Source organism: Aliihoeflea sp. 40Bstr573, from assembly GCF_024105655.1.
Lineage (GTDB): Bacteria > Pseudomonadota > Alphaproteobacteria > Rhizobiales > Rhizobiaceae > Aliihoeflea.
In genome coordinates, this window is record NZ_JAAAMH010000005.1 from 113,638 (window position 1) to 224,248 (window position 110,611).

General features: G+C 63.1%; 117 protein-coding genes, 2 tRNA genes, 1 pseudogene and 1 riboswitch (2 of these 121 running past the window's edge). Of the genes and pseudogenes, 65 read left to right on the forward strand and 55 right to left on the reverse strand.

The window, feature by feature from the left end; all coding sequences use genetic code 11:
• The 6 genes from GTK01_RS08575 to GTK01_RS08600 all read right to left on the reverse strand — a co-directional run.
• Positions 1–632, reverse strand: the 5' end (the start) of a protein-coding gene (locus GTK01_RS08575; protein WP_252925462.1) for a TRAP transporter large permease. It extends 646 nt beyond the left edge of the window; 632 of the gene's 1,278 nt are visible here — the first part of the coding sequence; the start codon lies at positions 630–632; the stop codon falls past the left edge of the window.
• A complete protein-coding gene (locus GTK01_RS08580; protein WP_252925463.1) occupies positions 629–1,174 on the reverse strand; it encodes a TRAP transporter small permease subunit in 546 nt (181 codons plus the stop codon). The genes GTK01_RS08575 and GTK01_RS08580 overlap by 4 nt, the downstream gene beginning before the upstream one ends.
• A 56-nt stretch (positions 1,175–1,230) precedes the next feature.
• Positions 1,231–2,286 (reverse strand): TRAP transporter substrate-binding protein, encoded by a 1,056-nt coding sequence (locus GTK01_RS08585; RefSeq protein WP_252925464.1) that lies wholly within the window; start codon positions 2,284–2,286, stop codon positions 1,231–1,233.
• A gap of 64 nt (positions 2,287–2,350) precedes the next feature.
• Positions 2,351–3,130 (reverse strand): putative hydro-lyase, encoded by a 780-nt coding sequence (locus GTK01_RS08590; RefSeq protein WP_252925465.1) that lies wholly within the window; start codon positions 3,128–3,130, stop codon positions 2,351–2,353.
• A gap of 149 nt (positions 3,131–3,279) precedes the next feature.
• Positions 3,280–4,437 carry an NADH:flavin oxidoreductase/NADH oxidase gene (locus GTK01_RS08595; RefSeq protein WP_252925466.1) on the reverse strand — a complete coding sequence of 386 codons (1,158 nt, stop codon included), beginning with the start codon at positions 4,435–4,437 and terminating at the stop codon, positions 3,280–3,282.
• A 117-nt stretch (positions 4,438–4,554) separates the two neighbouring features.
• Positions 4,555–5,073, reverse strand: coding sequence for an ureidoglycolate lyase (locus tag GTK01_RS08600; protein WP_252925467.1), 519 nt, complete (start codon positions 5,071–5,073; stop codon positions 4,555–4,557).
• Positions 5,074–5,269: 196 nt separating this feature from the next.
• Between GTK01_RS08600 and GTK01_RS08605 the strand changes: the two genes are divergently transcribed.
• Positions 5,270–8,881, forward strand: coding sequence for a hydantoinase B/oxoprolinase family protein (locus GTK01_RS08605; protein ID WP_252925468.1), 3,612 nt, complete (start codon positions 5,270–5,272; stop codon positions 8,879–8,881).
• Between the two features lie 172 nt (positions 8,882–9,053).
• On the opposite strand, the gene GTK01_RS08610 is transcribed toward GTK01_RS08605, so the two are convergent.
• Both GTK01_RS08610 and GTK01_RS08615 read right to left on the reverse strand, forming a co-directional pair.
• A complete protein-coding gene (locus GTK01_RS08610) occupies positions 9,054–9,365 on the reverse strand; it encodes a YrhK family protein (protein ID WP_252925469.1) in 312 nt (103 codons plus the stop codon).
• Positions 9,366–9,376: 11 nt separating this feature from the next.
• Positions 9,377–9,565, reverse strand: a complete 189-nt coding sequence (locus GTK01_RS08615; RefSeq protein ID WP_252925470.1) for a hypothetical protein — start codon at positions 9,563–9,565, stop codon at positions 9,377–9,379.
• A 331-nt stretch (positions 9,566–9,896) separates the two neighbouring features.
• Between GTK01_RS08615 and GTK01_RS08620 the strand changes: the two genes are divergently transcribed.
• Positions 9,897–10,457 carry a DUF421 domain-containing protein gene (locus GTK01_RS08620; RefSeq protein WP_252925471.1) on the forward strand — a complete coding sequence of 187 codons (561 nt, stop codon included), beginning with the start codon at positions 9,897–9,899 and terminating at the stop codon, positions 10,455–10,457.
• A gap of 94 nt (positions 10,458–10,551) precedes the next feature.
• Here the strand turns inward: GTK01_RS08620 and GTK01_RS08625 are convergent, their stop codons facing one another.
• The 8 genes from GTK01_RS08625 to GTK01_RS08660 form a co-directional block, all read right to left on the reverse strand.
• On the reverse strand, positions 10,552–12,264 hold the full coding sequence (locus GTK01_RS08625; protein WP_252925472.1) for a SulP family inorganic anion transporter: 1,713 nt from the start codon (positions 12,262–12,264) through the stop codon (positions 10,552–10,554).
• Between the two features lie 27 nt (positions 12,265–12,291).
• The gene (locus GTK01_RS08630; protein ID WP_252925473.1) at positions 12,292–12,723 is read right to left on the reverse strand and encodes a DUF6691 family protein; all 432 of its coding nucleotides are present in this window, start codon (positions 12,721–12,723) and stop codon (positions 12,292–12,294) included.
• 4 nt (positions 12,724–12,727) lie between these two features.
• A complete protein-coding gene (locus GTK01_RS08635; RefSeq protein WP_252925474.1) occupies positions 12,728–13,153 on the reverse strand; it encodes a YeeE/YedE family protein in 426 nt (141 codons plus the stop codon).
• Positions 13,150–13,485 carry a metalloregulator ArsR/SmtB family transcription factor gene (locus GTK01_RS08640; protein WP_252925617.1) on the reverse strand — a complete coding sequence of 112 codons (336 nt, stop codon included), beginning with the start codon at positions 13,483–13,485 and terminating at the stop codon, positions 13,150–13,152. Before GTK01_RS08640 ends, GTK01_RS08635 begins: the two co-directional genes overlap by 4 nt.
• Before the next feature lie 5 nt (positions 13,486–13,490).
• Positions 13,491–14,372 (reverse strand): MBL fold metallo-hydrolase, encoded by an 882-nt coding sequence (locus GTK01_RS08645; RefSeq protein WP_252925475.1) that lies wholly within the window; start codon positions 14,370–14,372, stop codon positions 13,491–13,493.
• A gap of 43 nt (positions 14,373–14,415) precedes the next feature.
• Positions 14,416–14,838, reverse strand: coding sequence for a TIGR01244 family sulfur transferase (locus GTK01_RS08650; protein ID WP_252925476.1), 423 nt, complete (start codon positions 14,836–14,838; stop codon positions 14,416–14,418).
• A gap of 311 nt (positions 14,839–15,149) precedes the next feature.
• Positions 15,150–16,022 carry a sulfurtransferase gene (locus GTK01_RS08655; RefSeq protein ID WP_252925477.1) on the reverse strand — a complete coding sequence of 291 codons (873 nt, stop codon included), beginning with the start codon at positions 16,020–16,022 and terminating at the stop codon, positions 15,150–15,152.
• Positions 16,019–16,585 carry a TVP38/TMEM64 family protein gene (locus tag GTK01_RS08660; RefSeq protein ID WP_252925618.1) on the reverse strand — a complete coding sequence of 189 codons (567 nt, stop codon included), beginning with the start codon at positions 16,583–16,585 and terminating at the stop codon, positions 16,019–16,021. The genes GTK01_RS08655 and GTK01_RS08660 overlap by 4 nt, the downstream gene beginning before the upstream one ends.
• A gap of 633 nt (positions 16,586–17,218) precedes the next feature.
• Here GTK01_RS08660 and GTK01_RS08665 point away from each other — a divergent pair.
• From GTK01_RS08665 to GTK01_RS08680, 4 genes are all read left to right on the forward strand, one after another.
• Positions 17,219–18,358 (forward strand): VWA domain-containing protein, encoded by a 1,140-nt coding sequence (locus tag GTK01_RS08665; protein ID WP_252925478.1) that lies wholly within the window; start codon positions 17,219–17,221, stop codon positions 18,356–18,358.
• Positions 18,355–18,888, forward strand: coding sequence for a hypothetical protein (locus GTK01_RS08670; protein WP_252925479.1), 534 nt, complete (start codon positions 18,355–18,357; stop codon positions 18,886–18,888). Before GTK01_RS08665 ends, GTK01_RS08670 begins: the two co-directional genes overlap by 4 nt.
• A gap of 400 nt (positions 18,889–19,288) precedes the next feature.
• On the forward strand, positions 19,289–20,782 hold the full coding sequence (locus tag GTK01_RS08675) for a VWA domain-containing protein (protein WP_252925480.1): 1,494 nt from the start codon (positions 19,289–19,291) through the stop codon (positions 20,780–20,782).
• Between the two features lie 573 nt (positions 20,783–21,355).
• Entirely contained in the window at positions 21,356–21,655 is a 300-nt protein-coding gene (locus GTK01_RS08680; RefSeq protein ID WP_252925481.1) for a helix-turn-helix domain-containing protein, read from the forward strand.
• A gap of 144 nt (positions 21,656–21,799) precedes the next feature.
• Here the strand turns inward: GTK01_RS08680 and GTK01_RS08685 are convergent, their stop codons facing one another.
• The 5 genes from GTK01_RS08685 to GTK01_RS08705 form a co-directional block, all read right to left on the reverse strand.
• A complete protein-coding gene (locus GTK01_RS08685; RefSeq protein WP_252925482.1) occupies positions 21,800–22,105 on the reverse strand; it encodes a hypothetical protein in 306 nt (101 codons plus the stop codon).
• A complete protein-coding gene (locus GTK01_RS08690) occupies positions 22,102–22,323 on the reverse strand; it encodes a hypothetical protein (RefSeq protein WP_252925483.1) in 222 nt (73 codons plus the stop codon). Before GTK01_RS08690 ends, GTK01_RS08685 begins: the two co-directional genes overlap by 4 nt.
• Before the next feature lie 472 nt (positions 22,324–22,795).
• The gene (locus tag GTK01_RS21055) at positions 22,796–23,224 is read right to left on the reverse strand and encodes a response regulator (protein WP_371924307.1); all 429 of its coding nucleotides are present in this window, start codon (positions 23,222–23,224) and stop codon (positions 22,796–22,798) included.
• Positions 23,225–23,315: 91 nt separating this feature from the next.
• On the reverse strand, positions 23,316–23,543 hold the full coding sequence (locus GTK01_RS08700; RefSeq protein ID WP_252925485.1) for a hypothetical protein: 228 nt from the start codon (positions 23,541–23,543) through the stop codon (positions 23,316–23,318).
• 522 nt (positions 23,544–24,065) lie between these two features.
• Positions 24,066–24,563 (reverse strand): hypothetical protein, encoded by a 498-nt coding sequence (locus GTK01_RS08705; protein ID WP_252925486.1) that lies wholly within the window; start codon positions 24,561–24,563, stop codon positions 24,066–24,068.
• Between the two features lie 177 nt (positions 24,564–24,740).
• Between GTK01_RS08705 and GTK01_RS08710 the strand changes: the two genes are divergently transcribed.
• A complete protein-coding gene (locus GTK01_RS08710) occupies positions 24,741–25,946 on the forward strand; it encodes an EAL domain-containing protein (protein ID WP_252925487.1) in 1,206 nt (401 codons plus the stop codon).
• 32 nt (positions 25,947–25,978) lie between these two features.
• Here GTK01_RS08710 and GTK01_RS08715 read toward each other — a convergent pair whose 3' ends face one another.
• From GTK01_RS08715 to GTK01_RS08725, 3 genes are all read right to left on the reverse strand, one after another.
• Positions 25,979–26,236, reverse strand: coding sequence for a hypothetical protein (locus GTK01_RS08715; RefSeq protein ID WP_252925488.1), 258 nt, complete (start codon positions 26,234–26,236; stop codon positions 25,979–25,981).
• A gap of 105 nt (positions 26,237–26,341) precedes the next feature.
• Positions 26,342–26,575, reverse strand: coding sequence for a conjugal transfer protein TraD (locus GTK01_RS08720; protein WP_252925489.1), 234 nt, complete (start codon positions 26,573–26,575; stop codon positions 26,342–26,344).
• Position 26,576: 1 nt separating this feature from the next.
• Positions 26,577–26,903, reverse strand: a complete 327-nt coding sequence (locus tag GTK01_RS08725) for a conjugal transfer protein TraD (protein ID WP_252925619.1) — start codon at positions 26,901–26,903, stop codon at positions 26,577–26,579.
• Positions 26,904–27,075: 172 nt separating this feature from the next.
• On the opposite strand from GTK01_RS08725, the gene traA reads away from it, so the two are divergent.
• Positions 27,076–30,117, forward strand: a complete 3,042-nt coding sequence (traA, locus tag GTK01_RS08730) for a Ti-type conjugative transfer relaxase TraA (RefSeq protein WP_252925490.1) — start codon at positions 27,076–27,078, stop codon at positions 30,115–30,117.
• Positions 30,118–30,201: 84 nt separating this feature from the next.
• On the opposite strand, the gene GTK01_RS08735 is transcribed toward traA, so the two are convergent.
• Positions 30,202–31,032: a phosphodiesterase gene (locus GTK01_RS08735; protein ID WP_252925491.1), complete on the reverse strand. Its 831-nt coding sequence runs from the start codon at positions 31,030–31,032 to the stop codon at positions 30,202–30,204.
• 196 nt (positions 31,033–31,228) lie between these two features.
• Here GTK01_RS08735 and GTK01_RS08740 point away from each other — a divergent pair, with 196 nt between their 5' ends.
• From GTK01_RS08740 to GTK01_RS08760, 5 genes are all read left to right on the forward strand, one after another.
• Positions 31,229–32,383 carry an ABC transporter ATP-binding protein gene (locus GTK01_RS08740; RefSeq protein WP_252925492.1) on the forward strand — a complete coding sequence of 385 codons (1,155 nt, stop codon included), beginning with the start codon at positions 31,229–31,231 and terminating at the stop codon, positions 32,381–32,383.
• Entirely contained in the window at positions 32,380–33,315 is a 936-nt protein-coding gene (locus tag GTK01_RS08745; RefSeq protein ID WP_252925493.1) for a carbohydrate ABC transporter permease, read from the forward strand. The genes GTK01_RS08740 and GTK01_RS08745 overlap by 4 nt, the downstream gene beginning before the upstream one ends.
• A 9-nt stretch (positions 33,316–33,324) precedes the next feature.
• Positions 33,325–34,143: a carbohydrate ABC transporter permease gene (locus tag GTK01_RS08750; protein ID WP_252925494.1), complete on the forward strand. Its 819-nt coding sequence runs from the start codon at positions 33,325–33,327 to the stop codon at positions 34,141–34,143.
• Positions 34,144–34,177: 34 nt separating this feature from the next.
• Positions 34,178–35,440: an ABC transporter substrate-binding protein gene (locus GTK01_RS08755; protein ID WP_252925495.1), complete on the forward strand. Its 1,263-nt coding sequence runs from the start codon at positions 34,178–34,180 to the stop codon at positions 35,438–35,440.
• A gap of 154 nt (positions 35,441–35,594) precedes the next feature.
• On the forward strand, positions 35,595–36,428 hold the full coding sequence (locus tag GTK01_RS08760; protein WP_252925496.1) for a MurR/RpiR family transcriptional regulator: 834 nt from the start codon (positions 35,595–35,597) through the stop codon (positions 36,426–36,428).
• Here GTK01_RS08760 and GTK01_RS08765 read toward each other — a convergent pair.
• Positions 36,394–37,167: an HAD hydrolase-like protein gene (locus GTK01_RS08765; RefSeq protein WP_252925497.1), complete on the reverse strand. Its 774-nt coding sequence runs from the start codon at positions 37,165–37,167 to the stop codon at positions 36,394–36,396. The two genes, GTK01_RS08760 and GTK01_RS08765, sit on opposite strands and share 35 nt — an antisense overlap.
• A gap of 193 nt (positions 37,168–37,360) precedes the next feature.
• Between GTK01_RS08765 and GTK01_RS08770 the strand changes: the two genes are divergently transcribed.
• The 6 genes and pseudogenes from GTK01_RS08770 to GTK01_RS08795 form a co-directional block, all read left to right on the forward strand.
• Complete coding sequence (locus GTK01_RS08770) at positions 37,361–38,506, forward strand: cobalamin-independent methionine synthase II family protein (RefSeq protein ID WP_252925498.1); 1,146 nt, start codon at positions 37,361–37,363, stop codon at positions 38,504–38,506.
• A gap of 567 nt (positions 38,507–39,073) precedes the next feature.
• Positions 39,074–39,289: an AlpA family transcriptional regulator gene (locus tag GTK01_RS08775; protein WP_252925499.1), complete on the forward strand. Its 216-nt coding sequence runs from the start codon at positions 39,074–39,076 to the stop codon at positions 39,287–39,289.
• On the forward strand, positions 39,276–39,551 hold the full coding sequence (locus GTK01_RS08780) for a hypothetical protein (protein WP_252925500.1): 276 nt from the start codon (positions 39,276–39,278) through the stop codon (positions 39,549–39,551). Before GTK01_RS08775 ends, GTK01_RS08780 begins: the two co-directional genes overlap by 14 nt.
• 58 nt (positions 39,552–39,609) lie before the next feature.
• Positions 39,610–39,900 carry a DUF1778 domain-containing protein gene (locus GTK01_RS08785; RefSeq protein WP_252925501.1) on the forward strand — a complete coding sequence of 97 codons (291 nt, stop codon included), beginning with the start codon at positions 39,610–39,612 and terminating at the stop codon, positions 39,898–39,900.
• Positions 39,897–40,412 (forward strand): GNAT family N-acetyltransferase, encoded by a 516-nt coding sequence (locus tag GTK01_RS08790; RefSeq protein ID WP_252925502.1) that lies wholly within the window; start codon positions 39,897–39,899, stop codon positions 40,410–40,412. The genes GTK01_RS08785 and GTK01_RS08790 overlap by 4 nt, the downstream gene beginning before the upstream one ends.
• Positions 40,409–42,067 (forward strand): annotated as a pseudogene (locus tag GTK01_RS08795) (recombinase family protein); the annotation flags it as partial. The gene GTK01_RS08790 and the pseudogene GTK01_RS08795, both read left to right, overlap by 4 nt.
• On the opposite strand, the gene GTK01_RS08800 reads toward GTK01_RS08795, so the two are convergent.
• Positions 42,038–42,127: transfer RNA gene (locus GTK01_RS08800), tRNA-Ser, on the reverse strand. The pseudogene GTK01_RS08795 and the gene GTK01_RS08800 sit on opposite strands and share 30 nt — an antisense overlap.
• Positions 42,128–42,420: 293 nt before the next feature.
• Here GTK01_RS08800 and rplU point away from each other — a divergent pair.
• From rplU to GTK01_RS08815, 3 genes are all read left to right on the forward strand, one after another.
• Positions 42,421–42,867, forward strand: coding sequence for a 50S ribosomal protein L21 (rplU, locus tag GTK01_RS08805; protein WP_252925503.1), 447 nt, complete (start codon positions 42,421–42,423; stop codon positions 42,865–42,867).
• A gap of 25 nt (positions 42,868–42,892) precedes the next feature.
• Positions 42,893–43,162: a 50S ribosomal protein L27 gene (gene rpmA, locus GTK01_RS08810; RefSeq protein ID WP_252925504.1), complete on the forward strand. Its 270-nt coding sequence runs from the start codon at positions 42,893–42,895 to the stop codon at positions 43,160–43,162.
• A gap of 123 nt (positions 43,163–43,285) precedes the next feature.
• Positions 43,286–43,876 carry a GNAT family N-acetyltransferase gene (locus GTK01_RS08815; RefSeq protein ID WP_252925505.1) on the forward strand — a complete coding sequence of 197 codons (591 nt, stop codon included), beginning with the start codon at positions 43,286–43,288 and terminating at the stop codon, positions 43,874–43,876.
• Between the two features lie 7 nt (positions 43,877–43,883).
• Here GTK01_RS08815 and GTK01_RS21060 read toward each other — a convergent pair whose 3' ends face one another.
• Genes GTK01_RS21060 through GTK01_RS08825 form a run of 3 tightly spaced genes read right to left on the reverse strand, consistent with a single transcriptional unit; the run spans position 43,884 to position 45,735 of the window.
• Positions 43,884–44,312, reverse strand: a complete 429-nt coding sequence (locus tag GTK01_RS21060; RefSeq protein ID WP_371924308.1) for a GNAT family N-acetyltransferase — start codon at positions 44,310–44,312, stop codon at positions 43,884–43,886.
• Entirely contained in the window at positions 44,272–44,817 is a 546-nt protein-coding gene (locus tag GTK01_RS21065) for a MarR family winged helix-turn-helix transcriptional regulator (RefSeq protein WP_371924302.1), read from the reverse strand. The genes GTK01_RS21060 and GTK01_RS21065 overlap by 41 nt, the downstream gene beginning before the upstream one ends.
• A gap of 48 nt (positions 44,818–44,865) precedes the next feature.
• Entirely contained in the window at positions 44,866–45,735 is an 870-nt protein-coding gene (locus GTK01_RS08825; protein ID WP_252925506.1) for an endonuclease/exonuclease/phosphatase family protein, read from the reverse strand.
• Positions 45,736–45,824: 89 nt separating this feature from the next.
• Between GTK01_RS08825 and obgE the strand changes: the two genes are divergently transcribed.
• The 16 genes from obgE to serA all read left to right on the forward strand — a co-directional run bounded on the left by obgE (position 45,825) and on the right by serA (position 62,613).
• Entirely contained in the window at positions 45,825–46,862 is a 1,038-nt protein-coding gene (gene obgE, locus GTK01_RS08830) for a GTPase ObgE (RefSeq protein ID WP_252925507.1), read from the forward strand.
• Between the two features lie 5 nt (positions 46,863–46,867).
• The gene (proB, locus tag GTK01_RS08835) at positions 46,868–47,995 is read left to right on the forward strand and encodes a glutamate 5-kinase (protein ID WP_252925508.1); all 1,128 of its coding nucleotides are present in this window, start codon (positions 46,868–46,870) and stop codon (positions 47,993–47,995) included.
• A gap of 11 nt (positions 47,996–48,006) precedes the next feature.
• Positions 48,007–49,293, forward strand: a complete 1,287-nt coding sequence (locus GTK01_RS08840; protein ID WP_252925509.1) for a glutamate-5-semialdehyde dehydrogenase — start codon at positions 48,007–48,009, stop codon at positions 49,291–49,293.
• A gap of 32 nt (positions 49,294–49,325) precedes the next feature.
• Positions 49,326–49,913, forward strand: a complete 588-nt coding sequence (locus tag GTK01_RS08845) for a nicotinate-nucleotide adenylyltransferase (protein ID WP_252925510.1) — start codon at positions 49,326–49,328, stop codon at positions 49,911–49,913.
• A 187-nt stretch (positions 49,914–50,100) separates the two neighbouring features.
• Positions 50,101–50,460 carry a ribosome silencing factor gene (rsfS, locus tag GTK01_RS08850; protein WP_371924303.1) on the forward strand — a complete coding sequence of 120 codons (360 nt, stop codon included), beginning with the start codon at positions 50,101–50,103 and terminating at the stop codon, positions 50,458–50,460.
• An 84-nt stretch (positions 50,461–50,544) separates the two neighbouring features.
• Complete coding sequence (gene rlmH / locus GTK01_RS08855) at positions 50,545–51,024, forward strand: 23S rRNA (pseudouridine(1915)-N(3))-methyltransferase RlmH (protein WP_252925512.1); 480 nt, start codon at positions 50,545–50,547, stop codon at positions 51,022–51,024.
• Positions 51,025–51,135: 111 nt separating this feature from the next.
• On the forward strand, positions 51,136–52,413 hold the full coding sequence (locus GTK01_RS08860; protein ID WP_252925513.1) for a murein hydrolase activator EnvC: 1,278 nt from the start codon (positions 51,136–51,138) through the stop codon (positions 52,411–52,413).
• Positions 52,403–53,734, forward strand: coding sequence for a S41 family peptidase (locus GTK01_RS08865; protein WP_252925514.1), 1,332 nt, complete (start codon positions 52,403–52,405; stop codon positions 53,732–53,734). Before GTK01_RS08860 ends, GTK01_RS08865 begins: the two co-directional genes overlap by 11 nt.
• A gap of 107 nt (positions 53,735–53,841) precedes the next feature.
• Positions 53,842–54,981, forward strand: coding sequence for a divergent polysaccharide deacetylase family protein (locus tag GTK01_RS08870; RefSeq protein WP_252925515.1), 1,140 nt, complete (start codon positions 53,842–53,844; stop codon positions 54,979–54,981).
• A gap of 10 nt (positions 54,982–54,991) precedes the next feature.
• Complete coding sequence (locus GTK01_RS08875; protein ID WP_252925516.1) at positions 54,992–55,507, forward strand: RNA pyrophosphohydrolase; 516 nt, start codon at positions 54,992–54,994, stop codon at positions 55,505–55,507.
• Positions 55,504–56,178 carry a DUF1028 domain-containing protein gene (locus tag GTK01_RS08880; protein WP_252925517.1) on the forward strand — a complete coding sequence of 225 codons (675 nt, stop codon included), beginning with the start codon at positions 55,504–55,506 and terminating at the stop codon, positions 56,176–56,178. Before GTK01_RS08875 ends, GTK01_RS08880 begins: the two co-directional genes overlap by 4 nt.
• Before the next feature lie 146 nt (positions 56,179–56,324).
• Complete coding sequence (glmM, locus tag GTK01_RS08885) at positions 56,325–57,677, forward strand: phosphoglucosamine mutase (RefSeq protein ID WP_252925518.1); 1,353 nt, start codon at positions 56,325–56,327, stop codon at positions 57,675–57,677.
• A gap of 204 nt (positions 57,678–57,881) precedes the next feature.
• Positions 57,882–58,673 carry an outer membrane protein gene (locus GTK01_RS08890; protein ID WP_252925519.1) on the forward strand — a complete coding sequence of 264 codons (792 nt, stop codon included), beginning with the start codon at positions 57,882–57,884 and terminating at the stop codon, positions 58,671–58,673.
• A 161-nt stretch (positions 58,674–58,834) separates the two neighbouring features.
• A complete protein-coding gene (locus tag GTK01_RS08895; RefSeq protein WP_252925520.1) occupies positions 58,835–59,578 on the forward strand; it encodes an outer membrane protein in 744 nt (247 codons plus the stop codon).
• Positions 59,579–59,772: 194 nt separating this feature from the next.
• Entirely contained in the window at positions 59,773–60,948 is a 1,176-nt protein-coding gene (locus GTK01_RS08900; protein WP_252925620.1) for a phosphoserine transaminase, read from the forward strand.
• Positions 60,949–61,014: 66 nt separating this feature from the next.
• On the forward strand, positions 61,015–62,613 hold the full coding sequence (gene serA / locus GTK01_RS08905; protein WP_252925521.1) for a phosphoglycerate dehydrogenase: 1,599 nt from the start codon (positions 61,015–61,017) through the stop codon (positions 62,611–62,613).
• A 51-nt stretch (positions 62,614–62,664) separates the two neighbouring features.
• On the opposite strand, the gene GTK01_RS08910 is transcribed toward serA, so the two are convergent.
• From GTK01_RS08910 to GTK01_RS08920, 3 genes are read right to left on the reverse strand one after another with little or no spacing between them, the layout of a single operon-like run.
• A complete protein-coding gene (locus GTK01_RS08910) occupies positions 62,665–63,051 on the reverse strand; it encodes a DUF4112 domain-containing protein (RefSeq protein ID WP_252925522.1) in 387 nt (128 codons plus the stop codon).
• On the reverse strand, positions 63,048–63,206 hold the full coding sequence (locus GTK01_RS08915; RefSeq protein ID WP_252925523.1) for a YqaE/Pmp3 family membrane protein: 159 nt from the start codon (positions 63,204–63,206) through the stop codon (positions 63,048–63,050). Before GTK01_RS08915 ends, GTK01_RS08910 begins: the two co-directional genes overlap by 4 nt.
• 57 nt (positions 63,207–63,263) lie before the next feature.
• Positions 63,264–64,160, reverse strand: coding sequence for a DMT family transporter (locus tag GTK01_RS08920; RefSeq protein ID WP_252925524.1), 897 nt, complete (start codon positions 64,158–64,160; stop codon positions 63,264–63,266).
• Positions 64,161–64,357: 197 nt separating this feature from the next.
• Here GTK01_RS08920 and GTK01_RS08925 point away from each other — a divergent pair, with 197 nt between their 5' ends.
• Together GTK01_RS08925 and GTK01_RS08930 are read left to right on the forward strand one after the other, a co-directional pair.
• On the forward strand, positions 64,358–65,656 hold the full coding sequence (locus GTK01_RS08925) for an adenylosuccinate synthase (RefSeq protein ID WP_252925525.1): 1,299 nt from the start codon (positions 64,358–64,360) through the stop codon (positions 65,654–65,656).
• 62 nt (positions 65,657–65,718) lie between these two features.
• Entirely contained in the window at positions 65,719–67,320 is a 1,602-nt protein-coding gene (locus tag GTK01_RS08930) for a hypothetical protein (protein ID WP_252925526.1), read from the forward strand.
• A 60-nt stretch (positions 67,321–67,380) separates the two neighbouring features.
• Here GTK01_RS08930 and rpoH read toward each other — a convergent pair whose 3' ends face one another.
• Together rpoH and GTK01_RS08940 are read right to left on the reverse strand one after the other, a co-directional pair.
• Entirely contained in the window at positions 67,381–68,289 is a 909-nt protein-coding gene (gene rpoH, locus GTK01_RS08935) for an RNA polymerase sigma factor RpoH (RefSeq protein WP_252925527.1), read from the reverse strand.
• A gap of 175 nt (positions 68,290–68,464) precedes the next feature.
• Positions 68,465–69,505 carry an RluA family pseudouridine synthase gene (locus GTK01_RS08940; RefSeq protein WP_252925528.1) on the reverse strand — a complete coding sequence of 347 codons (1,041 nt, stop codon included), beginning with the start codon at positions 69,503–69,505 and terminating at the stop codon, positions 68,465–68,467.
• 28 nt (positions 69,506–69,533) lie between these two features.
• On the opposite strand from GTK01_RS08940, the gene GTK01_RS08945 reads away from it, so the two are divergent.
• From GTK01_RS08945 to phoB, 10 genes are all read left to right on the forward strand, one after another.
• A complete protein-coding gene (locus GTK01_RS08945; protein WP_252925529.1) occupies positions 69,534–69,923 on the forward strand; it encodes a fimbrial protein in 390 nt (129 codons plus the stop codon).
• Entirely contained in the window at positions 69,923–70,315 is a 393-nt protein-coding gene (locus tag GTK01_RS08950) for a VOC family protein (protein WP_252925530.1), read from the forward strand. The genes GTK01_RS08945 and GTK01_RS08950 overlap by 1 nt, the downstream gene beginning before the upstream one ends.
• Before the next feature lie 68 nt (positions 70,316–70,383).
• Positions 70,384–70,458: transfer RNA gene (locus GTK01_RS08955), tRNA-Glu, on the forward strand.
• A 49-nt stretch (positions 70,459–70,507) separates the two neighbouring features.
• Positions 70,508–70,774 (forward strand): hypothetical protein, encoded by a 267-nt coding sequence (locus GTK01_RS08960; protein WP_252925531.1) that lies wholly within the window; start codon positions 70,508–70,510, stop codon positions 70,772–70,774.
• A 373-nt stretch (positions 70,775–71,147) separates the two neighbouring features.
• Positions 71,148–72,185: a substrate-binding domain-containing protein gene (locus GTK01_RS08965; protein WP_252925532.1), complete on the forward strand. Its 1,038-nt coding sequence runs from the start codon at positions 71,148–71,150 to the stop codon at positions 72,183–72,185.
• An 86-nt stretch (positions 72,186–72,271) separates the two neighbouring features.
• On the forward strand, positions 72,272–73,642 hold the full coding sequence (gene pstC, locus GTK01_RS08970; protein WP_252925533.1) for a phosphate ABC transporter permease subunit PstC: 1,371 nt from the start codon (positions 72,272–72,274) through the stop codon (positions 73,640–73,642).
• A gap of 2 nt (positions 73,643–73,644) precedes the next feature.
• Positions 73,645–75,015 (forward strand): phosphate ABC transporter permease PstA, encoded by a 1,371-nt coding sequence (pstA, locus tag GTK01_RS08975; protein ID WP_252925534.1) that lies wholly within the window; start codon positions 73,645–73,647, stop codon positions 75,013–75,015.
• A 29-nt stretch (positions 75,016–75,044) separates the two neighbouring features.
• Positions 75,045–75,869 carry a phosphate ABC transporter ATP-binding protein PstB gene (gene pstB / locus GTK01_RS08980; protein ID WP_252925621.1) on the forward strand — a complete coding sequence of 275 codons (825 nt, stop codon included), beginning with the start codon at positions 75,045–75,047 and terminating at the stop codon, positions 75,867–75,869.
• A gap of 26 nt (positions 75,870–75,895) precedes the next feature.
• Positions 75,896–76,606 (forward strand): phosphate signaling complex protein PhoU, encoded by a 711-nt coding sequence (gene phoU / locus GTK01_RS08985; RefSeq protein ID WP_252925535.1) that lies wholly within the window; start codon positions 75,896–75,898, stop codon positions 76,604–76,606.
• 10 nt (positions 76,607–76,616) lie between these two features.
• Positions 76,617–77,306 carry a phosphate regulon transcriptional regulator PhoB gene (gene phoB, locus GTK01_RS08990; protein ID WP_256483780.1) on the forward strand — a complete coding sequence of 230 codons (690 nt, stop codon included), beginning with the start codon at positions 76,617–76,619 and terminating at the stop codon, positions 77,304–77,306.
• A 3-nt stretch (positions 77,307–77,309) separates the two neighbouring features.
• Here the strand turns inward: phoB and GTK01_RS08995 are convergent, their stop codons facing one another.
• Positions 77,310–78,545: an ROK family protein gene (locus tag GTK01_RS08995; protein ID WP_252925536.1), complete on the reverse strand. Its 1,236-nt coding sequence runs from the start codon at positions 78,543–78,545 to the stop codon at positions 77,310–77,312.
• 158 nt (positions 78,546–78,703) lie between these two features.
• On the opposite strand from GTK01_RS08995, the gene xylF reads away from it, so the two are divergent.
• The 3 genes from xylF (at position 78,704) to GTK01_RS09010 (ending at position 81,972) form a co-directional block, all read left to right on the forward strand.
• Positions 78,704–79,747 (forward strand): D-xylose ABC transporter substrate-binding protein, encoded by a 1,044-nt coding sequence (gene xylF, locus GTK01_RS09000; protein WP_252925537.1) that lies wholly within the window; start codon positions 78,704–78,706, stop codon positions 79,745–79,747.
• Positions 79,748–79,861: 114 nt separating this feature from the next.
• Entirely contained in the window at positions 79,862–81,175 is a 1,314-nt protein-coding gene (locus tag GTK01_RS09005; RefSeq protein ID WP_252925538.1) for a sugar ABC transporter permease, read from the forward strand.
• Positions 81,176–81,186: 11 nt separating this feature from the next.
• Positions 81,187–81,972 (forward strand): ATP-binding cassette domain-containing protein, encoded by a 786-nt coding sequence (locus tag GTK01_RS09010; protein WP_252925539.1) that lies wholly within the window; start codon positions 81,187–81,189, stop codon positions 81,970–81,972.
• Between the two features lie 49 nt (positions 81,973–82,021).
• Here GTK01_RS09010 and GTK01_RS09015 read toward each other — a convergent pair whose 3' ends face one another.
• Together GTK01_RS09015 and GTK01_RS09020 are read right to left on the reverse strand one after the other, a co-directional pair.
• Entirely contained in the window at positions 82,022–82,279 is a 258-nt protein-coding gene (locus GTK01_RS09015) for a glycine zipper domain-containing protein (protein WP_252925540.1), read from the reverse strand.
• A 72-nt stretch (positions 82,280–82,351) separates the two neighbouring features.
• Positions 82,352–82,735 (reverse strand): hypothetical protein, encoded by a 384-nt coding sequence (locus GTK01_RS09020; protein WP_252925541.1) that lies wholly within the window; start codon positions 82,733–82,735, stop codon positions 82,352–82,354.
• A 51-nt stretch (positions 82,736–82,786) separates the two neighbouring features.
• Here GTK01_RS09020 and GTK01_RS09025 point away from each other — a divergent pair, with 51 nt between their 5' ends.
• From GTK01_RS09025 to GTK01_RS09040, 4 genes are all read left to right on the forward strand, one after another.
• Positions 82,787–83,710, forward strand: coding sequence for a site-specific tyrosine recombinase XerD (locus GTK01_RS09025; protein ID WP_252925542.1), 924 nt, complete (start codon positions 82,787–82,789; stop codon positions 83,708–83,710).
• 79 nt (positions 83,711–83,789) lie between these two features.
• Entirely contained in the window at positions 83,790–84,743 is a 954-nt protein-coding gene (locus tag GTK01_RS09030) for an acetyl-CoA carboxylase carboxyltransferase subunit alpha (RefSeq protein ID WP_252925543.1), read from the forward strand.
• Positions 84,744–84,881: 138 nt separating this feature from the next.
• Positions 84,882–86,045 carry a murein L,D-transpeptidase family protein gene (locus GTK01_RS09035; protein WP_252925544.1) on the forward strand — a complete coding sequence of 388 codons (1,164 nt, stop codon included), beginning with the start codon at positions 84,882–84,884 and terminating at the stop codon, positions 86,043–86,045.
• A 4-nt stretch (positions 86,046–86,049) separates the two neighbouring features.
• On the forward strand, positions 86,050–86,286 hold the full coding sequence (locus GTK01_RS09040; protein WP_252925545.1) for a sulfurtransferase TusA family protein: 237 nt from the start codon (positions 86,050–86,052) through the stop codon (positions 86,284–86,286).
• Between the two features lie 49 nt (positions 86,287–86,335).
• Here the strand turns inward: GTK01_RS09040 and metA are convergent, their stop codons facing one another.
• The gene (metA, locus tag GTK01_RS09045; protein WP_252925546.1) at positions 86,336–87,268 is read right to left on the reverse strand and encodes a homoserine O-succinyltransferase; all 933 of its coding nucleotides are present in this window, start codon (positions 87,266–87,268) and stop codon (positions 86,336–86,338) included.
• 52 nt (positions 87,269–87,320) lie between these two features.
• Positions 87,321–87,398: riboswitch (SAM riboswitch) on the reverse strand.
• Positions 87,399–87,481: 83 nt separating this feature from the next.
• On the opposite strand from metA, the gene hisC reads away from it, so the two are divergent.
• Together hisC and GTK01_RS09055 are read left to right on the forward strand one after the other, a co-directional pair.
• On the forward strand, positions 87,482–88,579 hold the full coding sequence (gene hisC / locus GTK01_RS09050) for a histidinol-phosphate transaminase (protein WP_252925547.1): 1,098 nt from the start codon (positions 87,482–87,484) through the stop codon (positions 88,577–88,579).
• 1 nt (position 88,580) lies between these two features.
• Positions 88,581–89,504: a prephenate/arogenate dehydrogenase family protein gene (locus GTK01_RS09055; protein WP_252925548.1), complete on the forward strand. Its 924-nt coding sequence runs from the start codon at positions 88,581–88,583 to the stop codon at positions 89,502–89,504.
• Here GTK01_RS09055 and GTK01_RS09060 read toward each other — a convergent pair.
• Complete coding sequence (locus tag GTK01_RS09060) at positions 89,501–90,496, reverse strand: DUF2125 domain-containing protein (protein WP_252925549.1); 996 nt, start codon at positions 90,494–90,496, stop codon at positions 89,501–89,503. The two genes, GTK01_RS09055 and GTK01_RS09060, sit on opposite strands and share 4 nt — an antisense overlap.
• 64 nt (positions 90,497–90,560) lie before the next feature.
• On the opposite strand from GTK01_RS09060, the gene GTK01_RS09065 reads away from it, so the two are divergent.
• Positions 90,561–91,076, forward strand: a complete 516-nt coding sequence (locus GTK01_RS09065) for a gamma-glutamylcyclotransferase (RefSeq protein WP_252925550.1) — start codon at positions 90,561–90,563, stop codon at positions 91,074–91,076.
• On the opposite strand, the gene GTK01_RS09070 is transcribed toward GTK01_RS09065, so the two are convergent.
• The 4 genes from GTK01_RS09070 to ftsE form a co-directional block, all read right to left on the reverse strand.
• Positions 91,069–91,872: a 1-acyl-sn-glycerol-3-phosphate acyltransferase gene (locus tag GTK01_RS09070; protein ID WP_252925551.1), complete on the reverse strand. Its 804-nt coding sequence runs from the start codon at positions 91,870–91,872 to the stop codon at positions 91,069–91,071. The genes GTK01_RS09065 and GTK01_RS09070 overlap by 8 nt on opposite strands.
• Before the next feature lie 64 nt (positions 91,873–91,936).
• Complete coding sequence (locus GTK01_RS09075; RefSeq protein ID WP_252925552.1) at positions 91,937–92,641, reverse strand: YdcF family protein; 705 nt, start codon at positions 92,639–92,641, stop codon at positions 91,937–91,939.
• A 107-nt stretch (positions 92,642–92,748) separates the two neighbouring features.
• Complete coding sequence (locus GTK01_RS09080) at positions 92,749–93,711, reverse strand: cell division protein FtsX (RefSeq protein ID WP_371924304.1); 963 nt, start codon at positions 93,709–93,711, stop codon at positions 92,749–92,751.
• Positions 93,704–94,363 (reverse strand): cell division ATP-binding protein FtsE, encoded by a 660-nt coding sequence (ftsE, locus tag GTK01_RS09085; RefSeq protein ID WP_252925553.1) that lies wholly within the window; start codon positions 94,361–94,363, stop codon positions 93,704–93,706. The genes GTK01_RS09080 and ftsE overlap by 8 nt, the downstream gene beginning before the upstream one ends.
• A 173-nt stretch (positions 94,364–94,536) precedes the next feature.
• Here ftsE and GTK01_RS09090 point away from each other — a divergent pair, with 173 nt between their 5' ends.
• The 3 genes from GTK01_RS09090 to GTK01_RS09100 are packed head-to-tail and all read left to right on the forward strand — an operon-like array spanning position 94,537 to position 96,007.
• Positions 94,537–95,100 (forward strand): hypothetical protein, encoded by a 564-nt coding sequence (locus GTK01_RS09090; RefSeq protein WP_252925554.1) that lies wholly within the window; start codon positions 94,537–94,539, stop codon positions 95,098–95,100.
• Complete coding sequence (hpt, locus tag GTK01_RS09095) at positions 95,100–95,645, forward strand: hypoxanthine phosphoribosyltransferase (protein ID WP_252925555.1); 546 nt, start codon at positions 95,100–95,102, stop codon at positions 95,643–95,645. Before GTK01_RS09090 ends, hpt begins: the two co-directional genes overlap by 1 nt.
• A complete protein-coding gene (locus tag GTK01_RS09100) occupies positions 95,642–96,007 on the forward strand; it encodes a response regulator (protein ID WP_252925556.1) in 366 nt (121 codons plus the stop codon). Before hpt ends, GTK01_RS09100 begins: the two co-directional genes overlap by 4 nt.
• 1 nt (position 96,008) lies before the next feature.
• Here GTK01_RS09100 and GTK01_RS09105 read toward each other — a convergent pair whose 3' ends face one another.
• The 4 genes from GTK01_RS09105 to argH form a co-directional block, all read right to left on the reverse strand.
• Positions 96,009–98,564, reverse strand: a complete 2,556-nt coding sequence (locus GTK01_RS09105; RefSeq protein WP_252925557.1) for a TIGR02302 family protein — start codon at positions 98,562–98,564, stop codon at positions 96,009–96,011.
• A 105-nt stretch (positions 98,565–98,669) separates the two neighbouring features.
• The gene (gene lysA, locus GTK01_RS09110; protein ID WP_252925558.1) at positions 98,670–99,935 is read right to left on the reverse strand and encodes a diaminopimelate decarboxylase; all 1,266 of its coding nucleotides are present in this window, start codon (positions 99,933–99,935) and stop codon (positions 98,670–98,672) included.
• A 12-nt stretch (positions 99,936–99,947) separates the two neighbouring features.
• The gene (locus GTK01_RS09115) at positions 99,948–100,160 is read right to left on the reverse strand and encodes a lipoprotein (RefSeq protein ID WP_252925559.1); all 213 of its coding nucleotides are present in this window, start codon (positions 100,158–100,160) and stop codon (positions 99,948–99,950) included.
• 38 nt (positions 100,161–100,198) lie between these two features.
• Complete coding sequence (argH, locus tag GTK01_RS09120) at positions 100,199–101,620, reverse strand: argininosuccinate lyase (protein ID WP_252925560.1); 1,422 nt, start codon at positions 101,618–101,620, stop codon at positions 100,199–100,201.
• 30 nt (positions 101,621–101,650) lie between these two features.
• Here argH and GTK01_RS09125 point away from each other — a divergent pair, with 30 nt between their 5' ends.
• The gene (locus GTK01_RS09125; protein WP_252925561.1) at positions 101,651–102,325 is read left to right on the forward strand and encodes a TlpA disulfide reductase family protein; all 675 of its coding nucleotides are present in this window, start codon (positions 101,651–101,653) and stop codon (positions 102,323–102,325) included.
• 69 nt (positions 102,326–102,394) lie between these two features.
• On the opposite strand, the gene GTK01_RS09130 is transcribed toward GTK01_RS09125, so the two are convergent.
• The 5 genes from GTK01_RS09130 to GTK01_RS09150 form a co-directional block, all read right to left on the reverse strand.
• Positions 102,395–103,714: a branched-chain amino acid ABC transporter permease gene (locus GTK01_RS09130; RefSeq protein WP_252925562.1), complete on the reverse strand. Its 1,320-nt coding sequence runs from the start codon at positions 103,712–103,714 to the stop codon at positions 102,395–102,397.
• On the reverse strand, positions 103,711–104,715 hold the full coding sequence (locus GTK01_RS09135) for a branched-chain amino acid ABC transporter permease (RefSeq protein ID WP_252925563.1): 1,005 nt from the start codon (positions 104,713–104,715) through the stop codon (positions 103,711–103,713). The genes GTK01_RS09130 and GTK01_RS09135 overlap by 4 nt, the downstream gene beginning before the upstream one ends.
• Before the next feature lie 2 nt (positions 104,716–104,717).
• Positions 104,718–105,422, reverse strand: coding sequence for an ABC transporter ATP-binding protein (locus tag GTK01_RS09140; protein WP_252925564.1), 705 nt, complete (start codon positions 105,420–105,422; stop codon positions 104,718–104,720).
• Positions 105,419–106,216: an ABC transporter ATP-binding protein gene (locus GTK01_RS09145; RefSeq protein WP_252925565.1), complete on the reverse strand. Its 798-nt coding sequence runs from the start codon at positions 106,214–106,216 to the stop codon at positions 105,419–105,421. The genes GTK01_RS09140 and GTK01_RS09145 overlap by 4 nt, the downstream gene beginning before the upstream one ends.
• Positions 106,217–106,508: 292 nt before the next feature.
• Positions 106,509–107,711, reverse strand: coding sequence for an ABC transporter substrate-binding protein (locus GTK01_RS09150; RefSeq protein WP_252925566.1), 1,203 nt, complete (start codon positions 107,709–107,711; stop codon positions 106,509–106,511).
• Between the two features lie 237 nt (positions 107,712–107,948).
• On the opposite strand from GTK01_RS09150, the gene GTK01_RS09155 reads away from it, so the two are divergent.
• Entirely contained in the window at positions 107,949–108,755 is an 807-nt protein-coding gene (locus tag GTK01_RS09155) for a GGDEF domain-containing protein (protein ID WP_252925567.1), read from the forward strand.
• 32 nt (positions 108,756–108,787) lie between these two features.
• Here the strand turns inward: GTK01_RS09155 and GTK01_RS09160 are convergent, their stop codons facing one another.
• Together GTK01_RS09160 and GTK01_RS09165 are read right to left on the reverse strand one after the other, a co-directional pair.
• Entirely contained in the window at positions 108,788–109,615 is an 828-nt protein-coding gene (locus tag GTK01_RS09160; protein WP_252925568.1) for an outer membrane protein, read from the reverse strand.
• 139 nt (positions 109,616–109,754) lie between these two features.
• Positions 109,755–110,611, reverse strand: partial view of a 3-hydroxybutyryl-CoA dehydrogenase gene (locus GTK01_RS09165; RefSeq protein WP_252925569.1) — the 3' portion only. Its footprint extends 25 nt past the window's final position; the window shows 857 of its 882 coding nt (coding positions 26–882); the start codon falls outside the window, past its right edge; it ends in the stop codon at positions 109,755–109,757.

A 110,611-nucleotide genomic window follows, 5' to 3' on the forward strand; every position in this document is an offset into this window, starting at 1 on the left:
CTCTCTCGCCAGGTGAAGGAGCGGCTGGGGCCACCGAGTTCCGGCTTGATCTTGCAGATGATGGCCGTGACCAGCATGAAGCCGAGAGCCATCAAAAGACCGGGCAGAATGCCCGCCATGAAGAGCTGCGGCACCGAGGTCTGGGTCAGGAAGCCGTAGACGATCAGGTTGATCGAGGGCGGCAGCATGATGCCGAGCGTGCCGCCGGCAGCGATCGCACCGGCAAACAGCTTGGGATCGTAACCCTGCTTTTCGGCCTGCGGCATCGCGACGGTCGCAACCGTCGCAGCCGTTGCGACCGACGAGCCGGATGTCGCCGAAAACATCGTCGCCGTGCCGATATTGGCGTGGACCAGCCCGCCCGGCAGCCATGAGAACCAGGTGTCGAGCGTCGTATAGGTCCGCTCGGCGATGCCCGCCCGCACAAGGATTTCGCCTAGAAGCACGAAGAGCGGAATGGCGATCAAGAGAAAGCTGTCCGACGACGAATAGACCATCTGACCCAAGCCGCGCATCAGCGGCAGGGGCGAGAAAAATGCGTCGAGGCCAAATCCGAGGATAAAAAGTGCGGCACCCACGGGGATGGAAAGCGCCAGCAGGACGGCAAGTCCGATCGCGACATAGGTGATCATGAGACTTCTCCCGTTTCCAACGGAATGCCGGAGAGATCGGTGACGAGATTCCACTGCCGCGAGAAGGCGAGGATCACGGTACAGGCCAGCATGGCGGACGCCGTCAACGTCATCCACGCCCATCCGGCAAACCAGATCACCTGTGGTATCCATAGCTGGATCGCCATCGGGGTGTTGGATCGCGAGCCGCGCTCGACCGATTTGGCGAGAACGTCATAGGCATAGTAGGCGACGAGCACCGCCACGCAGAGCACGCTCGCAAGCGCGATCATGTCGAACAGCGCGCGTCCGGGGGCGGGCAGTTTCGCGTGGACGAGGTCGATGCGCACATGGGCACGCTCCACCAGCGCATATGAAAAGCCCCAGGTCGCGATGCCGGCCATGACGTAGCCGGCAAGCTCATCGGCGCCGCCGACGCGAAAGAACGGAATGCGGCGGCCGACGACCTCGGAAAGGATGAGGGCGACGGTGATCATCAGAACCACGCCGCAAATGAGCGCGATCCATCGGTTGAGTGTTTTCACGAGGTCGGCGATATGCATCGCCGACCCCGCAAGTGACCTTGTCCCAGTCATCGCGTCGCCCTCGGTTTTTAGGCTTACTGGGCGATCGTTACGTCGAATTCAGCGCCGATGCTCTCGTTCCAGCGCGTGGCCCAGTCGCCGCCGGCCCGTTCCGCCCAATCGGGGAGGATCGTCTCTTCGAGAACCGAGACGGCGCGCGCCTTGTCCTCGTCGGACAGTTCGACCAGGGTCATGGAAGCTGCTGCGCCCGCCGCGCATTCACCGCCGGTCAGGCAGGCGATGTCACGCTCCAGCGCGCCGCCGGCATCCGCCCACGCCTTCGCCTCGAACTCGGTCGCAACCTGCTCGGTGAGGAAGGTCTGGACCGCGGGATCGAGGCCTTCCCAGACGTCGAGATTGACGGCAGTGATGACGGGGTCCCAGCCGCCGAGCGGCAGGTTGACGAGGTGGGTCGAGGATTCGAACCAGCCCGAAGCATAGCCCGAGCCAGCGCCCGTAACCGCACAGTCGATGACGCCGCGCTCAAGCGCGCCGGGCACTTCCGAGAACGCCATGGTCACGCCTTCGGCGCCGAGCGCTTCGAGGAAGAGCGAGGTCATGCGGCCCGAACCGCGAATCTTTTTTCCTTCCAGGTCGGCAAGGCTGGCAACTTCCGCGTTGCAGAAGACGATCTGCGGCGGATAGGGCGCGATGGCGAGCGCGTGGGCGTTGAAGCGGTCGCGCATGATGTCAGCGACCATCGGTTTGGCGGCTTCCGTCATGCGCTTGGCGGCATCGGCGTCGGTGGCGATCAGCGGCACATCGAGGCCTTCGAGTTCGGGCGCATCGCCGACCGTGTAGTCGCCGACCGTCATTCCGATGTCGAACACGCCGTCACCGAGCATGCGGAAGACGTCGCCACCGGTAACGCCCATCTGGTCGAAGGTGGTCATGTTGACCGTGATCTTGCCGTTGGAGGCGGTCGGAACGGTCTCTTCCCAGAAGCCGCGCTCGAATTCCTGATAGAGCGGAAGGTTGCTCCAGCTTCCCACGACGTTGAGCATCGTCTCGGGCAGGTCCTGCGCGGATGCGGCGAAGGCGAGCGGAGCCAAAGCGGCACCGGCAAGAAGCGTGCGAATGATGGTTTTCATATTCTCAGTTCCCCTTGGTTTTGTTGACGATGATTATCGACCGGCGCCTGGCGCCGGTTTGCGGCTACGCGATTTCCGCTCGAAGGTCGGTCACCAGCATATGACCCGGCGCATGCGTGATCGCGATTTCCGGCCTGGCGTGCCGGATGGCGGATTGCGGCGTGACACCGCAGGCCCAGAAGACGGGAACGTCGCCGGGGCGAATGTCTGGCGCATCGCCGAAATCCGGCTTTGCGAGATCAACGCCGATCAACGCAGGATCGCCGATATGAACCGGCGCGCCATGCGCCTGCGGCAAGTGCGAGGACAGGATGATCGCGCGGATGGCGTCCTGCGGGTTGAAAGAGCGCATCGAGACCACCAGAGGACCGGCGAACGGGCCTGCCGCGACGGTCGGGATGTTGGTCTCGTACATTGCGACGTTGCGGCCCGCCTCGATATGGCGCACCGGGATGTCGGCGCGCAGCAATGCCGTTTCGAAAGAGAACGAACAGCCTATCACGAAGGTCACGAAATCCTCGCGCCAGAATGCTTCGATGTCCGTTACCGTGTCCGTTGCCTCGCCATTCCGGAAGACGCGATAGGCCGGCGCGTCATAGCGGATGTCGAGATCAGCGCCGAGCGAGGGCAACCGCGGATCGCCGACTTCGGACACGCCCAGTATCGGCGCGGGCTTGGGGTTGCGAACGCAAAAGCGCAGGAAATCGTCGGCATAGGCCGCTGGCAAGATCACCACATTGCCTTGCTGAAATCCTTGGGCGAGTCCGCTCGTCGGTGCGGCGAGCTGACCGGTACGGCACGCCTTGCGTACCTGTTCGGCTGTATCGAAACGAACGCTATCCATTCTGACTGGTCTCGTATCTGGTCTGGCGTCGGGCACCGAAGATCACTTCGCGCCGGCAACTTCTCGCAATTAAGTCGCGAGAATGGCGATGAGTCGAATTTTTAGTTTTCATCGCCTTCGATTAATTTCATTCATCGCGCGGCGGGGTATTAGAAGATGTTGGACCGCTCATATTGGACCGGCCAGGACACATCGGCAGCGCGCAGCGAATTTGCGGCACGGAGCGGCCAGTGGGGATCGGCCATCAGGCCTCGACCCAGCAGGACGAGGTCGGCCGAGCCGTTGGCGACGATGGATTCGGCCAGGTCCGGCGCGTTGAGCAGACCGACCGCCGCCGTCGCCATGCCTGTTGCCTCGCGCACTTTTTGGGCGAGGGGCACCTGATAGCCGGGATGGATCGGAATCGACTGGCGCGGATCGTTGCCGCCCGACGAGCAGTCGACGAGATCGACGTCGCCGCGCTCCTTCAAGATTCGAACGAGCCGAATCGTGTCGTCCATGCTCCATCCGCCTTCCACCCAATCCGTCACCGACAGGCGCAGGAACAGGGGCAGGTCGTCGGGCCATTCGCGACGTACGGCGTCCAGCGATTCCAGCAGGAAGCGGATGCGGTTTTCGAAGCTGCCGCCATACAGATCGTCGCGGCTGTTGCTCAGCGGCGAATAGAACTGATGGATCAGATAGCCGTGGGCCGCATGGATCTCGAGTATCCGGAAACCGGCTTCCCGGGCGCGGCGTGTTGCCTGCGCAAGGGCCTCGATCTCGGCGCGGATGCCATCGATGTCGAGTGGCTGCGGCGCAGGCCATGCGGCTGCATAGGGCAGGCCGGAGCACGACACCGTTTCCCAGCCGCCATCTAGTGGCGTCACCGGCCCGCTTCCTTCCCACGGCCTTCCAACCGACGCCTTGCGCCCGGCATGGCCAAGCTGGATGGCCGGCACGGCGCCCTGCGCGGAGACGAACCGGACGATGCGCGCCAGCGCGTCGCGCTGGTCGTCGTTCCAAAGGCCCAGATCGTGCTGCGTGATGCGGCCATGCGGCGCGACATGCACCGCTTCCGTGCAGACGATGCCTGCACCGCCGACGGCGCGCGCGCCCAGATGAACGAGGTGCCAGTCATTGGGCATGCCGTCGACGGCAGAATATTGGCACATCGGCGACAGCATGATGCGATTGCGCGTTTCGACGGAGCGGAAGCTGATCGGCCGGAACAGGTGAGGCCGAGGATCGCGACGCAGGATGCGGCGGCCATCTTCGCCCGAAACCCTCGAATCCGTGCTCGACTTTTGGCTGTCGGGTTTCGTCATGCGCTTCTCCTGTCTGCCGTTCCCATGGGGTTGGTTCCCATCCATTTGCCGCAAATAGGTGCATGGCGAATGAGCCGAGTCGAATGGTCAGTTTTGATCGCCGCCGATCAATCCCGCTTATCGCGCCAGGACGAGTGAGATAGGGTGAAACGCGCTTTCGACGAGCGCGCTGCCCGTGTTGAGATGATGGGCAAGATCCAGCGTCGTGGAACGGCGCGTCAGCATTGCACAGGTGACTTCGTCGCGCTCGATTCTTGTGGCGTGCCAGCATCCGGGCCGCATGCAGATACCCTGTCCGCTTAGGATAAGGAACGCGCGAGCGCTGACTTCATCCAGCGAGCCGTCCGGATGGCTCAGTCCGACGACATGGATGATCGGGCCGGTCAGCGGTATGATGGCCTGCTGTGTCAGGAGATGGGTTTCCTGCCGGGCGATCGCGACATCGCGGCTGCGATAGACGACCCAAAGCACTTCGGTCTCCCCGCCGGCCGTGTCGAAGACATGTTCGCTCCAGAAATCGCTCGCCGGGCTGACGAAGCTCGCCGCGTCCAACGGATCGCAGGGCTTGCCCAGCATCCAGCCGTAAGGCGCGATGGTCTCGGCCGTCAGCGGTTCGACTGCGAGTGCTCGTGCCATGCCGGTTTCCTGTGGGCCACGCTCCTGCATTGGGCATTTCCACGCCGAATGTCGAATTGTCGCTATTGATCATCACCGATCCAGCCCGTCTATCAGATGTCGATTTATTTATCGATTTTGATCCAAAACGATAATTCGACTTATCGGACGGGATCGACAAGATTGCCGCCATCTTCAAAACCGGGATGGCGAAGCTATGGCACAGTGGGATTTCTGGATTGATCGTGGTGGTACGTTCACCGACGTGATCGGGCGCGACCCAGACGGCACGTTCCATCCGATCAAAGTCCTGTCGGAAAATCCATCCGCCTATCGCGACGCGGCCGTCCACGGCATTCGCAAGCTGCTCGGCCTGCAGCCGGCCGATCCCGTACCCGCCGGCCTGATCGGCGAAGTGCGGATGGGCACGACCGTTGCCACCAATGCGCTTCTGGAGCGCAAGGGCGAACGGCTTGCGCTGGTGACGACGCGCGGTTTCCGCGACGCTCTGAAGATCGGCTATCAGGAACGCAAGCACATCTTCGCTACCGAGATCATCAAGCCCGATGCGCTCTACGACAGTGTGGTAGAGGTCGGCGAGCGCGTGCTGGCCGATGGGACGGTGGAGACACCGCTCGATCCGGACGCGCTTCGCACGGAGCTTCTGGCCCTGCGCCAAGAAGGGCATGACGCGGTGGCAATCGTGTTCATGCACGCCTACAAGTTTCCAGCCCACGAGATCGAGGCGGCGCGGATCGCGCGTGAGATCGGCTTCGGCCAGGTTTCCGTCAGCCACGAGGTTTCGCCGCTGATCAAGCTGGTCGGGCGTGGCGACACGACTGTCGTCGATGCCTATCTCTCGCCCGTCCTTCGCCGGTATGTCGCGCAGGTTTCCGAAGAACTTGACGTCGCGCGCACCGGCGCGCGGGTCATGTTCATGATGTCGTCGGGCGGCTTGACCGCCGCCGATCTCTTCCAGGGCAAGGATGCGATCTTGTCGGGTCCTGCGGGCGGCGTGGTCGGGCTTGCCCGCACCGGCGATGCCGCCGGTTTCGACAAGGTCATCGGCTTCGACATGGGCGGCACCTCCACCGACGTCGCGCATTTCGACGGGGAGTTCGAACGTGCCTTCGAAACCGAGGTGGCAGGCGTGCGCGTTCGCGCGCCGATGATGCTCATTCACACCGTTGCGGCCGGCGGCGGATCGATCCTGCACTACGATGCGGGGCGGTTTCGCGTCGGGCCGGATTCGGCCGGCGCGAATCCCGGCCCGGCCTGCTACCGCAATGGCGGGCCGCTGACCGTTACCGATGCCAATGTGATGCTCGGCAAGCTCCTGCCGGAACGCTTTCCGGCGATCTTCGGCCCTCGCCAGGACCAGCCGCTTGACGTCGCGATCGTGCGCGAGAAATTCGAAGAGATGGCTCGGTGGATCGGCGATGGCCGCAGCGCCGAGGATGTCGCCGACGGCTTCATCCGCATCGCGGTTGCCAACATGGTGGAGGCGATCAAGAAGATTTCGGTCCAGCGCGGCTATGACGTGACGCGCTATGCACTGAACTGCTTCGGCGGCGCGGGTGGGCAACATGCCTGCCTGGTGGCGGATGCGCTGGGCATGAAAAGCGTGCTCCTGCACCCGATGTCGGGCCTGCTCTCGGCCTATGGCATGGGGCTGGCGGACATTCGCGCCACGCGCCAAAAGGCACTGGGCGTCCCGCTCGACGACCAGGCGCCGGCCGCGCTTGCGCGGCTGGGGCGCGAGCTTGATGCCGAATGCACCGGTGAACTCACCGCGCAGGGCATCGGCGAAGGATCGATCACGCGCCACCTGCGCGCCCATATCCGCTATGCCGGAACCGACACGCTGCTAGCCGTCGAGGCGAACTATCCGCAGATGGACGACGCCGCGCGGCTGCGCGCCGGCTTCGAGGACGTCCACCGCCGCCGGTTCGGCTTCATCGCCGAAAACAAGGCGCTCGTGATCGAGGCGGTCGAGGTGGAGGCGGTCGGCGGCGGCGCGATCGAGGCGGAGCCTTCAGGCGGGGCTGAAAAGCCATCGCCGGCAGTACCAACGGCGCAGACGCGCTTTCATTCGCAGGGCGCCGATCATGCGGCCGGCATCGTGCTGCGCACGGACATGACGGCGGGCCAGTTCGTAACGGGGCCGGCGATCATCATCGAGGCCAACCAGACCATCGTGGTCGAAGAGGGCTGGCAGGGCCGCCTGACCGCGCGCGACCACATCATCCTCGAGCGCGTGAAGCCACTCCCCGCGCGACTGGCGATCGGGTCGCAGGCCGATCCCGTCATGCTGGAGATTTTCAACAATCTCTTCATGTCGATCGCCGAACAGATGGGCGTGACGCTTCAGAACACCGCCTATTCGGTCAACATCAAGGAACGGCTCGACTTTTCCTGCGCCGTCTTCGACGCTGCGGGAAATCTGGTCGCCAATGCTCCGCACATGCCGGTCCATCTGGGCTCGATGGACGCATCCGTGGCGACCGCGATCCGCGAGAATCCCGTCGTCAATCCGGGCGACGTGTTCCTCCTCAACGCGCCCTATAATGGCGGGACGCATTTGCCGGACCTGACCGTCTGCACGCCGGTCTTCGACGCGGATGGGCGCACCATCCGCTTCTGGGTGGCGAGCCGAGGACATCATGCTGATATCGGCGGCCTCGCGCCGGGCTCGATGTCGCCGCTTGCCTCCACGATCGACGAGGAAGGGGTCTATATCGACAACTTCAAGCTCGTCGACAAAGGTCGGTTCCGCGAGGACGAGTTGACCCAGCTCCTGACCGGTGCGCGCTATCCGGTGCGCAATCTCGTCCAGAACGTCAACGACCTGAAGGCGCAGATCGCGGCCAACGAAAAGGGCGTCGCGGAACTCTCGCGAATGATCGGCCTGTTCGGCCAGGATGTCGTCGAGGCCTATATGGGCCATGTTCAGGACAATGCCGAGGAAAGCGTACGGCGTGTCCTCGACCAGCTTCCCGATGGCGAATTTACCTATCCGATGGATCAGGGATGCCAGATAAAGGTGCGCGTCACGGTCGACCGCGCCAAGCGGGAGGCGACGGTGGACTTCACCGGCACATCTCCTCAGCGACCCGACAATTTCAACGCGCCGGCGCCGGTCACGCGTGCCGCCGTCCTCTACGTCTTCCGCCTTCTCGTGCAGGGCGATATCCCGATGAATGCAGGATGCCTGCGGCCGATCCGCATTGTCGTGCCTGAAAACTCGATGTTGTCGCCGCGCTATCCAGCCGCCGTCGTTGCCGGAAATGTCGAGGTCAGCCAGGCGGTGACGAACTGCCTGTTCGGCGCCACCGGCGCCATGTCGGCAGCGCAGGGAACGATGAACAATCTGACCTTCGGCAACGAAGAGTACCAGTATTACGAAACCATCTGTTCTGGAGCGCCCGCGGGGCCGGGCTTCCATGGCGCGGACGCGATCCACACCCATATGACCAATTCGCGCCTCACCGATCCGGAAATTCTCGAGACGCGCTTTCCTGTCGTGCTCGAAGATTTCCATATCCGGCAGGGGTCGGGTGGCCGTGGCAAGTGGAATGCCGGCGACGGTACGCGTCGCACCATCCGGGCGCTCGATAAGCTGGAATTTGCCATCCTCTCCGGACACAGAAAGGTCCGGCCTTTCGGCCTGGAAGGGGGGCAACCCGGTGAAGTGGGAGCCAATCACGTCCGCCGCGCATCGGGCACCATCGAGACGCTGGGCGGCTGTGACCAGACAGTGCTCCAGCCGGGAGATGCCTTCATTCTCACTACCCCGACGGGTGGCGGATACGGATCGTTGGAAAGCTGAACCGCGGCGGCGACTGCGCTGCCACCGAGTTTTCCGATCCTCGGCGCGCTGCGCGAGCAGGAGGCGGACCAAATGCCGGGCGGCGGCCGTGCCGTCCGGTATCCGATCCGCAGGCTTGCCCCTAATCGCGATGGGCGTCGACATTTGCCGACGCCCCCGACCAGCCTTTCGGTCAGCGCTCTGTCGAAGATTGCCAGCCTACTCGTCGTGCCAGGGTGTCTGCATCCCCATGAGCGGCGTACTGCGCTTCGCGCGTCAATCGGATGGCGGGCTTCATCAAGAATAGGGCCGATCCGACGATGAACAGATACGTTCCCAGCGTCTTCGTCGCGTCCGACAGAAACAAGATGCTGCCCGCGAGAAATGAGAGGGCCGCGCCAACATCGACTACGGTGTACCAAAGCTCATAGGCCGCATAGATTTCCTTGCGGCGCGCCGATTGGCCGGGATCATGGTAGGTCCACAGGTGGCGGATGCGCGTCATGGTCGTGCTCGCTACTCGGAGCGGTCTTCGATGAAGTCACGGGGCTGCTCGCGCCCGTCATTGGGCCGCGCCTTGTCTCCCTTCGCGTCCACGGTGGAGGTTGTTTTCGCGTCCTTGCCCTGGCCGAGATGGGTGCCGCCGAGGTGTCCGCCAGTGCTCATCTTGCGCGTTTGATCGTCGGCATTGTGGTGCTTGGTCAATTCGTTTCTCCTTTTGGTGGCAGAACTCCAGCTTCCAGCCTGAGTTCCAACAGTCGAAACACTCCCTGTCATGAGGCTAAAGGGGCCGCCCTGACGGTCCCCAATGTGCAGATTGCAGGAGCATCAGGCCCGCTGCGTCCAGAGTTCGTCGGTGGCGCGACGTTCGTCCATCATCGTCTCGGGATGACGGAACCGTTCCGGGTCAACTGCCGGAGCTGCACGGCTCCCAGATTGTTCCGAAGAGATTTCTATCGTGAATAGAGGGCCATCTGCCGGAACGGATTGTGTTTCGGGTCGTTCGGCCTTCAGAAAATTGACCACAAGAGGCCCGATGGAACAGCCAATCTTCTTCGATACCTGGACAAGTCTTGGCCGCGTGTTTCTCGTCGGCACCTTGGCTTACGTGACACTTGTTCTGATGCTTCGCATATCGGGTAAGCGAACGCTCTCGAAGATGAACGCGTTCGACCTCATCGTGACGGTCGCTTTGGGATCGACCCTCGCTACCGTGCTGCTCAGCCGCTCGGTGCCTCTGGTCGAGGGGATCGCGGCACTGGCGCTCCTGATCGCGCTACAGTTCGTCATCACATGGGTTTCGGTCCGTTCTGATGCGTTCCAAGGACTGATCAAAGCTGAACCGACCATCCTTCTGAATCGCGGCGATGTCCTGGACAGCGCGCTGCTGCGCGAACGTCTCACCTTCGACGAGATCGAGGCCGCCGTACGCCAGGCAGGCCACTCTGCGATCGACGAAACGATCACGGTCGTTCTCGAAACGGACGGCTCTTTAAGTGTCTTGCAATCTCGCCCGGCAAACGGAGCATCGGCGCACAAGACTGGTGGAGAGCCGGTCCGACTCTCGACCATTTCCAGCCAAAAGGAAATGTCATGAACGCGTGTCTCAGATTCGCGCTCATGATTGCGACGTCGACCCTCGTCATGTTCGGCCTCAAGTACCATGGGCAGGGCGGCCTTACTCGTAACAGTTAAGCGCCCTCCAGGCTCTTCACCGCCTCATACTGGCTGAGGAAAATCCGGCCTGTCAGGTCGGCGAGGAAGTGGGTGCGCTTTAGGCGGTCCATGACCGGGCCCTTGACCTCCGACAGGTGCAGCTTGATGCCGGCATCGTTCAGGCGGTGGCTGATCTCCTCGAGGCTTTCGAGCGCGGAGGCGTCGATCATGTTGACGGCCGAGCACATCAGGACGACGTGCCTGAGTTCCGGCCGCTCGGCGACGAGGGCGGAGATGCGGTCTTCGAGATAGCGGGTGTTGGCGAAGTAAAGGCTTTCGTCGACCCGCACCGACAGGATGTGCGGCGAGGTTTCCACCTGATGGCGATCCACGTTGCGGAAGTGCTCCGTGCCGGGCACTTGGCCGACAACGGCCATGTGCGGGCGCGACGTTCGGTGGAGGTGGAGGAGCAGCGACAGCGCCACGCCCATGACAACGCCGATCTCGACGCCGAGGAAGAGCGTGCCGAGGATGGTGGCCGCCATGGCCGAAAAATCGACCTTGGAGTAGCTCCAGACGCGGCGGATGACTTCAATATTCACGAGCGACAAGACGGCGACGATGATGGTTGCCGCGAGCGTTGCCTGCGGCAGATTGGCGAGGAGCGGCGTCAGGAACAGCGTGGCGAGCGCGATGCCGATGGCGGTGTAGATGCCGGCTGCGGGCGTCTCGGCTCCGGCGTCGAAATTGACGACCGAGCGGGCAAAGCCGCCGGTGACGGGATAGCCCGACGAGATCGCCGAAGCGATGTTGGCCGCGCCGAGGCCGATCAGTTCCTGGTCCGGGATGATGCGCTGACGCCGCTTGGCGGCGAGCGTCTGGGCGACCGAGACCGATTCCACGAAGCCGATCAGCGAAATCAGCAGCGCGGGCACGGCCAGCATACGGATGAAGTCGAGATCGAAGATCGGCAGGGCGGGCACGGGCAAGCCCTGCGGAATGGCGCCGACGAGGGCGACGCCTTTGTCGCCGAGATCGAGCATCGTGGCGGCAAGGATCGTCGCGACGACCGCCGCGACCGGCCCGGCCTTGGTGGCGACGTCGGCCATGCGCGGCGAAAGGCCGAGCGCAACGAGCACGCGCTTCAGGCGCAGCCGCACGAAATAGAGGAAAGCCACTACCGAAGCGCCGATGGCGAGCGTCGGCACGTTGGTCGAGCCGACATTTTCGACGAGGCCGATTGCGATCTGCGTCAGCGTGTGGCCGCCGGCCTCGATGCCGAGAATATATTTGAGCTGGCCGGCTGCGATCAGCAGGCCAGAGGCGGTGATGAAGCCGGAAATGACCGGGTGACTCAAGAAGTTCGCGACGAAGCCGAGCCGGAAGAGGCCCATGGCGATCAGCATCGCGCCCGACAAGAAAGCGAGCAGCATGGCGGCGGCGAGATAGGCGGGCGTGCCCTGCGCGGCGATCTCGCCGATGGCCGAGGCGGTCATCAGCGAGACCACTGCGACGGGACCGATGGCGAGCGTCCGGCTGGTGCCGAACACCGCGTAGGCGACCAGCGGCAGGATCGAGGCGTAGAGTCCGATCTCTGCCGGCAGGTCTGCCAGCATCGCATAGGCGAGCGATTGCGGGATCAGCATGATGGTGACGATGATCGCCGCGACCATGTCGTTGATCAGGGTCGCGCGGGAATAGCGCCGACCCCATTGGAGGATCGGCAGGTAGTCTGCCAGCCGGTTCATTCTGTTAGACTTTCGGTCGTGCCCGCGTCAGGCGGCGCGTGGTGCGGCGGTTCCCTCGGCGAGCAGCCTCGCGGCCCACATGCCGAGGATCATGGCGGGGATGAAGGTAAGGGTGCCGGTGGCGCCAAGGCCAAGCGCGGTCAGCGCCGGGCCGGGGCAAAAGCCGCCAAGCCCCCAGCCGATGCCGAAGATGGCGGGACCGGCGACCACGCGCGCATCGATGTCGCTGCGCGTCGGCAGATGGAAGCGGGTGCCGACGATCGGCTCGCCGCGTGCCAGGACGAGACGATAGCCGGCGAAGGTCACCAGCACCGCCCCGCCCATGACGAAGGCGAGCGAGGGGTCCCAGGTACCGAACAGGTCGAGGAAGTTCAGGACCTTTGCCGGGTCCGACATGCCGGAGACGACGAGGCCCGCGCCGAAGAGGAGGCCGAACGCGAGATTGACGAGGAAGGACATGCGCTCAAGCTCCGATAACGTGGCGGACGAGGAAGACGGTGACGAAGGCTGTCGCCATGAAGACGCCGGTGGCGACGAAGGAGCGGGTCGACAGCCGCGACAGGCCGCACACGCCATGGCCCGACGTGCAGCCATTGCCCCAGACCGAGCCGAAGCCGACGAGAAGGCCGGCGGCGATCATCAGCGGAATGTTGGACGAGACCGTCTGGCTGACCTCAGCGCCGAGCGCGATCATGGCGAGCGGTGCCGCGACGAGCCCGATGACAAAGCCGAAGCGCGAGAAGAAAGCGCCGTCGCGATAGGGCGGCAGCAGGCGGCCGGCGATGCCGGAAATGCCGGCGATACGGCCTTCCCAGAGCATCAGGAGGACGGCCGACAGGCCGATCATCATGCCGCCGATCAGTGAGGCGAGGGGAGTGAATTCGGTCATGGGTTCGATCCTTTGGCCGGCGTCGCGCAGAACATGGCGTGCATCATCGTAATGAACTCGGACACGCGGCCGTCTTCGAGCCGGTAGTACATGTGCTTGGATTCCTTGCGGCCGGTAATGAAGCCGGCCTCGCGCAGTTCGGCGATCTGTTGCGACAGGCCCGGCTGGCGGATGCCGAGCGTGTCTTCCAGGTCGCGCACCGAGCGCTCGCCGTCGACGAGCGCGCAGACGATCATCAGCCGCGAGGGGTGGGCGAGCTTCTTCAGAAATTCCGCCGCCTCGCTGGCATTGTCCACCATCTCGGCGGTCTCTTGCGACAATTCGCGGGTCATGACGGTCAGTCCCATGCGGCGCCCTCCAGAACGTCGAGGGGGAATTTGAGGTAGCGCTGGCCATTGGCCTCCGGCGCGGGCAGGCGGCCGCCATTGATGTTGACCTGCAACGCGTGCAGGATCAGCTTGGGCATCGGCAAGGTCGCGTCGCGCTTCTCGCGGACGGTGACGAACTCATCCTTCGTGCGGCACTTCGACATGTGCGTGTTCGCCGCCTTCTGTTCGCCGACCGTCGATTCCCAGCGCGGCTCGCGCCCGTTTGGCTGATAATCGTGGCCGACGAAGATTCGGGTTTCGTCCGGCAGTGCGAGGATTTCCTGGATCGAATCCCACAGCCGCGATGCGCTGCCGCCGGGAAAGTCGGCCCGCGCGGTCCCCGAATCCGGCATGAACAGCGTGTCGTGGACGAAGGCCGCATCGCCGATCACGTAGGTGATCGAGGCCAGCGTGTGGCCGGGCGAGAACAGCACCCTGGCGTCGATCTCACCGACCTTGAATGCCTCGCCTTCGGCAAAGAGCTTGTCCCACTGCGAGCCGTCGGCAGGAAAGTCGGGCCAGTGATAGAATCCCTTCCACAGCTTCTGCACCTCGACCACCTTCTCGCCGATGGCGGTTGGCGCGCCGGTCTTCTCCTTAAAGTATCGCGCAGCGGAGAAATGGTCGGCATGGGGATGGGTATCGAGGATCCACTCGACCTCAAGTCCTTTCGACCTGATGTAGTCGAGGATCGCATCGGCATTGATCGTCGCCGTCGCCCCGGACTTTTCGTCGAAGTCCAGTACGGGGTCGATGATGGCGCACTTGTTCGTGGCGGGATCGGAGACGACGTACTGCACCGAAAAGGTGCGCTTGTCGAAAAATGCCTTCACGTCGGGTCTGTTGCTCATCATGGCTCTCGTTTGAACGGAATGGGGGTAATCGTGACCGATCCTATCGGCCGTTGGCGTCGAGCCATTTGACCGCGCCGGACAGATCGACGCCGAGGCGCTGGCCGAGCGGCACGACCTCAGACTTCGCCACGCGTCCGTCGAGCACTTCCCCGATCGCATGAAGCGTGGCGGAGCGCGTGCCGGTCTTGCAGTGGGCAAGCACGGGGCCGTCGGCTTCCACCACCGCGCGTTGGAACGCGCGCACCTTGTCCTCGGTAATCTGACCCGCTGAGATCGGGATGTGCGTGTAGGAGAGCCCTTCCGCTCCCGCCACTGCCCTGTTCTCGTTCGCTGTCGGCTGGCCCGCTTCCTCGCCATCCGGGCGGTTGTTGACGATGGCGGCGATGCCCGCGGCCCTGGCCGAGCGAATGTCGTCGGCCGTCAGTTGCGGGGCGATAAAAAGCTTGTGCGTGACCTGTTTCATGCGTCTTTCCCGTCAGGTGGTTCGCTGTGAGTTCGAACGATGACGAGCATATAAAAACGATTGCGAAAAAACGCAATAAACAAATTTCAGATGATTGTTGCAGATTTTCCGATCGTCATGACGGACGTATCAATCGTTCGTCGCGCGCGGCTCGCCGCGGATGCAACTGACTGGCGAGCCCGTTTCATGGCTGCAGGGCACGCCGGCGCACCCGCTTGCGGCGCTCGGGCCGTTTCCAGATTGACTATGTGCGAGATCTCCAACGCGATGACGGTGGTCTCGCAGAGGTTGCAACTGAAGGTCCGGGACCTTTACTCCAGCGGCAAACGCGAATCGCCTGCCCATTCGTGGAATGATGCGTCGTAGTTCCGAGCCTTGCTGAATCCGGCTTCGCGAAGAGCGAGTGCAAGATGAGCGGAACGTATGCCCGCGGTGCAGTAGGCTATAATCTCATCGTCCCTGCCGATGCCTGCCTCTTCCATTCTTGCGCGGAGATCCGCGGCCTCGAGCAACTGGCCCTGTTCGTCGAAGACGCGTGTCCACGGTATATTGATGGCACCTGGCAAATGGCCGCCTCGCGCTTCGCCGAGATTCTGCGCGCCCGCATATTCTTCCGGAGTCCGCGCGTCGATGATCTTGGCTGAGCCGATCGCAGCCTGCACGTCGTCCTTGTTCGCGGTCAAAGAAAGATCGGCGCTTGCGATTTCAAAGGTCACCGGTTGTGGCGGGACTGCGCTCGTCGAGAGCTCGCCGCCCGATGCGGTCCAGGCGTCGATGCCGCCGTCGAGTATGGCCAGGTTTGAAACCCCCGCCTGCATCAGCGTCCAGGCCACGCGCCCGTCCTCTCCCCATCCGGACGGCGAGGCCGAATAGACGACAACGCGGCTATCGTTCGCTATACCGAGCCTTCCGATGGCTTGCGCCAACTGTTCGGGTGCAAGCACGACGCCCCAGTTTGGATCGCCGGGCTTGCCGGACATGTCCGAGAGCGATTGCCACGGCGCATTCACGGCGCCGGGAATATGTCCGGCGACGTAGTCTTGCTGGCGCCGCGCGTCGACGATGACTGCGTCCGTGGATGCTCGTAGTTCATCGACATCTATCCATGTGCCAGCTTTCGCGAAGGTCGCGAACGAAAGTGCCATGAATGCGGCTGTGACGAGTGTGTACAGTCCTTGTCTCATGCGAATCTCCTCCGTGAATGCCAGGCCTTGAGCGGGATGGTGAGCGCTCCAACAAGGAGCATGAACAGAATGCCTCCCAGCAGCATTCCGCGATCGACGGCGAGGAAGTCGCCCGCCATCGAGTAGACAATGGTGGCTGGCAGTTGCCCCAGTCCAGTCGCCAGCAGGAACGGCCAGAAGCGCACCCGCAGTAGGCCGGCCGCATAGGACACCGCGTCGAACGAGATGAAAGGCATGAGGCGCGCGAGGAAAACGGCCCAGACGCCGTATCGGACCGACGCGCGATCGAGGTTCTCGACGATGCTGGCCGGTGCATAGCGCTCAACGAGACTGCGACCCAATCCTACGGCGAGCCAGTAGCAGATTGCCGCGCCGAGCATTGCGCCGGTCCAGGAGATGACTGCACCCCACGCCCATCCAAAGATCGCGGCATTGGCGAATGTCACGATGACTGCGGGCAATGGTGCAAGAACCGCCTGAAACACCATGATGAGCATGGAGATCGCGGGAGCCCAAGCTCCCGCAGATTCGACCCATCCCCGCACGGCATGGATATCGGCCATCGACAGCACGAAGATGAGCCGGTTTATCTCATGACGGACAGTTGGGACCCAAAGATAGACAGCGATACCGGCTGCGACGACCAGGCAGGCGATCAGAAAGGGCGCCAGCGAACCACGTCGCGCAGCACCGTCATCGTTTGCGTTGCCATCTACTCGTGCAATCTGGCTGAAAGGTGCGGCAGACCGCCGACCCGGAACATGGGTCAAGGACCGCCGAGTTCCGGTCGAAGAAAGCCGACAACATGGAAGCACAAGCGCGTCATCGCATATTGTTATTTGGCAGCACGCGACGGTGTCAATGGGCCTGGCGATGCGCGGCGTCGCGGCGGGGCTGACCGATCCGGAAATATATGAGGGCGGCACAGATTGGCACTGTGAGTGCGGCCCATGGCAAACGAGGCAAGCCATATCCCGACAGGGCCTGCGTGCCCGTTAAAATTCGTTACGATATTGATGTGCTGAGATGGCGGGCCGAGAACGACGAAACGGAGAACTACGTCTACGCTATAACCCTCCGAAGCGGCCCCTGAAAATCGATTGGAAGCTGCGGAAACTGCAAGGGGATACCCGACCCCGATTTGACCACTTTTCGCCGCCACCATAGATGGCTTAAAGTCGATCGATTGGGCCACGATGAAAAACCTGCCTCTGATACCGATGATGTTGTGGCTAGGTTTCCTGCCTTCGATGGTTACGGCCCAGGATATGACTGAAGACGCCTCAGATCTCTTCGAAGCATTCCTGTCGGAGCATGGCGAGGATCTCGATGGATGTTTCGATGAACTGGTCGAAATGCGATCGGGTCCTGAGGGTCCTGACTTGGATTCGGATAAGCCGCCGGTTCCAAAACGACTTCTCGTCGCGGTCGATGCGTCGGGATCAATGGCGGGACGTGTTGGCGGTGTCTCGAAGATGGAAGCCGCGAAATCGGCGGTGGATCGCTTTCTTGGAACGCTGCCTGACACGATCGACGTTGGGTTGGTTGCGTTCGGACATACGGGCAATAATGAAGAGAGCGGAAAGGCACTGTCCTGCGAGGGCGTCGAGGTGCTTGCTCCGGCTGGCTCCGTACCCGGCATGATCAGCACGCAGATCGACGGGTTGACCGCAACCGGATGGACGCCGCTTGCCGATGCAATTGTCGCAGCGGGAACAGAACTGCAGACGTCCGACATCGAGGGCGAGCAGATCGTTTACGTCGTCTCGGACGGGGAAGAGACCTGCGGCGGCGATCCAGTCGCCGCTGCACGGGCGTTGAACCAGAGTGATATCAAAGCAGTCGTCAACATAATCGGCCTCGATTTGCCGGCGGCCGACCGTCAAGCTCTTCAGGCTGTGGCAAGCGCAGGTGGCGGCGTCTTCGAAGGTGTGTCTGATGCGGAACAGCTCTTCGACGCTCTGAGCGTGCGGGCGCGCAACATTGGTGAAATGACGCGCGTCCGGGCTATGAGCGGACATGCCATCGCGGCAAACAACAGCGCCGTCGGCGGCGCCATGCTGCGGGTCAATACCTGTACCGCCGGCATCATCACTCGCGAAAACCGAGCCTTCGGGGAGTGGCAGCGGGCGCAGCGCGCCGCCGAGACGGCGCCAGAAATCATCGACGCTGTGAGTGACATGAAAACGGAGCGTCATAACGCGTCCCGCGACCGCGCTCGTGAACTCTACGAAGACCTGAGCACTGCAAACGACGGCGCGAATGCAACCATCCGCGATGCGGCTGACGCTGCCGAGGAAGAGTTCGATCTGCTTGAGAAAGAAACTGACAAGTGACCCGCGCTCTCTTCCTGGCTGCAAGTTTATCATGCAGCACGTGTTTCGCGTTCGCACAGGAATTGTCGGATGCGGATCGAGCGGCGATCGGCGCTGCCGTCGATGCGTTCGGGGAAGCCATGGAGGCGGAAGATCACAATGTCATCGCACAGACCGTGCCGCCGCGCATGCTGGCCCATATGGCCGCGCGAGCCGGCGTGGAGGTGGAGGCCGTTCGAGCAGCACTCATCGCAGAAATGGAAAAGCTGTCCGGACAGGCCGTGATCGCTGAGTATCGGATTGATGAGGATGGGATGACCGTCGGTCAGTTCGAAGATGGCTTGCCTTACGCCCTCCTGCCTACCGAAACGATCGTGCAGATGGACGGCAAGCAGGTCCAGGTCAGATCAGAGACATTAGCGCTTCAGGACGCAGACGCATGGTATCTGGTTCGCGTGAGCGATCCGCAGCAAGTCACGATGCTGCGCGAGGTCTATCCCGGCTTTACCGATGTCGAATTTGCTCCGTCAGCAACGGAGGTGATCTACTGATCAGGAAGAGGTGACGACTTGTCCTGTTGCGGGAACTTCGCGAAAGCAGTGACAAGATGGCGCTTCGCGCGCCAAACGCCGGAATGCATATCGATGAGGGTTGCTTCTCTATTTGCCAGGTTCAATTCAAGCGCTTGTCGAGCTTCCCGCTTGTCCGGTGGGTGAGGTCTTTCGCGGGTTCAAGCTTCTCGACGGAATCGGCGCTCGGCGGTCCCCTTAATGGAGGGGTCAGAAGAATGAGGCGGAAAGAGTCTCGGGAGCGTCCTGAGCGTTTTGAGCTTTGAACCGGTGGAAATCGCCGGATCCTATCGATCAAAGACACATAGAACTTCGTCAATGCCCCGATATCGCCGAATTGACTTGAATGCATGCGAGGGTCTTGAACCTGGAGGAATAGTCCATGCACCATCTCGCCGTCGCCAGCCTCGTCCTGATCACGTCGACGGCATCCGTGCTTGGCCAGACGCAGGAAATGCCGCGAGTGACGCCTGAGAACAGCGCGAGCGAGGCGACGCTGATCATCAACGAGCTGAATACGGACGACTACCCCGAGGTGCTCGTGCTCGCGACGGTTCTACGGGACGGTGTGCCACTGACGGGCCTTTCTGCGGATGACTTTCGGGTGCGGGAAGATGAAGTCGATCAAGAGCCGCTTACCGTCGAGCCACAACTGCCACCGCTCTCCGTCGTGGTTGCGCTTGATACCAGCGGCTCCATGAGCCGCCGGATAGACGCAACGAAAGAAGCCGCGAAGACCTTCGTGACGTCGCTTGGGGACAATGACAGCGTCCAGCTTGTCGCATTCGAGCGGACAATCGAGACAATGACGCCGATGACATCGACAACGTCTTCAGTCACGTCGGCCATCGATGGTCTCGTGGCGCGGGGCGATACGGCCCTCTACGACGCGCTGACACGCTCGGTTGAGTTGCTCGAAGAACGGCGCGGGCGCAAGGCCGTGGTGGTGTTGAGCGACGGCGTCGATGACGATGGGACCGGGCAACCGCTCAGCGAAGCCACCGTCGGCGAAGTGCTCGAGCGCGCGGGAGCGGTCAGTGTGCCGATCTTCACGATTGGCCTGGGCACCGAGATGGATGAGGCCGTCCTTGCCGATATTGCCCGAAACACCGGCGCGCAGTATCTCAATGCACCCGATGCAGGCGAGCTTTCCGCCGTTTATGGGCAGATCAGCGAACAGCTGAGCGGCCAGTATGCGATCCGCTATACCTCAAGCCTTCCGGCTGACGGAACCGAGCGCCGGGTCGATCTCGCGGCACTTGGCGTGCAGGACAGCAAGACCTACGCCCCAACTGATGACGGAACCGGCGCAGCATCCGCAACACCCATAGGCACAGCGCCCGGCTGCACGACGGCCGAAGCGATCGAAGCGGAGCGCGCCGGTTTGCAGCAGGCCGCCGACCGTTATGACCAGGACCTTTATAGCATCACAGATCGCAATGCGGTGCGCGGCGACGCGCTGCGGCGCATGAAGGAAGGACTGGCGGCTGCCGCTCCCGATCTTGCTTGCGTGCGAGAGGCACTGGTCTCGGCGAAATCACTCTATGGCGATGATCTGATCGACATTTCTGCAAGGAACGACCTGCGCGGCGACTTGATTGGGAAGATTTCCGGGCTTTGCATGACGCGCAGTGATGATGCCGGTCATGTCGAATGCCTGACTTTCTATCGCGACGCGTACGAGGACGAGATCATCGACATCACCGCCCGAAATCAGCTGCGCAATGAGACGGTGGACGCGCTTACCGGGCATTTTTTTGAAGCCTTGACTGTCGATGAGGCGCTCGCCCGCTTTGCGGAACTTTACGATGAAGACCTTATCGACATCACGGCGCGCAACAATGGACGTGACGAAATGCTGCGACAGGAAAACTGAGCCTCGTCAATTGGGCCGCGATCCATGGGCTGGGGGCTCATTGTCCGGATCGCGACCCTCCCCCGCTTCAGTGGGGATGATTGGAAGGATAAGCGATCAGACTTCCCTGGACAACACTCGGGGTGAGGATCATTGCGCTCCGACGCATTGATCGCAACTTGCTCTAGCGTTAGAAGCGAACATGCCTGATCAGTTCAGTGACCAAATCCAGCGTGCGCTGAGCATGCTCGAAACCGACCGGAAGGGTCTGGCACGCATGCTCGAAGTCCCCATGGCCACGTTACGTTCGTGGGAAGGGCGTTCACCGCCTGCCTATGCGTGGCTTGCGGTTGCTGCGCTCCTCGCGGGCCTTAAGGCAAAACGGCAGGCGGAACCCGGCCGCCAAAACGCGCGGCCCGCATCAGATCGATAGTCCCACGGCGGTGGTATTGACAAGAGGCGGTTCCCATAATGGCTTCATCTTCTCCGCAAAGTGGGGATCAAAAGAACCGCTCGCCAAGGCGAACGAGGGGGTGCGATCCGATCGACGTGGCGGTCGGTCGAAGGCTTAAAGTCCGCCGGATTGCAGTCGGCATGAGCCAGGAACGACTTGCCGAGCATCTGGGTGTGACGTTTCAGCAGGTCCAGAAGTACGAAAAGGGCGCCAACCGCCTCGCAGCCTCAACACTCTGCCGGGCAGGCCGTGCCTTGTCAGTCCCCGTCGAACATTTCTTTGAAGGGGTCGATGACGTCGATGTCGAAACGGAGATTGCCGATCTCAACGCTGCCGCTTATCGGCAGGCCAGTGCGTTCATGAAAATCGAAGATCCCAAGGTGCGCGCTGCGATCAGCGCCCTGGTCAATGTGCTGGCTTGCGACGATCGAGAGAGATGAAAGCGTGGCGAAGCCAGCGAATGGCAAGTTGGCTTAATGGACCGCTCGCAGAAACGTGTCTGCGAGCGGCAACGTATCATGTCAGTCTTGGTTGGTCAGAGGTGGCCAATCGGTTCCCAAGGGTCTTTCCTCTGACGTGAAGGTTCAGCGCGAAAAAACGGTCACGCTGCCGTCCGCATTCGTCTCGACCGCGACGACGGACGAAACATCGACATCCTGCGCGGCGAGGGCCGCCGAAAGCTCGGCATCGGCTTCGATCGCCGCCTGAAGCGCTGCGATGTCATCCTCGTTGTCAGCGACTGCGTTGTCGAGAGCGACGGCATTCTCGCCTTGAACCTCCGCTTCCACGTCAACAACCGTGACTGACGAAGCGCTGGCAACGGCGTCGATATCGTATTCGGAGGTGCGGATCGCGGAGATGGCGCGACCGAAATTGGTCTCAGTGCTCACGTCTGAATTGCCTCCGGCCTCGCCGCCTGCAGCCCCGCTTGCTCCCATTCCACCAGCATTGCCGCTTCCGCCGACTGATGCCCCACCGGACGCGCCAGCGCCGATCCCGCCACCAGCGGCACCGGCACCAGCGTCACCAGAAGCTCCTGCGCCAGCACTGCCACCGACACCACCGGATGCTCCGCCGCCGACGCCACCACCGGCATTGCCAGAAGCACCGCCACCGACCTGGGCAAAGGCAGACCCTGCTACGATCGCCGTCACGGCCAGTGTCGAAAGCGTTATCTTTTTGATGTTTGTCATTTTCCTATCCTCGATTTCATTCGCCGATTGAATCGACGTCGTGTCCCGACGAGTTGGACTTATGAACCCGCTGTGCGGGGAATGTGACTGCGGCGGTCAACTCGGTCGCGCTTCTGAAACCTGCCGTGAACGTCGCGGGTCTGTTTGACCATGTGTCTTCGCGCCGATTCTCCTCGCGCTCGTCTGATGCAGGTGTTGCACTTTGGACATCCCAAACGCTCTGTGCGCGGCATTCCACTATGGCAATCAGGCCGCGTTTGCGGTTTTTGGCCGGGGTTTTAAGTCCAGAAATGTGACCGTCATTAGGATTGTATTAAGCACAATTGCGCATGTTTGCCGCGCGGGGCTCGGGTATTGCGTTCCCGCCTCTCCGACGCTTCAATATCTTTATAGTTCGCGCTGATTTGCGGCGCGCAACATTTGCTGGATGCGCGCCATGACCTGCGCTTCATCGTAGGGTTTGGCCATCAGCGGTCCGTCCTCGCACAGATCGCCGGCTTTTTCCGCCGCGTTGGCCATTCCGGAATTGAGGATGACATGGATATCGGGCCTATGCTGGCGGATCCAACGGGCAAGGCCAAAGCCGTCGAGTTTGCCAGGCATCTGAACATCGGAAAAGACAACGTGAATTGTCCGGCCAGATTCGATGACTGCCTTTGCATCGTCGCCGGTCGCGGCTTCAACGACATGGAAGCCGCAATCCCGGTGATAGTCGGCGATATTGATCCGGATGAACAACTCGTCCTCGACGACGAGGACCGTTTTGCGATCATTGCTTTGTGCGAAGCCATTGGTGTTCGACTGGGCTGAGGTCATCGCCCAAAACGTCGGCGCCTTGAAATGGTTCCCGTTTCGCCATGTTTGCCCAAAACAGTTTTTGAGATGCGACTCTGCTGAGTTTCGCTCATTAGCGGGAGCGGCGGTGCGTGACGGCCGAGGCTGATCCGCTCCAATCCAGATCACGAAGCGTCGCGCAGGCCTCGAGCACCTTGCGGATCTTGTATTTTTCGAGATCGACGACGGGTGTTTGCCTTGCAACCGCGCGCAGGTCGATAATCAGGCGGATGAGTTCTTCGTCGGTGATCGTCGTGTCGTCGGCCAGAGTGGCAGCGATGTTATCGATATCAACAGTCATGCAAAAACGTCTCCATGCGCCCCCGCCACTCCAAACCTGCGGGTTCTAACGAGACGATCAATAGGATTGTAGTTTCTCCACAGAACGACGGTTACCGGATCGTGACATCTGATCCGTCTCTTTGAGGCAAAGTTTCATAAAATCCGAAGACTGCCGCATCTACACTTGATCCGCAAAAGTGCTCGGCCCTCCGGAGGCAAGCGGAGCAATGATGCTCGTGAGATCGACTGCAATCCGAACTGGCGCACATCAGCCGTCTGCTGCGGCCGGATTGTGAATGAGCGCCGCTCAAGTATGTTCTCTTAACTGGAACCTAGTTTAGGAACCAAAGGCCGGCTCTGGTCATCGTCAGCACGACGATGAGCGTATTGAACGCGAGCCGTGGAATAGTTCCGCAACCTCCGTCCTACCTGCCATACGCAGTCGAGTCGCTGACAGCACCGCCTGCCAACGTGGACATCTGACGTCCGGAGCTACCAGTTCCGAGATTCGAAGGCGCTGCGGCGTCCGGCCGGTTCTCTATCAGTGCATGTCGTCTTTGCAGCGGCCAATGGCTTCTTCGGCCTCATGGTGAGCTTTGCCCTGCTTCGACTGCATCGCGCGATGGTGCGCGAGTTCAGCCTCGACACGTGCGATGCTCGACTGGAGCCGATCGTGCAACAGCGTCAGATCGGCGACCATCTGGTCCGACGTTTCGTTTATGGACAGATCCAGGGCCTCTGTGATGACCTCATCGAGAGGACGGCCCTTCAGCCGGTCGTCGCCGAACATCTGATCGAGGAGGTCTTCTGCGAGGCCTGAGGAAGGACACGGAAGAAGCATGCCGGTCGCTTCGCCCATGATCGTGAAGCCGATGTCGGCGAACACGACGCATTGAACGTCCTCGGCTGTAAGGGTCAATGGATCGCCTTGAAATTCGCCCGCCTCATCGACGAGGCCGACACGATACGAGATCGGCCCATCCGGCCCGACCTCGGCCTCGATTAAGGCTATGCGCTTTTCGTTTGGTCGATCAATCATTCGTTTGCAGGCGCTTCTCATCGTCATCGGCCGATTTCGCATCCAAGTTATGCCTTGATCGCATGCCTAAAACCACACCTTTCGGTTGATCGGATCTGAATGTCGATCAAAGGTTTAACATTTCTGGAGCGATCCTGTTCCTCTCCGGAGACGTGAAGGAAAGAAGGTCGTCGGGATATGAACGACTTCGAAACATTGAGGGCGGAAGTGGTGTCAGATACGGGCAAGCCCGGTGACATCATTCAGGACGCACTGGTGGCGATCCGCGATCACCTCGGTATGGAGGTCGGCTATTTCTCGGAATTCGTCGATGGTTATTCCGTATTCCGACGCGTCGATGCACCGGGTCTCGATCATCTGATAAAGGTCGGCGACACCCATCCTCTCGACAACGTCTACTGCAACCACATCCTCGAAGGCCGTCTGCCGGAATTGATACCCGACACCAGCCTGGAACCAATCGCTCAAGCGATGCCGATCACCGCTGAAATCCCGATCGGGTCGCATGTCAGCGTGCCCATCCGCATGGCCGATGGTTCACCCTTCGGCATGTTCTGCTGTCTGAGCCAGTCGGCAAAACCGTCACTGAATGAACGGGATCTGGCGACCATGCGCGTCTTTGCCGACATCGTCGCACGTCAGGTCAACACCGATACTGCCGTTCAGCGATCGCGTGATGGATGCCGGACAGCAATCGAGGGTGTCCTGCGCGATCGGGCCTACAATGTTCTCTATCAGCCCGTTGTGGACCTGCGATCCAAGCAAACGGTCGCCTATGAGGCGCTCTGTCGCTTCGCGCCGCAGCCTTATCGCGCTCCCGATCAATGGTTCCGGGATGCCGTCGAGGTCGGTCTGGGGATAGATCTGGAGGTCGCCGTTCTCGCCAAGGCGTGCGAAGCGCTTGGTCACTTGCCGCCCTTGGTTCGGCTGTCGGTAAACGTCTCGCCGGACGCGATCCTAAGCGAACATCTGGAAAGCACACTGGCCACCGTGGCACTCGACCGCATCATTCTGGAAGTCACCGAGCACACCCGCATTTCGGACTACGAACGCATTAACGATCGTCTCGCGGCCTTCAGGGATCGCGGCGCGCAGATTGCTGTCGACGACGCCGGTGCCGGCTATGCCGGCCTCCAGCAGATCGTCCGGCTCGCGCCAGAGATCATCAAGATGGATATGAGCCTGACCCGCGGCATAGACGATGATCCGGCTCTCAGGGCATTGGCACGCGCGATCGTCTCTTATGCCGATGAGACCCGGTCGACGGTCTTGGCGGAAGGCATCGAAACGGAAAGCGAACTGGCAACGCTTTTGGAGCTCGGGGTCGCCCTGGGTCAGGGCTATTATCTCGGCAGGCCTTTGCCTTTGCCCGATTTCCACTGACCCGCTACCAGGCGCAGGGTTCAATCCGCTGGTCACGCGCAGCGCGATAAATGGCTCTGCTGCCGGAAGACGGGGTGCGCGTAGATCGCCTCTATCTCGGCACTGAACAGCGAGCGATCGGCGGTCCGAATCAGCGCGCGGGAACGCTTGCCGGCCGGCAGTTCTTCCATCGCGAAACGGATCGCATGATCCAGTCTGCATTCTTGGACGACCGTTCGGATGCCCGCTTCGCGCGGCTTCGTCGGCAAAACCAACACGGTGGCCTGTTTGTCGAAATCGATACCGATCATCGCTGTTTCCTCTGCCAATGGGTGAGGGGTTGATACCGCACAACCATGACAGAATCGGGACGGCGGCGGACGGTCGCTGATCAAAGTGTAGCTCATCAATCGGACCTACCTCACGCTCGTGCGTCGAGATTCAAATGCCCCCTTACCCTCGCCGGCCCAGAGCCCACGGGCCTTTTCGCCGTCCTCGCTGTTGAGTTTCTCAGCCACCCAGAGCAACGCACCGTAGATCACGGCGCGATCGTCGCCGGTCAAGTCCACGATGCCCGCCTTCACGACGAGGCCGCCGAGTTCGATCAGGTGCCGTGTCCGCTTGCGGCGCTCAACCTGCCAGCTTCGCATGTCATGCCGCGTCCGCGCCGCCTGATGCCGGTTGCGCGCCGCCCGTTTGCGCCGAAGCGCCGCCAGCGTCGCGGTTAGTTTCTTTTGCAGATCGCCGCGACCGCCCTTGAAAGAACGCCGCGCCACGTTTCGCCCATGCCTCCCTCTTTCCGGGATCTTTGGTTTCGGCGAGCGCGACCAGCGCGCCGGCGAGTTCCTCGACGCTGAACCCATCGGCCCCAGTGGCGATGACCAGTTCGCCGAGCTGCTGCACCTTGCGGGTTCTGAGTTCCCTGGCCTTGTCCTCCAGCGCCTTCAATTCTGCGTCGTAGTCGCGTGGCTTGCGCATCATCGTCTCCATAAGCTGTTGATGCATAGAGGATAGTTGCGCAGGCTGCTGAACGCAGTATTGTTGCCGGGACGGTCTGGCACGGGCCGGTCCATCCCGAGATTTTTTCGAGGGAGGGCGCGCTTATACGTCGTTCCGACGTCGGCTTTCCCGTGCGCATCATCGCCGTGCGATGGCGATCTATCATCTCCATGTCAAAGTCATTGGCCGCAAGGCCGGGTCGAGTGCGGTGGCGTCCGCCGCCTACCGTTCGGCCTCGCGGCTGCGGGATCACCGCATCGACCGGAGCCATGACTTTTCCGCCAAGCGCGGCGTCGTCCATTCCGAAGTCATGCTGCCGGATGGAGCGCCGGACGCATGGTCCGACCGCGAACGGCTGTGGAACGATGTCGAGGCCTTCGAGGTGCGCAAGGACGCGCAGCTTGCCCGCGAGGTGGAATTCGCGATCCCGCGCGAGATGACGGAGCGCCAGGGCATCGAGCTTGCCCGCGACTTCGTGCAGTCGGAATTTGTCGATCGGGGCATGGTCGCCGACCTCAATGTGCATTGGGACATTGGCGAGGACGGAATGCCCAAGCCCCATGCCCATGTCATGCTCACCATGCGCGAAGTCGATGACGACGGCTTCGGGAAGAAGGTTCGCGACTGGAATGCTACCCAGATGGTCGAGCGATGGCGCGAACGCTGGGCCGAACTTGCCAATGAGCGCCTGGCTGAACTCGACATCGACGCGCGCATCGATCACCGCAGCCTTGAAGCGCAGGGCATCGGGCTGGAGCCGCAAAGCCAGATCGGCGCGCCCGCACATCGTATCGAGACACATAGTGTCGAGGGCGACGGGCTCGAAGCAGCCGACCGCGCCGACATGCACCGCGAGATCGCGCGCAACAATGGCGACCGGATCATCGCCGATCCGTCTGTCGCGCTGGACGCGATCACCCATCAACAATCGACCTTCACGCGGCGCGACATGGCGAAGTTCGCGCATCGGCACAGCGACGGCATCGACCAGTTCAACGAGGTCATGGGGGCGATCCGCGATGCACCGGATCTGGTCGAACTCGGTGAGGACGGATGCGGCGCGGAGCGCTTCACCACGCGCGACATGATCGAGGCCGAACAGCGCCTGCACCGCGCCGCCGAGGTGATGGCGGAACGGGAACGCCATGAAGTGCGGGACGTGGATCGTGAGGCGGCATTGGCGCGCGCCGAACAGCGTGGTCTTGTCCTGTCCGGCGAGCAGGTCGATGCGCTGGCACATGTCATGGACGGTCGCGATCTCGGCATCGTCGTCGGCTATGCCGGGACGGGAAAGAGCGCCATGCTGGGCGTGGCGCGTGAGGCATGGGAGGCTGCAGGCTTCGAGGTTCGCGGCGTCGCTCTTTCCGGCATCGCCGCCGAGAATCTCGAAAGCGGATCGGGCATCGCGTCACGCACCATCGCCAGCATGGAACATGGCTGGGGACAGGGCCGTGATATGCTGGCCGCGCGCGATGTTCTCGTGATCGACGAGGCCGGCATGGTCGGCACGCGCCAGTTGGAGCGCGTGCTCTCCCATGCCGCCGAGACTGGCGCAAAAGTCATCCTGGTCGGCGATCCACAGCAGTTGCAATCGATCGAGGCCGGTGCAGCGTTTCGCTCGATCCATGAGCGGCATGGCGGCGTCGAGATCGAAACCGTGCGTCGCCAGAGAGAAGACTGGCAGCGCGATGCCACGCGCGACCTGGCCACCGGCAGGATCGATGCTGCAATCCGTGCCTATGACGGCCACGACATGGTGTATCAGGCGCCATCGCGCGAACAGGCGCGCGCCGATCTGATCGACCGTTGGGATCGCGAACGGCAGGTGGCTCCGGAAGCGAGCCGCATCATCCTCACCCACACCAATATAGAGGTGCGCGAACTCAACGAACAAGCGCGCGAGCGCATGCGGGAGGCCGGCGATCTGGGCGAGGATGCGCGCATCAGGGTCGAGCGCGGTGATCGAACCTTCGCCGCCGGGGATCGCGTCATGTTCCTGCAGAACGAGCGCGGGCTTGGCGTGAAGAACGGCACGCTCGGCACCATCGAAGAGGTCAGCACCCAGAGCATGACCGTGCGCACCGATGATGGCCGGTCCGTTCAGTTCGACCTGAAGGATTACGACCGGATCGACCACGGCTATGCTGCGACCATCCACAAGGCGCAGGGCATGACGGTGGACCGCACCCATGTGCTGGCGACACCGGGCCTCGACGCCCATGGCAGCTATGTCGCCCTGTCGCGCCACCGCGACGGCATGGACCTGCATTACGGCCGCGATGACTTCGCCGGTCAGGACAAACTCATCCGCGCCCTGTCGCGCGACCGCGCCAAGGACATGGCGTCGGATTACCAGCAGCTTGATCCGGCACGGGACTATGCCGAGCGGCGCGGGATCACCTTCAAACGGCGTGTCGTCGAGATCGTAAGGAAGCTCGTTCCGGAAACGGTGCGCGACAGGATCGATGAATTGATGGAGGGTCTGCGCTTTCCCGGAGAGGATGTGCCTGGTCATCAAATCGGAAAGGGGCCGGAAAGGGGAATGGAGCGGGCGGCAACCGCACGGCCCGCGCCGGCAATGCCGGAGCGGGTTGAGGCGGAGCCGCAGGCGCAGCGCGACGCTGCCGACGACATCGACGAGGCGCTGCGCAAGGCCCGCACCAGGGCGCTCATCCGACACGCGCGCGCCATCGATACGATCCTTGCCACCGGAGACACAGACGGCAAGGGCAGTCGTGAACAGATGCGCGAACTGACCGACGCCCGCAAAGCCTTCGAGGATGTGCGCCCCCATGGCTGGCGCGATGCCGAAGCCGCCTATGTCAAGAACCCGGAGCTTGTCCGCGAGACGGCGACGGGTCAGGTCAACCGCGCCATCCGTGCCCTTCAGCTCGAAACCGAAATCCGCATCGAGCCGCAGCGCCGCGCGGATCGGTTCGTGGAGCGCTGGCAAAAGCTCGACCGGACCAGCCAGCGGCAATATCAGGCGGGCGACATGTCGGGCTTCAACACGACGCGGTCGGCGATGGGCGACATGGCGAAAAGCCTCGAACGCGATCCGCAGATGGAATCCTTGCTCGCCAATCGCAGGCGAGAACTCGGCATCGGGATCGAATCAGGCCGCAGCCTTGGCCGAGAACTTGCCTTCACCCACGGCATCGACCTCGGCAGGGGGCGGGGGCTGGGATTGTAGAGTCATCCTATTTGCCGCCGTCGAAAGCGGCCTGAGCCGACTTCTATGCGCCCATCTAAGGCCATTCGGTCCATTGCAAACCTATTAAATTGACGCCGGAGCCGGTTTAACCTGTGTGTCTGGAGAGAGATCCGGATCGTAAGCGTATTTCGGGCTCGCATCCAAAAAATCGTGTGTGTGGACGACCACTTGGTCTGGCTGGATAAACGCGATTGCATACGCTGGGGGCTCCAGGCTGCACGGTATGGCGTCCAAGACTTCGAAATCCAACCAGACTTGATGGTTTGTCCCGCGCAGGCATGAGAATGGAATACCTCGCCAGTTCCCTGAGATTGGCCGATGGACGTGGCCCAAGAAGATGTGGCGAACTTGCCCATGTCGGGTCAGAATCTCATCGAAAGCATTGGCGTCCTTCAGCATGATGGCGTCCATAGGCGCGAGATGCAGGGGCAAGGGTGGATGGTGCATGAACAGAAACGCCGGTTCCGGATGTTCCGCAAGCGCCTCGTCGAGCCACGCCAGACGTTGAGAGCAGAGACGGCCCGCATGGGTCCCGATCTCGTTGGTATCGAGAAAGATGAAGATGCCTGCTTCAGTCTTGAAACTTGATTGCACGAAACCCGCCTCATCGACAGGGGCTTCTGGAAAAACCTGACGAAACATTGCGCGGTTGTCGTGGTTGCCGATCAGTAGGCGATACGGCGTCTTTAATTTCTGCAGCCGCATCTTCAAAGCGCTGTAGGCGACTTCTTCGCCATTGTGCGCAAGGTCTCCGGTAAAGACCACGAGGTCTGCATCGGCGTGGTGCCGGTTGACATCCGTCAGGCAGGCATCGAGCCGTTCCCAGGGATCGAGACCGAACACGCGCTGACCGGGTGGCGCTAGATGCAGGTCGGTGATTTGAACGATTTTCATTGAGGAAAGCCCAGTTCTATCCAGCAGGTTCGCACCTCAGGATGAGGCGTGAACGTTACAGCGTGATGGCACCACGCTGAGATAAGCTCAATAAATTTTAGCCGGTCAATGAGACATACACATGACTGTCATCTGACGCTGCTAAAGCGTTGCCTGCAATTGGTCGCCGCGAATAGGTCGCAGGAGGTAATGCAGGATGACGGGCATCAGCCTGAACGCAGTCAGCAAGCGATTTGGCGCCACCGACGTGGTTCGCGACGTTTCGCTGGACGTGGCGGGCGGCGAGTTTGTCAGCCTGCTTGGGCCGTCGGGTTGCGGGAAAACCACCTTGCTTAGGATGATTGCTGGCCTCGAAACCGTCACGGCCGGCGAAATATGTATGGGCGGAGAGACCATCCAGCATCTTTCCCCAAGCGCGCGAAACATTGCGATGGTTTTCCAAAGCTATGCGCTGTATCCGCACAAGACCGTCTTCGAGAATGTCGCCTTCCCACTTTTGATGCAGCAGTCGATGGTCCTGCGTCTGCCGTGGCTGAGACATCTAGTCCCCAATCGGCACCGAGTGGACGCTGAGATCGCCGCACGCGTCGATCCCGTGTGCCATTTGCTTGGAATCGACCATCTGACAGCGCGTAAGCCAGCACAGCTTTCCGGGGGGCAACGCCAGCGCGTTGCCCTGGCGCGGGCGATGGTTCGCGAACCAAAGCTGTTTCTCATGGACGAGCCCTTGTCCAACCTAGACGCCAAGCTGCGGGCGGCGACACGCGCCGAGATTATCGATTTGCACCGTCGGCTCGGCGTCACGTTTCTCTATGTGACGCATGACCAGGGCGAGGCCATGACCATGTCAAGCCGGATCGTTCTTCTCAACGAAGGTCGAATTCAGCAGGTCGGCACGCCGCTCGATCTCTACAACGATCCGGCCAATCTCTTTGTGGCAGAGTTTATCGGTCTGCCGAAGATCAACGTCCTGGATCTGCACGCGGACGGAAAGGAGGGCCGCATTGACGGTATCGTGCTCCGGGAGATGCCGAGCGAGATTGACGGCGTACCGACGCCGCGCGGCGCACAGCTACACGTCGGATTGCGTCCAGAGGCATTGCAACTGTGTTCTGAGGATCATCCGCATGCAATGAGCGGACCCGTCCATATCATTGAGCATTTAGGAAACGAGGCGATCCTTCGTGTTTCGAAGGATGCCAAAGACATCTGCATTCGGGTGCAGCCGGAGCAAGCGATCGGTCTTTCGCCGGGTCGCACAGTTTCGTTCCGTCCGGCATGGGAGCGGGCGCTTCTCTTCGACGCCAACGGCTCGCGCCTGCGTGCCACGCGTCTGAGGGCAGCGGCATGAGCTCGATCGAAAATATCAGCTCGCCCCCACGCGGCCATTCGGTTGCTGCAGAAAGTTCGGATCGCGCGCCGATCCTTGCAAATGCAGCCTATCTGATCCCGGCGATCGTAGCTCTTCTGGCCTTCTTTATTCTGCCAACCTTCGTCACCATTGGCCTTTCTTTCACCGATTGGAGATTGGGTGCCCGGTCCCTATCCTTCGTCGGGCTGGACAATTATCGGGATCTGCTGGCTTCAGGCGCTTTCAACGACACACTTTGGAATACCCTCAAGCTCAACCTTTTTGTTATTCCCACCTCTTTTCTGACCGCGCTCCTCCTTGCGCTCGCTATCCATTCGCAGACGCGCCTGGCCGCGTTCTGGCAAACGGTTTTCTTCCTTCCCGTCACCTCCACTTTGGTCGCCATGGCGATCGTCTGGCAGTGGGTGCTTCATCCGCAGGTCGGCATGGCCGCATGGGTGTTGCGGCAACTCGGGCTCAATCCCATCAACTGGCTGAACGACCCGGATCTGGTTCTCTACACGATCGGTTTCATCTCCATGTGGCAGCTTGTCGGCTACTACATGGTCTTGTTCCTGGCTGGTCTGCTTGCCATCCCCCGTCACCTCTACGAGGCAGCTCAGATGGATGGGGCGAGAAGTGGTCTCGACCGATTCGTGCATGTGACCTGGCCGATGCTCGGGCCAACGGCGCTGTTCGTGCTTATCATCACGATCATCAAGTCTCTCCAGATCTTCGACGTGGTGCGCGTCCTGACCAAGGGCGGCCCCAATGGTGCCAGCGAGATCATCCTGCACACGCTGTATCAGGAAGGGTTCATCTATTTTCGGACTGGCATCGCAGCAGCAATCGCGACGTTGTTCTTCCTCGTGATGCTCGCTCTCACTCTCTACCAGATGCGCGTGTTCGACCGCCGCGTCCACTACAGCTAAGGGGGTGTGATGCGACTGCGAAATATTCTCGTTAATCTTGCCCTCGCCGCCGGCGGCATTGTCATGTTGCTGCCATTTGTCTGGATGCTCAGCCTTTCGCTGAAGCCCGAGAACGAGATTTTCACGCCCGACATCGCGTTTTTGCCTCGAGAATGGGATTTCGCCAACTACGTGGAAGCTTGGACCGTCGGCTATGCCGGAACGTTCGTGATCAACGGGATCGTCGTCACGTTGGGCATCCTGGTCCTACAGTATCTGACGATCGTGCCTGCCGCATACGTTCTTGCGCGCAAACGCTTCCAACTGCGTGGCCTGATCATGTCGACTGTGTTGGCCGTGCTGCTCATTCCGCCGCAGGTTACTGCGATTCCGGTCTACATGATGCTGGCCGAGGCCCGTCTTCTCGACACCTATGCCGCCTTGATCATTCCGTTCGCGACAAGCGCCTTCGGCATTTTCCTCCTGCGGCAAAGCTTCAAAACCGTTCCACAGGATCTGATCGACGCGGCTCGCATGGACGGCGCATCGGAAGTCTACACATTATGGTTCGTCGTGGTCCCGCAGGTTTTTCCCGCCCTGGCCGCGTTCGGAATCTTTTCCGTCGTTACGCACTGGAACGACTTTTTCTGGCCGCTGCTCGTCGTCACGTCGATCGAGCGGGCCACCCCGCCACTTGGCATTTCGATCTTCGCCTCGAGCGAGGGAGGGACGGAGGTTGGCGCCATGATGGCGACCGCCACCCTCATCGTGATGCCGCTCGTAATCGCCTTTTTGATCGCGCGAAGGCGCTTTGTCGAAGGCGTCACGCTTTCGGGCATCAAAGGTTGATGCCTTCCATTCGTTTAACAAGGGAGCACGGTAAATGAAACATCTGATTGGAATTCTTGCAGCAACTGCCATTGCGTTTAGCACCTCGACAACTTCGTCCGCGGCCGAGGAGGTGGAGATCACCCTCGCCTACCCCTACGGCGCGATCTTTCGACCGATCCACGAAGAGATCATCACCGAATTCAACAAAGAGTTTCCAGACGTCACGGTGACACTCGAAGCGCCGCAGCCGGATTACGAGCAACTCGTCCAGCGGACGCTCATCGGTATACCGCAGGGCAATGCTCCGACTCTTTCCTTCCAGGGCGTCAACCAGATCAGGCAATTCGTCGACGCCGAGCACGCTTATGACCTCAGCGACTTCGTCGCCGAGGACCCACGTTGGCAGGAAGAAGGCGGTTACTACTCGGAGATGATGGACCTTGGTCGCTTCGGCGACAGGCAGATGGCCATCCCCTTCGCCATCTCCACGCCGATCATGTATTTCAACGCCGACCTCTTCGAACAAGCCGGCCTCGATCCGTCACAGCCTCCAGCGACGTGGCCAGAGGTGATTGAGGCAGCCAAAGCGATCGAAGCGGCTGTGCCTGGTACGACCGGCCTTTTTTATGACTATCTCATCACCGGCAATTGGGGCTTCCAGGTTCTCGTCTATTCGGAGGGCGGAGCCATGATGGACGAGGCCGAAACCCGGGTGACCTTCGCTGACGAACCAGGTGAGCGGGCCGTCACCCTGATCCGCTCATTCGTCGATGAGGGAATAATGGAGGATTGGACGCGCCAGCAGGGAGAGCAGTCGTTTATCGCGGGACAAGTCGGCTTCTACTTCTCGTCCACTTCGTGGCTGGCCGGCGTCCAGGACAAAGCGAACTTCGACATGCGAACGGCATTCTGGCCTGAAAGCTCGACGGGCGAGCGTCATCTGCCGTCGGGTGGCAATGCCGCAATGATCATCGCGGATGATCCCGCAGCGGCCAAGGCCGCTTATGAATATGCCATGTTTGCGGCAGGCCCGGTCGGTACCGCGATCATGGTCGAGGGCTCCGGCTACATGCCGATGCATGCAGAAGGTACAGAAAGGCTTGAGCCCTTTTACGATGCGAACCCGAACTTCAAGACCTCTGTGGAGCAGATCCCCTTCATCTTCAAATGGTACGCCTTTCCTGGTCAAAACACATTGAGGATCATCGATGTCATTCGCGACGGCTTGCAAGCTGTTGTCGCCGGACAAGTCAATCCGAAGGAAGGCATAACGCAGGTGGCCCAGGAAGTCGAAACGCTCGTCGAGATCGACTGAACAGCTGCTATCCTCGCAAACCCTGAGATAAAGGCAGCAGGGTTCTCCCTACTGCCTTTATCGTGCATTCACGTGATGAATCTGCCAAGCAGGCATTATGTCAAAATCAGATCGGCCGTCGTCTTCTGCACCTCCTAAACCTGTTCAGAACGGAATGCTCGCGCGCATCCGGCATCTGCGGGAAGACTTTCCACCGACTGCACGGCGGATCGCTGACTTCATCGAGACCAATGCCGAGGAGGTGATCCGCATGTCCATCACCGAGCTCGCAGAGCAGACTGGCGCGAGCGAGGGTAGCGTGGTTGGTCTTTGCCGTCGCGTCGGAGCCGGCGGTTTCCAGGACCTGAAGATCCTGCTCGCAGGCGATCTGGTCGAGCCGGTTCGCTTCATCCAGGAAGACCTCCAGGAGACGGATGATTTTACACGTGTCGGCGAGCGCATCTTCAGTGCACATGCGGCTTCTCTTGCAGAAACACGCAAACTCTTGTCCTTTGAGGCGCTGGAACGTGCCGTCGCGATTGTGCAAAACGCCCGACGTATCGAGGTGTACGGCATTGGCTCTTCAGCTCCGATCGCTCAGGACCTTGCATACCGTCTTCTTCAACTTGGCCTCGACGCCAAGGCAGTAGTGGATTCACACGTGCAGGCCGTGTCCGCGGCAATGGCTTCGGCTGAAGTCGCTGCGATCACCGTTTCTCACTCCGGCAGTACAGTGGAAACGGTGCTGGCCACTCGATTGGCGAAGGAGGCAGGGGCCATGACCGTCGGTATCACACGGCTGGGAAAATCGCCCCTCGCGCGTCATTGCGACGTTGTCCTTCACACCGTCGCAAACGAGACCCGCTATCGTCCGGAAGCGATGTCCAGTCGCGTTGCACAGCTCGCGATCATCGATACTCTGGTGTCCTGCTGTGCCTTGGGACGTCCTGAACATTCGGCTGAAAAATTACAGCTCAGCGCGCGTGTTCTTTCCGAAAAACGCTTTTGACCGCAACGCGAGCACATGTCGTCACGGGTACGAAGGCAGCACCAATGGCATCGGCGAGAGCGCCATCGGTTGCCAAATTGTCGCCCACAACGACGGAGCGGGCGGCTGAATAGCCAAGAACCCTGAGCGCATGCTCGGCTAGGTGTGGTGTCGGCTTACCGATGACCGTAACGGATTGGGGTCCGGCCGCAGCAAGCACGGCGGCAACCAATGCGCCTGTCTCGGGGACAACGCTGCCCGCTGCTCCAGGATGTCTGTCGTCGAGATTCGATGCTACAAGTTTCGCACCACGTCGAACAGAATTTGCAGCTCGCGTAAGCGCAGAGTAGTCAAAGCTCGTGTCCCGGCCTATCGCGACGATTTCCGCTTCATCCTCAACGAACGTTACGCCGCGCGCGAGAGCATGAGCGCGTAACTCCGGCGAGAGGAAAACGAGACTGGATGCGTCGTTCTCGGCGAGGTGCTCGATCATGGCCATACCTGCGGTAAAAATCAGTGACGGCGGAACCGCGAGCCCATATCGATAGAGGCGTCGGGAGATCGTTTCAGGCAGGTCGCTCGAATTATTTGTGATCACTGCATAGCGTCCGCTGAACCGATCAAGCAGGAACTTTGCACCGCAAACTGAGCCGTCCCCCACTGTTAGAGTGCCATCGAGATCGAGCAGTAATGCGTCCGCACCTGTGTCAAGGATGGCTTCAATATCGAGCGAAGGGCTCGAGTTAGCGATTGGCTTCATGCGGACGTTTCGCCCCCTGCTGGATTTCGAGTACGCAATTCAGGTTCCGGATAGTTCGGCATTTGGTGACTGCGACTCACTCATTAAATGAGATGATTAGACTGAGAACATTTCATTACCATGTCATCAAAGAGGGGGTAACCTCGGTCTCGGCACATTCGATTTTGCTTAGCCAGGAATGAGGAATCTCACCATGCAGCGCAGCACTGACAGAATTCTGACAACCCATACGGGAAGTTTGCCCCGTCCCGAATGGCTTGCCGACGCACTCGCTCGCCAGGATCGAGGAGAAACTCAGGGAGTTGATGAGAGTTTTGCCGCATTGGTTCGCGAAGCTGTCATCGACGTTGTTCGCAGGCAGTCGGAGGTTGGCATCGACATTGTCAGCGACGGAGAGACAAACAAGATTGGCTACGCGACCTACGTCAAGGATCGCTTGAGTGGCTTCGACGGCGTCGGCTCTGGCATCGCGATCGCTGATCTGACCGATGTTCCCGAGTTCGCCGCCCACGCCTTGAAGGGCCTCGATGTCGCAATGCCAGCCTGCACAGCGACGATCAGCTACAAGGGAGAAGAAGCTGTCAGGGAAGATATCGGCAATCTCCGTGCAGCCACAGAGAACGTTTCCGTCACCGACGCCTTCATCAGCGCGGCTTCACCCGGGGTCATCTCGATCTTTCTTGAAAATCAATTCTACCCCGACGACGACGCCTACATTGAGGCGCTCGCGGAGGGGATGCGCCCCGAGTTCGAAGCCGTTCACGAGGCTGGCTTCCTGCTTCAGATCGATTCGCCCGATCTCGCTATGGGAAGGCATGTCGGACACAAGGTGCTCGACATCGCGGATTTCCGGAAACGGGTCGCCCTGCGCGTTGAGACGATCAATCACGCCACCCGCAACATTCCCTCCGACCGGCTTCGTGTGCACCTCTGTTGGGGCAATTATGAAGGACCGCACAATCATGACGTGCCGCTGGCCGACATCATCGATCTGATCTTCGGTCTGCATGCCGAGGCTTTGCTGTTTGAAGCAGCAAATCCTCGCCACGCGCATGAATGGCGCATCTTCGACGAGGTCGCCGTGCCAGAAGACAAACTGCTCATCCCTGGCGTCATCGACACCTGCACAAACTATGTAGAGCATCCGGAACTCGTTGCCGAACGGATCGTCCGCTTCGCAAACATTGTCGGCCGAAATAGGGTGATAGCGGGGACCGATTGCGGATTCGCAACCTTTGCCAACTTCCTGCCCGTCGATCCGAAAATCGCTTGGCTGAAACTCGCGTCTCTATCGGAGGGGGCGGCACTTGCGAGTCAGAAACTTTGGGCTGGAAGTTGAGATATCCGACGCGGAGCGGTGATGGGCGACATGACAAAGAGCCGCCAACGCGATCCGCAAATGGAGTCCCTCCTCGCCGATCGCAAGCCCCAACTCGGCATCGACATCCAATAAAGTCATAAGGAACGCCTCACGCGGAACCGGTTCGAAGATACGCTCGAGGCGGTCATCGAAAAATTCCCGCCGTCTTCGACGCTCTGCACGGGAGATCCCGCTTTGGCACGTTGTTTGTGCCTCACCGGAAAGCCCGATTTGGTCGTGCCAATTCGTATCGCATGGCGACGCTGGCTAGCCGCGTATCCGATCCGCAGCTTGGATCAATCGTCCCAGGTCTCAGGAAACCTTCCCGTTGGGAGCGAATCAGGTCGCAACTTTGGGCGTGAACTCGCTTTGACGCACGGAATCGACTTCGGCAGAGGGCGAAGGCTGGGATCATAAGCCATCCTATTTGCCGCCGTCTCTACGCCGTTGTACGCCAACGAGAAAATCTCCCTTGCGCCTCTGCATATGCGCGTCCTGTCTGGTCTCGACGACCGCCAGAAACGACCAGCAGGAGGCAGCACGACCATGCGCCAACCAGACCGTATCATCCGCCTCAATACCGTTCTTTCCCGCACCGGCCTGTCCCGATCGACCATCTACCGCAAGATCGCCGAGGGCACGTTCCCCACCCAGATCAGGATCAGCGTTAACGGCGCGGGCTGGCATGAATCTGAAATCGATCGCTGGGTAGCCGATCCAGTCGGATGGCGACCGGGATGTGAAGCCAATGAAGTCCGCTGACGCTAGTGGGTCTGCCGGTTCGGAGCATCATGGGGCGGACGATGCCTCCCTTTCCCCGAGCACCAAGACGCGGCCCACAGCATCGGCGCAGCTTGAGGAATTGCTGGGCTATCCATGGCCGTTCCCTGGCAGGCCGCCCAGGCACGACCTCAGCACATGGACCGTCACCGACGACTGGCCGAACCCCGTTATGGTGACAGACGCCGAGATCGAGGTATTCGAGCGCTGGTTTGGCGACCTGTTCGATGAATTATCTAGCTAATCCGATCCTTGATTAATCCGGCAATATGCCGTACATAATGTTGGAAAGGAGTTCAACCATGCCCAGACCTGCAAGCGACGTCGAAACCGCCCGCCTTGAGGCGCGCGTGCCTGTCCATGTCTACGAGCAGATGCAGCGTGCTGCACGGCTGCGCGGCATGACGCTGACCGGCTATCTTGTTGCGACGGCGGGTGAGGATGCCCGCCGCACGGTCGAAGATTCCGACGTGCTGCGTCTGGCTGTGGAGGATCAGGTGCGTTTTGCCAAGGCGCTGATCGATCCGCCCGCGCCAAACGCCCGCCTTGCCCGCGCCGCCAAACGCCATGCTGACCTGATCGCGCCCCGGTGAATGCAAAATTTGCGATAGAGGCGCTTTCCAAGGCTCACCAGCGCAAGACGTTCTCGTGCGGCAACGAGCGGATCGATCGCTATTTCCGCGAGGCTGTCACGCAGGACATCAAGCGCCGATACGCGACCTGCTTTGTCGCCCGCGACCTTGAGACCGATCGGATCGCGGGTTTCTACACGCTGTCATCGAGCAATGTCCCGCTGACCGCCGTGCCCGAGCCGCTGGCAAGCCGGTTGCCGCGCTACCCGACCGTCCCGGCTGTGCTGATCGGCTGGCTTGGCCGCGACCAGTCCTATGCCGGGCTTGGACTCGGCGAGGCGTTGCTGTTCGACTCGATCAAGACGGTCACTGAGGCGCCGATAGGCGCTCATGCTATATTCGCCGACGCCATCGACGAAAAAGCTGCAGCTTTCTACGCGGCCTTCGGGTTCGTGGCGCTGACCGATCGGCCCAATACTCTCTATCTGCCTGTTGCGACGGCGCAGCGCCTCTTGTCGGGAGAAACGCCATGAAACCCGAGTCAGTATCAAGTTGCGGCAGATCTCAGCCTCGTGTGATGCTGCGCGCCGCGCTTTATCTTCGCGTCTCGACGGCGCGGCAGGCCGAACATGATGTCTCCATTCCCGACCAGAAACGGCAGGGCGAGGCCTACTGCGAGGCCCGCGGGCTACAACTGGTCGAGACCTTCGTTGAGCCCGGCGCGTCGGCGACCAACGATCGCCGCCCCGAGTTCCAGCGCATGATCGAGGCGGGCACGTCGAAGCCCGCACCCTTCAATGTGGTGGTGGTCCACTCGTTCAGCCGGTTCTTCCGCGACCATTTTGAGCTGGAGTTCTATGTCAGGAAGCTGGCGAAGAACGGCGTGAAGCTGGTTTCGATCACACAGGAAATGGGCGACGATCCCATGCATGTGATGATGCGGCAGATCATGGCGCTGTTCGATGAATACCAGTCCAAGGAAAACGCCAAGCATGTGATGCGGGCGTTGAAGGAGAACGCCCGGCAAGGCTTCTGGAACGGCTCGCTGCCTCCTATCGGCTATCGCACCGTCGCGGCCGAACAGCGCGGCGCGAAGGTCAAGAAGAAGCTGGAGATCGACCCACTCCATGCCGACACGGTGCGGCTGATCTATCGTCTCGCACTGGAGGGTGATGGCAACACCGGCCAGATGGGCGTGAAGAACATCGTCTCGTACCTCAACAGCCGCCGCATCTTCACCCGCGACGGCGGGCGATGGGGCATCGGGCAGGTTCACCGCATCCTGACGCGCCGCACCTATATGGGCGAGCACGAGTTCAACAAACGCAGCAAGACCAAGGAACTGAAGCCGGCGAGCGAGATCGTCACGGTTCCCGTTCCGCCGATCATCGACCGCGACACGTTCGATGCCGTGCAGAAGCTGCTCAAGGCCCGCAATCCCAAGGTCATGCCCGCCCGTGTCGTCAGCGGCCCGACCATGCTGACCGGCCTGATCCACTGCGCCAAGTGCGGCGGAGCAATGACCATCCGCACCGGCAAGGGCGGGCGCTACCGCTACTATGCCTGTTCCATGAAGGCGCGGCAGGGGCCGACCGCCTGCGAGGGCATGGCCGTGCCGATGGAGAAGCTGGACAACCTGGTGGTCAATCACCTTGAGACGCAGTTGCTCCAGGCCGAGCGGCTGGAGGTCATCCTTGCCGCCGTCCTCGACCGCAGGGAGGAACATGCCGAACGCCGCCGCGAACATATCGCGGAACTGAACAAGCGGGCGGCGGAATCAGAACTGCGGCTCAAGCGTCTGTACGACGCCATAGAGGCGGGCGTCGCCGACCTGGATGACCCGGCGCTGAAAGACCGTATCGACGGCCTCAAGGCCATCCGCGATCAGGCCATGGTCGATGCCGACCGGGCACGGGCCATGCTCCAGAACTCGGGCCAGAAAGCCGTGACGGCGCAGATGCTGCGAAAGTTCGCCAGGACCGCGCGTCAACGCATTCGACTGGACGGTGGCGGCTATCGCCGCGATCATCTTCGCGCACTCGCCCAGCGCGTCGAGGTCGCCGAGGGTGAGGTCCGCATCATGGGATCGAAGCCCCGGCTACTCCAGGCGCTGATGGCGGGCAATGGCGTAAACGCAGTGCCCACTCAAGGACTGAAGTGGCGGAGAGGGAGGGATTCGAACCCCCGATGGGCTTGCACCCATGCCGCATTTCGAGTGCGGTGCATTCAACCACTCTGCCACCTCTCCGCGGGGCGTGGTTCGCTCTTTCGAGCGCGGCGCACACATACCCATTGTGATGGATCGGCACAAGTGGTTTTGTCGACGAACTGGTCGCCGCTGCGAAAGCGCGGCAGAGGGCGGATTGCGTTGACTTCAGTGCCGGGCTGACGTATGAGCACCCACGAAAATCCGGTGTGGCGTCTCGCCGCGCCGGTTCTTTGCTGGAAAAATCGCCCGCAGGGACAGTATCAACCGACTGAACAAGAAGCCGGCCGGGTGTTCGCGCATTCAGAGCCGGAACCGAACAGAAAGGACAAAAAATGTTCGCAGTCATCAAGACCGGTGGCAAGCAGTATCGCGTCGCCGCCGACCAGGTTCTGGAAATCGGTCGCGTCGAAGGCGAGATCGGTGACATCGTCGAGATCGGCCACGTGCTCGCGCACGGCAGTGGCGACGACGTGACGATCGGTGCGCCGCTCGTGTCGGGCGCTTCGGTTTCCGCCGAGATCATCGACCAGAACCGCGCCGAGAAGGTCATCGCCTTCAAGAAGCGCCGCCGCCAGAATTCGCGCCGCAAGCGCGGCCACCGTCAGCTCCTGACGACGGTCCGCATCTCGGAAATTCTGCTCGACGGCGCCAAGCCCTCGAAGAAGGCTTCCGAGAAGAAGGCCGCGAAGGCAGAGGCTGGCGACGAACAGCCGAAAGCCGCCAAGAAGGCGGCGCCGAAGAAGGCCGCCAAGACCGAAGCTGCCGAAGCCGGCGAATAAGAACAAGGCATAAAGGAGAACTCCCATGGCACATAAGAAAGCTGGCGGTTCCTCGCGCAACGGTCGCGATTCGGAGTCCAAGCGCCTTGGCGTGAAGAAGTTCGGTGGCGAGACCGTCATTGCGGGCAACATCATCATTCGCCAGCGCGGCACCAAGTGGCACCCGGGTACCAATGTCGGCCTCGGCAAGGACCACACGATTTTTGCGATGCAAGAAGGCGTCGTGTCGTTTGCGCGCAAAGCCAACGGCCGAACCTACGTATCCGTGGATACGCTCAAGGACGCAGCGGAGTAGCCGGTTCCGCACCATAACACCGGCGCCCCATCTCGGGTCCGGTGTCTGGCTCAGCCAGAACAAAACATCAGGGGAGATGGGTCGCCATCTCCCCTTTTGCCGTTTTGATCTGGAGGAAGACCCATGGTTGTGGAAAAGGAAGACCTCGAGGAGGAATGTTGGCGGCTCGACTGCCCCGTCCTCGTCACCGAAAGGCTGGTCCTGCGCCCGCCGCATGAAGACGACCTGGATGAACTGGCCGAACTCGCCAACAACCGCCGCGTCGCCGAGATGCTCGCCCGCATGCCGCATCCCTACGGCCCCGTCGAGGCGCGCCAATTCCTCGACTTCACGCGTTCCGAGCGCGATGCAGGCTGCACCTATGCGATCGCGCTCGGCGCCAATGGCGCTTTCATCGGCTGCGCAGGGCTCAATGCCACTGCGCGCGGGCTCGAGCTCGGCTACTGGATCGGCGAGCCCTATTGGGGCCGTGGCTATGCGACCGAAGCCGCCCACGCGCTGGTGGACCTTGCCTTCCGGGCGACGCCGGTGGACGTGCTGCACGTTTCGTGCCGTGTGATCAATGCCGGCTCGCGCGGCGTCATCCACAAGTGCGGCTTCCAATATTCCGGCCAGGGCATGCTGGATTCGCAGGTCGCCGGCCGGGTTCCGGTCGAGCGCTACCGGCTCGATCGCAAGACGTGGGTGAGCCTGCGAAGCTGGGGCATGGCTTGATCGCGTTTCAAAGCGCCAGTTCCCAGTCTTCGCCGACGAGGTCGCGGCCGAACGAGCGATGGGCATTGCGCGCGGTGCATTGGAAGCCAGCGGCTTCATAGATGTGCCGGGCGGATGCCAGGATGTCGTTTGTCCACAGGACCATGCGCCGGTAGCCCGCGGCGCGGGCTCGGTCGACGCACGCCTCGACGAGACGGCGCCCGACGCCTTGACCGCGCAAGGCGGGCTCGACGTAAAGCAGGCGCAGGCGGCCGACATCTTCGCTTTCGCGCATGAGAAAGACGGAGCCAACGATGGCGCCGCCGCGCTCGGCGATCCAGCCGCGTTCGCCCTGTGAGGGTGCGCGCCGGGCAAAGGCGACCAGTATTTCGGCGACCAGTGCCTCGAAGCCGAGATCAAAGTCGTATTCGTCGTGATAGAGAAAGGCCCTGGCGATGGGCTATCCAGCCCAAATCGCCCACCGCGAATTCACGAAAGTCCACGGGCCGGCGATCGGCGGGGTCGATGAGCATCCGCGCCTCGGACAAGGCCCGGATGAGCTGGCGGCGGTTCGAAATGCCGAGCGTGCCGACGAGTTCGCCCGCCTGTGCCTGCGACGCGCGATCCAGCCGCGCGTAGGCGCTTCGCCCGGCCTCGGTCAGCCGAAGAATGGAGCGGCGGCCGTCGCTTTTCGACGGGAACGCCTCCAGAAGGCCGTCCTGACGGAAGCGCGACAGAATCCGGCTCAGATAGCCGGGATCGAGCCCCAGATCCTGGGCGATCGTGCTGGCGCAAAGATCGTCCCGTGTCGCCAGTTCATAGAGAACGCGCGCCTGGGTAAGTGTGAACCGGCTGTCGAGAAAGCCAGGTTCGAGAAGGCCCATGCGCCGTGTGTAAAACCGGCTGAAATCCCGGATTGCATGTTCGGGCGCTTGGAGGTCGTGCGTTGCCGTCTCGTCCATGGCGCGTTTTCCTTTCGGACCTGACGGTCCATGAAATAGTTGACGCAGTCAAGGATTCTGGCAGAGGTTCACCCAAACCGGCCGGTGGTCGGAGCCGACCGCGCTCGTGTCGACATGGCAGGATTTCACCCGATCGGCGAGATTGGCGGTCACGAAGGCGTAGTCGATACGCTTGTGGCGGAATCGGTCGTCCGGATCGTCGGCGTTGACGCAGGTGTCGGTTTCGGTGCCGACATGCGCGGCGACGTCGACGAATTTGTCGGCAACGAGAGGCAAGCCGAACTCATGATCGACCATGCCGGTCACTTCCAGATATTCCGGCGAGCCGGGCAGCATGTTGAAGTCGCCGAGAAGAACCGCGCTTTCGGGGCGGGGCGGTTCGGGGAAACCCATCTCGGCAACGCCGGTGAGCCCGCCACCTTCATGGGGGTAAGCAAGAACGCGTTCCCTCAAGTGCCGGACCTGCATCAGCCGCTCGTCGGGCGAGCGGTGGTCGAGATGGATCGAATAGAAACGGATGGGACCGAGCGTCGTCTCGACCAGCACCTCGAGCGCGCTGCGCTGGAAGTTCATCTTCGCGATCGAGCGGCGGCGCGGCAGGAGAAGGTTGCGCGAGACGAGAATCGGCATTCTGGACAGGATCATGTTGCCGAACTGGAAGCGCAGGTCGACTGCTTTTCCATCCTTCACATGCGAGCCCATGTCGATCTCGAAGGAAGGGCCGTAGACGGAAAAGAGGTCCGGCATGAGGGCCCGGATTTCGGCCGGCATGTCACGGCCCTGATTGCTGGGATTGTTGCGCGAGACTTCCTGCAGCGCAATCAGGTCGGCGCCCCGCACAGCATCGACGATGCGCGCGATGTCATATTTCTTGTCGAGGCCTATGCCGTACTGGATATTGTAGGATACGCATTTCATCGCTTTCGCCCTCCCGCCCCTCGCGCTCGGGCCGCCGATGCGATAGATGACCGCCCAAAGACCAAATCCCCTCAACGATTGTCAATCAGATGAAATTTCTCGACCAGGCCAAGGTGTATATTCGATCCGGTGACGGCGGTTCCGGCTCCGTCTCGTTTCGGCGCGAGAAGTTCATCGAGTTCGGCGGGCCGGACGGCGGCGACGGGGGACGCGGCGGCGACGTATGGGCGGAAGCCGTCGACGGGCTCAACACGCTGATCGACTATCGCTACCAGCAGCATTTCAAGGCCAAGACCGGCGTTCATGGTATGGGGCGCAATCGAACCGGCGCGGGCGGGGCGGACGTCGTGTTGAAGGTGCCGGTCGGTACGCAAATCTACGAGGACGACAACGAGACGCTGATCTGCGACCTGACGCATATCGGCGAGCGCTTCCTGCTCGCCAAGGGCGGCAATGGCGGGTTCGGCAACCAGCATTTCAAGACCTCGACCAACCAGGCACCGCGCCGCGCGAATCCTGGTCTGCCGGGCGAGGAGCGTACGATCTGGCTGCGGCTGAAACTGATCGCCGATGCCGGGCTGGTCGGATTGCCCAATGCCGGCAAGTCGACCTTTCTCGCCACGGTGACGGCCGCCAAGCCCAAGATCGCCGATTATCCGTTCACCACCCTGCACCCGGGCCTTGGCGTTGCACGCATCGATACGCGCGAGTTCGTCATCGCGGACATTCCGGGCCTGATCGAGGGCGCGCATGAAGGTGTCGGCATCGGCGACCGCTTTCTCGGTCATGTGGAGCGCACGCGCGTCCTTCTTCATCTCGTCTCGGCGCGCGAGGAAGACGTGGCGTTTGCCTACGAGACAGTGCGCGGCGAGCTTGAAGCCTATGGCAACGGCCTCGACGAGAAGCCGGAAATCCTGGCGCTGAGCCAGGCCGACACGGTCGATGCCGAGACGCTGGCCGAAAAGGCCGCCGAACTCGAAGCGGCTGCCGGGCTTGCACCGATGATCCTGTCGGCCGCGACGGGGCAGGGGGTGCAGGATGTGCTGCGCGCGCTGATCGCAAACGTCGAAACCGCGCGTGCCGTCGAAGCGCCGCCGACGGACGATCCGCGGTGGCAGACGGAGTAGGCGCGATGAAGGCGCTTTCCTCCCACCGCCGCATCACGGTCAAGATCGGCTCGGCGCTGCTCGTCGACCGCGAAAGCGGATTGAAGCGGCCGTGGCTCGCCTCGCTGGCAGAGGATATCGGCAAACTGGCGGCAAAAGGCAGCGAAGTCCTCGTCGTCTCGTCCGGTGCGATCGCGCTCGGCCGCAACATTCTCGGCCTTGGCCGCCGCGCGCTTCGGCTGGAGGAAAGCCAGGCGGCGGCCGCTGCCGGGCAGATCGCGCTTGCAGGCGCCTGGGCCGAGGAACTGGGACGCGTCGGGCTGAAATCCGGCCAGGTGCTCGTCACGCTCGGAGACACCGAGGAGCGGCGGCGCTATCTCAACGCCCGCGCGACGATCTCGACGTTGCTGAAGCTGAATGCCGTTCCGGTCATTAACGAGAACGACACGGTCGCGACGTCCGAAATCCGTTACGGCGACAATGACCGGCTCGCCGCGCGCGTCGCCACGATGATGGGCGCCGACCTGCTCGTCCTCCTTTCCGACATCGACGGGCTCTACACGGCGCCGCCGCAGCTCGATCCGGACGCAGCCTTCATCCCGCATGTCGAGGCGATCACGCCGCAGATCGAGGCAATGGCGGGGGCGGCCGCGTCGGAGCTCTCGCGCGGCGGCATGCGCACCAAGATCGATGCCGGCAAGATCGCGACGGCTGCGGGAACCGCCATGATCATCACGTCCGGCGCGCGTCAGAACCCGCTTGCCGCGATCGATGCTGGCGAGCGCGCGACCTATTTCGAGGCGAGCGCTCATCCCGTGCGCGGCTACAAGACGTGGATCGCGGGCCAGCTCGAACCGGCCGGCCGCATCTCGGTCGACGCCGGTGCGGTGCGGGCGCTTCAGGCAGGAAAGTCGCTGCTGCCGGCAGGTGTCACGCTTGTCTCCGGCCAGTTCTCACGCGGCGACACGGTCGCGATCCTCAGGCCGGACGGGATCGAGGTCGCGCGCGGGCTTGTTGCCTATGACGCAACGGATGCCGTAAAGATCGCGGGACTGAAGACGGCCGAGATCGAGACGGTGCTCGGCTATGAAGCGCGCGCGGCGATGGTCCACCGGGACGATCTCGTCATGTCGCGCGCGGTGATTGCAGGCTGAGGGAGAGCGTCATGCTCCAGACGCACGAAGGATTGCAGAACGACGTCGCAGCGCTGATGGCCGATATCGGCCGCCGCGCCCGGGCGGCGGCGCGACCGCTGGCGCTGGCATCGGCAGAGCGCAAGCACGCCGCGCTGGTCGGCATGGCGCAAGCCGTTGGCCGGCAGGAGCAGGCGATACTCGCCGCCAATGCACTCGACATGGCGAATGGCGAAGAGGCCGGCCTGTCGCCCGCAATGCTCGACCGGCTGAAGCTCGATTCCAGCCGCATCCGGGCCATTGCGGACGGCATCCGAGCGATTGCCGAACTGAAGGACCCGATCGGCGAGATCATCGCGCAGTGGGATCGGCCGAACGGCCTGCACATCGAGCGCGTTCGCACGCCGCTTGGCGTTATCGGCGTCATCTATGAGAGCCGCCCGAACGTGACGGCGGATGCCGGCGCGTTGTGCCTCAAGGCCGGCAATGCCGTCATCCTGCGCGGCGGTTCGGATTCGCTCAATTCCTCGCAGGCGATCCATGCCTGCCTCGTCGAAGGCCTGAAAGCGGCCGGTCTGCCGGCCGATGCGATCCAGCTCGTCCCCACCACGGACCGCACCGCTGTGGGCGAGATGCTGACCGGGCTTTCGGGCAATCTCGACGTGATCGTGCCGCGCGGTGGCAAGAGCCTCGTCGGGCGCGTGCAGGCGGAAGCGCGCGTACCGGTCTTCGCGCATCTCGAAGGCATCTGCCATCTTTATGTCGATCGCAGCGCAAATCTCGACATGGCGGTGAAGATCGCCGTCAACGCGAAGATGCGGCGAACCGGCATTTGCGGGTCGGCCGAGACCCTGCTCGTCGACCGCGCCGGGAAGGACACGCATCTGGTGCCCATTCTCGAAGCGCTCGATGCGGCGGGTTGTGAAATCCGCGCCGAGGACGAGGTGCGTTCGGTCTTTGGCAAGGCCGTGCCGGCCAAGGACGAGGACTGGTCGACCGAATATCTCGACGCCATCATCTCGGTGAAGCTCGTCGACGGCGTTTCCGGGGCGATCGACCATGTCGAGCACTATTCCTCGCACCACACCGAGGCGATCGTTGCAGAGGATGCGGCGACGGCGGAGCGGTTCTTCAACGAGATCGATTCGGCGATCCTGCTGCACAATGCCTCGACGCAGTTCGCGGATGGCGGCGAGTTCGGTATGGGCGCGGAAATCGGCATCGCGACGGGGCGGATGCATGCGCGCGGTCCGGTGGGCGTCGAGCAACTGACGTCGTTCAAGTATCGCGTGCGCGGGACCGGACAGGTGCGGCCATAGGCGCCGCAGCGGTCAAGTCGCGGTATCTGCGCATGCCGCATGTCGAAAAGGGCATGTCGGTCGGACTTTTCGGGGGATCGTTCAATCCGCCGCATGCCGGCCACGCGCTCGTAGCCGAGATCGCGTTGCGCGCCTTGCGTCTCGACCAGATCTGGTGGGTCATTACGCCTGGCAATCCCTTGAAGGCGGGGCGCGCGCAGCTTTCGCTGTCCGAGCGCATCGCGCTTTCCGAAAAACTCACCGAGAACCCGCGCGTCAGGATCACCGCCTTCGAAGCCGGATCGTCGATCCGCTACACCGCCGACATGATCGACCACGTCACGACGCGAAATCCCGGTGTCGATTTCGTCTGGATCATGGGAGCGGACAATCTGCGGGACTTTCACCTGTGGCAGCGCTGGCGCGAGATCGCACAGACCGTGCCGATCGCGGTGGTCGACCGACCGGGTGCAACGCTCTCGTTCCTGTCGTCCAAGATGGCGCAGACCTTCAGCCGGTCACGGATAGACGAAAGCGATGCGGGGCGGCTCGCGCGTATCCGGCCGCCGGCCTGGACTTTCATCCACGGCCCGCGATCCTCGCTTTCCTCCACCGCCATCCGGTCCGGGGAACGATCGTGATCGGATGGTGTCTTCCAGTGTCTTGAAACCTTAACGGGACTCTGCCTATCTATAGTGCGGGCAAGATCATCGGGTTCGAATTCACGGACCCGACATTAGATCGCTCCACTGTTGTTCTTGATCGAAAGGAAAAACGCTGAGAACAGCACTCCAAGGGAAGGCCGAACACGCGCCTTCGTCGTCCGGGATGAGCCGCATGGCCGAGCCGTCCCAGATCCTGAACTCGGTCCTTGCCAGTCTGGAAGACTCCAAGGCCGAAAACATCGTCCCCATCGACATACAGGGCAAGTCCAGCCTCGGCGACTACATGGTCGTCGCGTCCGGCCGTTCCCATCGCCATGTATCCGCCGTCGCCGATCATCTGATCCGTGCCGTCAAGGAAGCAGGGTTCGGAGCGCCGCGCGTCGAAGGCCTTGCCAGCGCCGACTGGGTACTCGTCGATACGGGCGACATCATCGTGCACATCTTCCGGCCCGAGGTGCGTGAGTTCTACAACATCGAAAAGATGTGGCAGGCTCCCGATCTGGACGACGAGACGGTGCACTAGGAAATACGGGGACGTGATCCGTCCGGTCGTGGCGCCCGCAAGCTGCGGGCGGCGATGAGTTTGGCCTGAAACCGGAGCGCCTGTTTGCGTCTCTCCATCCATGCCGTCGGCCGTATGAAAGCCGGGCCCGAACGCGACCTCGTCGCGCGTTATCTGGACCGTCTTGCCAAGACGGGCTCGGCGGTCGGCATGGAGTTTTCCGGCGTTGCCGAAATCGCTGAAAGTCAGGCGCGCAGCGCCGAGCAGCGCATGCGCGAGGAGGCTGACAAGCTCGAGGCCTCGCTGGGCGACGCTGCCCTCGTGCTTCTGGACGAGCGCGGCAAGAACATGACCTCGCCTGCCTTTGCCGACTATCTGTCTCGCCATATCGACGGCGGGCGCAAATCCATGGTCGTCGCGATCGGCGGTGCCGACGGGCACGATCCGGGCTTGCGTGGCAAGGCGGACCTGCTCCTCTCCTTCGGGGCGTTGACCTGGCCGCACCAGCTCGTGCGCGTGCTTCTTGCAGAACAGCTCTACCGCGCCTCCACCATTCTTTCGAACCATCCGTATCATCGGATCTGACATGGTTGATCGTTCCTTAACGATCGCGCCGCAGGATCGCCCTCAACGATTCGGGTTGGACGCAAGACGGTGCGGTATTTATCCAGGACAGGCAGGGCAGGGCGAGCCGCATTGGCATTGCTGATGCTCGCCGCGAGCGCGCCGGCCTCGCTGGCGAGCCCTGAAGCGGACGACATCGCCGCGATGGAGCTGCGCCACGCGCAATCGACGGAGGAATACCAGAAAGTCCAGTCGCAGATCGCGCTGACGAGCGAACGGCTGGCCGAACTCGAAGCCGAGATCGACGCGGTGCGTAAGGACCATGCGGCGCTTTCGGCCGCGCTGGTCCAGGCGGCGAAGACGGAACGCAAGCTTCAGCAGGAGATCGAGGACATCGCTGCGCGGCTTGAAGGAATGCGCTTCCAGGAAGACCGTCTGCGAACGTCGCTGGGGGAGCGGCGCGAACTGCTGGGCGAGGTTCTGGCCGCGCTGCAGCGCATGGGCCTCAACCCGCCACCCGCCATTCTCGTCCAGCCGGAAGATGCGCTCGCCTCGGTGCGCAGCGCGATCCTGCTGGGATCGGTCGTGCCGGAAATGCGAAGCGAGACCGCCGAGCTCTTCGCCGACCTCAAGGAACTGTCGGCGCTGAAGGCGTCGATCGAGGACGAGCGCAGCCGCCTCTTCCACACCGTCGCCGATCAGGCGGCGGAGAAGCATCGGCTGAGTGGATTGATAGCTGAGAAGCAGAAGCTGGAAGAGCAATCGGCGGCGAGCCTCGCCGAGGAGCAGGCGCGCTCGGAAGAGATGGCCGGCCGTGCCGGAACGCTGCAGGACCTGATCGCTTCACTCGAAAGTGACATTTCCGGCGCGCGCGAAGCGGCCGAGGAAGCAGCCTGGGCGACCGACGAGGCACGCCGCCGGGCGCCGCCGGCGCGCGAGCCCAGCCTTGCGGCGACCCTGCCCTTCGAGGCGCTGAAAAAACAGGTCGCTTTGCCCGTTTTCGGCCGGATCGGGCCGAGTTTTGGCGAGGCCGATGCCGCCGGACGCCCGCTGATGGGCGACATGGTTAAAACACATTCGGGCGCAATCGTCACCGCACCGGCGGCAGGGGCCGTTCTCTATGCAGGACCGTTCAGATCCTATGGACAACTCTTGATCCTCGATGTTGGCGAGGGCTATCATGTCGTTCTGGCGGGATTGGGCAAGGTCAGCGTGGCGCTAGGCCAGACCCTGATGGCGGGCGAACCAGTCGGAGCCATGGGAGAGGCGAGGGTGGCGAGCACTGCCGCCTTCGGGAGTACGAACAACGGCCCGGAGCTCTATGTCGAGTTCCGCCGCCAGGGAAAACCCGTCGATCCCTCACCATGGTGGGCGGAACGCAGTTCTGGAAGGACAGGAAATGATACGTAGAATGTCTCTTCTGCTTGCCGGAGCGTTGATGGGCGCGTCCGCGATGAGCCTCGTCCACGGCAGCGCCGGGACGGCGGCGAACGCGGCAGGGTCCGAGACGTACCGGCAACTGGCGATATTCGGAGACATCTTCGAGCGCGTGCGCGCACAATATGTGACCGAGCCCGAGGACGCCAAGCTGATCGAAAGCGCGATCAACGGCATGCTGACGTCGCTCGATCCGCATTCCTCCTACCTGACGCCTGACGCTGCGCAGGATATGCGTGTGCAAACGCGCGGCGAATTCGGCGGCCTCGGCATCGAGGTGACGATGGAGAACGACCTCGTGAAGGTCATCTCGCCGATCGAGGACACGCCCGCCGCGCGCGCTGGCGTCCTTGCAGGCGACTTCATCACCGCCATCGACGGCGACGAGGTGCGCGGCCTGACGCTTGCCGGCGCGGTCGACAAGATGCGCGGCAAGGTCGACACTTCGATCGAGTTGACCATCTTGCGCGAAGGCGCTGCGGAGCCGATCAAGATCGAGATCGTGCGCGATATCATCAAGGTGCGCGCCGTGCGCCACCGCGTTGAGGACGACATCGGCTACATCAAGATCAACTCCTTCACCGAGAAGACGCAGGACGACCTCAACGCCGCGATCGAGGCCATCAAGGCCGAGATTCCGGACGAGGAACTCAAGGGCTACGTGCTCGACCTTCGCCTCAATCCGGGCGGCCTTCTCGACCAGTCGGTGAGCGTGACGGACACCTTCCTCGACCGTGGCGAGATCGTCTCGACGCGCGGCCGCGAAGCCTCGAACGTCACCCGCTTCGATTCCCGACCGGGCGATGCGATCGACGGCAAGCCCCTGATCGTGCTCGTCAATGGCGGTTCTGCGAGCGCTTCGGAGATCGTCGCCGGCGCGTTGCAGGACCATCGCCGCGCAACCGTCGTTGGCTCGCAGTCCTTCGGCAAGGGCTCGGTCCAGACGATCATCCCGCTCGGCGAGAGCGGGGCGCTGCGCTTGACCACGGCGCTCTACTACACGCCGGCCGGAACCTCGATCCAGGGCAAGGGCATCACGCCCGACATCAAGGTTGACCAGCCGCTGCCCGAGGAATTGGCGAGTGCAGCAGCAGAGGCCGCACGTGGCGAATCCGCTCTTCCGGGCCATATCCGCGGCGCCGAGGAAAGCGAAGAAGGTTCGGGCTCGTCGGCCTATGTGCCGCCGGAGCCGGAAGACGACATCCAGCTCAATTACGCCTACGACCTGATCCGCGGCGAGAGGACGGACCCTGCCTTCCCGCCCAATCCTGATCGGGCCGTTCTCCAGCAGTAGTCGCGATCTGCAAAGCTTTGGCCGGCGAAGGCGACTTCGCCGGCCTTTTGCTTATTCAGGGGGAATGCACGATCCTCACATTGTGATTCGGGGCACGAGGGCGCGCGGTGCTGGACTTTGGCGACAGGGAGATTGATCGGCCGATCGGAAAGGGCCCCCGCGAGCGTTTGCCCCGCGACGGTGCCGGCAAGCGGCGGCTGCTCGCGACCGCCATAGGGTTCATGGCGCTGCTCGGCATTTCCGTTCTTGCGACGCTTCACGACGACGGCCTGCGTTCGCCGCCGCCCATCGTCGTTGCCACGCCCGAACCCGAACCCCCGGCATCGGCGACAGACGCATCGAGCCGAAATGGCCCGTCGATCACACGCGTCCAGCCCCGCGAAGAGACGGGCAGCCCGAGCGTCGTCACCATCCACGATCCTTCCGGCCTGTCGCGCAATGCCGCGACGGCGCATCTGCCGGACCCCGACCTTGTCGAGCGATCCGATTACGGTCCGCTGCCCCAGCGCTCCGCCGACGGTCGCCGCCCCTTCGACGCCTACGCTCGCCCCTGGTCCGGCGCGCGCGGAGCGCGCATCGCAATCGTCGTTGGCGGGCTCGGCCTGTCGCAGACCGGCACGCAGCGCGCGATCGAGGTGTTGCCCGCCGAAGTGACGCTAGCCTTCGCGCCGGCCGGCAACAGCCTCGACCGCTGGATGCAAACGGCGCGCCGCAAGGGGCACGAGTTGCTCATGCAAATCCCGCTGGAACCGTTCGACTATCCCAATGTCGATCCCGGACGCGGCACGCTGACGGTCGCGGCCGATCCGATGGTTCTGCGCGAAGACCTCTACTGGTCGCTCGGGCGCATGACCAACTACACCGGCATCATGAACTACATGGGCGGCCGCTTCACTGCCGACGCGAACGCGATGCAGGCGCTGATGACCGAGCTTGGTGATCGTGGTCTGGGCTATCTCGACGACGGCTCCTCGGCGCGCAGCGTCGCCGATGTCCAGGCGGCCGCGGCGGGCGTTCCCTTCGCCGCCGCATCGGTCACCATCGACACGGTGCGCGAGCGCGGCGATATCCTGAAGAAGCTCGACGAGGCCGAGCGCGTTGCGCGGGCGACCGGCTTGGCCATCGCTGTCGGCGCCGGCTTCGACGTGACCGTGGATGCGGTAAGCGCATGGATCGCGGAGGCGCGGTTGCGCGGCGTCGAGATCGTGGGCTATTCCTCTCTCGCCAACGATCCCGAACGCAGATAGGCAACAACGCATGATTGAGCGACTTCCATACCGGCCCTGCGTCGGCATCATGGTGCTGAACCGCGACGGGCTCGTCTGGGTGGGCCGGCGGATCGCCGAGACCGATGGCGAGATGGCAGGCGCGGCGCAGCTGTGGCAGATGCCGCAGGGAGGCATAGACGCGGGTGAGGACCCACTCGAAGCCGCACGACGGGAACTTTACGAAGAAACCGGCATGAAAACGGTGTCGCTGATCGAAGCTGCGCCCGACTGGATCAACTACGACCTGCCGCCGCATCTCGTGGGAATCGCGTTCAAGGGCAAGTTTTGCGGCCAGACGCAGCGCTGGTTCGCCTTCCGCTTCGAAGGCGACGACAGCGAAATCGCCATCGACCCGCCGCCGGGCGGACACAAGGCCGAGTTCGATGCCTGGGACTGGAAGCCGATGGCCGACCTGCCGGACCTGATCGTGCCGTTCAAGCGCGGCGTCTATCAGGCCGTCGTCGATGCCTTTGGTCATCTGGCCGGTGGGCGGCCGACCGCATGACCTTCTCAATCATCGCGCGCTGCGCGCGTACCGGCCAGTTCGGCATCGGCGCCGTAACCGCCATGCCAGCGGTGGGCAAATTGCTGACTTATGCCTGGCCGGGCAAGGGAGCGGTTGCCACACAGGCACTCGTCAACCCGTATCTGGGCATCGACGGAATCAAGCTTTTGCGCGAGGGAAAGAGTTCCGACGAGGTTCTCGAGATCCTCAAGAAGGACGATCCGGAGATCGAAAACCGGCAATTCGCCGTCATGGACGCGACCGGCCACGGCGCGGTGTGGACGGGCAGCAAGTGCATTGACTGGCGGGGTCATGCGGTTTTTCCCAACCTGACCATCGAGGGCAATCGGCTGGAAGGCCCGCAGGTGATCGCGGCCATCCGCGATGCTTTCGAGGCGCATGCGGACCTGCCGCTGGCGGGGCGTCTCGTCGAGGCGATTGCAGCCGGCGACGCGCAGGGCGGCGACCGCAAGGAGGAGCTGTCCTCCACCATCTACGTGGTCGACACGGAGGAGTATCCGCTCTGGGACGTGCGGGTGGACCACCACCACCACCCCCTATCCGAATTGCGCCGCGTCTACTCCGTCTTTTCCCGTGACCTCTACCCGCACATCAAGCGAATGTCGACGCGAGCTGATCCGAAGGGACAGATCGATGACCGGGCTGTGTGAGACCGGTACTTGAGGAATTATTCAGCATTGGCGTTCAAGCTCGCGCCGCGCGTTTGGAGCGTCTATAGCGCCGTTACAAATATTGATGCTCCACCGAAGCTCGACCATGGCAAGAGTTCGCCAAACCGGACAACAGGAAGAATCGGATGACGAGACGGTATTTCGGAACCGACGGGATTCGCGGCCGCGCCAATAAATTCCCGATGACCGCCGAGACCGCCATGCGCGTCGGCATGGCAACCGGCATGTCGTTCCATCGCGGCAACCACCGACACCGGGTCGTGATCGGCAAGGACACGCGCCTTTCCGGCTACATGATCGAGAACGCCATGGTTGCCGGCTTCTGCGCGGCGGGCATGGACGTCTTTCTCCTCGGCCCGATCCCGACGCCGGCCGTCGCCATGCTGGCACGCTCGCTGCGCGCCGATATCGGCGTGATGATCTCGGCCTCGCACAACCCGTTCTACGACAACGGCATCAAGCTCTTCGGTCCGGACGGCTACAAGCTTTCCGACGCGATCGAGCAGGAGATCGAGGAGATGATCGACGGAGACCTCGACCAGGCGCTGGCGACTTCGGACGGCCTCGGTCGGGCCAAGCGCATCGATGGCGTGCAGGACCGCTACATCGAATTCGCCAAGCGCACGCTGCCGCGCGCCATGTCGCTGACGGGATTGCGCGTCGTCGTCGACTGCGCAAACGGAGCCGCCTACAAAGTCGCGCCCAACGCGCTGTGGGAACTGGGCGCGGAGGTCATCACCATCAATGACGAGCCGAACGGCTTCAACATCAACGAAGATTGCGGCTCGACGCATCCGCTGGCCCTTTCCAGGAAGGTTCACGAAGTGCGCGCCGATATCGGCATCGCGCTCGACGGGGACGCCGACCGCGTGGTCATCGTCGACGAGAACGGCACGGTGATCGACGGGGACCAGATCATGGCGCTGATCGCCGAGACCTGGCACCAAGCGGGCCGCCTCAATGGCGGCGGGCTGGTCGCCACGATCATGTCCAATCTCGGCCTCGAACGCTTCATCAAGGACAAGGGCCTCGATCTCCACCGCACCAAGGTGGGCGACCGCTACGTCGTCGAGCACATGCGCGCGCACGGCTTCAATGTCGGCGGCGAGCAATCGGGCCATGTCGTGCTGACCGACTTCTCGACCACTGGCGACGGTCTCGTGTGCGCGCTTCAGGTTCTCGCCTGCGTCAAGCGCGCCGGTAAGCCCGTCAGCGAAGTTTGCCGCAAGTTCGAACCGGTGCCGCAAATCCTGAAGAACGTGCGCTTTTCCGGTGGTTCGCCGCTCGAGACGGACATCGTCAAGGAAGCAATCCGGGATGCGCAGTCGACCCTCGGCGCTTCTGGCCGTGTCGTCATTCGCCCGTCGGGTACCGAGCCGCTGATCCGCGTGATGGCCGAAGCAGATGACCGCACCATGGTCGAGAAAGTCGTCGACGAGCTCGTGGGTGTGATCGGAGAAACGCGCAGCGCCGCCTGACACAGTTTCCAGTTATGCCCTAACGAATGCCTTCCGGAGAACCGGGAGGCTTTCGTCGTTTTCGGGCAGGCTTTAAGAAATGTAACGCATCGTTAGGGTTAAAAATAAAGGTTAACTGCCATTTAACCTTTCTGCGCGATCTTCCTCTAGGTGCAATTCCCCGGGGGTAACCAGACGAGCCCGGCGTCTGTGAGGAATAAGATCATGAAACTCAGCATTGTCGCGGCCCTGGCGACCGGTTCAGTTCTCGCCTTGCCGGTCGTGCCGTCGATCGCCGCAGACATCTACGTGCCGCCGGTCTACGAGGCGCCGGTTCCGGTTCCGCAGTTCGGCGGATGGTATCTGCGCGGCCATGTCGGCATGAGCAATCAGCGCTTCGACGGGCTAGACTACGAATATTTCGAGGTGCCGGGCTTCACGCAGACTTGGCTCGACGAGGGCGGTTTCGACTCCGCGCCGCTCGTGGGCGCAGGTTTCGGCTATGCCTTCAACGAATGGCTGCGCGCCGACGTGACGGCCGAATATCGCGGCAAGGCGAGCTTCTATGCGCTCGACACCTTCACCAATGAGGCCACCGGCGCGCTTGCCGGTACCAACTCCTACACGGCGACCAAATCGGAACTGCTGCTTCTTGCCAACGCCTATGCGGATCTGGGCAACTTCGGCGGCGTCTCGCCCTATGTCGGCGCCGGCATCGGCGCGTCGCGCAACACGATCGCGCATTTCAACGACACCAACGTGTTCTCGAATGCCGGCGGCTACGCGTCGAAGAACTCGCAGTGGGAACTCGCTTGGGCGCTGCATGCGGGCCTTGGCTATGCCGTAACCGATCAGCTCACCATGGACCTCGGCTACAGCTACGTTCATCTCGGCGACGGCCAGACCGGCGTCGCTCAGAACTACGATCCGGCTTTCTCGCGCCCGAATGCCGGTTTCACGTTCAACGACCTGTCCTCGCACGACCTGAAGCTCGGCTTCCGCTACAAATTCAACTGATCAGCGACACTTCAACAAAAAAGGCCCGGCCATGTGCCGGGCCTTTTCGTTTGCGGCACATGCTCCGGTTTATGCTTAACCGTGAATTAACCGGCATGGTTAATGATCGTTCGCATCAGGGGTTCGGCACTGTTAGCCGCCGTCATTGGGAGTTCACGCTGATGCCATCGATTCTGCGCCTTGCCGCCTCCGTCGCGCTGCTTGCGGCGCTCGCCGGCCCGTCGCTCGCGGCCGACTACGATCCGCCGATCTTCATCGAACAGGCGCCGGAATATTTGCCGGTCGAGGTGGGGTCGGGCTGGTATCTGCGCGGCGACGTCGGTTACAATTTTGACAGCCGGTTCGAAAATTATCGCGTCGCCGTCGTTCCGGGACTCAGCTTAGCCGAGAACAACACCTCGATCTTTGGTGGCGTGGGTGTTGGCTATCACGTCAACGATCTTTTCCGACTTGAAACGAACCTTTCTTTCTTGGGCAAGGAAAAGGCTCTGCTTCGATTTGTGGACCCAACAGGAACACTCCCAAGCGGCGAAGCAGAGATTGATTCTCAGCTTTGGTCTGGTCTGGTTCACGGCTATTTTGATTTGGGCACAATCGCAGGGTTCACGCCCTATGTTGGTGCGGGTGCCGGCGTCGCCTACGTTCGTTCCGGCGTCGATGGCGCTGTAAGCGTTCCAGGTGTTGGTTCTTTTGCCGGGCAAGCACGTGAAAATCATTTCTCGTTCGCCTACGCACTGGGCGCTGGCGTCAACTATCAAGTCAGCGAAAATCTCTCCGTTGATCTGGGCTACCAGTATTTCAATGCTCCTGACGCCCACTATGTCTCGATCAATGAGCCCTTCATTGCGGGCGAAGGCATTGACACGCACCAGGTCAAGGTCGGCCTGCGCTACGATCTCTGGTAGGTGACGCCTCATCGGCTTTCAAAGGGCGGGCTTCGGTCCGCCCTTTGCGTTTTCGTGCTTCAAAAGCGACGCCAACAATCCTCTTGACGCCGCCGAAGGGAAAGAATATCGCCGTCAGTGGGCCACCCCTCCCCAACGAGGGGCCAGCTATCTGGAAGGATAGAACCATGACGACGACTATTTCCACGCCCGCAATGCGTGCGGCGTCCAAGCCGGAAGTGCGTCCGGCAAATCCCAATTTCTCCTCAGGTCCCTGCTCCAAGCGTCCCGGCTGGTCGCTCGATGCGCTCGCTGACGCTCCGCTCGGCCGCTCGCATCGCGCCAAGGTGGGCAAGGCGAAGCTGCAGCACGCGATCGACCTCACCCGCGAAATCCTGCAGGTGCCGGCCGACTATCGCATCGGCATCGTGCCGGCCTCCGACACCGGCGCCGTCGAGATGGCGCTCTGGTCGCTGCTCGGCGAACGCGGTGTCGACATGGTCGCATGGGAATCCTTCGGCTCGGGCTGGGTCACCGATGTCGTCAAGCAGCTGAAGCTCGACGATGCGCGCAAGATCGAAGCGCCCTATGGCGAACTGCCGGACCTCGCGCAGATCGACTTCGACCGCGACGTGGTCTTCACCTGGAACGGCACGACCTCCGGCGTGCGCGTGCCGAATGGCGATTTCATCCCGGCCGACCGCAAGGGCCTGACGATCTGCGACGCGACGTCCGCCGCTTTCGCGCAACCGCTCGACTTCGAAAAGCTCGATGTCGTCACCTTCTCCTGGCAAAAGGTGCTCGGCGGCGAGGCGGCGCATGGCATACTGATCCTGTCGCCGCGCGCCGTCGAACGTCTTGAAAGCTACAAGCCGGCCTGGCCGCTGCCGAAGATTTTCCGCCTCACCTCGGGCGGCAAGCTGATCGAAGGCATCTTCAAGGGCGAGACGATCAACACGCCGTCCATGCTTTGCGTCGAGGATTATATCGACGCGCTGCAATGGGCGAAGTCGATCGGCGGGCTCGACGGGCTCGTCGCCCGCGCAGATGCCAATTTCAAGGTGCTCGACGATTTCGTCGCCAACTCCGACTGGGCCGGGCATCTGGCGGTCGTGCCCGAGACGCGCTCGAACACGTCGGTCTGCCTGTCGATCGTCGACCCGGAATTCACTGCACTTTCCGACGACGCGCAGCAGGCCTTCGCCAAGGCCATGGTTTCCGCGCTCGACAAGGAAGGCGTCGCCTTCGACATCGGCGCGTATCGCGATGCGCCCGCAGGTCTTCGAATCTGGGCCGGTGCGACCGTCGAAACGGCTGATCTCAAGGCCCTGATGCCGTGGCTCGACTGGGCATTCGCCAAGGAAAAGGCCGCGCTCAAGGCTGCCGCCTGACATTTTTCCGGAAGCCGCCGAGCGGCTTCCGCTTTCCCCATTTCGCCGCTTTCAAGGAGGCCAGCCATGGCGCCCCGCGTACTCGTATCCGACAAACTCTCCCCCACTGCCGTCCAGATCTTCAAGGATCGCGGCGTCGAGGTCGACTATCTTCCGGACCTCGGCAAGGACAAGGAAAAGCTCCTCGAAGTCATCGGCCAGTATGACGGCCTTGCCATCCGCTCCGCCACCAAGGTCACCGAAAAGCTGATTGCCGCCGCGCCCAATCTCAAGGTCATCGGCCGCGCCGGCATCGGCGTCGACAATGTCGACATCCCGGCCGCCTCGCGGCGCGGCATCATCGTGATGAACACGCCCTTCGGAAACTCGATCACAACGGCCGAGCACGCCATCGCCCTGATGTTCGCAATCGCCCGCCAGCTTCCTGAGGCGAATGCCTCGACACACGCCGGCAAGTGGGAAAAGAACCGCTTCATGGGCGTCGAGATCACCGGCAAGACGCTCGGCGTCATCGGTTGCGGCAACATCGGCTCAATCGTCGCGATGCGCGGTGTTGGCCTCAAGATGCACGTCATCGCCTATGACCCGTTCCTCTCGGAAGGCCGGGCGCAGGAGTTGGGCGTCGAGAAGGTCGAACTGGAAGACATCTTCGCACGTGCGGACTTCATTACGCTCCACACGCCGATGACCGACAAGACGCGCGGCATCATCAACAAGGATGCCTTCGCCAAAATGAAGGACGGCGTGCGCATCATCAATTGCGCGCGCGGCGGCCTCATCGTCGAGGCGGACCTCATCGAGGCGCTGAAATCCGGCAAGGTCGCAGGCGCGGGCATCGACGTGTTCGAAGTTGAGCCAGCAACCGACAGCCCTCTCTTCGGCATGGAAAACGTCGTGGCGACGCCGCATCTGGGTGCCTCGACCTCGGAAGCTCAGGAAAACGTCGCACTTCAGGTCGCCGAGCAGATGGGGGACTATCTCGTCAAGGGCGCCGTTTCCAACGCCATCAACATGCCCTCGATCACGGCTGAAGAGGCGCCGCGCCTCAAGCCGTTCATCAAGCTTGCCGAGGTGCTGGGCGCCTTCGTTGGACAGGTGACCGAGGAGCCGATCCAGGAAGTCGAGATCCTCTTCGACGGCAATACCGCCACCATGAACACCCGTGCGCTTGTTTCCGCCGCGCTTGCCGGCCTGATCCGCCCGCAGGTCGCCGACGTCAACATGGTCTCCGCGCCGATCATGGCGAAGGAGCGCGGCGTCGTTCTTTCCGAGATTCGCCGCGACAAGTCCGGCGTCTTCGACGGCTATATCCGCCTCAACGTGAAGACCAAGACCAAGACGCGCTCGATCGCCGGCACCTGTTTCTCGGACGGCAAGCCGCGCTTCATCCAGATCAAGGGCATAAATCTCGACGCGGAAGTCGGCGAGCACATGCTCTATACCACCAATGCCGACGCGCCGGGCATCATCGGCCTGCTCGGCACGGTCTGCGGTGCCAACGGCGTCAACATCGCCAACTTCCAGCTCGGCCGCAACCGGCCGGGCGGCGATGCGATCGCGCTTCTCTATCTCGACGCGCCGTTCCCCGAAAAGGTGCTGGAAGAGGTACGTGCGCATCCTTCGATCGTATCGGCCAAGCCCTTGCAGTTCGACGTCGCAGGCTGATCGTATTTCACGTGCCAAGGCAAAAGGCGCGGGAGTGACCCCGCGCCTTTTTCATGTCTTGTTGCGGTCTTCCAGATGCGTCTGGAGTAGCCGCAGATTGCGGGTCGACGCCTTGTAGAAAAGGTCGAAGACAGAGCCGAGGATCGGCACCGAGCCGACGACGGTATCGACCGCCACATTGCCCGCCATCTTCACGAGCATCGACTTTGGCACGCCAAGGCGATGCGCCTTGACGATGACATAGGTCGAGATTGCGCCAGCCACGAGGTCGCCGGCGCCAGGAATAAGACCGAGAACCGGATCAATGCCGAAGCGCACGCCGATGCCGGGAATCTTCCAGCGCGTGTCGAGAAGCTTGGCCAGACGCCGGACCTCGTCGAGCTCCCTGGCATGGTCGGGCGCTGGCTTTTCAATCCGGTTCGCAGCCGCGGCGATCATTTGCGCAGGACGACCCAGATGGCGTGGATGATGCCGGGAATATAGCCCAGCAGCGTCAACAGGATGTTGAGCCAGAAGTGAAGGCCGAAGCCGACCTGCAGGAAGACGCCGAGCGGCGGCAGGATGATCGCGGCGATGATGCGGATGAGGTCCATTTTTTCTCACGCGTTGGAAGTGTTGCCCCTCAACGCGCGAACGGTGCTTTGTTTCCCTCAGATGCGCGCCGCTGCACGGCGGCCGCTGATCTCGGCCATGGCAATGCCGCCCATGACGAGGACCATGGCGACGCCGTGGAAATGTTCGAACGCCTCGCCCAGAATGATGATCGACAGGCCAGTACCGAGGATCGGCACGAGATTGATGAAGAGGCCTGCCCGGTTGGCGCCGATCAGTTCGACGCCGCGCATGAAGAAGATCTGCGAGAGGAGCGAAGGAAAGAGCGCGGTGTAAGCCACGATCGCCCAGCCTTGCATGTCCGGCAGAACCAGCCGGTCGGTTGCCGCTTCCCAGGCGACGAAGGGCAGGGAAGCGACCATCGCACCGAACACCATGACGATCATGATGCTTTGCCAATGGATCGCCGGCTTGAAGCGCAGAGCGACCGTATAGAAGCTGTAGAGCAGCACCGCGACGACCATCAGCGCGTCACCCCGGTTGACGTCGAGTTCGACCAGCCGCGCCAGGTCGCCATGGCTGGCGACGATCGCCACGCCGACAATGGACAGCACGAAGCCGGCGATCTGCGCCCAGGTCACGCGCATGGCGAAGAGCAGGAAATTCGTTGCCATGATGACCATGGGCATCGCCGCCTGCTCAATCGAGACGTTGATCGCGGAGGTATGGACAAGCGCGCTGTAGAGCGCCGCATTGAACCAGGCAAAGCCCGATGCGCCGAGGATGAAGAGCAGCGCCAGCTTGCCGCGCGCCGCCTTCCAGTCCCGCAGCAGCTGTTTCCAGCCGATCAGGCCGATGACGATGAGGCCGACAGCCCAGCGGCTGAAGGTCAGCATCATCGGTGAGATGTGGCCGATTGCCAGTTTGCCGGCGATGGCATTGCCCGCCCACATCAGGGCCGTCAGGAAGAGAAGAATATAGGCAGTGCGAACCATGGCGGCCTTCGTCGGCGATTGGCCCTCTGTCTATTCATCGGCCGCCGCAGGGTAAACCGGCCCGCAAACAAATAATGATTGACCCAGAGCCCGAGCTTTCGCACGCGAAGGGGTCGCGCATGCCATGATTGCCCGCTATAGAGGCTCTCGTTTTTGAAGGGACCGCGCGTCCCGGTCATAGATGAGGATGGGATTTCATGGCCAATGTGGTGGTCGTCGGTTCGCAGTGGGGCGACGAGGGCAAGGGCAAGATCGTCGACTGGCTGTCCGAACGGGCCGACGTCGTCGTGCGCTTCCAGGGCGGTCACAATGCCGGTCACACGCTGGTCGTCGACGGCAAGGTCTACAAGCTGTCGCTGCTTCCTTCGGGCGTCGTGCGGCCGGGCAAGATGTCGATCATCGGCAATGGCGTCGTCTTCGATCCACATGCGTTCGTCGCCGAGATGAATCGCCTGAAGGAGCAGGGCGTCGATATCGGGCCGGACCGGCTGAAGATCGCGGAGAACACCGCGCTCATCCTGTCGCTGCATCGCGAACTTGACGGCTTCCGCGAGGACGCGGCATCGAATTCGGGCACCAAGATCGGCACCACGCGCCGGGGCATCGGCCCGGCCTATGAGGACAAGGTGGGCCGCCGCGCCGTGCGCGTCATGGACCTCGCAGACCTCGAGACGCTGCCGGCCAAGGTCGACCGTCTCCTGACGCACCACAATGCGCTGCGCCGCGGACTTGGCCATGGCGAGGTCGCGCACGAGACGATCATGCAGGAACTGACGTCGATCGCCGACCAGATCCTGCCTTACATGGACCGCGTCTGGAAGGTGCTCGACGATGCGCGCCGGGCCGGAGACCGCATCCTTTTCGAGGGCGCGCAGGGTACGCTTCTCGACATCGACCACGGCACCTATCCGTTCGTGACCTCGTCGAACACCGTGGCTGGCCAGGCTGCGACGGGCTCGGGCGTCGGTCCCGGCGCCATTGGCTACGTACTCGGCATCACCAAGGCCTATACGACGCGTGTCGGCGAAGGCCCGTTTCCAAGCGAGCAGGACAACGAAGTCGGTAACTTCCTGGGCACGCGCGGTCACGAATTCGGGACCGTAACCGGCCGCAAGCGCCGCTGCGGCTGGTTCGATGCCGTTCTGGTGCGCCAGGCGGTGGCCGTCAACGGCATTGACGGCATCGCCCTGACCAAGCTCGACGTGCTCGATGGGCTGGACGAGATCAAGGTGTGCACCGGCTATCGCCTCGACGGCGAGGTGATCGACTACCTGCCGGCGAGCCAAGGCGCGCAGGCGCGCGTCGAGCCGATCTACGAGACGCTTGAAGGCTGGGAGGGCACGACCGCCAATGCGCGCTCGTGGAACGACCTGCCGGCGCAAGCGGTCAAGTATGTGCGCTATATCGAGGAACTGATCGGTGCGCCCGTGGCGTTGCTTTCGACCAGCCCCGAGCGCGAAGACACCATACTTGTGACTGATCCCTTTCAAGACTAGTTTCGGGTCCGCATAGGGACCCTGACTTCCGGCGGCGGAAGCCAGACAAGGCATAGTTTCGCATGGCAGATTTCGTAGCGGTTCTGAAGAAGACGATCGACGGGCTGAAGGACAATTCTCCGCAGATGCGCGAGAAGGTCTATGACAAGGCGCGGGCGACGATCGAGGCCAAACTCGCCGCACTCAACCCGCCACCCCCGGCAGGGGTCGTCGAGCGTCAGCGCCAGGCGCTCGAAACGGCGATCGTGCAGGTGCGCGAGGAGTATGCCGCCCCGCCCCCGCCCGCCGCCGATCCGGATTTCGAACAGGATTTCTCGAACTTCTTCGGCGAAGCGCAGGACGAGGCCCGCGTGCAGGCCCACGAAGAGCCGGCGGGCTATGCCGACGAGCCCTACCAGCCGGTGCCTTCGCGTCCCGCCGATGAAATCTACGACGAGCCCGTGGCAGGCGACGCGCACAGTGGCGGCGCCGGCGATGCGGGCTATGACGACGATTATGCAGAGCGGCCTTATTCCGACGCCTATTCCGACGATGCACAGTGGCAGGACGACGCCCAGCGCGACGTTTTCCTTGACGAGGGACATGCCGACCGTCCGGCGCTTCATTCACAAGAGTACGAGGACGATGCCGCCGCGGGCCAGCCGCTCTATGCGCCGCGCGTGCCCTCGCGCAAGAAACGCCGTTCTGCGACCGGCCTGATCGCCGCGCTTCTGGTGCTGGTCGTGGTTGCGGGCGCTGGTTACGGCATCTGGCTCAACCGTGACGATTTTGCCTCGATGTTCGGATCCGCGCCGCAAGAGGTCGCGACGGAGCCGGCCGAACCGACCGAGGGCGAAGATGTCGCGTCAGCCCCCGCCGAGACCGCGGCGCCCGACGAGGCCGAGGCGCCCGTCCCGGAGACGGAGAAGTTCACTCAGCGCCTCTTGCCCGACGGCACAGAGGTCGATGAAGGCGTCGCGGGCGAAGAGCCGACGATCGGCGAGGGCACGTCCGTTGCCGCAGTCACCCCGCCCGGAGAAGCGCAGGGCGCGACCGCCGCACCGGCCACGGGCGACGATCAGGCCAACGACCAGCCGCAGCTTGCGGTCGGCCAGCGCGCGATCTTCTACGAGGAGCGCACGGCCGATGCGGAAGGCTCGGCCGAATCGGGCACGATCTTGTGGTCCCTCGTGCAGGAATCGCCCGGGGGCGACCTCCCGCCCGAGGCCGCGATCCGCGCCGAGGTCACGATACCCGCGCGCGACCTGCAGCTTCGCATGACGATCCGCCGCAACGGCGACCAGTCGCTGCCGGCGAGCCACATCATCGAGATGATCTTCCTGACCCCCGACAATTTCGCCGGCGGCACAATCGACAACGTCCTGCGTGTGGCGATGAAGGACACAGAGCAGGCGGCCGGCAATCCGCTGATCGGCATTCCGGCAAAGATAGCGGATGGGTTCTTCCTGGTGGCGCTTTCCGATTCATCGGCGGAGGTCGAAGCCAACACGACTCTCATGCGCCGGCAAAACTGGATCGACATTCCGATCACCTACGGATCGGGACGCCGCGCCCTGATGACGATGGAAAAGGGCATTCCCGGCGACCGCGTCTTCCAGGAAGCGCTTCGCGCATGGGCCGAGCTTGCGCCAATTGCCGAAAAGGGCGAAGGGCAGGCCCAGTAGATGCGAAAACGCCGGCGCGAAGCCGGCGTTTTCCGTTTCAGACGATAGCCTCGACCTGACTTAGCGGGCGTCCGCCTCGATCGTACGCAGCGACTGCGCCTGCCGGCGGGCCGCTGCCTTGACCGCGTCCTGCACCTTCTCGAAGGCGCGGACCTCGATCTGGCGCACGCGCTCGCGGCTGATGTCGAATTCGCCAGAGAGCTCCTCCAGCGTCATCGGATCCTCCGAAAGGCGGCGCGCTTCGAAGATGCGCCGTTCGCGCTCGTTGAGGACGTCCATGGCACCGGTCAGCAGCGCGCGACGGCTTTCGAGTTCGTCCTGCTGGACGAGCATCTCTTCCTGGCTTTCGTGCTCATCGACCAGCCAGTCCTGCCATTCGCCCGATTCACCCTCGGTCGCGCGAATGGGCGCGTTGAGCGATGCGTCGCCAGACAGGCGCCGGTTCATCGACACGACCTCTTCTTCCGATACGTTCAGGCGGGTCGCGATCTCGGTGATGTGTTCAGGTTTCAGGTCGCCTTCGTCGAGCGCCTGAATCTTGCCCTTCACCTTGCGCAGGTTGAAGAACAGGCGCTTCTGGTTGGCGGTGGTGCCCATCTTCACGAGGCTCCACGAACGCAGGATATATTCCTGGATCGAGGCCTTGATCCACCACATCGCATAGGTCGCCAGGCGGAATCCGCGTTCGGGCTCGAACTTCTTGACCGCCTGCATCAAACCTACATTGCCCTCGGAAATCACTTCGCCGATCGGCAGGCCGTAGCCGCGATAGCCCATCGCGATCTTCGCGACGAGACGCAAATGGCTTGTGACGAGCTTGTGGGCAGCGGCGGTATCCTCATGCTCGAGATACCGCTTGGCGAGCATGTACTCTTCCTGCGGCTGGAGCATGGGAAAGCGGCGGATTTCCTCAAGGTACCGGGAGAGTCCTCCCTCTCCGCTCGCAATGCTTGGTAGTGTCTGGGCCATAAAGCACCCTCTCTCTCGAAACGGCCTGCCCCCGCTGGCGGCGGGCAAGTGGCGCAGCGCCGTGGGCCTGTTGCGCCATGTGTCCAATATAGGGATCGCGCGAACGAATTGCACGGCGCATTTCGTTCTGAAACATTGCGTCGCCCCGAAGTGAACAATATCACTCAGGATTCGGTCATTCCGATGGCAAACGACGCATTGCCTCGAGAAGTTCCATGAAGTCGGCCGGGTAAGGCGCCTCGAAACGCAGGATGTCATCGGTGCGCGGGTGGCGAAATTGCAAGAGACGCGCGTGCAGGGCCTGGCGCGGAAAATCGCCGACGAGGTTCTTCATGTCGTCAGGCAGCTTGTTCGCCTTGGTACGGAAGGCGCGCCCGTAGGTCTGGTCGCCGACCAGCGGGTGTCCGACATGGGCCATGTGGACGCGGATCTGGTGCGTGCGTCCTGTTTCGAGCCGGCATTCGACCAGCGAGGCGAAGGCGGTCGCGTCGGACCTTGCGCCGAATTTTTCGACGACGCCGTAATGCGTGACGGCATGGCGAGCGTCGGAGCGGCCCGCGGGCACGACCGCGCGCTTGGTCCGGTCCGTGCCGGAACGGCCGAGCGGCGCGTCGATGATGCCCGCCGGGCGCGGCGGAACGCCCCATACGATTGCGTGGTAGGCGCGTTCGAGGTCGCCCGTCTGGCCATGATCGGCGAAGGCGTCGGACAGCGCGCGATGTGCCATGTCGTTCTTGGCAACGACGAGGACGCCGCTGGTGTCCTTGTCGAGGCGGTGGACGATGCCGGGCCGGCGCACGCCGCCTATGCCCGACAGCGACGCGCCGCAATGGTGGATCAATGCGTTGACAAGCGTGCCCGTCCAATTGCCTGCGCCCGGATGGACGACGAGGCCGGCAGGCTTGTCGATGACGATCAGGTCATCGTCTTCGAAGAGGATCGACAGATCGATCGCCTCGGCCTCGGGCTCTGCCGGCTCGGGCTCGGGCATGCCCAGCGTGACGAGGGTGCCGGCGACGAGCTTTGCCTTCGGCTCCCCAACGACCTTCCCGTCGATCCTGACGTCGCCGCTGCGGATCAGCGCCTGCACACGATTTCGCGACAGGTTCGGCGCAGTTCGTGCGGCCAGCCACTGGTCGAGGCGCATGCCTGCGGCATCCTCGCCGACAGCGAAGGCTTTCAAACCGGCAGTGGCTTCGGTATCAGGGGCGCTCATCTTAGCAATGACCAATGGACTTCCTGTTATGACCGAGCGCGTACCGCAGCAACTGGACCAGGACGAGCCGCTCGATCCGGCCGTCGAAAAGGTGCGCGCCAAGCTGATGCGCTTCGTCGTCATCAATCTGGGAATTCTGTTCCTGGCCCTTATGGCGGTGGTGGGCGCGCTTGTCTACCGCTCGCTCTCGACCGGATCTTCGCCCGAAGAAGCGTCGTCGTCCGCCTTGCCGCTGCCGCCCGAAGGCAGCACGATCACTGGCGAGATCGCCCTTCCGGATGGCGCGAATGTTCTGTCGCAGTCGCTCGCCGACGGGCGGCTGACGCTGCTCGTCGAGACGGGCGGCGCGCGCGAGATCGTTGTCTACGACATTGGTTCGGCCCGCATCATCGCGCGCTTCGCTCTGGTCGGCGAGTGATGGCGCAGCGCCTTGCCACCGTGACGCTTGTCGTCGACGACTACGACAAGGCCATCGCGCATTATGTGGAAACGATCGGGTTCGCGCTTGTCGATGACGTCTCGCTCGCAGACGGCAAGCGCTGGGTGCGTGTCGGGCCGGCGGGCGGCGGATGCGCGTTCCTGCTGGCGCAGGCTGAGGATGAATCACAAATGGCCGCGATCGGCAACCAGGCAGGCGGCCGGGTCAGTTTCTTCATCGAGACGGACGATTTCGACGCCCATCACGCGGCGATGAAGGCGCGCGGCGTCGCGTTTCGCGAGGAGCCACGCACGGAAGCCTACGGCAAGGTCGCGGTCTTCGCCGATCGCTACGGCAATCTCTTCGACCTCATCGAACCTGCCCGACGCTAGGTCAGCAAAAAGTCGTCCCGAGCCCGGTTGCCTTCGCGCGGATTCGCTTCTATATGGGCGGCTTGGACGCTCCCATCGTCTAGCGGTCAGGACGTCGCCCTCTCACGGCGAAAACAGGGGTTCGATTCCCCTTGGGAGTACCATTCTTTCCTCAGATCAGTCGTTCTTCGTTCGAAGCGCAGGCGTTTCGGCGTGGTCGTGCCGCTTGCTCGCACCTTTGCGCCGCATGAGACAGCCGGTCCGCGGCAACCAACTGGTCTTCCGTCAGATTCTCAAGATCGCTTGGATTTCGCCATTCTTGCGAACGAAAAGCCGGCGCTGGAACGCTGTCGCAAGGCAAGCGCGCGGCTGATTTCTGCCGAAACCGATCAGCCCGAAGCGCTTGCGGAGAAGATTTCCGCGTGGCTCGCTCATCAGCCGGCTCACCAAATCAGCGCAAATCGATGGGGTATGGCGTGATCGCACCATATGCTCGAACGTGTCGCCATTGAAAGACTACGTGATCGGAGGTTTCGTACTCCGAGTTTTCCGGACGGGAAGTGCCGCCGCCGACGTTGGACTGGTCTGTCTGTGCCCCAACTAAGGATCGTTCCCTGCAAGACTTGCAGGCGTCGGTAGCGTTTCGGCTTCTAAGGCATGGCCTTTCCGTCCGGCTTTTTCGTGGCCTTGCAAGGCGGAGTTGCGCACGGCGCAGCCCCGGGTTCCGGTTCATCGAGACGCGTCTTCAAGCCGACATCAAACTGTCATCCAACTGTTACATAGGCCCGCTATTGCCACTCCCGTCGCCGACCGCGGCGACAGCAGAAGAGATTTCTGAACAGGAGTGGGCTCCATGAAGACCTTCATTCTCGCGGCTTCCGCCGCAGCACTCGCCATCGCCGCTTCGGCCGGCATTGCTTCCGCGCAGTCGCGCGACACGATCCAGATCGCCGGCTCTTCCACGGTTCTCCCCTTCGCGTCGATCGTCGCCGAGGAATTCGGCAACGCATTTCCCGAGTTCAACACCCCAGTCGTCGGATCGGGTGGTTCGGGCGGTGGCCTGCGCCAGTTTTGCGAAGGCACGGGCGAGAACACCATCGACATCGCCAATTCCTCGCGCCGCATCCGCGCCGGCGAAATCGAGGCCTGCAACGGCAACGGCGTGAACGACATCCTCGAAGTCCAGATCGGCTATGACGGCATCGTCTTCGCCGTTTCCGCGGACAGGGAGGACTTCGCGCTCGAGCCGGTCCACGTCTTCAAGGCGATCGCCGCGGAAGTCCCGGTCGACGGCGAAATGGTCGCCAACACTTACACCAACTGGAACGAGATCGACCCGTCGCTGCCCGACCAGCCGATCGCCATGGCGATTCCCGCTTCCAACCACGGCACCCGCGAAGTGTTCGAGGAACGCGTCCTCGCTGCAGGCTGCGAGGCCGCCGAGCTGCCGGAGATGGAAGAAGAGGCGATGGAAGCCGCCTGCACGGCGCTGCGTCAGGACGTCGTCATCGAGATCGCCGGAGACTATACCGAGACGCTCGCACGCCTTCAGTCGAACCGGGATACGGTTGGCGTCTTTGGCCTGTCCTTCTATGACCAGAACCGCGACACGCTGAAGGTCGCGACGATTTCGGGCGTCACCCCGTCGCTCGAAACCATCGCATCGGGCGAGTATCCCGTTTCGCGTCCGCTCTACTTCTACGTCAAGGGCGAGCATATCGGCGTCATTCCGGGTCTCGAAGAGTATGTCGCCTTCTTCCTGTCCGACCAGATGGCCGGCGCAGGCGGCGCGCTCGAGGCCGCCGGCATGATCCCGGCGCCCGCGGAAGAGACGGCCGAGGTCCAGAGCCGCTTCGACGGCAGGGAAGTACTCACCGCCGACCAGCTCTAAGCTGCGCGCCTCAATCTGGAAGAGGCCCGTTTGCGGGCCTCTTCCTCGCATTTTTCGACACTGCTCATGATGAGCGGAGATGCATGATGAACTCGCTCACCATTGCCGCATTGCTGCTGGTGTTTTTGGGGTTGGCCTATCAGCAGGGTTGGTCGCTGAGCCGCCGGCTGGCAACGCCGCAGGGCAGCCTGCATTCGCGCCCGGTCTATCACGGCTCGTTGGTTGCCATCTGGACGCTCGCCCCGGCACTTCTGGTCCTGGCGCTCTGGGCACTGTTCGGCAGCACGGCCTCGCGCGCGTTCATCATTGCCAACCTGCCGGCAGAAATTGTCGATCAGGGCGGGCCGGCGCTCCAGTCGGCTATCCAGCGTGTTCGCCAGATCGCATCCGGCTTCGGCGTCGCTGGCGACGCTCAGCCGTACGAAGCGGCTGCGGGGCAGGCGCTGCGCCAGTTTCAGGTGATCACCTCCGCAACCGTCCTGGCCGCCATCACGGCCTTTGCCGCGGTGTCGCTCTATTTCGCCCGCCGGCGCGTGGCGCCAGAGCTGCGCGCGCGCAACGAGGTCGAGCGACTGGTCAGCTACCTGCTCCTCGCCTGCTCGGCCGTCGCCGTCCTGACCACGCTCGGCATCGTCCTTTCGCTGGTCTTCGAGGCCGCGCGATTCTTCACCTTCGTCAGTCCGGTCGACTTCTTCTTCGGCACGGTCTGGAACCCGCGCTTTTCGACCACCGGCTCCGGCAGCGGCGAGTACGGCCTGCTCCCTCTCTTGTGGGGCACCGTCATGGTCGCGGCGATTGCCATGTTCGTCGCGCTGCCGATCGGCCTGATGACCGCGATCTATCTGTCGCAATATGCAAGGCCGCGCGTGCGCAACGTCGTCAAGCCGGTGATCGAGATTCTCGCGGGAATCCCGACCATCGTCTACGGCTTCTTCGCGCTGGTCACTGTGGGCCCGTTCCTCGCCTCGGCCGGCGCTGCGGTCGGCATCGACATCCGCGCCACCTCGGCGCTGACGGCGGGCATCGTGATGGGGATCATGATCATTCCCTTCATCTCCTCGCTTTCCGACGACATTCTTCGCCAGGTTCCGCGCGCCATGATCGACGGCTCGATCGGGCTCGGCGCGACGCGGTCGGAGACCATCAAGCGCGTCGTCCTGCCCGCCGCGCTGCCCGGCATCGTCGGCGCGTTCCTGCTGGCGGTCAGCCGCGCGATCGGCGAGACGATGATCGTGGTCCTCGCGGCCGGCAACAGCCCGTTCCTGCGCGCCAATCCGGGCGAGCCGATCTCGACGGTAACGGTGACGATCGTCAATCAGCTTACCGGCGACCAGGATTTCGCCTCGCCGCAGTCGCTCGTCGCCTTCGCGCTCGGTCTGACGCTTTTCGTCATGACCCTCTTCCTCAACATGGCCGCGCTCTACATCGTCCGCCGCTTCCGGGAGCAGTACGAATAGCCATGAACGACTTGTTCTCGACCAAGCCCGACGTCCCGCAGGAAAGCGAAGCGCGACTGGATCGCATCCGCGCCGGGCTTAGCCGGCGCCACGCACGCGAAAAGCGCTTCCGCCTCTACGGCGTCCTCGCGATCGCCGCCGCACTCGCTTTCGTCGCGATCCTGTTCACGATGATCCTGTCGAAAGGGTTGCCGGCCTTCCAGCAGGCGACGCTGTCGCTGCCGGTCACCTTCAGCGAGGAACTGATCGATGTCGACCCTCAGCCGGTGCGCGAGGCCGGACAGTCGGCGGCCGATTTCCAGGCCGCGTCGCTGCGCTGGCAGCGCGATGTGACACTCATCAATTGGAACCGTGTGCTCGAAAACGCCGTGCGCCAGATCGCGCCCGATGTCGAGATCGAGACACGCGACCTGCAGTCGATCATCGACAATGGCGAGCGCTTCAAGCTGCGCGACGCCTTCGTCGCCGACCCCTCGATCCTCGGCAGGACGATCCAGATGGACGTTCTCGCCTCGGCCAATGTCGACAACTGGCTTAAGGGCAATATCGATCGCGACCTGCCCGACGCGCAGCAGCAGCTTTCGGCCGATGCGCGGGCTCTGGCGGACCGTCTCTACGAGGAGGGCCATATACGCATGGCCTTCGCGTGGCACATCTTCACGAATGTGGACTCCCGTTCCGCTCCGGCGAGCGCTGGTCTTGCCGGTGCCTTCATGGGCTCGCTCTACATGATGCTGGTGGTGATCGTTCTCGCCGTGCCGATCGGCGTCGCAAGCGCGATCTATCTGGAAGAGTTCGCGCCGAAGAACCGCCTGACCGACCTGATCGAGGTCAATATCAACAACCTCGCCGCCGTGCCCTCGATCGTGTTTGGTCTTCTGGGAGCGGCGGTGTTCATCAACTATTTCCGCCTGCCGCTCTCCGCGCCGATCGTCGGCGGCCTCGTCCTCACGCTGATGACGCTGCCGACTATCATCATCGCGACCCGCTCTGCGCTGCGCGCGGTGCCGCCCTCGCTTCGCCAGGCCGCGCTCGGCCTTGGTGCATCGAAGACGCAGACCGTCTTCCACCATGTTTTGCCGGTCACCTATCCGGGCATCCTGACGGCGACCATCATCGGCGTCGCACAGGCGCTCGGCGAAACGGCGCCGCTGCTTCTGATCGGCATGAACGCGTTCGTCGCGGCGGTTCCCGGTTCGCCCTTCGAGCAATCCACCGCCCTGCCGGTCCAGATTTTCCTGTGGCAGGGAAACGAGAACCGCAACTTCTTTGAGGCGCGCACCTCGGCCGCAATTATCGTTCTCCTCGGCCTCATGATAAGCCTGAACGCGATCGCCATCTTCCTTCGCAGCCGATTGGAGCGCCGTCGATGACCCACAACCAGGAAACGGAGACCGCTGCCATGAACATGTCGTCCAGCCAATTCGTTCAAGACCAGCTCAACGCTTCTGAACCCCGTTCCAATGAGATGAAGACGCGCGTCATCGCCAAGGACGTCAACGTCTTCTACGGCGCAAAGCAGGCGCTCTTCGACGTCTCCGTGAACGTGCCGGATAAGGCGGTCATCGCCTTCATCGGTCCGTCGGGCTGCGGCAAGTCGACCTTCCTGCGCTGTCTCAACCGCATGAACGACACGATCGAGGGCTGCCGCGTCGAAGGCGAGATCCGCCTCGACGGCCAGGACGTTTACGACCCGAAGATCGACGTCGTGGAGCTTCGCGCCCGCGTCGGAATGGTGTTCCAGAAGCCGAACCCATTCCCGAAGTCGATCTTCGAGAACGTCGCCTACGGGCCGAAGATCCACGGTCTGGCGAGCAACAAGACCGAGCTGGAAGAGATCGTCGTCACCAGCTTGAAGAAGGCGGGCCTGTTCGAGGAGGTGAAGGACCGCCTGCGCGAGCCGGGCACCGGACTTTCCGGCGGCCAGCAGCAGCGGCTTTGCATCGCGCGTGCGATAGCCGTCTCTCCCGAGGTGATCCTGATGGATGAACCCTGTTCGGCGCTCGACCCGATCGCGACGGCGAAGATCGAGGAGCTGATCGACGAGCTGCGCGCGAACTTCACCATCGCGATCGTGACGCACTCGATGCAGCAGGCGGCGCGCGTTTCGCAGCGCACGGCCTTCTTCCATCTGGGGGTCCTCGTCGAGGAAGGACCGACGGAGCAGATATTCACCGCGCCGTCGGACAAGCGCACGCAGGACTACGTCACTGGCCGCTTCGGCTGACCGGCACAGGAAGAGGGGCAGGGACAATGGCGGGACAACATATCGTAGCGTCCTTCGACGAGGAACTCGGCCGGATCGACCGGCTGATCCGCGACATGGGCGACCTCGCGCAGGCGATGCTCACGGCGGCGACGCAGTCACTGCTCGACAACGACGTGCCGCTCGCCCAGCGCGTCATTTCCGACGATGTCGTGATGGATGCGCGCCAGCGCGAGCTCGACGAGCGGGCCATCGCACTGATCGCCAAGCGCCAGCCGATGGCGCAGGATTTGCGTGCCGTCGTCGGCGCGATCCGGATGGCCAGCGACCTCGAACGCATCGGCGACCTCGCCAAGAACATCTCAAAGCGCGTCAGCGCGGTTGGCTCGGGCACCATGCAGCGCAAGCTGTCGCACTCGATCGACACGATGGCGCAAATGGTAGGCAAGCAGCTTGCGGGGGTCATCGACAACTATGTCGCTCGAAACCCGAACGAACTGGTGACGCTGAGGGCCGACGACGAGAACATCGACGTGCAGTACACCGCCGTCTTCCGCGAGCTCCTGACCTACATGATGGAAGACCCGCGCAACATCACCGCCTGCACCCATCTTCTGTTCTGCGCCAAGAACCTCGAGCGGATCGGCGACCACGCGACCAACATCGCCGAGAACGCCTACTACGTGATGGTGGGCCAGCAATTGCCGCTCCACCGGCCGAAGCTCGACGAGACGTCGATCTCCGGCGGACAGGCGTAGGGGCCGGCCCATGATCGCGCCGAAGATCATTGTGGTCGAGGACGAGGAGCCGCTGGGCGTCCTCATCAAGTACAATCTGGAAGCCGAGGGCTACAAGGTCGAGGTGATCGCGCGCGGCGACGAAGCGGAAATCCGCCTGCAGGAAACCGTGCCGGACCTGCTCGTGCTCGACTGGATGGTGCCTGCCGTGTCCGGCATCGAGCTTTGCCGCCGGCTGCGCATGCGTGCCGAGACCGAACGCCTGCCGATCATCATGTTGACCGCCCGCGGCGAGGAGAGCGATCGGGTGAGGGGGCTTTCGACGGGCGCGGACGACTATCTCGTCAAGCCGTTCTCGACGCCCGAATTCGTCGCCCGCGTGCGCGCCCTCCTGCGCAGGGCGAAGCCTGAAGTTCTCTCGAGCGTGCTCAAGGTTGGCGACATCGTGCTCGATCGGGAATCGCACCGGGTCTATCGGGGACCCACCGAGGTCCATCTCGGTCCCACCGAGTTCCGGCTGCTGGAATTCTTGATGCAGCATCCTGGGCGGGTCTTCTCACGCGGGCAGTTGCTCGACAATGTCTGGGGCGAGACGATCTATATCGACGAGCGCACGGTCGACGTTCACGTCGGGCGATTGCGCAAGGCGGTCAATCCAGGAAATGCGCCGGATGTGATCCGCACCATTCGCGGCGCAGGCTACTCGATCAACGAAAGCTGACGGTCACGACGTCGCCTGCATGGTGGCGATGTAGCCCGGCGCAAAGAGTTCGTTGTCGACGGCCTCCAGCGCGCGCCGCGCAGAGCCTTCGAGGATCAGCGGCATCTCGTCCGTCTCCAGGTCGAACGAGATTGCCGCATCGTGCTGTCCGCCGGCAGTCTGTGCGATGGCGTCGCGAATGGACGGCTCCATCATGTCGAAGGCGAGCGTCCCCGGACCGACGATCGCCACCGGCGCTGGGTCGATCAGCGCGAAGAGCGATCCGAGCCCGTATCCGATCGCCTCGCCCGCCCGCCGGAACGCGTCGCGGGCAGGGCCTTCCCCGGCGCGCGCATCGTTTGCCAGTTCGAGCATGGTTTGCGGATCGACGTCGGCATCAGCCGCCGTCTGGTCGCTGCGTCCGGCTGCCTCGCGCAAGATTGCATAATTGCCGGCATAGGCCTCGATGCAGCCACGGCGCCCGCAGCGACACAGCGCACCGCCCGGCCGATGGACCATGTGTCCGAACTCGCCGCCCGAGGAATAGGCGCCGGTGAAAAGCTCGCCGCGCAGCACCAGCCCCATGCCGATGCCGTTGGACAGGAGCAGGGTGACGAAATTGTCGCGATAGCGCTCCGGATCGCGTGCGCGCAGTGCGACCGCGATCATGTTGCAGTCGTTTTGCACCGTGACCGGGAAGGCGAAGTGCTTTTCAAGAATATCGGCGAAGGGAATGTCGCTTTCGGGCGTGATCGGCGTCCACAACATCGTGCGGGCGTCTGAATCCGTAATGCCCTGCACGGCCATCGTCATGCGCATGATGTCTTTTGGCACCCGTCCGGCATCCCCGAGTACAGCTGCGATCATGCGCATCACGCTGCCGACGAGATCGTCGCGTGTGGCGCCAAGTGTCGCGAGCCGCTCGCGCCGCTGCGCCACGATCTGGCCGGCGTAGTCGAAGACGGTCGCTGAGAGGGTGTTGAGAAGAAGCACTACGGTCAGGACGGTGGCGGCCTTGGGCTCGAGGCCGAGCGAGACCTGCGGCCGACCGCGCCGCACGATCTCGTTTTCCCCGGTCTTGACCGGGCGCAGCACGCCTTCTGCGATCAAGTCAGAAGAGATGGCCGAGATCGTCGAATGGCTGAGGCCGGTGCGGCTGACGAGATCGGTGCGCGAGGGCTGTCCTTCGCGCCGGATGGCAGCGATGACCATGGCGCGATTGCGCCTGCGCAAATCGTCGTGGCGCACGCCCAAAGTCATCGTACGATCCTCCCAAGGTGCCTTGAAGCACCTTTGAAAGGATATTGACACACGGAATTTCCCGAGTCATTATTTTTTTCGAGGCTCGAAAAAAAAGAGCTTCCCGCTGCCGAGAGGCAATCTGAGGAGGCGCCGCGCGCGGCGCAGGGAGGAACATCATGAAGAATTTCGCAACCGCCTTGCTGGCGGGTGTCGCGCTTTCGCTCACGTTGTCGGCCGCCGCGAAGGCCGAAGGCAAGATCATTGGCGTTTCCTGGTCGAATTTCCAGGAGGAGCGCTGGAAGACCGACGAGGCCGCGATGAAGGCCGCGATCGAGGCCGCCGGCAACAGCTACATTTCCGCGGACGCGACGTCGTCCGCCGCCAAGCAGCTCACCGACGTCGAGTCGCTGATCAGCCAGGGCGCGGACGCCCTGATCATTCTCGCGCAGGACTCCTCGGCCATCGGGCCTGCCGTGGAGAATGCTGTTGCCGAAGGCATTCCGGTCGTCGGCTATGACCGCCTGATCGAGAATCCCAACTCCTTCTACCTGACCTTCGACAACAAGGAAGTCGGCCGCTTGCAGGCGCAGGCCGTGATGGAGGTGCAGCCGGAAGGCAACTACGTCTTCATCAAGGGCTCTTCGGCTGATCCGAACGCGGACTTCCTGTTCTCCGGCCAGATGGAAGTGCTGCAGGAGGCGATTGACGCCGGCACGATCAAGAATGTCGGCGAGGCCTATACGGATGGCTGGCTGCCCGCCAATGCGCAGCGCAACATGGAACAGATCCTGACCCAGAACAACAACGAGGTCGACGCGGTCGTCGCCTCGAACGACGGCACGGCGGGTGGCGCGATCGCGGCGCTCGATGCGCAGGGTCTTGCGGGTTCGGTTCCGGTTTCCGGCCAGGACGCCGACCACGCCGCGCTCAATCGCATCGCGCTCGGCACGCAGACCGTCTCCGTCTGGAAGGATTCGCGCGAACTCGGCAAGACGGCGGCGGAGATTGCCAACGAACTCGCCGAAGGCACCGCGATGACCGAGATCGAGGGCGTTACCCAGTGGTCCGACGGCCCGAACGGCACCGAGATGAACGCCGTGTTCCTCGAGCCGCTGGCGATTACCAAAGACAATCTCGACGTCGTGATCGACGCCGGCTGGGTCACCAAGGACGTTGTTTGCCAGGGTGTCGCCGCCGGTTCCACGCCCGCCTGCGACTAAGGCGCGGCCACTCGAGCCATCGTGCGCCGCGGTTTGACGAAAGCCGCGGCGCATTCATAAGATGAACGGCGGTTCGCGGGCCCATGCCCTTTCGCGTCCGCGATGGAGGAGACGATGTCGGACACGACGTCCCCCGCTGCGGCGGACACCGCCCGCGCATCCCAGCAGAGCGCGCTCGCACGCTTCATGAAGGCCACCGAACTCGACACGCGCATGCTCGGCATGCTGGGTGCGCTGGTGGTTATCTGGGTCGCGTTCCACATCATGTCGGGCGGCCTGTTCCTGACCCCGCGCAATCTGTGGAACCTGTCGGTGCAGTCCTCCTCCGTCGCGGTCATGGCCACGGGCATGGTGCTCGTCATCGTCACCCGCAACATCGACCTGTCGGTGGGCTCCGTGCTCGGCGTCACCGGCATGATCATCGCCGTCACGCAGGTGCGGATCCTGCCTGACTATCTGGAGTTTGGTCACCCGGCGATCTGGGCGATCGCAATTCTCGTCGGCCTTGCCGCCGGCATCGCCATCGGCGCCCTGCAGGGCTTCATCATCGCCTATATGCAGGTGCCCGCCTTCATCGTCACGCTCGGCGGCCTCCTCGTCTGGCGCGGCGCGGCCTGGTGGGTCACGAGCGGTCAGACCGTCGCGCCGATGGATGCGCGGTTCCGGCTTCTGGGCGGAGGTCCCGAAGGCGCTATCGGCGCGCAATGGAGCTGGGTCGTCGGCATCGTCGCGTGTCTGGCCGTTCTGTTCTTCATCTGGAACGCGCGCAAGCAGCGCCGTCGCTTTCACTTCCCGCTGCGTCCGGTCTGGGCCGAAGGGTTCCTGTCCGGCGTTGCCTGCCTCGTCATCCTCGGCGCCGTGGCCGTCGCGAATGCTTATCCGTGGCCGGCCGGTACCGTTCGCCGCTATGCGGAGCTCAACAACATCACGGTGCCGGAAGGCGGGCTCTTCATACCGCACGGCATCGCGATACCGGTTCTGATCGCGATCGCGGTCGGCGTCGTCATGACGTTCGTGACGACCCGCACCCGGTTTGGCCGTTACGTCTTTGCGATCGGCGGCAACCCGGAAGCGGCAGCCCTGGCCGGCATCAACACGCGCTGGGTCACCATGAAGATCTTCATGCTGATGGGCGCTCTCGCCGCCATCGGCGCTGTCATCTCGACGGCGCGCCTCAACGCCGCAACGAACGCACAGGGCACGCTCGACGAACTGCTCGTCATCGCCGCAGCCGTCATCGGCGGTACGTCGCTTGCCGGCGGCGTGGGCACAATCGTGGGTGCGATGATCGGCGCGGTGCTGATGCAGTCGCTTGCCACCGGCATGATCCTGCTCGGAGTGGACTCGCCGCTGCAGAACATCGTCGTGGGCGTCGTCCTCGTCATCGCCGTCTGGCTCGACACCATCTACCGCCGCCGCGTGGGCTAGGGAGAACGATCATGGAAACCCGCACGCCACTCGTCGACATGCGCAGCATCTCGATTTCCTTCGGCGGCATCCACGCCGTCGACAACGCCAGCGTCGATCTTTATCCCGGAGAGGTTGTCGCGCTCTTGGGCCATAACGGGGCCGGTAAGTCGACGCTGATCAAGATCCTCTCGGGTGCATACAAGCGCGATGCCGGTGAGATCTACGTCAATGGCAAGGAAGCGCAGATTTCCAATCCGCGCGACGCCAAGAAATACGGCATCGAGACCATCTACCAGACGCTCGCGCTGGCCGACAATGTCGATGCCGCCGCCAATCTTTTCCTCGGGCGCGAGTTGCGAACGGCCTGGGGCACGCTCGACGATGTCGCGATGGAATCGGAGACGCGCAAGGTGATGGGCCGGCTCAATCCGCGATTCCAGCGCTTCAAGGAGCCGGTGAGCAAGCTGTCGGGTGGCCAGCGCCAGTCCGTCGCCATCGCGCGCGCGATCCATTTCAACGCGCGAATCCTGATCATGGACGAGCCGACCGCCGCGCTCGGCCCGCAGGAAACGCAGCAGGTTTCCGAACTCGTACTTCAACTCAAGCAGGACGGCATCGGCATCTTCCTGATCAGTCATGACATTCACGACGTGTTCGACCTCGCCGACCGCGTCGTGGTGATGAAGAACGGCCAGGTGGTCGGTACGGCACGTACCAGCGACGTCGATCAGGAAGAGGTTTTGGGGATGATCATTCTCGGCAAATGCCCGCCGGGCGCCGTTCCGGGACCGGGCGCCCTGAAGATCGCCGCATAAAAAAGGAGCGCCTTTCGGCGCTCCTTTCCGTTTCAGCTCGAAGCTGATCTCAGCAGCGTGCTTCGTAGCGCTCACCCGTGCGGCGGTCGCGATAGACGCACCAACCGTCGCGATCCTGCGAGCGGCCGACCAGGTAGCCGGCAGCGCCGCCGATGGCAGCACCGGCCAGAGCGCCGGACGCGCGGCCCGTAGCGATCGCGCCGACGCCTGCGCCGACTGCAGCGCCGCCGACGGCTGTCTGCTCAGCGGTCGTACAACCTGCAGCAATCATCATCGTTGCGGCGAGAGCCATGAGTGTCTTCTTCATTTACAGCCTCCATAGGGATTGGCATGCCCTTCGGCGGGTAAATGAAGCGCATGCGGTTGATTAATCAAGTCTTTATTCCTGACGGTTCGTAACGGTATCGCCAAATGCCATGGCGACGGCCATGTTCGGTTCCACCCAAGGCTCGAGCGACGCGACCAGTTTTCCATCCTCGATTTCCCAAACCAGCTCGGCATCAGCCTCCACGAGCAGGGGATCGACGGTGATGCACTGGGCAAACATCTTCGGATGGCTGCCTTCGGCGGCGGATCGCACCGAAGGAAGGTCCGACCGGCATTCTTCGACCGTTTCATAGGCGACGACAGGGGCAGGGACTTCTTCGCACTGCGCGAGATCGCCCGAACAACCGATCATCAGAAGAATGGCAGCGATGTGTTCCATGACCACGTCCCTCTCACGACCGACAAACGGCAAAGGAGGTCCGTTGGTTCCCGGCACTTCATCAATCGATAATGAATCTGGCCGATGGTGGCCGATCGGAGGCTGCACATGTCGAGCGCGCTGAGGATCGAATCCTTCCTGGAAATGATGAGCGCGGAGCGGGGCGCAAGCGACAATACGCTCGCCGCCTATCGGCGCGACCTGGACGATGCACAACAGGTCCTCGCTGCACGGGGCGGACTTGTGAAGGCCGGCGCCGGCGACATCGCGTACTATCTCGAAGATCTTTCGACGCGCGGCTTTGCCGCGTCCACGCAAGCGCGGCATCTGTCGGCGCTGCGCCAGTTCTACCGCTTCCTCTATGCAGAAGGCCTGCGTGGGGACGATCCAACGACGACGGTCGATGCGCCGCGAAAGGCGCGCAGCCTGCCGAAGACGATGGGGGAAACGGTCGTCGACCGTCTTCTGGCGCGCGCGGAAGCGGAGGCGGGCGAGCCAGGCCTTTCCGACAACGAACGCGCCCTGCGCGTCAGGATGCAGGCGATCGTCGAGCTTCTGTATGCGACCGGCCTGCGTGTCTCCGAACTCGTCCAGCTTCCCGTCACCGTCGCGGCGCGAAACGACCGCTTTTTCGCCGTCACGGGGAAGGGCGGCAAGGATAGGCTCGTGCCGCTGTCGCCAGTCGCCCGCGAGGCGATCAAGGCCTGGGCTGCGTTGCGCAATGCCGATCCGCAATGGGCGGACAGCCGTTTCCTCTTCCCTGCGCGGTCGAAGGAAGGCCATCTTGCGCGCCAGGTTCTGGCGCGGGAGCTGAAGGCGCTCGGAACGCGGGCAGGGATTCGCGCCGCTGACCTTTCACCTCACGTCCTGCGCCATGCCTTCGCCAGCCACCTCTTGCAGAACGGCGCCGACCTGCGCGCGGTCCAGCAACTCCTCGGCCATGCAGACATTTCAACAACGCAAATCTACACGCATGTGCTCGAAAAGACGCTGACCGACCTTGTCGCGAATCACCATCCGCTTGCCGATTAGGCTTGTGACCGCTATGTGAAACCCGCATCCCGCAAGCGCGGATCGTCACGCCATCCTTTCCCGGTAAGCCAGAGAGTCCATGTATAATTATCTCGACTTCGAAAAGCCTGTCGCAGATCTGGAAGGCAAGATTCTCGAACTGAGGAAACTGGCCGATAGCGGCGAAGCGGTGGATGTCGGCGAGGAAATCTCCCGGCTCGAGAAGCGCTCGCGCGAGGCGTTGCGCGATCTCTATCGCCAACTGACGCCTTGGCAGAAGGCGCAGGTCGCCCGCCATCCCGACCGTCCGCACTGCGTCGACTACGTCGCCGGGCTGTTTACTGATTTCACGCCGCTGGCCGGCGACCGCGCCTTCGGCGAGGACAATGCCATCATTGGCGGGTTTGCACGCTTTCGTGGCCAGCCGGTGGCTGTTCTTGGCCAGGAGAAGGGCTCGGACACCAAGACGCGGCTGAAGCACAATTTCGGCATGGCGCGCCCGGAGGGCTACCGCAAGGCGGTGCGCATCATGGAACTGGCCGACCGCTTCAAGGTGCCGATGATCACTCTGGTCGACACGGCCGGCGCCTATCCTGGAATCGGTGCGGAAGAGCGCGGACAGGCTGAGGCCATCGCGCGCTCAACCTCGAAGTGCCTTGCCATGACCGTTCCGACCGTTTCCGTCGTCATAGGCGAGGGTGGCTCTGGCGGTGCCATCGCGATTGCCACGGCCAACAAGGTCTACATGCTCGAGCACTCGATCTATTCGGTGATCTCGCCGGAAGGCGCGGCATCGATCCTGTGGCACGATTCGACGCGCGCCAAGGATGCGGCGACGAACATGAAGATCACCGCGCAGGACCTCCTCGATCTGAAGATCATCGACGGTATCATCGCAGAGCCGCTCGGCGGAGCGCATCGTGGCCGCGAGAACGTGATCGAGGCGGCCGGCGAGCAGATTGCACGCGGCTTTTCCGAGCTTGAGGGCGCGAACATGGACTATCGCGAGCATCGCCGCGAGAAGTTCCTCGCTATCGGCCGCTCCCTCGCCTAGGCGACGCTGCGGCAGGACAAGAAAAATTTTCGATTGTGGTAACGGTTTTTCAAGGTTAACCAGTCTAGCGTCGGGTTTTGCGAGGCTTGGTGCGCTATGCGTTGGGCTTCGCGGGGGATCACAGAGAGCCGTCGACGAATGAAGCTTCGCCTTGTCCATGCCGCCCTTCTTGCCGCTGCCACCATGCTGGCCGGCTGCAACGCTTCGCTTGAGGACATCGCGCCGAAGGCCGAGCGGCAACTGCCGGCCAAGGTCGTGCAGACGATGAAGGCGAAGGGGATGAGCGTCACCTCGCCGATCATGGTGCGCCTCTTCAAGGAGGAGGCCGTCCTTGAGGTCTGGAAGCAGAAGGACAATGGCCGCTTCGACCTCGTGAAGAGCTATGACATCTGCAAATGGTCGGGCAAGCTCGGTCCGAAATTCACCGAGGGCGACCGCCAGGCGCCGGAAGGGTTCTACGCGGTCGCGCCGCACCAGATGAACCCGCAGTCGAGCTATCACCTGTCGTTCAACATCGGCTTCCCGAACGCCTATGACCGCGCGCATGGCCGCTCGGGCCAGCACCTGATGGTCCATGGCGGCTGCTCATCCTCGGGCTGCTATTCGATGACGGACGAGCAGGTCGAGGAAATCTACGCTTTCGCGCGCGACGCCTTCAAGGGTGGCCAGCAGGCGTTCCAGTTGCAGGCCTATCCCTTCCGCATGACGCCCGCCAACATGGCGCGGTACAAGGGGGATTCGAACTACGAATTCTGGTCGATGTTGAAGGAAGGCTACGACCACTTCGAGATCACCAAAGTGCCACCGAAGGTGGATGTGTGCGAACGCCGCTACGTGTTCAACCAGTATACGGCTGACGGTCGCCCGTTCTCGCCGACCGGCGCGTGCCCTGCCGCGACGCAGCCCGAGGCGCTGCAGACGGCCTACAAGACCTACAAATCGACCTTCGACGCCGCCTTCACCTCGGCGCTCGACTCCAGCGCCTTCTCCAAGCCGGCGCCATCGATCACTGGCGTCAAGGAAGCGGCGCTGGTCGCCGACTGGTCGCGCAAGCGCGCGCGCGGCGAGCGCGTCAGCCAGGAGCCGCCGAATTTCGAACAATCTGGCGTGATGGTTTCGACGCGCCCGCCGAGCGAACGCCCCGCCGCCGCGGCCGTCGCCTACCAGTCGGCCCCGCAGCCCGTTCCCGCGCTGATGCCGGCACCCGTCGCCGAGCCGGCTCCGGTTGCCGTCGCGCCCGCGCCGCAGCCTGCCGAGCCGCCCTCGCGCCTCGGCCGCCTGATGACGCTGTTCGGCAACTAGAGATTTGAGCGAGATCTACGATCTGAGGGGGCTCAACTGCCCCCTTCCCGTGTTGAAGACCCGCAAGCGCCTGCAGTCGATGCGGGCCGGCGAGCGCCTGACGATCGAGACGACCGATCTGCTCGCCGCTCTCGACATCCCCGCCTTCTGCCAGGAAGATGGCCACCGGCTGGTGGAAAGCACCGCTGCGAACGGTGGCCACCGCTTCGTAATCGAGAAGGGCCAGCCTCCGGCGGCCTGATCAGCGCGCCCTCCACCGCCTTCGGCGCGAGACGCGGGACATCCGAACGCTACCGCGCGGGCTGGTCCTCGCCGATGTCATCGAGCCGGTATGCCGTGGTCTGGTAGACCTGGTTGATCCAGTTTCCGAACAGCAGATGGGCGTGCGAGCGCCAGCGGTTCAACGGCGCGCGTGTGGGGTCGTCGTCGGGATAATAGGCGTGCGGCAGGCCGGTCTTGACGCCTGCGGCGACGTCGCGGTCGTATTCCTCCTTCAGCGAAGTGGAATCATATTCGATGTGGTTGAACATATAGAGCCGGTTGCCGGCCTTTTCTGCGAGCATGCAGGGCCCGGTGACATCCGATTCCATTAGAAGTTCGAGGCCGGATTCCGGCCGGATATCGGCCGAACGCACCTCCGTCCAGCGCGAAACCGGCACGGCGAAATCGTCCGAAACACCCGTGAGATAGGGCGATGCGGGCGCATTGTTGCGGTGGCGGAACACGCCGAATGCCTTCTCTTCGAGCGGGTATTTCGGAAGCTGGTGGAAATGCCAGGCCGCAGCCATCGCCCCCCAGCAGATGAAGAACGAGGAATGGACGTTGGTCGCCGTCCAATCGAGGATTTGCGTCAATTCCGACCAGTAGCCGACCTCCTCGAAGGGCAGCAGCTCGATCGGCGCGCCCGTGATGATGAAGCCGTCGAACTTGCGCTCGCGAACTTCCTCCCACGTCTGGTAGAAGGAGATCAGATGATCCTCGGACGTGTTCTTCGCCCTGTGATTGCTGATGCGCACCAGTGTCAGCTCGATTTGCAGCGGCGTCGCGCCGATCAGCCGCGCGAACTGCGTCTCGGTGCGGATCTTGTTCGGCATGAGGTTGAGCAGACCGATCTGCAGCGGGCGGATGTCCTGCCTGAGTGCCGTCCGTTCGTCCATGATGGACACGCCCTCGCGCACGAGAACGTCGCGGGCGGGCAACTGATCGGGGATCTTGATTGGCATGGCATACTCCAGAACGCAAAAGACCGGCGGCGGATTCGCGGCCGGTCCAAACGGACTGTTGCAGGCGGCCCCTTAGCGACTTTTTTAACGTGGCTGCAAGCCGACCGGCTAAATCACCACGGGTTCACGCGCGCATTTAGGCACACACGCCCTTTGCGTCAATCGCAAAGCTTGGTAGATGAGGCCGCATTCCCCAAAGTGGACCAGTCGACGATGAATGAGAAGCTCCGCCCGCAACCGCGCCCCGGCGTGATGGAAATTGCAGCCTACGTGCCGGGAAAGCACGGCGATTCGTCGAAGGGCAAGGTTCACAAGCTCTCCTCCAACGAAACCCCGCTCGGCGCCTCGCCAGCGGCCATCGACGCGGCCGCGCAGGTGCTTGCCCATGCCGAGCTTTATCCGGACGGCCAGTCGAGCGAGTTGCGCGCGGCCATCGCCGAAGTTCACGGCCTCAATGCCGAGAACATCCTGTGCTCGAACGGCTCCGACGAGCTGCTGGGCCTACTCGCACAAACCTATCTGACCGCGGGCGACGAAGGCATATTCACCGAGCACGGCTTCCTCGTATACCGCATCCAGATCCTGGCGGCCGGCGGCGTGCCGGTCGTCGTCAAGGAGACCGGCGAGCGCGCCGATGTCGACGCGATCCTCGAGGCCGTGAGCGAACGCACGAAGATCGTCTTCCTTGCCAATCCGAACAACCCGACCGGTACTTACATTCCGTTCGAAGAAGTGCGGCGCCTCCACGCCGGCCTGCCGTCCCATGTCGTGCTCGTTCTCGACGCGGCCTACGCCGAATATGTCCGGCGCAACGACTACGAGTCCGGCATCGAGCTTGTCTCGTCGGCGCAGAACGTCGTCATGACCCGCACCTTCTCCAAGATCCATGGCCTTGCCGGTTTGCGCATCGGCTGGATGTACGCGCCGGCGGGCATCATCGATGCATTGAACCGCGTGCGCGGCCCGTTCAACGTCAACGCCATGGCGATCGCCGCAGGGGCTGCCGCGATCCGCGACCGCGGCCATGTCGAGGAAGCTGTCGCTTTCAACGAGGCGTGGCTGCCCTGGGTCGCGGATGAACTGACGAAAATCGGACTTCGCGTCACGCCGAGCGTCGGCAATTTCGTCCTGATCCATTTCCCGGACGACAAGCGTTCGGCGGAAGCCGCCGACGCCTACCTCACCGAGCGCGGCTTCATCCTGCGCCGCGTGACGGGCTATGGTTTTCCCAACGCGCTGCGCATGACGATCGGCTCCGAGGAGGCCAATCGCGGCGTCGTCGATGCGCTGACTTCATTCATGAAGGCATGACGTGAAACCCCATTTCGACCGTATCGCCTTCATCGGCATCGGCCTCATCGGGTCCTCGCTCGCCCGTGTCGTGCGGCGCGAGGGGCTTGCCGGCCATCTCGTCGTCTCCACCCGCAGCGCCGACACGCTCGCCCGCGCCGAGGAACTCGGCCTTGGGGACAGCTACGTCGCCGATGCCGGCGAAGCCGTGCGCGAGGCCGACCTTGTCATCGTGTCCGTGCCGGTCGGCGCTTCCGAGGCCGTCGCGATCGCGATCAAGGATCACCTGAAACCCGGCGCGATCGTCACCGATGTCGGTTCGACCAAGGCCTCGGTGATTGCGCAGATGGCGCCGTATCTGCCGGAAGGCGTGCACTTCATTCCCGGCCACCCGCTGGCCGGCACCGAGAGGTCGGGGCCCGATGCCGGCTTTGCGGAGCTCTTCACCAATCGCTGGTGCATCCTGACGCCCGTCGAGGGCACCGATCCGGACGCGCTGGAGCGGCTTTCAGATTTCTGGCGCGCCTGCGGCTCCAACATCGATACGATGGACCCGCAACACCACGACATGGTACTCGCCATCGTCTCGCACCTGCCGCACATCATCGCCTACAACATCGTCGGCACGGCGGACGATCTGGCCACCGTGACCGAGAGCGAGGTCATCAAGTATTCGGCCTCGGGCTTTCGCGATTTCACGCGTCTGGCTGCATCCGATCCGACCATGTGGCGCGACGTTTGCCTGCATAACAAGGACGCAATCCTTGAGATGCTGGCGCGCTTTTCCGAGGACCTGGCGTCGCTGCAGCGCGCGATCCGTTGGGGCGACGGCGACAAGCTCTTCGATCTCTTCACGCGCACACGCCACATCCGCCGCTCGATCATCGAGGCCGGCCAGGAAGTCGACGTGCCCGATTTCGGCCGTCAGGCGGCGAAGAAAGACTAGAGCGGCGGCAGCGTCCCGAGCTTCAGGAAGCCGATCGAGACATCGCCCTTGGATATGCGCATGGGCAGCGTCGGGTTGTCGCCCAGCATCGAAACGCCCGCGAAGGCGAGCCGGATCTGGTCACGGGCGGCCGGGAACAACTCGGCCATGATCTGCGCAAAGACCTGCGGATTTTCCACGGAAAGGGACAGTTCCGCATCGATCAGGCCCGCTTCGTCGATCGAGAATGGTCCTTCGACGCGCGCGGCGGTCTCGTCGCCTGCGGTGCGGATCACCATCGAATTGACGACCATGGCCAGACCGCGCAATCCCTGGCCGGAGAAGGCCGGCGCCGGATCGACGGGGAAATGCAGGTCGGCCTCGCCGCTGAGCAGCGGCAACGTGCCGTCGCCCAGAAGATCCGGGTCGAGCGACAGGCGCTCGAACCGCCAGGCGACGTCCGAGCCTGGGCCGGACGGACGCATGTGGAATTCGGCGCTTTGCGCCGATGCGGCCGGGCGCTCGCCGGCCGGGGCGGAATCGGGACCGACCGCGATGCCGGTTGCCTCGACGGAGAGGATGTCCGGCCGCGGCGAGGCGAGACGTGAACTGGCCCGCAATGCGTCCCAGGTCACCTCGAGCGCATTGATGCCCGGGAATTCGACGATCGCCGGACCCTCGAGTTCGCCGACAACGCGCTGCGGCTGGTAGACCTGTGCGGCCGAACGGAACGCGCCTGCGCGCACCGCGACGCCCGAGGGTGCGTCGACATACATGATCGAGCGGCAAAAGAGCCCGATGCGGAAGGGATAGCCACGCGCTTCGGCGTTCTCGCAATTCGCCCTGCGCCCGCTCGCGTTGAGCGCTGCAACGCGCGCATTCGCCTCCCCCACCAGCCGGTGGGCGGCATAGTTCCAGCCAAAGGTGTAGCCTACGATGGCAACGCCGATCGCAAGTGCGAGGAGAAGGATGCGGCGGGTGTAGCCCGATCCGCCGGATTTTCTTGACGCCATGCCCCGTGCCTCGCTACCCCGGTTCGGCCGAACTGACCGGCAAGCGAACTAAACTGACGGCGATATGGGCGATTTTTGGGTCTTTGGCTATGGCTCCCTGATGTGGCGGCCGGGCTTTGCGCATACGGAAACGCATCGCGCGCGACTTCACGGCTACCGCCGGGCGCTGTGCGTGCGTTCATTCGTGCATCGCGGCACGGAGGCGCGGCCGGGGCTCGTCCTCGGGCTCGACCGGGGCGGCTCTTGCATCGGAATGGCGTTTCGCGTGCCGGACGCGCTGCGCGACGAGGTGGTCGACTATCTGCGCGAGCGTGAACTCGTCACCAACGTCTATCTGGAACGGCGCCTGCCGGTCAGGCTCGAAGGCGGCCCGGTCGTGGAAGCGGTGACCTATGTCGTCGACCGCGCCCATCAGCAATATGCCGGCCGGATGGACGCGGAGGATGCGGCGCGCGCAGTCAACGGCGCGGTCGGCCAGTCGGGACCGAACGAGGAATACGTCCTCAACACCGTCGCCCATCTCGAAGCGCTCGGCATTCGCGACCACTGGCTCGAAAGCGTGGCAGCGAAGATCAGCTAGCCTTGCGCGGCGCAGGCTCGACGCCGAGCGCCTTCAGCCGATCGAGCGCGGTCGGCGGCAAGGGCGGGCCCGCCGGATTCCGCGCGACCTCGACCAGCAACTCGTCGCACGCCTGTTCCGTTTCGCGGACCAGGCGCTCGAGAAAAACCTGCTTGTCCAGCCCCGGCTCGATCGGAGGCAGGAACTTCGCGTGGATCGTACCGGGATAGCGCAGGAACTTGCGACGCGGCCAGTAGAGCCCGGCGACATGCGCGACGGGAACGACGGGAACATTGAGCGAGGCATAGAGCTCAGCGATGCCGTATTTGTAGGCCGGTTCCGCTCCGGGCGGACGGCGCGTGCCTTCGGGATAGATGATCAACTGGCGGCCCTCCGCCATGCGCTCGCGCGCCACCCTCACAGCCTGCTTCAGCGCCTTGGAGCGGCTGCCGCGGTGGATCGGGATCATCTTCATCTTGGCGATATACCAGCCGAACAGGGGAATCCACATCAGCTCGCGCTTCAGGATGTAGACCGGGTCCGGCATGTAGGGGAAAAACGCGATCGTGTCCCAGAAGGACTGGTGCTTGGGCGCCAGGATGTAGCCGCCTTCAGGCAGGTTCTCGAGGCCTTCGATCTTCCGGTCGGTGCCTGCGATAACCTTCATCAGCCACATGCTCGAGTGCGACCAGTTTCGCGGCACGAACCAGGCGAGACGGCGCGGCAGGATGAAATAGATCGGCGTAAAGACGATCATCTGGACGATCAGGCTCGCATAGAAGGCCACGTTGAAGGCCAGCGAACGAATTTGCAGCATGAGGCGGGCTCGCATCGAAATGGTCGGTCGCTGGTTACACCATGGGGCTCGAAAGGCAAACGCTCTATCGCTCGACCGGGCCGCTGCCTGCGCCTGCCTCGACGATCACCGCCGGAACGTCGCCCGAGCGCGACGGCATCACCGTGGTGCGGGCGAGGGCAGCGAGGTATTTCGTGTATTCGGTGAAGAGTACGCGCAGCGCATTGCGGCTTGCCAGCCATTGGCCGCCGTCCAGCCGGTTCGTGACGACGGGGTAGGGCGTCAGGCGGGCGTTCTGAAGCGCGTGGCTCATTTCCAGAAGGCTGCGCGGCATGTGGTAGTTGTTGGTCACCACGATTGCGCTGCGGAAGGCGTTCTGCTCCAGCCATTTGGCGCTTTCGGCGGCGTTGCCGATCGTGTCGAGCGCATCGCGGTCGATGTCGACACAGCAGGCGAAGAGGTCTTCGTTGGCGCCGGTGGCGCGCTGGATGTCGAGCGGTCGGGCGACCGGATTGACGCCGGAAATCAGAAGCCGCTGGCCGCGTCCTTCCTGCAGGAGCTGGACGGCCGCGTCGAGCCGCGCAACGCCGCCGGTCAGGACGATGATCGCATCGGCGCTGCCGGGGTCAATTGGCGTCTGCAGGCGGCCGACATGGGTGGCAAAGACCAGGAAGCCGCCGGCGAAGACGAAGCCGAGGCACAGGACCACGATGATTCCGGCGCGAACGATCGCCGGCAGGCCCCGCCTTCCGACTTCGCGCTCAAATCCTCGCGCGCTCGTTCTTCGCATGTTCTTCAGCACCAGATAATGTCGCCCATCGTTACGCGCCGAAGGGACCCAAGGGTAGTGCCTTTAAACGCAAGATCACACAAAGGTTTCCAACCGCATGCCGCCGCTTAGTCGTGCTGGCGCCCGTCGAGTTCGGATAGATAGGCGGCAACGGTGAAATGGGTCGTTGCGCCGGTCAGGATCGTTACGGTCGCGGCGACGAGCGCGACGCCCAGATAGCCGGTCAGCCCGATGGCGAAATTGCCGAAAAGCGCGGCGGCCTGATCGCCCTGCGGCGTCGCCAGATTGGCGGAGGACCAGATGGAGAAGCCGACAAAGACGATGATGGCGGCGGCCCCGCCGATCGCTGCCCCTTTCAGCCCCGTCACGAGGAAATGGCGACGGAACTCCCGTGCGATGAAGCGGGCTTCGGCCCCGACGAAATGCAGCACCTCGATGATGTGGCCGTTGCCGTCCATCGCGCCGCGCGTGGCGAAAACGACGGTCAGAACCGTCGCCGCCAGCATCAGGCCCAGGATCGCGATGCCGATTGCGACGGTCGTGCGGGCCATGGCAACCAGGCGGTCGGCCCAGGTGCGATGGTCGTCGAGGGCTGCGCCGGGGACTTGCTCTGCCAGAAGCGTTCGCATGGTGGCGAAATCGGGCGGCGACGTCGGATCGATGGTCACGATCACGAGGCGCGGAACGGGCAGTTCGTCGAGATCGAGACCGGAGCCGAGCCACGGCTCGAGAAGGCGGGCCGTCGCATCCTCATCGAGGATCGAGGCGCTGCGCACGCCGGCAAAGCCGGCAGCGAGCCCCTGCGCCGCGACAAGCGCGGAATCCATGTCGACGCCGTCGGCCGGTTTGATCTGGATGGTCGCCTCGCGGGAGATCTCCGTCTGCCAGGCGGCAGACGAATCGCGCACCAGCGTAACGGCGCCGAGCGTCAGGCAGGAGAGGAACGTCATGATCGCGATGACGACCACGAGCGCTGTGCCGGCGACGTTCTGCGCCGGGACGATCGGCGTCGGCGCGCGCCGGAGGGAGCGCGCGGCCATGACGGGGGCGCGTTCGGCGATCTCAGTCATAGATGTCGAGCCTGCCGCCAGTCAGCACCATGCGGCGCGCGTCGACCTGGTCCATCAGGGTCAGGTCGTGGGTTGCGATGACGACGGCCGTGCCGAGCCGGTTCAATTCCATGAAAAGCCGTAGCAAGCGGCGGGCGAGCGGCGGGTCGACATTGCCGGTAGGCTCGTCGGCCAAAAGCACGTCGGGCTGCTCGATCAGGGCGCGGGCGATGGCTGCGCGCTGCTTTTCTCCACCGGAAAGAACCGGCGGCAGCACATGCATGCGCTCGCCGAGCCCGACCCATTTCAAGAGTTCTATGACGTCCTGGCGGTAGCTGGTCTCGTCGCGCCCACGCACGCGCAGCGGCAGCGCAACGTTCTCGTAGGTGGTCAGATGGTCGAGCAGGCGAAAATCCTGGAACACCACGCCGATGCGCCGACGCATCAGCGGCAGTTCGCGCGGCGAGATGCGCGCGCGGTCCTTGCCAAACACCGAGATCAGCCCGCGCGTCGGTTTTAGCGACATGAAAAGCAGGCGCAGGAGCGTTGTCTTGCCGGCACCCGAAGGGCCAGTGAGGAACTGGAACGAGCGTGGCGGCACTTGAAACGAGACATCACGCAGAACTTCCGTGCCCATCCCGTAGCGCAAGCCGACATTTTCGAATTGAATCACCGCACCGACCTTCACCGGAATCACGAACCACACACAGCCAGGCCCCAGACGACCTTGGTCCGCTATGGTTAACGAGCCGTTAAGAAATGATCCGGCAGACAGGCCCCGAGCGAAGCCTTAACCATTTGGCCGTAGACGATTGGCGATCAGTGTCGTAGGAGATGAGCGCGCGCATGCAGGGCGTTCCCGATCAGCCAAGGCTCGTCGCGGGTGAAATCCTGCCCGCGCAGACCGTCGCGCGCGCCAGTCCGCCAGCGACCGAGCCATCTGCCGCGGCCTTGCCGTCGCCTGGTTTTTCCGGCTTCGGCGCGGACGACCGGCGCCAGGCCAAGGCCGGGCCGCTTCTTTTCTGGTCGACCGTCGTCCTGGCAGTTTTCCTCGTTTTCTGGATCGCGGGCGGGCATCGGCTGGTGCTGGACCCGCTCGCAGAGACGATCAGAAACTCGCCTGCCCAGGCGTTGCAGATCGAGGACGTGGCAAGCCGCATCGAACGGCACGAAGGGCGCGCGTTTCTTGTCGTCGACGGCGCGGCGCGCAACAATGGCGGCGAGCCACTGTTGCTGCCCTCGATCGTCATTTCCGTCGCAGAGACCGACGGACCGACGCTGCGCTATTATCTCGAGACGAATCAGGTCGTTCTGGGGCCGGGGCAGGCTCACGACTTTTCCAGCCGCCTCGACGCGCCCAGCAAGGGCGTTGCGTCCGTGTCGATCACTTTTCAGGAAGGAAGCCGCTAATGCCTGTCGTCCGCGGCAAGGATATCGAAGTTCTTTACTCCGCCTCCGCCATCGCGCGGCGCAATCTGGAACTGGCCAAGGAAATCGCCGAGCGTCACTATGACGATCTGCTCGTGATCTCCATTCTCAAGGGCTCGTTCATCTTCGCAGCCGATCTCATCCGCGCGATGCACGACACCGGCCTTTCGCCGGAGGTCGAGTTCATCTTCATCTCGAGCTACGGCGCCGGCACGACGAGCGGCGAAGTGCGCGTGCTGCGCGACATCGACAACGAGGTCGCCGGGCGCGACGTGCTCCTGATCGACGACATCCTCGAATCCGGCAAGACGCTGAAATTCACGCGAGAGTTGATGCTGTCGCGCGGCGCCAAGAGCGTTTCCATCGCCGTTCTTCTGGACAAGACGATGCGCCGGCAGACCGATCTCGACGCCGACTTCACCGGCTTCGAGTGCCCGGACTATTTCGTCGTCGGCTACGGCATGGATGTCGCGCACGCATTCCGCGAACTGCCCTTCGTGGGCGTGGTCAAGGGAGATGTCGAATGAAGCGCATTCTCATCGTCGAGGACGATGCCTCGGTGCGCGCCTTCACGGCGCGTGCGCTTTCCGTCGATGGCCATCAAGTCGAGATGGCCGAGGACGGCATGGAGGGGCTGGAGATCATCACACGTGATGGCGGCAGCTTCGACCTCGTCCTTTCCGACATCCGCATGCCGGCCATGGACGGCATCGAAATGGCGAAGGAGGCGAAGGCCTCGTTCCCATCGCTGCGCATCCTGTTGATGACCGGCTTTGCCGACCAGCGCGAGCGCGCGAGCGATCTGGAACGGGTGGTGATCGACGTCGTCGACAAGCCGTTCACGCTCGCCGACATCCGTTCCGCGGTGTTGCGGGCGCTGACGCACTGATTCAGCGCATTTCCAGCAGCCGTTCGAGGTAGTCCCGCTCCAGTTCGGGGCTGAGCGCGTTGCCCAGCCGCTTGCGGATCGCCTCGAGGATGCGGCGGGCGCGCTGCACGTCGATCTCGTCGGGCACGCGCACCGTGTCGCCGAAATCGGGACCGGTCGTGGCGCGCGGACGGCCGAGGGGATCGCGGTCCGCGCCCTGCCGGCTGCGCCCGCCTGGCTGCTGGCCGCCGCCTTCGCCTTCCATCGCCTGCTGCATCTGCTGCATCATGTCCTGCGCGCCGCGGCGCAGCGCCTCGAGTGCTTGCCCCTGCTCGCCGACGGCCCGCTCACCCTGGCCTTCGCCAAGCGAACTGCCTGCCCGGCCCATCGCCTCGCCGGATTCCGAAAAGCCTTCTCCTGGCTGGAGGCCCATACCCTCGAGCGCTTCCATCATCGACTGCAGGTCCTGCCGAAGCTGGCCCTGGCCCTCCTGCAACTGGCGCATGGCCTCGGCGAATTCCTCCGGCGACATCTGGCCGCCCTGGCCCTGTTCGCCCTGTTGCCCCTGCTGGCCGGGCTGCTGCTGGCCCTGCTGCATCTGGAACGTCTCGTTCATCAGTTCCTGCTGGCGGCGCATGATTTCGCCGAGCTGGTCCATCTGCTGGCGCATTTCGCTCTCCTCGCCGCCGTCCTGCTGCTGTTGCTGGCGGCCGGCCTGCAGGTTGTTCATCATGTCCTGAAGCTGCGAGAGCAGCTGCTGCGCCTCGTCGCGCGCGCCCGATTTTGCCAGTTCCTCGATCTGGTCCATCATCCGTTCGAGGTCGCTTTGACGCATTTCCTGGCCGTTCTGGGGCATGGGCATGGCCTGCTCGGGATTTTGCATGGCGCGTTCGGCGAATTCGCGCAGGAACTCCTGCATCGCCTCTCGCAGCTCGGCCATGAGCTGTTCGATCTCCTCGTCGGACGCGCCTTCCTCCAGCGCCTCGCGCAGCGCTTCCTGCGCCATGCGCAGGCGACGCTCCGCGTCGGTCAGCGAGCCATCCTCGATGGTGACGGCGATTTCCCACAGATAGTCGACGACATCGCGCAACTGGTCGTCGCTCGTCGCTTCGTCGAGCCGGGAGCGCGCAGCCGTGATGCCGAGATAGTGCGTCAGCTCGGGAATCGTTTCCTCGGGCCACAGCGTTATGGCATCCATCAGGTCGAGGACGCGCTGCTTGGCGTTCGCATCAAGGGCGAGAAGCTGGCGCTGCTCGACCAGCGCCAGCGCCAGCGGATTGATGAAGGGACGCTCCGGCAGGGTGATGCGCTCGGTCCCGCTGCGGCCCGTCTGCCCCGCGCCGTCATCGGCTTCCAGCGTCAGGTCGACCAGTGTTCCCGCCCATGGATGCTCGGTCAGGTCGCGCGACGTGCGCGCGACGATCTCGTCGCCACGCCGGCGTGGCAGGGTCAGGCGCATTTCCGGCGCCTCATAGAGCGGGCGTGCGTCGGATGCAGGATCGGCGGGCTCGAACAGGGCCTGTGCCGAGACCGCGCCGTAATCGTCCTCGATTTCGTAGGTCAGTTGCAGAGCGCCATTGACGGCTCGGGTCGGCTCTTCCGCAAAACGGATCTGCGGTGCGTCGTCGGGCGTGACGGTGAACGACCAGTTGGTGATCTCCTCGCCATCATCGCCTCGGCGCAGCGACAGGAGCCCGTCCGCGCTGAGTGGACCGGAAAACTGGCTTACAGTGTGCGCCGCACCCGCCCGGCTCGACGCCGTTGCCGGCGCTGTCGGGGTTGCGGGTTCGAAGGCCGTTTCCTCCGCCGTGTGCGCGTCGAGATAGCTCAATCTTTCGTCGCCGCTGCCGCCGGTCACGCGCACCGCGACGACCGAGCCTTCCGGCACGGTGAAATGGTTCTGGTTCTGATTGGCGTCGGCGGTCATGTAGAGCGGCGCCTTGCCTGTATAGGCGGGCGGTGTCACCCAGGCGTCGATGCGCGGGGGAACTGTTTGCGGGCCTGCCGCGGCGAGAAACCCGTCGGTCAGCGAACCGCCGCCTGGCCCGAGCGAATAGGCAAAGGCGACGACGAGGAGGAGCGGCGCTATGGCGCGCAGCGCCCACGGATCGCGATCAGGAACGCCGGTGCGCGGAAATTCGCCCTTAAGGCTCCTGAGATCGCGCGCAAGGCGCTTGCGATGCTCCTGCCAGAGCGCGGCCGCGAATGGATCGTCCTTGCCGGCTAGCCGGTCGTCCTGGCTGCGCAGCGGGGTATGACGCAGCGCGTTTGCCGTCTCGATGCGGCGATCCACCTCTCCGGCGCCCGGACGGCGGAAATGGCGCAACGGCCAAAGCGCCGCGAGCGCGGCGATGGCGAAGAGTGCCATGAGGCCGAGGCGCGGCCAGTCCGGCAGGATACGGAAGACCCCGAGCCAGGAGAGGCTGACGAAGAGAGTGATCGCGATGACCAGAGGCAAGACGAGCGGCCAGAGCCGTTCGACGAGCATCGTCGCCCGCGTCGCCGCGCGCGTGCGGCGCAAGCCCACAATCGGGCCGCCCTTGAGGAAGTCGCTCAGTCCCTTGAGGTCAATTGCCATCAGCCGTCCGGTTCATCCGCTTCGGGCGGTAACGGTGTCAGGATAGCAGCAAACGCGGCGAAGGCGAGGCCGGCCACCAAAACGTGAAACCGGCCCGTAAATCGCTCATAGCCAGTCGGGAATCGAATCGAGGCCGATCAGGTCGTCATAAGTCGGGCGCGGCCGCACAACGTGGAAGCGGTCGCCGGATACCAGCACCTCGGGCACGAGAAGGCGCGTGTTGTAGGTGCCCGCCTGAACCGCGCCATAGGCGCCTGCCGTCGACACGCAGATCAGGTCGCCGGCCTTCATCCTGGGCAGGTCGCGATCCTGGCCCAGATAGTCGCCGGTTTCGCAGACCGGACCGACGATGTCGACCTTCATGCGCGGCGCCTCTTGCGGCTGTTCGACGACGGGACGGATGTCGTGGAAGGCGTCGTAGAGCGTCGGGCGGATCAGGTCGTTCATCGCCGCGTCGACGATGACGAAGTTCTTCGCGTCGCCTTCCTTCACATACACGACCTGGCTGGCCAGAATGCCGGCATTGCCGGCGATCAGGCGGCCGGGCTCGAAAATGACCTTGAGGCCGAGCGGCTTCAGCCGGCGGCGCACCATCTGCGCATAGGCGTCCGGCAGGGGGGGCGGGGCGTTGTCCACCCGGTAGGGGATGCCGAGCCCGCCGCCGACATCGATGTGTTCGAGCGCATGGCCGTCCGCCTGCAACTGGCCGACGAGCTCGACCATCAGCGCGATTGCGTCATCGAACGGCTGCAGGTCGGTGATCTGGCTGCCTATATGGGTATCGACGCCGACGATCCGCAGCCCGGGCAACTTGGCGGCGCGGCGATACGCGTCGCGTGCCCGCGTCAGCGCGATGCCGAACTTGTTCTCCGCCTTGCCGGTCGAAATCTTCCTGTGCGTCTTGGCATCGACATCGGGATTGATGCGCAGCGAGATGGGCGCGGTCTTGCCGGCCATCTGCGCGCGCTCCGACAGAAGCTCGAGCTCAGGCTCCGATTCGACGTTGAAGCAGTGGATGCCGGCTTCAAGGGCGAAATCCATCTCGCGCGCGGTCTTGCCGACGCCGGAAAAGACGATCTTCTGCGCCGGAATGCCCGCAGCGAGCGCGCGGCGCAGTTCGCCTTCGGACACGACATCCGCGCCGGCGCCGAGCCTGGCCAAAGTCTTCAGGACTGCCTGGTTGGAATTCGCCTTCATCGCGTAGCAGACGAGCGCATCCATGTCGGCGAACGCGTCGGCAAAGACAGTGTAGTGACGTTCCAGTGTCGCGGTCGAATAACAGTAGAACGGCGTGCCGACCTCGGCGGCGATGTCGAGCAGCGAGACGTCTTCGGCGTGGAGGACGCCGTTTTTATATTCGAAGTGGTTCACGATCGTTTGTTTCTAGAGAAGGCGGTCGAGGATGAACGGACGATCCGCGACCGGGGGCGTGGGCTCCGGCGGAACCGGCTGCCGATCATTGTCGATGGCCTCCTGCCGTGCTTCGACCGCTGCTTCATAAGGCGTGTCGAGGGGACCACGACGCCCGCAGGCCGCGACGCTTATGGCGATGACCGTCACAAGCGCGACGGATGCGAAGAATCTGCCAGATGCCATGAAGTCCGTCCGGATCGATGCGATTTTGATGGTTCTCTTTAGCGGCTTTTGCGGCGCGATGCATCCTGTTTCAGGCGCTTCGTCCAATAGCGGATCTGGCGGCGCACTTCCTGCGGGGCGGTGCCACCGAACGAGGTGCGGCTCTTCACCGAGGCCTGCACGGACAGCACCTGGAAGATGCCGTCGGTGATGCGCTCGTCGATCGACTTCAATTCGTCGATCGTCAATCTGTCGAGCGTCACCTTGCGGCTCTCGGCCAGCGCGACGGCGCGGCCGGTCACGTGATGGGCCTCGCGGAAGGGCAGGCCGGCCTCGCGCACCAGCCAGTCGGCAAGGTCGGTCGCGGTCGAGTAGCCCGCCCCGGCGGCTTTCTTCATCGCCGCGGTCTGGATTTCCATGTCGGCGATCATGCCGGTCATGGCGGCGATCATCAGGTCGAGCGTCTCGGCCGCGTCGAAGACGGCTTCCTTGTCTTCCTGCATGTCCTTGGAATAGGCGAGCGGCAGGCCCTTCATGACCGTCAGGAGCGCGATCATGTGGCCGTTGATGCGGCCGGTCTTGGCGCGGATCAGCTCGGCGGCGTCAGGGTTTTTCTTCTGCGGCATGATCGAGGAGCCGGTCGAGAACTGATCCGACAGGCGCACGAAACCGAACTGCGGCGTCGACCAGATGACGATCTCCTCGGCCAGCCGCGACAGGTGCGTGGCGCAGATCGACGCCGTGGACAGGAATTCGAGCGCGAAATCACGGTCTGACACGGTGTCGATCGAATTGCGCGTCGGCTCGCGGAAGCCGAGCGCCGTGGCTGTCATGGCGCGGTCGATCGGGAAACCGGTGCCCGCGAGCGCGGCTGCGCCGAGCGGGCTTTCGTCCATGCGCTCGATGGCGTCGCGCACGCGCGACAGGTCGCGGCCGAACATCTCGACATAGGCCATGCAGTGATGGCCGAAGGTCACCGGCTGGGCCGTCTGGAGATGGGTGAATCCGGGCATGACCGTCGCGGCATGTTCTTCCGCGCGCTTCAGGAACGTCTCGATCAGGCGGACGAGGCCGGCGTCGGTGCGCTGCAACTCCTCCTTGACCCAAAGGCGGAAATCCGTCGCCACCTGGTCGTTGCGCGAGCGCGCCGTGTGGAGCCGCCCGCCGGCCGGTCCGATCATGTCGGCAAGCCTCGCCTCCACATTCATGTGGATGTCTTCGAGCCGGGCAGAGAACTCGAACGTGCCGGCCTCGATTTCGCCGAGGATCTGGTTCAGCCCTTGCGCGATCTTGTCGCGGTCCTCGGTCGAAATGATGCCCGTCTTCGCCAGCATGTCGGCCTGGGCGAGCGAGCCGCGGATATCCTGCGCGTAGAGCTTCTTGTCGAAGCCGATCGAGGCGTTGATCGCTTCCATGATGGCGGCGGGACCCGAGGCAAATCGTCCGCCCCACATCTGGTTGCTGGCCTTCTTTTCGCTCATCGTGATATCCGCATCCCCGGAGATAGACATATGGCAAATGGCAAATCGAACCTTCCGGCGGGCCGGCTCATCGGTATCGCGGCCGTCGCCGGCGTTCTTGCCGGTGCGCTCGGCGTATACGTGATGGGTGGGCCGTCTGGCAACAACGCGCCGATGGTGGCGGGCGGTGCGCCCGATCCCCAGGCCGTCGCTGCCTGCGAGGCGAAGACGGACGCGGTCGCCGCCATCGATCCGATGATCGCCGGCGAAGTCGCAGCAATGCTGCCGGCCGACCCGCCGCGCCTCGTCTCCGACCTCGCCTTTAACGACCCGGAAGGCCAGCCGATGCGGCTCGGCGATCTGGGCAAGGTGACGCTGGTCAATCTGTGGGCGACCTGGTGCGCGCCCTGCCGCGAGGAGATGCCGGCGCTGAACCAGCTTCAGGCCGACATGGGTGGAGAGGATTTCGAGGTCGTCGCCGTCAACATCGACACCGGAGACGACACCAAGCCGAAGGCGTTTCTTCAGGAAACCGGCGTCGACCGGCTCGCCTACTACCGCGACAACACGCTCGGTCTCTTCAACGATCTCAAGCGCCGCAACCTCGCTCTTGGCCTGCCGGTGACGCTCCTCGTCGATGAAGATGGCTGCCTGCTCGGCCACATGAACGGCCCGGCGGAATGGGCGGGCGATGACGCTCGCAAGCTGATCGAAGCGGCGATGTGATCTCGCCGGGGCTTCGCGCGGCAGCGCATACAAGGAAACGGGCGCTGCGCGGCGCCCGTTTTTTCATGTTCAATGCTTGGCTCTGGCGACCCGCTCGGGGATCAGCCCGCGCGGGCTGAACCTCAGGCACAAAAGCAGGATCAGGCCCATCACCAGTGGCCGCATGTAGGGTGCGGCGTCGATGAGTTGCAGCCGGATCGGGTTGGACGCGTCCATGCCCGACGTCAAGACCGACATCAACCAACCGCCGACCGGTTCCGCCTCGACCCAGACGAACCAGATCAGGAAGCCGCCGAGCACCGCGCCCCAGTTGTTGCCGGAGCCGCCGACGATCACCATCACCCAGATCAGGAAGGTGAAGCGCAGAGGCTGGTACTGGCCGGGCGTGAACTGGCCGTCGAGCGTCGTCAGCATGGCGCCGGCGATGCCAACCACAGCAGAGCCCAGGATGAAGACCTGCAGATGGCGGCGCGTCACGTCCTTGCCCATCGCTTCGGCCGCGTCGCGATTGTCGCGGATCGCGCGCATCATGCGTCCCCAGGGCGAATTCAATGCGCGCTCGGCAAGCCACATGATGATGATCAGCACGATGGCGAACAGGATCGCGTAGGAAAGCCGCACATAAAGCGCCGAGGCGAAGATCGGATTCAAGTTCAGCGTCGTCGCGAGGTCGAGGAACCACGGTGCCTGCTGCAATTGCACCTCGTAGGCGACGGGGCGCGGCAGGCCCGAGACGTTCTTGACGCCGCGGGTCAGCCATTCCTCGTTGCGCAGGACGGCAATGATGATCTCCGAAATGCCGAGCGTGGCGATCGCCAGATAGTCGGCGCGAAGGCCGAGCGCGATCTTGCCCACCATCCAGGCCGCGCCTGCGGCGAAGACGCCGCCGACCAGCCAAGAGAAGATGATCGGCAGGCCGAGGCCGCCCAGATAGCCGGTGCGGGCGGCGTCATAGCCCTCGATCGCGGCGACCGCCGGGTCGAAGAAATGACGGATGACGAAATAGCCCGCCACCGCGATCAGGATCGCGACGAAATTGCCCTTTTTGCCGTGGATCTTCTTGCGGGCAAGGACGATCAGGCCGATCGTGCCGATGAGCGCGACGATCGTCAGGCCGATGCCCGTCCCGCCCGCCTCCCATGCGCCGGGAACGGGCGGCATGGAGATGACGATGCCGGCGAGGCCGCCCAGCGCCGCGAAGCCCATGATGCCGACGTTGAAGAGGCCGGCATAGCCCCACTGGATGTTGACGCCCAGCGCCATGATCGCGGAAATCAGGCACAGGTTCAAAATGGTGAGGCTGAGCGTCCAGCTCTGACCGAAACCGACGAGCAAGAGCAGGCCCGCCATGATCGAATAAAGGACGATGATGCGGTTTCGATTGCTCACAGCACTCTCCCCCGGAAAATGCCCGTCGGTCTAATCAACAGGACGATGACGAGGATCACGAAGGAAATCGCGAATTTGTATTCGGTCGACAGGAGCTGGACGAGCCCGTCGGGCGCAAAGCCCATATATTCCAGCACGCGCTTGTAGGCGTAGGTCAGCGTCACTTCCGAGAAGGCGACGACGAACCCGCCAGCGATCGCGCCGATGGGTTGTCCGATGCCGCCGACGATGGCGGCCGCGAACATCGGCAGCAGGAGCTGGAAGTAGGTGAAGGGACGGAAGCTCTTGTCGAGGCCGTAGAGGACGCCGGCGATCGTCGCCAGCGCTGCGGCGATCACCCAGGTCACGCGCACGACCTTGTCGGGATTGATGCCAGACAGCAGCGCCAGGTCCTCGTTGTCCGAATAGGCGCGCATGGCTTTGCCGGTGCGCGAATAGGTGAGAAACCAGAAGAGCGCGACGACGACGACAACGGCCACGACGACCGTGATCGCGACGGGCAGGCGGATCGCCAGACCTTCGGCGAGCCCCGTCCATTCACGGAACTCGCGAACGGTGATCAGGAAGCGTTCGCCATCGGCAAAGCGCTGGTCGTTGGGGCCGATGACGAGGCGGACGATGCCATTCAGCATGAACATGACGCCGACCGAGGCCATGACGAGCACGATCGAGGCCGAATGCTGCTGGCGATAGAAGCGGAAGACGGTCCGGTCGATGATCAGCGCCATGATCACCGCGCCGATGATGCCGATCGGCAGCGCGAGCAGCGCTGTCGGCAACGGCCCCAGCGTGACCCCCATGCCGATCAGCCACCAGGTCACCAGGATGGTGATCATCGTGCCGAACGCCATCAGGTCGCCATGGGCGAAGTTGGAAAAACGCAGGATGCCGAAGACGAGCGTGATTCCGAGCGCGCCGAGCGCGAGCTGCGCGCCATAGGCGAGGCCCGGCAGGAACACGAAATTGGCAAACATCACGAGGGCATTGAGAAAGTCGATCATCGTCAACCTCCCAGGAACGAGGCGCGAACCTCGGGGTTGGCGAGAAGGGCTTCGCCGGTATCGGTGAAGCGGTTGCGGCCCTGGACGAGCACATAGCCGCGATCTGCGATGGCGAGCGCCTGGCGCGCATTCTGCTCGACCATCATCACGGCGATGCCGGTGGCGGCGACGTCGAGGATGCGGTCGAACAGTTCGTCCATGACGATCGGCGAGACGCCGGCGGTCGGCTCGTCGAGCATCAGCACCGAAGGCTGCGTCATCAGGGCGCGGCCGACGGCCACCTGCTGGCGCTGGCCGCCCGACAATTCGCCGGCCGGCTGCTTGCGCTTCTCCTTCAGGATCGGGAACAGGTCGAAGACCTGCGCCATCGTGTCGGAAAAGTCGTCATTGCGAATATAGGCGCCCATCTCCAGGTTCTCCTGGACGGTCATCGTGACGAAGACGTTGGAGGTCTGCGGCACGAAGCCCATGCCGGCGACGACGCGGTCCTGCGGCGACAGTTTCGTGATGTCCTTTTCGCCGAGGCGAACCTGGCCCTCGCGCAGGCTGAGCATCCCGAACATCGCCTTCATTGCGGTCGACTTGCCGGCGCCGTTGGGGCCGACGATGACCGCGATCTCGCCTTTTTCGACGGCGATGGTGCAGGAGTGGAGAATGTCCGCGCCGCCATAGCCGCCGGTCATGTTCTCACCGATGAGGAAGCTCATGCTACGCCTCCCTGCTTGACCTTGGGCGGGCGCTGCCTGAGCCCGGTGCCGAGATAGGCCTCGATGACCTGCTCGTTGGCCTTGACCTCGTCGACCTTGCCCTCGACCAGCACGCGGCCCTCGGCCATGACGATCACCGGGTCGCAAAGGCGGCCGATGAAGTCCATGTCGTGCTCGATCATGCAGAAGGTGTAGCCGCGTTCCTTGTTGAGGCGCACGATGGCGTCTCCCAGCGTATTGAGGAGCGTGCGGTTGACGCCCGCGCCGACCTCGTCGAGGAAGACGATCTTGGCGTCGACCATCATCGTGCGGCCGAGTTCCAGAAGCTTCTTCTGGCCGCCCGACAGGTTCCCGGCGAGTTCGTCCGCGACATGGCTGATTTCGAGGAACTCGATAACCTCGTCGGCGCGCCTGCGCACCTCCGCCTCGCGCTCGCGCACCTTGGAAGGGCGCAGCCATACATCGACCAGCGTCTCGCCGGGCTGGGCCGGCGGGACCATCATCAGGTTTTCGCGCACGGTCAGCGTTGAAAACTCATGCGCGATCTGGAAGGTGCGCAAAAGCCCCATGTGAAAGAGCTCGTGCGGCGGCAAACCGGTGATGTCCTGACCGTCGAGCCAGACTTTTCCGGAGGTGGGTTTGTAATGGCCTGCGATCACGTTGAAGAGCGTCGTCTTGCCGGCGCCATTCGGGCCGATCAGGCCCGTGATGGAGCCCTCGGCGATTTCGATGCTTGCGCCATCGACCGCCTTGATGCCTCCAAAGTGCATATGCAGATCGTCTACCTTGATCATGCAATTCCCCTGGGCCGCGTTTTTGTGATTGTACCGTCGTAAGAGGCTCGCGTCCGCTAGCCAGCCTGATCGCGCGCATGCGCAGTCGGCGTCCGCCACGGTTCCCGACGCCCCCTCGTCGGATCTGCAGGGCTACGGCTGACGCCCCGCAATTCGTGGGAGCGCCAATAACGAGTGAAAACACAAAAGTCGAGTGCGTGACTCATACAGTCCCGTGAGTGCGACCATTTTGAAGGACAAATGGCCCGGCGATGTCCTCGCCGGGCCATAATCTTACACGACTGCCGTCAGATCAGCGATAGCCGACAGTCTTGAACGCGCCGTCTTCGACGATGTATTCGCGATAGCTGCCGGCTGCTTCGCCGGGGCCGATCAGCTCGACATTGGTGACGCCGACATAGTCGACATCGCCGCCGTCCTTGAGGATTTCCAGACCCTTGGCGAGTTCACCCGGCAGGATCGGCTCGCCGGGGCCGTTGGCCACTTCCAGCATCGCGTCGCGGATGGCGGTGCGGTCGGCCGAGCCGGCCTTCTGGATGGCGAGCGCGATCAGCGCGCCGGCGTCATAGCTTTCGCCGGTATACGAGCTGGTCGGGTCGATGTCGGCCGCCTCGGCGAGCGTTGCGAACATCTCCGAGCCTTCACCCTCGACGCCTGGCAGGACGCCGATCGTGCCTTCGAGGTCTTCGCCGATCGCGTCGATCAGGCTCTGGCCGTACATGCCGTCGCCGAGTGCGAAGCGGTCGAACGCGCCAGTGTCGATCGCCGAGCGAATGATGCCGACGCCGCCCTGGTCGACATAGCCAAGAACGACGAGGACATCGCCGCCGGCTGCGGCGAGCGCGCCGACCTCTGCCGAATAGTCGCCCTTGCCGTCGTCATGCGGAGCGGCGATCGTCACCGTGCCGCCGGCAGCTTCGAAGGCCGCCACGAAGGCGTCCGAGAAGCCCTTGCCGTAGTCGTTGTTGGTGTAGGACACGGCGACCGACGTGATGTCGTTGTCGGTCAGGACCTCGGTCAGCACTTCGCCCTGGCGGGCGTCGGACGGGGCGGTGCGGAAGAAGTAGTCGTTGTCCTCGATGGTCGAGAGCGCCGGCGAGGTAGCCGAGGGCGACACCATGACCAGGCCGTTCGGGACGGCGACGCCGTTGGCGATGCCGATCGTCACGCCCGAACAGTCGGCGCCCATGATGGCGGCGACGTTGTCAGTCGTCACGAGGCGCTCGGCGGCGGCCGTCGCGGCGGCGTTGTCGATGCAGGTGGAATCGGCGCGGACCGGCTTCAGCGTAGCACCGTCGAGCAGCATGCCGCTCTCGTTGACTTCGGAGAAGGCGAGTTCGGCGCTGGCGGCCATGCCGGGCGTAATGCTTTCCAGCGGGCCGGTGAAGCCAAGAATGATGCCGACGTTGATCTCTTCCTGCGCCGAAGCTGCACCAGCGGCGAGAAGCGCTGCGCCAGCTACCGAAGCGGCAAAGATCTTGCGGATATTGGACATTGATATGCCTCCCTTTGGAGAGTGTTCCTGAGTTTGAAGTTCGCCCGGATCTGGACTAGCCCGGATTGGCGGCGATATTCCAACCTGCGTTTCGGTTTGTAAAGCCTACAGAATCTGGATTTTGGCGGCCGGTTAACGCCAAGACGTCCAGCCTTCGTAAAAGTGCAATGCAAGTCTAACCGAATGTTCACTCGTCTCGCTTATTGAAGAGACAAGCTGACGTTGGAGGACACCGGCTTGAACCACACCGACCGCGCCTTTGCCGGCAAGCCGCGCATATCGCGACGAGGTGCCCGGATGCTCGCCCGGTGGACGGTTCTGGGCACGCTCGGTTGCCTTTCGATCTCGCTGGCCTGGAACTGGCTCGCCTTCCGCGACATGGATGCCACGGCGCTGCGGCAGGGGCTTTTAAGCGCAACCGTGCTGCCGATCATCCTTGCTGGGCCGCTCTTCTTCTACCTCACCTTGAAACTGCGCGAACTGGCGGGCGCCAATCACAAACTCGCCGAACTCGCTTCCACCGACGATCTGACGAAATGCCTTAATCGCCGTGCGCTGATCGCGAATGTCGAGCGGATACTCGAGCAGCGCGACCGGACCGCGCAGGGTGCCCTTCTCGTCATCGATGCCGACCATTTCAAGCAGGTCAACGATCGCTACGGACACCACCAGGGCGATCTCGCGCTGATCCGGATCGCCTCGATCGTCCGAAGCTGCGTGCGTCAGGGCGACCTCGTCGGACGCATGGGCGGCGAGGAATTTGCCGTACTTCTCGAGGGCGTAGGGGCTGACCAGGCGGTGCACATCGCAGAACGCATACGCCGGGCGGCCGAGGCGACACCGCTGCGCATCGACGGATCGGAGCACCGGCTGACGATCAGCGTCGGCTGCGCGGCTTTTTCGGGGCCCGCCAGGTTCCGCGACCTTTTCTCGCTGGCCGACCAGCGGCTTTACGACGCCAAGCGCCAGGGCAGAAACCGGGTCGAGGCCGATGGGGACCGAGGGTCGGGCACACTAGCCGGTGAAACGAAAAAGGCCGGCTGAAAAGCCGGCCTTCTTGTTTCGTACTGGGAAGATCAGAAGCGGTAGGAAATCTTCGCGGTAACCGTGTGGAAATCGAAATCGCCGTCGGTGCCAGTCAAATTCGTGCCGCCGGGATTGCTTCCCGCGCCGCCACCTGCGCCGCCGAAAGGACCGCCCTGCAGGTTTGCCTGGAAGTCGTTGTCGCCGAGGTTGGTGTAGAGATATTCGAGGCCGATCGACCAGTTCTGCGTCAGGCGCGCTTCGACGCCGCCGCCGACCGTATAGCCGAAATCACTGTCCTGACCGCCGGAGGTAGTGACCGTCGTTGCCGGCGACCGCGCGCCCTGCCGATAGTTGAAATCGACGTCGCCATAGGCCAGACCGCCGGTGACGTAGCCGAGGAAGTTCTCGCTGAATGCGTAACCGAGACGGCCACGCAGCGTCGCCAGATAGTCGAGATCGCGCGAGATCACATACTCGGCCGGCGAACGCGAGAAGGCGCGCTGTTCGTCGCCGATATCCGTGTAGTTCACGTCAAGAATGGCGCCGTAGACGATGTTGCCTGCCTGCCAGTCATAACCGACATGGACGCCGCCGACGAAGCCGTCCTCGAAGTCGCCATTGGCGTTGAAGCCGCCGGGAGGATCTCCTGCTACGCCCGGGGAGAACGGGGTTACCAGCGCCGCTGTGAACGGATCGAGCTGGACCTGTCCGGTCGAACCGAAGCCATAGCCGGCCTGGATGCCGGCGTAGAAACCGGCCCAGCTCACATTGGACACCACGTCCATCGGCATCGGGGCCGGTTCGTTGTAGATGACGTCGGCGGCCATTGCCGAGCTGGCAGCGAAAGTCGCGGGCAGTGCAAGTAGAATACGCTTCATGAATTTGCCCTCCAGTTGAGACGATGCAGCAACGAAGGGGTAGGCGGGGAGTTGCACAACCCCAAGTAAACTAAGACGTGATCGCGTTCGAAATCGGGCAACGTGACAAAATTGCCATAATTTAGAAAACGCGCGGAAATCAACGCGTTGGCACGGGGTGCTCGCCGCGGTAGTCGTAGAATCCGCGGCCCGACTTGCGGCCGAGCCAGCCGGCTTCGACATATTTCACCAGGAGCGGGCAGGGCCGGTACTTGGAATCCGCAAGCCCGTCATGAAGCACCTGCATGATCGAGAGGCAGGTGTCGAGGCCGATGAAATCGGCCAGTTGCAGCGGGCCCATCGGATGATTTGCGCCCAGTTTCATGGCCGTGTCGATCGCCTCGACCGAGCCAACACCCTCATAGAGCGTGTAGATCGCCTCGTTGATCATCGGCAGGAGAATCCGGTTGACGATGAAGGCCGGGAAATCCTCGGCGACCGTGATCGTCTTGTCCAGACTGGCGACGAATGCGCGGGCGGTCTCGAAGGTCGAATCCTCGGTCGCGATGCCGCGCACGAGTTCGACCAGCTTCATTACCGGCACCGGGTTCATGAAATGGATGCCGATGAAGCGTTCCGGCCGGTCGGTCTGTGCCGCAAGGCGCGTGATGGAGATCGACGAGGTGTTGGTCGCGAGGATGGCCTCGGGATTGAGGAGCGGGCATAGCTGCGCATAGATCTTGCGCTTGATCGTCTCGTCCTCGCTCGCCGCTTCGATGACGAGGTCGCAATCCGCGAGTTCTTGAAGGCTGGAGGCGGGCAGGATCGAGTCGAGCGCCTTGCGGCGGCTTTCCTCATCCAGCTTGCCGGAATGCACCTGCCGGGCAAGGTTGCCGCTGATCGTGGCGATGCCCGACTCGATCCGCTCGGACGAGATGTCGTAGACCTTCACCTTGTACCCTGAGATCGCCGCGACATGCGCGATACCGCCACCCATCTGGCCAGCGCCGATCACGC

Excerpts from the sequence above, each read along its gene's own strand:
- GTK01_RS08580 (WP_252925463.1), bottom strand. The coding sequence starts at position 1,174 with ATGCATATCGCCGACCTCGTGAAAACACTCAACCGATGGATCGCGCTC.
- GTK01_RS08585 (WP_252925464.1), bottom strand. The coding sequence starts at position 2,286 with ATGAAAACCATCATTCGCACGCTTCTTGCCGGTGCCGCTTTGGCTCCG.
- GTK01_RS08590 (WP_252925465.1), bottom strand. The coding sequence starts at position 3,130 with ATGGATAGCGTTCGTTTCGATACAGCCGAACAGGTACGCAAGGCGTGC.
- GTK01_RS08595 (WP_252925466.1), bottom strand. The coding sequence starts at position 4,437 with ATGACGAAACCCGACAGCCAAAAGTCGAGCACGGATTCGAGGGTTTCG.
- GTK01_RS08600 (WP_252925467.1), bottom strand. The coding sequence starts at position 5,073 with ATGGCACGAGCACTCGCAGTCGAACCGCTGACGGCCGAGACCATCGCG.
- GTK01_RS08605 (WP_252925468.1), top strand. The coding sequence starts at position 5,270 with ATGGCACAGTGGGATTTCTGGATTGATCGTGGTGGTACGTTCACCGAC.
- GTK01_RS08610 (WP_252925469.1), bottom strand. The coding sequence starts at position 9,365 with ATGACGCGCATCCGCCACCTGTGGACCTACCATGATCCCGGCCAATCG.
- GTK01_RS08620 (WP_252925471.1), top strand. The coding sequence starts at position 9,897 with ATGGAACAGCCAATCTTCTTCGATACCTGGACAAGTCTTGGCCGCGTG.
- GTK01_RS08625 (WP_252925472.1), bottom strand. The coding sequence starts at position 12,264 with ATGAACCGGCTGGCAGACTACCTGCCGATCCTCCAATGGGGTCGGCGC.
- GTK01_RS08630 (WP_252925473.1), bottom strand. The coding sequence starts at position 12,723 with ATGTCCTTCCTCGTCAATCTCGCGTTCGGCCTCCTCTTCGGCGCGGGC.
- GTK01_RS08635 (WP_252925474.1), bottom strand. The coding sequence starts at position 13,153 with ATGACCGAATTCACTCCCCTCGCCTCACTGATCGGCGGCATGATGATC.
- GTK01_RS08640 (WP_252925617.1), bottom strand. The coding sequence starts at position 13,485 with ATGACCCGCGAATTGTCGCAAGAGACCGCCGAGATGGTGGACAATGCC.
- GTK01_RS08645 (WP_252925475.1), bottom strand. The coding sequence starts at position 14,372 with ATGAGCAACAGACCCGACGTGAAGGCATTTTTCGACAAGCGCACCTTT.
- GTK01_RS08650 (WP_252925476.1), bottom strand. The coding sequence starts at position 14,838 with ATGAAACAGGTCACGCACAAGCTTTTTATCGCCCCGCAACTGACGGCC.
- GTK01_RS08655 (WP_252925477.1), bottom strand. The coding sequence starts at position 16,022 with ATGAGACAAGGACTGTACACACTCGTCACAGCCGCATTCATGGCACTT.
- GTK01_RS08660 (WP_252925618.1), bottom strand. The coding sequence starts at position 16,585 with ATGGCCGATATCCATGCCGTGCGGGGATGGGTCGAATCTGCGGGAGCT.
- GTK01_RS08665 (WP_252925478.1), top strand. The coding sequence starts at position 17,219 with ATGAAAAACCTGCCTCTGATACCGATGATGTTGTGGCTAGGTTTCCTG.
- GTK01_RS08675 (WP_252925480.1), top strand. The coding sequence starts at position 19,289 with ATGCACCATCTCGCCGTCGCCAGCCTCGTCCTGATCACGTCGACGGCA.
- GTK01_RS08680 (WP_252925481.1), top strand. The coding sequence starts at position 21,356 with ATGAGCCAGGAACGACTTGCCGAGCATCTGGGTGTGACGTTTCAGCAG.
- GTK01_RS21055 (WP_371924307.1), bottom strand. The coding sequence starts at position 23,224 with ATGACCTCAGCCCAGTCGAACACCAATGGCTTCGCACAAAGCAATGAT.
- GTK01_RS08700 (WP_252925485.1), bottom strand. The coding sequence starts at position 23,543 with ATGACTGTTGATATCGATAACATCGCTGCCACTCTGGCCGACGACACG.
- GTK01_RS08705 (WP_252925486.1), bottom strand. The coding sequence starts at position 24,563 with ATGATTGATCGACCAAACGAAAAGCGCATAGCCTTAATCGAGGCCGAG.
- GTK01_RS08710 (WP_252925487.1), top strand. The coding sequence starts at position 24,741 with ATGAACGACTTCGAAACATTGAGGGCGGAAGTGGTGTCAGATACGGGC.
- GTK01_RS08715 (WP_252925488.1), bottom strand. The coding sequence starts at position 26,236 with ATGATCGGTATCGATTTCGACAAACAGGCCACCGTGTTGGTTTTGCCG.
- GTK01_RS08720 (WP_252925489.1), bottom strand. The coding sequence starts at position 26,575 with ATGCGAAGCTGGCAGGTTGAGCGCCGCAAGCGGACACGGCACCTGATC.
- GTK01_RS08725 (WP_252925619.1), bottom strand. The coding sequence starts at position 26,903 with ATGCGCAAGCCACGCGACTACGACGCAGAATTGAAGGCGCTGGAGGAC.
- traA (WP_252925490.1), top strand. The coding sequence starts at position 27,076 with ATGGCGATCTATCATCTCCATGTCAAAGTCATTGGCCGCAAGGCCGGG.
- GTK01_RS08735 (WP_252925491.1), bottom strand. The coding sequence starts at position 31,032 with ATGAAAATCGTTCAAATCACCGACCTGCATCTAGCGCCACCCGGTCAG.
- GTK01_RS08740 (WP_252925492.1), top strand. The coding sequence starts at position 31,229 with ATGACGGGCATCAGCCTGAACGCAGTCAGCAAGCGATTTGGCGCCACC.
- GTK01_RS08745 (WP_252925493.1), top strand. The coding sequence starts at position 32,380 with ATGAGCTCGATCGAAAATATCAGCTCGCCCCCACGCGGCCATTCGGTT.
- GTK01_RS08750 (WP_252925494.1), top strand. The coding sequence starts at position 33,325 with ATGCGACTGCGAAATATTCTCGTTAATCTTGCCCTCGCCGCCGGCGGC.
- GTK01_RS08755 (WP_252925495.1), top strand. The coding sequence starts at position 34,178 with ATGAAACATCTGATTGGAATTCTTGCAGCAACTGCCATTGCGTTTAGC.
- GTK01_RS08760 (WP_252925496.1), top strand. The coding sequence starts at position 35,595 with ATGCTCGCGCGCATCCGGCATCTGCGGGAAGACTTTCCACCGACTGCA.
- GTK01_RS08765 (WP_252925497.1), bottom strand. The coding sequence starts at position 37,167 with ATGAAGCCAATCGCTAACTCGAGCCCTTCGCTCGATATTGAAGCCATC.
- GTK01_RS08770 (WP_252925498.1), top strand. The coding sequence starts at position 37,361 with ATGCAGCGCAGCACTGACAGAATTCTGACAACCCATACGGGAAGTTTG.
- GTK01_RS08775 (WP_252925499.1), top strand. The coding sequence starts at position 39,074 with ATGCGCCAACCAGACCGTATCATCCGCCTCAATACCGTTCTTTCCCGC.
- GTK01_RS08780 (WP_252925500.1), top strand. The coding sequence starts at position 39,276 with ATGAAGTCCGCTGACGCTAGTGGGTCTGCCGGTTCGGAGCATCATGGG.
- GTK01_RS08785 (WP_252925501.1), top strand. The coding sequence starts at position 39,610 with ATGCCCAGACCTGCAAGCGACGTCGAAACCGCCCGCCTTGAGGCGCGC.
- rplU (WP_252925503.1), top strand. The coding sequence starts at position 42,421 with ATGTTCGCAGTCATCAAGACCGGTGGCAAGCAGTATCGCGTCGCCGCC.
- rpmA (WP_252925504.1), top strand. The coding sequence starts at position 42,893 with ATGGCACATAAGAAAGCTGGCGGTTCCTCGCGCAACGGTCGCGATTCG.
- GTK01_RS08815 (WP_252925505.1), top strand. The coding sequence starts at position 43,286 with ATGGTTGTGGAAAAGGAAGACCTCGAGGAGGAATGTTGGCGGCTCGAC.
- GTK01_RS21065 (WP_371924302.1), bottom strand. The coding sequence starts at position 44,817 with ATGGACGAGACGGCAACGCACGACCTCCAAGCGCCCGAACATGCAATC.
- GTK01_RS08825 (WP_252925506.1), bottom strand. The coding sequence starts at position 45,735 with ATGAAATGCGTATCCTACAATATCCAGTACGGCATAGGCCTCGACAAG.
- obgE (WP_252925507.1), top strand. The coding sequence starts at position 45,825 with ATGAAATTTCTCGACCAGGCCAAGGTGTATATTCGATCCGGTGACGGC.
- proB (WP_252925508.1), top strand. The coding sequence starts at position 46,868 with ATGAAGGCGCTTTCCTCCCACCGCCGCATCACGGTCAAGATCGGCTCG.
- GTK01_RS08840 (WP_252925509.1), top strand. The coding sequence starts at position 48,007 with ATGCTCCAGACGCACGAAGGATTGCAGAACGACGTCGCAGCGCTGATG.
- GTK01_RS08845 (WP_252925510.1), top strand. The coding sequence starts at position 49,326 with ATGCCGCATGTCGAAAAGGGCATGTCGGTCGGACTTTTCGGGGGATCG.
- rsfS (WP_371924303.1), top strand. The coding sequence starts at position 50,101 with ATGAGCCGCATGGCCGAGCCGTCCCAGATCCTGAACTCGGTCCTTGCC.
- GTK01_RS08865 (WP_252925514.1), top strand. The coding sequence starts at position 52,403 with ATGATACGTAGAATGTCTCTTCTGCTTGCCGGAGCGTTGATGGGCGCG.
- GTK01_RS08875 (WP_252925516.1), top strand. The coding sequence starts at position 54,992 with ATGATTGAGCGACTTCCATACCGGCCCTGCGTCGGCATCATGGTGCTG.
- GTK01_RS08880 (WP_252925517.1), top strand. The coding sequence starts at position 55,504 with ATGACCTTCTCAATCATCGCGCGCTGCGCGCGTACCGGCCAGTTCGGC.
- glmM (WP_252925518.1), top strand. The coding sequence starts at position 56,325 with ATGACGAGACGGTATTTCGGAACCGACGGGATTCGCGGCCGCGCCAAT.
- GTK01_RS08890 (WP_252925519.1), top strand. The coding sequence starts at position 57,882 with ATGAAACTCAGCATTGTCGCGGCCCTGGCGACCGGTTCAGTTCTCGCC.
- GTK01_RS08895 (WP_252925520.1), top strand. The coding sequence starts at position 58,835 with ATGCCATCGATTCTGCGCCTTGCCGCCTCCGTCGCGCTGCTTGCGGCG.
- GTK01_RS08900 (WP_252925620.1), top strand. The coding sequence starts at position 59,773 with ATGCGTGCGGCGTCCAAGCCGGAAGTGCGTCCGGCAAATCCCAATTTC.
- serA (WP_252925521.1), top strand. The coding sequence starts at position 61,015 with ATGGCGCCCCGCGTACTCGTATCCGACAAACTCTCCCCCACTGCCGTC.
- GTK01_RS08910 (WP_252925522.1), bottom strand. The coding sequence starts at position 63,051 with ATGATCGCCGCGGCTGCGAACCGGATTGAAAAGCCAGCGCCCGACCAT.
- GTK01_RS08915 (WP_252925523.1), bottom strand. The coding sequence starts at position 63,206 with ATGGACCTCATCCGCATCATCGCCGCGATCATCCTGCCGCCGCTCGGC.
- GTK01_RS08920 (WP_252925524.1), bottom strand. The coding sequence starts at position 64,160 with ATGGTTCGCACTGCCTATATTCTTCTCTTCCTGACGGCCCTGATGTGG.
- GTK01_RS08925 (WP_252925525.1), top strand. The coding sequence starts at position 64,358 with ATGGCCAATGTGGTGGTCGTCGGTTCGCAGTGGGGCGACGAGGGCAAG.
- GTK01_RS08930 (WP_252925526.1), top strand. The coding sequence starts at position 65,719 with ATGGCAGATTTCGTAGCGGTTCTGAAGAAGACGATCGACGGGCTGAAG.
- rpoH (WP_252925527.1), bottom strand. The coding sequence starts at position 68,289 with ATGGCCCAGACACTACCAAGCATTGCGAGCGGAGAGGGAGGACTCTCC.
- GTK01_RS08940 (WP_252925528.1), bottom strand. The coding sequence starts at position 69,505 with ATGAGCGCCCCTGATACCGAAGCCACTGCCGGTTTGAAAGCCTTCGCT.
- GTK01_RS08945 (WP_252925529.1), top strand. The coding sequence starts at position 69,534 with ATGACCGAGCGCGTACCGCAGCAACTGGACCAGGACGAGCCGCTCGAT.
- GTK01_RS08950 (WP_252925530.1), top strand. The coding sequence starts at position 69,923 with ATGGCGCAGCGCCTTGCCACCGTGACGCTTGTCGTCGACGACTACGAC.
- GTK01_RS08965 (WP_252925532.1), top strand. The coding sequence starts at position 71,148 with ATGAAGACCTTCATTCTCGCGGCTTCCGCCGCAGCACTCGCCATCGCC.
- pstC (WP_252925533.1), top strand. The coding sequence starts at position 72,272 with ATGAACTCGCTCACCATTGCCGCATTGCTGCTGGTGTTTTTGGGGTTG.
- pstA (WP_252925534.1), top strand. The coding sequence starts at position 73,645 with ATGAACGACTTGTTCTCGACCAAGCCCGACGTCCCGCAGGAAAGCGAA.
- pstB (WP_252925621.1), top strand. The coding sequence starts at position 75,045 with ATGAACATGTCGTCCAGCCAATTCGTTCAAGACCAGCTCAACGCTTCT.
- phoU (WP_252925535.1), top strand. The coding sequence starts at position 75,896 with ATGGCGGGACAACATATCGTAGCGTCCTTCGACGAGGAACTCGGCCGG.
- phoB (WP_256483780.1), top strand. The coding sequence starts at position 76,617 with ATGATCGCGCCGAAGATCATTGTGGTCGAGGACGAGGAGCCGCTGGGC.
- GTK01_RS08995 (WP_252925536.1), bottom strand. The coding sequence starts at position 78,545 with ATGACTTTGGGCGTGCGCCACGACGATTTGCGCAGGCGCAATCGCGCC.
- xylF (WP_252925537.1), top strand. The coding sequence starts at position 78,704 with ATGAAGAATTTCGCAACCGCCTTGCTGGCGGGTGTCGCGCTTTCGCTC.
- GTK01_RS09005 (WP_252925538.1), top strand. The coding sequence starts at position 79,862 with ATGTCGGACACGACGTCCCCCGCTGCGGCGGACACCGCCCGCGCATCC.
- GTK01_RS09010 (WP_252925539.1), top strand. The coding sequence starts at position 81,187 with ATGGAAACCCGCACGCCACTCGTCGACATGCGCAGCATCTCGATTTCC.
- GTK01_RS09015 (WP_252925540.1), bottom strand. The coding sequence starts at position 82,279 with ATGAAGAAGACACTCATGGCTCTCGCCGCAACGATGATGATTGCTGCA.
- GTK01_RS09025 (WP_252925542.1), top strand. The coding sequence starts at position 82,787 with ATGTCGAGCGCGCTGAGGATCGAATCCTTCCTGGAAATGATGAGCGCG.
- GTK01_RS09030 (WP_252925543.1), top strand. The coding sequence starts at position 83,790 with ATGTATAATTATCTCGACTTCGAAAAGCCTGTCGCAGATCTGGAAGGC.
- GTK01_RS09035 (WP_252925544.1), top strand. The coding sequence starts at position 84,882 with ATGAAGCTTCGCCTTGTCCATGCCGCCCTTCTTGCCGCTGCCACCATG.
- metA (WP_252925546.1), bottom strand. The coding sequence starts at position 87,268 with ATGCCAATCAAGATCCCCGATCAGTTGCCCGCCCGCGACGTTCTCGTG.
- hisC (WP_252925547.1), top strand. The coding sequence starts at position 87,482 with ATGAATGAGAAGCTCCGCCCGCAACCGCGCCCCGGCGTGATGGAAATT.
- GTK01_RS09060 (WP_252925549.1), bottom strand. The coding sequence starts at position 90,496 with ATGGCGTCAAGAAAATCCGGCGGATCGGGCTACACCCGCCGCATCCTT.
- GTK01_RS09065 (WP_252925550.1), top strand. The coding sequence starts at position 90,561 with ATGGGCGATTTTTGGGTCTTTGGCTATGGCTCCCTGATGTGGCGGCCG.
- GTK01_RS09070 (WP_252925551.1), bottom strand. The coding sequence starts at position 91,872 with ATGCTGCAAATTCGTTCGCTGGCCTTCAACGTGGCCTTCTATGCGAGC.
- GTK01_RS09075 (WP_252925552.1), bottom strand. The coding sequence starts at position 92,641 with ATGCGAAGAACGAGCGCGCGAGGATTTGAGCGCGAAGTCGGAAGGCGG.
- GTK01_RS09080 (WP_371924304.1), bottom strand. The coding sequence starts at position 93,711 with ATGACTGAGATCGCCGAACGCGCCCCCGTCATGGCCGCGCGCTCCCTC.
- GTK01_RS09090 (WP_252925554.1), top strand. The coding sequence starts at position 94,537 with ATGCAGGGCGTTCCCGATCAGCCAAGGCTCGTCGCGGGTGAAATCCTG.
- hpt (WP_252925555.1), top strand. The coding sequence starts at position 95,100 with ATGCCTGTCGTCCGCGGCAAGGATATCGAAGTTCTTTACTCCGCCTCC.
- GTK01_RS09100 (WP_252925556.1), top strand. The coding sequence starts at position 95,642 with ATGAAGCGCATTCTCATCGTCGAGGACGATGCCTCGGTGCGCGCCTTC.
- GTK01_RS09105 (WP_252925557.1), bottom strand. The coding sequence starts at position 98,564 with ATGGCAATTGACCTCAAGGGACTGAGCGACTTCCTCAAGGGCGGCCCG.
- GTK01_RS09115 (WP_252925559.1), bottom strand. The coding sequence starts at position 100,160 with ATGGCATCTGGCAGATTCTTCGCATCCGTCGCGCTTGTGACGGTCATC.
- argH (WP_252925560.1), bottom strand. The coding sequence starts at position 101,620 with ATGAGCGAAAAGAAGGCCAGCAACCAGATGTGGGGCGGACGATTTGCC.
- GTK01_RS09125 (WP_252925561.1), top strand. The coding sequence starts at position 101,651 with ATGGCAAATGGCAAATCGAACCTTCCGGCGGGCCGGCTCATCGGTATC.
- GTK01_RS09135 (WP_252925563.1), bottom strand. The coding sequence starts at position 104,715 with ATGATCGACTTTCTCAATGCCCTCGTGATGTTTGCCAATTTCGTGTTC.
- GTK01_RS09140 (WP_252925564.1), bottom strand. The coding sequence starts at position 105,422 with ATGAGCTTCCTCATCGGTGAGAACATGACCGGCGGCTATGGCGGCGCG.
- GTK01_RS09145 (WP_252925565.1), bottom strand. The coding sequence starts at position 106,216 with ATGATCAAGGTAGACGATCTGCATATGCACTTTGGAGGCATCAAGGCG.
- GTK01_RS09150 (WP_252925566.1), bottom strand. The coding sequence starts at position 107,711 with ATGTCCAATATCCGCAAGATCTTTGCCGCTTCGGTAGCTGGCGCAGCG.
- GTK01_RS09160 (WP_252925568.1), bottom strand. The coding sequence starts at position 109,615 with ATGAAGCGTATTCTACTTGCACTGCCCGCGACTTTCGCTGCCAGCTCG.